The following is a 113797-nucleotide window of genomic DNA, read 5'->3' on the forward strand; positions in this document are numbered from 1 at the left end:
GCGTCCAGCTAGTTCCAAACCGAGTTGGCCCGACGATAGTGCTCGAAAGTGAAAGCAGCAGCGGCTGATACCGCCGCAAACAAAAATGGCCATCGTGAAGGATTCACGACGGCCATTTTTTCATCACTAACATCCTTGTCACTCAAGCCCCCAGTCTCGCGCTATCGCTGCAGCCCCTCCCCCACGGCTGATCATTACCACCTCCCCACTCTTCCAGGATTTGCCATGTCACTCTCCGATACTGACACCACCATCGACCCCGCCAGTTTCCGTGAAGCCCTCGGCCACTTCGCCTCCGGCATCACGATCATCACCACCCAGGTCGACGACGAGCCGATTGGCTTTACCTGCCAGTCGTTCTACAGCGTCTCGATGAATCCGCCACTGGTCTCCTTCAGCGTCAAGGCAAGCTCGTTCAGCTACCCGAAGATTCGCCAGGCAGAGCGTTTCGCCGTCAACATTCTCTCCAGCGAGCAGAGCCACGTCTCCAACCAGTTCGCCATGCGTGGCGCAGACAAATGGCAAGGCATCGACTGGCAGCTCTCCCCCCTCGGCAACCCGGTCATCAATGACAGCCTGCACTGGCTCGACTGCAAGATTCACGCTGAGCACCCTGCAGGTGATCACCTGGTCGTGATCGGGGAAGTGAAGGGACTGAATCTGGATGTTGCAGGGACGGCGCGGCCACTGCTGTATTTCAAGGGGAAGTATGGAGGCATGGCTAGGGAAGAAGAATAAGACTGGAGGTACTGGTCGGCTGAAACCCTTAGGAACAGACTGGGGGATTATGAGTTCGTTTTTAAGCCACATGGCCGCAGATTCTGAGTGCAACACCTGAGTTTCCCTATAAGGTATCGCGCTCAGAATCTGCGGCCAAGAACCGTCATCGAGCGAAAGGTACAATTCGATAGAATTAGTAACTTAACTAAGATTGCGGGTAGCATAAGAAGCTGGTGTGCGTACCGGAGGCGTGCCGTTTTGGGGTTACTTCCCCTCACTCGAAAGGCATGCCTCAGGGGAGCGGAAACTGCTCGACTCAAAGGCATACTGCCCCCTACGGCCAGAAGCGATCTTTCAGACCAATCTCATATAACGCCTAAATGCAGTCGCCGCTTTAGCGGTCGGCTGCATTTTCTTTTTCTACATCAGGAAGAAGCGCTAAGTTAGCAAGTCTAATGTAGCTTGGCATTCTCGGATCGTTGAATTTATAAATACCTTTTGCCAAGCGACGAAGAATTGTATGACTCCCATCTGAGACAATTCTTTGAAGGTAGTTATTTAGCCAACCCTGTTCAATCTCCACCCCCCATAATCTTTCATAAGCGAATCTTAAAGACAATGACTTAAACTCCACTTCCTTTATGGAAGATGCCGCTATTAATATTTTCCGAAATTCTTCAGCATTAGATGACCTAGTTGCTTCGTCATACGCAACTCTTAGAACCCCCTCTGCGTCACCGCACGCATCGTCAGTTGCTGCTTGTATGTGCTCCAGGGTTATTTCATGTCGCCCCTTACAAATAGCTTTCTCAGAAGCCTTCAAGCATAAAAGATGAGTAAAATGAGCATAACCTGCACTTACGTTGATGATCTTACTAACTGCAGCTGAGGTAAATTTTACGCCGACCCGCTCCGCACCTTCTTCAATAATTACTTTAATCTCAGAATCGCTCAATTTAGGCAGCGGGGTTTCTTTCAAACAACGTTGGACCGATTTATGACCATGGGTTAATTCACTGGCAGTTTCAGCAATCCCCACAATCAAGAATTTTAAAGGGGAACCTTCGTCAGATAGCTGTTTTACTAGCTCAGCAACCTTCCACTTTTCTTCTTTGCCAATAACATCAATTTCATCAAGCAGGAATAAGGCATTGATGTTCTTCACCTGATCTGACACCCAGCTCGGAGAATTAGCGCGATCTAACAACCCGTTTATGATAAAGGTATTTGTGCTCGTCGACTCTACTCCTGCTTCGAACACAGGAATCTTTAGTCCTGCTTTTCCTCCTTCCGCTTTTTGCTGCTGAGATGAACTTATCTGAAGGTCAATCCCAACCTCATTCAATAGCTTTTCAACAATCGTTATGAATGTATCGTCACTATCACATCTCTTTTTTATAAGACAGTCATTTCTTAAAGATTTAAGGCTTTCTGCAACGACATTAGATAATGAGCTTTTACCAACGCCTCGATCACCAAACAATATCGAGTGCTGGCCTGGAGTATTTATTTGTTGAATAATTGAATATATTTCCTTTGACCTGCCATGAAAAAGGTCATGATTCATTATTGGTTGATACGGAGTAAAAGTGTCCCTTACACCAGAATCTAGAATTTTAATTTCTTTCTCAATATCAAACGGATTCATAAGACCTCGGCTTATTAGATAGAAAAAGCATTAGGTGGCACGCACCATTAAAAATTTGAGACCGTCAAGGCAGAGCTTGGCTGCCTAGGTTTTGTAAGAAAAGTCATTTTTAATAATGTGGTCCATGCACATCCAGCATAGGTGCGGTATGGCCCTTGTAGCACTGCCTACGCTAGGTTCCACCAATGGCGTGATGACGGTACCTTTGAGGCGGTCTTGTCGCGCCTTCAACTTCAACTTCGACTTCGACTTCGACTTCGCGAAGATAGCCTGATGGATCTCGAGACTTGGGTGATGCCGATTCAACAGCCGTTCGTGCAACTCGCGCCTCCGCGGGTAGGGGCAAAAAGGGGATCTGAAGAACCCTTAGACCATGCGTTGGGCCGGAATCGTGGCGGTATCACGACAAAAATCCATTTGATCTGTGATCGCCTTGGCTGGCCCAACGCCTTCACGCCATCGGCGGGACAAAAGTCGTATACGCGATACTTCATGCCCACCTTGGAAAAGGTTGATCTAGCGAGGAGTCTGGGTCGGCCACAAAAACGTTGCTGCTACATCGTGATAGAACAGGGCTATGACAGTGATGATTTGCACCGTTACTGCGACCGCGTTCGAAACAAGCCGATCATCGCTAAAAGAAAGATGAAACGAAAACCTCGCCCAGACCTCCCACGTGGTTTCGATAAACCTATGTAACGTCAGCGAAATATCGTGGAGCGCTCTTTCAGTTAGCTGAAAGAGTTCCGTCATATTGCGACGTGATATGAGCAGCTGGTCCGTAGCTTTTATGCGGTGATATGCGTAGCCTGCATACGCCGCTATCTACGAGCCAACTTCTCGTACAGAACCTAGTAGTATTCTCGTATGTACTCGTACGAGCGCTCGAACAATTCAATGTCTTGGTGCAGCTTGTACTTGAACAGCGTCCTCCTCAAAGCCAGCTTGACCTCTCTCTCCCCTGCATGGGTGGTCTGCCACCCCTCGAAACGCACAGCACGCACGATCTCATCGATATCATCAACGATCCGTTTGACCATAACAGGAGTTTCACCGCACTTAGCTTCCTCGAATAGCCCAGTTAGGGCAGCCTTCCCTCTATCCAAGTCTTCCTCTACGGGTGTCTCTCGCTCAAGCCTGACAACGTCCTTGGCCAGCTCCAGGAGCTGCTTGAGGAACTCTATGCTGACCAGCACACCGTGCTCATGCCGCTTCTTGAGGTCTTCGAGGCGCTCAGCTAGGGCCTTGTACTTGGGGTTGTGGGAGTGCTTGCGAAGTCGGCCGGTAAGCTTGACCGAGACTTCCTTGGCCTTCTTCTCGGGGTCTGGGCTACCCAGCACAGCCTCCAGCAGCTCAGCATCCAGTACGAGCGTGTCCAAATCGTCACGCACCGTATCGACGTGGACGTTCTCATGGATCATCTCGATGGTCTTGGCACCCAGGCTATGCCACAGCAGCTTGCCAGTACCGGTCGAGGGCTTCAGCGACTCGTAAACCTGAGCCAGCCAGCGGTAGTCCGTCTCGTAGGGCTTGAGCACCGGGTCTGGTGACAACGCCTCCCAGATTCGATTGAGGATGCTGAAGTCGGAGGCGAATGCATCTCGCAGGTCATCGCTGGGCAGGCAGTCCTGAGCCGCGATAAGTCCTTCGTAACCTGTGAGTGTGCGATCCACTCCCGCGAAGTACTCGAGACACTCCTGAATGGCTGTGGGTAGCATCTCTGCGAGTTCCGCGATATTGCTCACCGCTTTATTCACACTCTCCTCATCGAACTTCAGGGCCTGGGCGACATCATCGAAGGCCCCGAGGTAATCCACGATCAAGCCATGTGTCTTCTGCTCGCCATAGGGGCGGTTGGTTCGGCAGATCGCCTGCAGCAGCGTGTGATCCCTCAGCGGCTTGTCGAGGTACATAGTCTGCAAGATCGGGGCGTCGAAACCTGTCAGCAGCTTCGAAGTGACGATGATGATCTTGAGGGGATCCTTTGGATCACGGAACCGGTCTAGGAGTTTCTCCTCGGCATCACGGTCACGTCGATAGTCGGCGTACATCTCCTCGCCGCTGTTGACCGACATAACGATGTCCAACGCTTCCGAGGGTAGGTGCTTGTCCAGCTCTTGCTTGTAGAGCAGGCAGCTCTCACGATCCAAAGTGACAACCTGAGCCCCAAAACCGTTTGGCGCTACCTTCTCCTTGTAGTGTTTGGCGATGTCGGCGCAGATCGCGCTGACACGCTCAGGCGCCTTGACCAGGATCTCCATCTTAGCGGCAGCTCGCCCGATCTTGTCCCTGTCCTCGTCAGCAAGCCCCTCGGTGATATCCCTATAGGCCTCCTCGATCGCGTCCTGGTCGATGTGGAGGTCTACTAGGCGAGGTTCAAAGTGCAGCTCCTTGGTGGCTCCGTCACGGATCGAGTCGTTCAGCCCATAGCGGCTCATGTAGCCATTTTGGTCCGTCTCCGCACCAAAGGCATAGAAGGTGTTCCGGTCAGCGCGGTTGATGGGCGTACCGGTCAAGCCAAACAGAAAGGCATTGGGCAGGGCATCGCGCATCTTGCGACCCAGGTCGCCCTCTTGGGTGCGGTGGGCCTCATCCACCATGACGATGACGTTGTCACGGTCGTTAAGCACTCCTTCGGCTTCGCCAAACCGGTGGATCGTGGTGATTACCACCTTGCGGACATCATTGGCCAGCAGTTCAGCGAGGTGTTTCCTCGTCTCGGCACGAACAAGGTTGGCCATATCCGCTGCATAGAAGGTACCCGCTATCTGGCTGTCCAGATCGAGTCGGTCCACCACCACCATCACGGTGGGGTTCTTAAGAGCCGGGTGGAGCCGTAGCTTACGAGACGCGAACAGCATCAGCAGTGACTTACCCGAGCCCTGAAAGTGCCAGATCAGTCCCTTGCGCGGCTGCCCCGCCACGACCCGCTCGACGATCTTATTTACCCCATCGACTTGCTGGTACCGGGCAATGATCTTGATCCGCTGCTTGCCCTTCTGGGTGGCGAAGGCAGTGAAGTTCGCCAGCAGGTCCAACACCATCGCAGGCCTTAGCATCGAGGTGACGGACTTCTCTACCTCACCCAGAGACTGCGGGCCATCTTCGCTCGTCCGCCATGGACCCCATAGATCCACTGGCATCCGCACGGAACCATAGCGGTACTCCTTGCCCTCGGTGGCCACGGAGAACAAGTTGGGCACGAACAGCTCAGGTACGTTCTGCTCGTAGTCGTCGTGGACCTGGATCGCCCCATCAAACCAGCTCTGGCTTGAACGCACCGGGGTCTTGGCTTCGATCAGTACGAGTGGCAAGCCATTGACCAGCATAACCAGGTCAGCCCGCTTCTCGGCCTTGCCAGCCCGGAAGGTGTACTGCTGGGTGACGACGTAGGTGTTCTGCTCCAAGTCATCGAAGTCGATCAGTCGAACGGTGACATGCTCTCCGTTCGGACCGAAGGGCATCGAGCGCTCACCCAGAAGCCAGGCAGAGAACTCCTCGTTGGCCTTCACCAACCCGTCGGACCGAGCTCCCATGATGATCGCCCGCACCCGGTAGAGGACATCGTCGACGCGAGAGGGGCTGGAGGAGATATCAGGATTTAATCGAACCAAGGCCTCTCGCAGGTAAGGCTCGACGAGGGGTTCCTGAGGCTGGCGCGGAAGATCACCCGGGCCAACGAAATGCCAGCCAAGCCCAGCGATTGCCTCTCCCTGCCTTGCGACGCCGGGGGAGAGTGTGGTCGGCCCAGCACCTCCCGTAAGGCGGTCTCGGATAAAGGCTTCGACGGTATTGGCTTCATTGAAGGCCATAATCAACTTTCCTTGTATCTGGTCGTTTCGTCCACAAGTTGAAACTGAAGAGCCTGCGCTGAATCAATACGCTTCTCCGCAACCCTTAGCATTTCTGAAAACTTATTTACCGCTTTCAGGATGGAATCTTGGTCCTTCCTATCGACTAGAGGGACTTCGACCTTTTTCAGGTTGGAGCCATTGATCTTGAGCATGCTCGAGCTAGTGCCAGCAGCATAGCTTTGGACCTGTCGCCTGCAGCTTGGGAGCCTGAGACATAGCTCAAGGTACTCCGTACTCACCTCGTCAGGATCAACCGAAATACGCGTCATGGTGTCGGGATATGAGACATCATCTCGTCCTTCAGGAAATACCATCGGCAACCCGACCAAATCCCGGGTGTTTGAGCGAGAGACAACGAGGTCACCCAGTTGAATTCGGGCAGCTTCTGTTTCTGGGCCAGGATCAACTGGCTTAAGCTGACCCGGACGATAGCCTGATTTAGTTATTGCACTAAGAGCCAGCACCCAATACCCCGTTTCTGAGGAGGCAGCCACAGGTGAGAATCCATTTCTAGGCGGCGCTGTCATCAACGAGCCCAATTTTCTTAAGCGAGCATCCTTACGACCAAGCATTTCTTCAAAAGCAGCGACCTGCACTACACGAGTCGCATCCTTCAACTTGAGCAAACTTTCAGCATTGTTCTGAGCCGCTACCAAGCCCTTCACCACCCGAAGCTGCTCATGCAGTGGTGGAAGGAAAAATTCATACTTACTCAGCGCCCCCCAGTTGAAGAACTTATTTACAGACCCCGACCAATTCTCCGCCGCATATCTGGCGAAGTCTTCTCCGCTTAGCAGGTACCCAAGAAATTCCTGTGAAAGGACCTTTTCATACTTGGTCCGTAACACAAATAGCTTCTCACCTGTAACACCATCAAAGTCTGGAACAGCTAACTTCTTAATATTTCGAGAATGAAACAGGACATCGCCATTCCGAAATTTACGCTTAAATGTCGGAGGGAAAAAACCATCATCTGTCATTCCCCAGCGACGAATTTTCAGATCCCCTTCATCAACATGCTCGCCCGCGATGTATCGGGTAGCCGAATCGACACCTCGATTGAAGTAGTCATTCACATTTTCCACTACATCTCCGAACACAACACGTGCCCATGTCGACTGATTCGGTATCTCCTGCTGGAGATTCAAAGCGGCTTGTTCAGGCATCAGCACTCTCCTCTATCGACAAGCCATTCAGCATATCGACCAGCTCCTCCATCCCGGCCCATAACTCACGCCCCTCTTCTTCGAAAGCCTTCCATGCGATTTTCAGCGTCATAGCCTCTCCATCTGCTACTTCAGGCTTCAACTTCCTCACATAGCGAACGATGGAGAGATTCCCATCGGCTCTTAGAACATCTTCAGTACTCACCGTCGCCGCAAAGCCAGGTTGATCCTCAAAGGCTTGGTAGGCCGTCAGAATGCGTTCTTGATGTTCAGATCTCAGGAAGCTCTGTGCACGCTCTCGGGATATATCGTTGAGCGCGTCGATGAACAGGATGCGACCCTGCCGCTCTGCTGGCTTGCGGCTACGGCAGATGACGACACAAGCTTCCATGGGCGAGTTGTAGAACAGCCCAGGGCCCAGGCCCAGCACGCACTCAACCAGGTCGGCCTCGATAAGCTTGCGCCGCATTTCCGCTTCTTCCTGGCGGAACAGTACCCCGTGCGGGAAAAGAATGGCACAGCGCCCGGTTTCTGGGTCCATGCTCTTCAGGATGTGCTGGAAAAAAGCGTAGTCAGCTCTGCCCTGTGAAGGAGTTCCTAGGAAGTTGCGCCCCCAGGGGTCGTCCTTCCAGGCCTCGCGATTCCACTTCTTGATCGAGTAAGGCGGATTGGCCAGCACCACATCGAAGGTGCGAGGTCGGTCCCCCTCGATAAAGGCTGGGCTCTGAAGGGTATTACCACTGGAGACCTGAAAGTCTTCCACGCCATGGATCACTAGGTTCATCCGCGCGATGGCCGCCGTGATAGTAATCAGTTCTTGCCCATACAGCCCAGTGGTGCGAATGTCGCCGCCCCGTCGTTTAACCTCAGCAATGCACGAGATCAGCATCCCCCCGGTACCACAAGTGGGGTCGTAGATGCTCTCGTTCGACTTCGGCTCCAGCATCTGAGCCATGAGGTGCACCAAGGTCCGGTTGGTGTAGAACTCCTGGGCCGTGTGGCCGCTATCGTCGGCAAATTTCTTGATCAGGTACTCGTAGGCATTGCCCAACTCATCCTCCGGCACGGCCTTCAGTGTCAACTCATGCTGGGAGAAATGCTCGATCAGGTTCTTGAGCGTGGCATCGGGCATCTGCCCCTTGTCGGTCCAGGGCGCATTACCGAATACCCCTTGCAGGCGCTCAGGGTTAGCTGTCTCGATGGCTTGGAAGGCAGAAAGCAAGGCTCGCCCCACATCGTGGGTCGCTTGGCGCACGACCTTCCAGTGGGCACCTTCGGGGATGACGTAGCGGTCGTTGGCGACAGCAGTCGCGTAGCCAGGGGCTCCCGTCTCATCGAAGATGCTCCGGTAGTCCTCATCCCACACATCCGAGAGACGCTTGAAGAACATCAGGGGGAAGATGTACTGCTTGTAGTCGCTGGCATCCACTAAGCCACGTAGCAGCGTGGCCGCTCCCCATAGATAGCTTTCCAATTCACGCTGAGAGAGATGTTCGCTCATTTCAACCACCCTCCGTCGTGCAGCACCTTCCGTAGATGGTCTTCCGCTGCCCTTGCCTGCTCCAAGGCACTCTTGAAGTCTTTGATGGCTTCCGAGAGTGGAGGAATGTCCTCACCGATTGGTGGCAAAACGTAGCGCGAGATGTTCAAGATCCAACCTTCCTTCTTGATCTCCTCCAGCGTGGCGACCTTGGCGCGATCCTCGACATCCTCGAACGCCTGGTACCATTCGACAATCTGGTCACTATGCTCGTGATCCAGGAAGTTCTGTGCACGCCCCTTACGGAACATGCTCGAAGCATCGATGATCAGCACCTTGTTCTGGCGCTCAACTGGCTTATTGCGGCGCAGGATGACAACGCAGCCAGCCAACTGGGTGCCATAGAAGAGGTTGGTAGCCAAGCCTATCACCGCCTCGATGAGATCGTTCTCCAGTAGGGCCTGGCGGATATTGCCCTCAGCCGACTTCCGGAACAGTGCCCCTTGAGGCAGCACCACTGCCATGCGGCCGTTTCCTGTCGAAGCCGTGGAAGACAGCATGTGCTGCACAAAGGCATAGTCGCCGTAGCTCTTAGGAGGCAGCCCATATTGAGCACGGGACCACGGATCCGACTCCCAGAGGTCTCGCCCCCAGTCCTTGAGAGAGAACGGAGGGTTGGCAATCACACAGTCGAAGGAAGCCAGACCACCGGTACTGGAATCGGTGAATGCTGGGTTCCTTAGAGTATCTTCACGGGCAACCTGGAAGTCCTCGATGCCATGCAGAACCAGGTTCATGCGAGCGATGGCTGAGGTAGTCAAGTTCTTCTCTTGCCCGTAGATCTTGCCGTAGAAGGTTCTGGGGTCCCCTCCCTTGCGCCTGACATGCTCGATGGCCCCCAGCAGCATGCCCCCGGTACCGCAGGCTGGGTCATAGATACTCTCCCCCTCCTGAGGGTCGAGCATCTCCACCATCATCCGCACAACGCTGCGCGGGGTGTAGAACTCTCCGGCCTTGTTGCGGCGTGTGACGTCGGCAAACTTCCCAACCAGGTACTCGTAGGCATCGCCCAGCACGTCGGTGCTGACCGAGTTGCCCAGCGGGATCTTCGAGAATGCTTCAATCAGGTCCTTCAGCAGCTCGTCCGAGAACTTCTCCTTGTTGGGCCAGTCCGCCGTGCCGAACACCCGGAACAGCGTGCCCGGGTTCGCACGCTCGATCTCCTGCATGGCTCGATGCAGTGCGGCACCCACGTTCGCCGGGGTCTCCCGCACATCCTTCCAGTGGCATCCTTCAGGCACCGTGAAACGGTGCACCTCGGGGAAGTGAGAAGGATCGGCTTCGCCGAAGGCCTCGGCCGCTTCAGCCGTCTCCTCATCCCACACATCGCTGATCCGCTTGAAGAACAGCAGAGGCAGGATGTATCCCTTCCAGTCAGTGCGGTCGACCGCAGACCCACGCAGGTGGTTGGCCGCCTCCCACAAGGCGGACTTCAAATACGGACTACCATTCGTCATGACAAGCCCCGATGGAAGCCAAGGACTGGTTACCCAGCACAAAGTATTGCTGAATTTCTCTCATATTATCCATATGTAGATTGAGTGCTGTTGCGGATGCCGTCTCCCCCTCGGGAGAGACGAATGTCACAGCGATAATGAAAAGCGGGTTCGGGTAATGCAATGACCCAACGATACATTTAGAAAAAATCACTGCAGAAATTGCCTAGCGAACGATCATACATAAACCGTGGCAGCATGCAGCGGAGAGCCTAAAGCGTGGCAGCATGCGACGATGAAGTGAGCTCCTACAGAGCTTCACAGATTTATAGTACGGTCATCTAGTGGACAGATTGAGCAATAAAACATCACCATGCGATTGACCATCAAAAACTCTGCATTGCCTTACAACGTCCAGCTGAGCGCATCCGCCAGATTTTTGCTCGGCTTGATCACACCGTGCTCGAGCGATACATGATGTCGCTACTGTCGCCCTACTTGATGTGCTGACTCAGAAACCTGGAGAGCTTCAGGGCATACGGTGAAATTAAGACAGGAGCGCGACGAGTGTGATTCGCATAGAAGGGATCGTTGATAGCATCGCCCTGCTTCATGTTGTGTAGGTAGGCACAAGGGACTAGCCGGATCGACTCGGAGCGGACGGTCTCGTTGTAGTCCTCGATCAGCGCACCATAGGACCAAGCTTGATAGGAGGGATGGTTGGTCCCCGAACACCGCCCCCTAACTGAGTGCGAACGATAGCATCTTTGGTTGTCACCTCAGCGGTCTGCCACTGCTTCAACTCAATGATACAGCAGAGTCCTCACGCTGGTCATTCTTGCCGGTCAGAATGAAGTCCACTCGGCGATTGGTCATCGGAATGTTGTATTCGATGGCCACACCTGCCGAAGCGGGTATCCCTTCGTCGAGGAGAACGCTCATCATGAAGCGCAAGGAGTTCTCCCAGGAGGCCACCTCATTACGCGGCGAATTGCGGCTTAGTTTGCGTGATACCTCATTCTCAATGGCGTCAGCGATGATATTGGCCCGAACGTCATCAATGAACTGCTGCTTGGTAGCGTTGTAAACCAGCATGCCCGTTGGGGGCTCCTTTCGTGGTGTGCATCGTTTCTCATGCCATCACACGGCTACCGCACGGCGCTTACCTCTGGGGCGAGCTCCGTCTCATGGTCTTCCACCATGGCGTCCTGCCTTGGCGAGAAATGCATATTAAAATATAGGAAATTTCAAGAAACCTAATAATAGCCGAGTCGAGGCAAGCGCGAGAAGAAATCGTTAGTTCAACGCGACACTCTGCGTCGCATTAACAAGACACTAAACTCGATCCCCAACGCGCCTCGCCGACCCCTCCGCTCTATCGCACCTAACTTCGCGCCGGAAATTTCCGCGCCATTCGCCAACGCTTACGCCTACTGTCTGACTGAACTGATACCGAGCTTCATCAAATTCATACGCCTACGTAAGACATTGCCAACAAATCCCAAAATCCACTTTCCCCTACTCCACGGGAAATTTCCGCCCAGGCACGGAAAATTCCGTATTTTCAGGTCCTCAACATCGCTAACCCACTGATTTATATAGAAACTGGTGATAATCGAGGCTCCGAATCGCCCTATCTCGTCTCACAGCCAAAACTCATATTGCACTGCAGCAAAAACAGGCGTATCAATGTACTCAGGTTCCTTACTTGGAGAACACAATGGCTAAACAACCTGCCTGGTCAGAGTTGGTCCCGACGACGCCGGCTGCGATGTTCGATGTCTGGAAGCTGGGCACGACGTCGGTGGAGATGTGGTCGACGGCCATGTCGACCATCATGTCGCGCACTCAGCTGTGGGGAACCCAGTCACCGCTGGATCCGAAGATGATCACCGAGAACCAGAAGATGGTGTCGGAGAAGATCGCGGCCAGCTGGGAGATGTGGTTCGTGATGCAGAAGGCGTGGATGAACGCGATGACGGGCGGCAAGGTGGTGCCGTGGTGGACGACGGGCACCCTCTTCATCAAGCCGTTGCACAAGCGTACGACGGCCAACTCGCGTCGACTGTCGTGAGAGGCGTTTCATGACTTGCAGCTGCGGCCGATAGGCTGTGAGCTGAGATGCGCTCAGATATGGTCAGATGCGCTTAGATGCCACAACGCAAGACGGGAGCCCAGGTGGCTCCCGTCTTGCGTTATTCACTGGCGATGATTTCAGTTCATTGCCCTGCTCTTTGCTTTGCGTGCCCTTTCCGTTGCGTGCCCTTTCTGGACTCTTTCTTCTCTGGGCCCTTTCTTTACCTATCCCTTCTCTGGCACGCCGCGAACGGACTATTGGCCTGGCTCGAGGGTTTCGTCTTCGGCAGTCAGGCAGGCTTGCCAGATGCGTTCGGCTATGCGCTGGTCATGCTCGGCGTGGCGGAAGAGGCAGATGTCCAGCGGCGCGGTGTGACTATCATCGCTGATGATGACGAGACGCCCGGCGGCCAGCTCGTCGCGTACGGCACGTTCCGGCACCCAGGCGATGCCGCTACCGGCGAGTGCACCGCGCTTGAGCACGTCAGACATCGAGCATTCGTAGCGGAAGTTGAGTCGCGCGGCGAGGTTCTGGCGCCCGATGATCAGTGCGGTCAATCGGCCGAGATAGCTGTCACTGGAGTAGCAGAGATAGGGTTGCGGCGTGTCGCTGTCGAGGGAGTAAAGGGCCTGGCCTGCGTCATCGACGGCACTGACGGGCACCAGTCGCTCGGAGCCGAGCACAATGGAGGGATAGCGCACGATGTCGGTGAGCGTCGGGAGTAGCGGGCTGTTGTAGGCCAGCATCAGATCACAGTTGCCGCTGATCAAGGCATCGACACAGCCGGCGACGTGGTCGGGCACGATGCGAGCCTTGAGATTGCCCAGTCTGTCTTGCAGCTGTTCATGCCAGTCGACGAAGAAGCTGACCGCCAGCGTGTGCGAGGCGGAAATCGAGACGACTTCCTCTATCTTGGGCACGAAACCGAGCGCTTCATCGCGGCCGACGCGCAATACCGAGAGCGCATCCTGGGCGGTGCGCTGGAAGGATTCGCCCGCAGGGGTCAGGCCGACGGGGAACAGGCTGCGGTCGATCAGGGTGGCGCCGACCCAGTATTCCAGATTGCGAATACGACGGCTGAAGGCAGGTTGCGTCACGTTGCGCAGGGTGGCGGCGCGCGAGAAGTTACGCGTCACCGCCAGGGTGAGGAAGTCTTCCAACCAGTTCATTTCCACGGCGAGCACCTGAAGAGAGGCATGAATGAGGCAAAGGCACACAGCGAGCCTGCGTGAGCGCAGTATATCGCGTCGCTGCGTGTCTTTTCTTCAAGCTCTCTTCACTGGCTTACCGGATGGATGCAGCGCTGATCAGGCCTCGGCTTGCGCCAGTGCCACACAGCGCTGCGCGAGAATTTCCGCGGGGTCGAGCAGCGCCACCCGCTCACGCAGTGCCGCATCGAGCTCGATCAGCGGAAGCTCGGTACAGCCCAGAATGATCACTTCAGCGCCCCGCGCCAGCAGGTGGGAAATGGCAGCCTGCAGATGCTCGCTGCACTCCCCTGTCGTATGGCCCGCCTTCACGCCGTGATGCCCGTAGATCGCCTCCATCACCTGCGTCTGGAAGCGAGCGTCGGGCACCAGCGTTTCACGCCCCGAGGCCTCGATGATGTCGTGATAGACCCGACTGGTCACGGTGCCGCTGGTCGCGAGCAACCCGACCCGCGTCACCGGCGCCGGCATCGCCGCGATATGGTCAACCACCGCCGTCAGCATGTTGATGATCGGGATGCCGATATAGGGCTGGATACGCGCCACGAAGGCATGCGCGGTATTGCAGGGAATCGCGATGGCATTGGCGCCATCGGCCTCCAGCCGCTGACAGGTCGCGAGCATCGGAATGCTCGGATCTTCGCCCTTGCCGATCAGATTGGCAGTGCGATCGGGAATCTGCGGATTTTGCTCCACCACCATCTTGAGGTGGTCCTGATCGCGCTCGGCACGCGTCAGGCTGACCACCTTGCGCATGAAGTCCACCGTGGCCGCCGGCCCTACCCCACCGAGTACGCCGAGCTTGAAGTTGCGATTCTCGCGCTCGCGGTCCACGCCCAGGGCGTACTCGGCGTAGATGAGATTGGAGTCGAGCAAGGGCACCGGTACCAGCGGCTGCAGCGATTCCATCAGCACCGGAATCTCGCTCAGGCCCGGCACGATGATCTCCGCGCCCTGACTGACCAGGTCATCACAGGCCTCGAGCAACAGTTGCAGACACTCGCCACCATGATGGCCGCTCTTGATGCCGCTCGGCCCATAGATGGCCTGCATCAGGGCATCACGCTGCAGCGTGACATCGGGATAGATGACCTCGAGGCCGCCAGCTGTCGCGAGGCTGCCGTCTTGCGTGGCATCCGGCTCGCCGAAGCGCTGCTCGAAGATACCGGAGGCGCGCACGTAGCTTGAGGTCAGCACGCCGATCTTGCGCACCTCGGGATAGTCGCGGCGAATGCGCACCAGCAGCGCATCGAAGATATCGACGACGTTGAAGCTGATTTCCGGGGTGATCTCGGCCAGGAAGGTGTGGGAGAGAAAGCATGGCACCATCGCGTTCTCGACCTTGCCCTGCATGTCCTTGAGCACGTTGTAGACGTAGAACTTGCGCCGCAGCGGGTCGTAGGCCTCCGCCGCGATTCCCGGCCCATCATCGAAGTGGCGTTGCTCGAAGGCGATATCCACCCCGCCCGGCGGCTTGCAGTACTGCGCCGCGCGCACCGTCTTGAGCAGGACATCCGCGCTGCCGATCGCCCCCAGGCCACCCACGACGCCGTAGCGAACGACAGAGGGGCCGGCTTTATGTGAAGGTGCGTTGGGGCGTTCCATGACGATGTTCTCCTGATGTCGTTGACACGCTTATCACGCGGATGCCGACAAGCCGATGATGATGACGCGGTGGGTGTTCAGACAAGAGCGCTCAACTGAGCTCTGAGCGCATGACGTGGGGCGTATTGAAGACTTCCTCGTCCAGCTCGCCTTCGCTCTTGGCGACCAGGCAGCTGACGGCGCAGTCACCCGCCACGTTCAGGCCGGTACGTGCCATGTCGAGCACACGATCGATGCCGGCGATGATGGCAACGCCTTCCAGCGGCAGGCCGACGGAGGTCAGCACCAGCGAGAGCATGATCAAGCCGGCACCCGGCACACCGGCGGTACCGATGGAGCCCAGCGTCGCGGTCATGATGATGGTGACGTATTCGGTCATGCCCAGATCGACGCCATAGGCCTGGGCGATGAATAGTGCGCAGACGCCCTGATACAGCGCGGTGCCATCCATGTTGATGGTCGCGCCCAGCGGCAGCACGAAGCTCGAGACACCTCGCTTGACGCCCAGATTCTGCTCGGCGGCTATCATGGTCACCGGCAAGGTGCCGGAACTGGAGGTGCTGGTGAAGGCGAGCATGATCGGCTCGACACTGCCCTGGAAATAGCGCAGCGGGTTCAAGCGCGCCAGAAAGCGCAGCATGCCGCCATAGACAACGATGGCATGCACGAAGCAGCCGAGATAGACGATACCGATCACCTTGGCCAGCGGCGCGAGCATTGCCAGGCCATAGGTGCCGGCCACCCAGGTCATCAGGGCGAAGACACCGTAGGGCGTGAAGGCGATGATGATGCTGGTCATGCGATAGATGATTTCCGCCGCGGACTCGAAGAACACGCGCACCGGACGGGCTTTCTCACCCACCAGCGTGATGGAGAGGCCAAACAGGATCGCGAAGACGATGATCTGCAGCACATTGCCTTCGGCGAAGGCCTCGACGGCATTGGTCGGCACCAGCCCGAGCAGCGTATCGACGGCGGTCGGCGCTTCACGCACCTCGACATTGGCCGCGCTGCCCAGGTCGATCCCGACGCCCGGCTGGAAGACGGTGGCCAGCCCCAGGCCGATGGTGATGGCAACCGCCGTCATGCCCAGATAGAGCACCAGCGTCTTGACGCTCAGGCGGCCGATCTTGGAGAGGTTGTTGAGCGAGGCCACACCAGTGACCAGCGAGATGAAGACCAACGGCACGATCAGCATCTTGATGCCGCGGATGAACAGGTCACCCAGCGGTTTGATATCGGCGGCGATATCGGCGCGCCCGGTCTGGTTGAGCACGATACCCAGCCCCAGGCCCAGAACCAGCGCGATGAAGATCTGCTTCCACAGCGCCAGACGTGTCCAGGGAGACAGAAAGCGCGCAATGGGCCCGGGAGAGCGAGGCATCGGGGCGGAGGAAGAGCCTGAATCAGCCATGAGTGTTTCCTTCTTGTCATTATTGTTGGCTGCGCGTGGAAGCAGCGCAGAGTGCAGACTGATGGTGATACAGGCCCCTATCTCGCGACCAATTCTTTATTTTGATTTTCCATGCAAGATTTGCATGACGACGAATTCACCCCCTGCTGCGCGGCACGCCAGAGGCCATTTTCTGTCCAGACGCTGCGCACGCTTTTGACACGTTCGCTGCTGTAGAACGCACGAAGCCCGCTCAATGAGCGGGCTTCGTGTTCTTACCACTATATTCAAGGTGCTGCATCCACAAAGATCAGCGGCACCTTTTCAAGCTGTCGATCATGCCTCCGGCAGGCCGAGAGCCTCCTTGACGGCCGGCCAGGCAGGTTCGCCATCACGGGTGGTCACGCCTTCCAGCCAGGCCTTGACCTTGGCCGGGTTGGCCTTCATCCACTCACCGGCGACCTCTTCCTGCGGCTTTTCTTCCTTGCCATAGCCGTAGATCAGCGCGCTCTGATCATCCGAGCTGAAGGCCAGCTGATCGAGCAGACGGGTCGCATTGGGGTGCGCTTCCGACCACGCCTTGTTGGCCAAGGTCTTCACATCACTGGCGCCGCCGCCCGGGCCCCACATGTCATCCGGGTCGTCGAGGAAGACCATGTCGTATTCGATGTTCATCCAATGCGGTGTCCAGCCGACGAACAGAATCCACTCCTTGCTCTTGGAGGAATTGGCCACGGTGGCCAGCATGCCCGGCGTCGATGACTCCTTGAGGTCCCAGTCGCCGAGACCATAGATATCACCGTCGACCCCCTTGTTGACGATCTCGCTGGAACCGGAGCCAATCTCGATGGAATAGATGGTCTTCTCGAACTTGTCGGCGAATTCCGGCTTGTCGAGGTCTTCGTTGGAGGTCACTCCGGCCTCAGCAACGTAGCCCGGCACCGCGAACCCGAGGCGCGCGCCTTCGACATTGTTGCCCATGTCGACCAGGGTGCCCTTCTCCATCGCGGCGTCGTACATGTTGCTCTGCGCCGGCAGCCAGGCGGCGAGGAAGGCATCCACCTCGCCCAGCGACATGCCTTCATAGGTGATCTGCGCGCCCAGCTGACGCGTGCTGGGGGAGTAACCCAGCGCTTCAAAGACTTCCGAGGCAATCTCGGTCTTCATGGTCACGCCCGGCCACGGCGGCGCGGAGAACACCACACTGGCATCTTCCGCGGCAGACGCCGGCGCCGACAGCGTTGCCAGCAACAGGCCACTGCCCGCCAGCGCCATGCGCAGTGGCAGGGGTTTCAGCAGGTGGGAGCTGGTGAAGTGAGACGACTTGGTGGAGGGAGACGACTTGAAGAAGGGGGACGACATAGTGGACTTTCCTCGTTGTTGTTATGAATACGCCATTGTCATGAAAATGCGCGAATCAGACGCTGAGCGAAGATGACATCTTGATAAATGCCTCTTCTGCAAAACGCGCTTCCCGCAAAGAATTCACAATACGAGCAGACGAATCACTACCTTAAGCGCGATCGTTGGAACGATACAAGGCTCGGCAGCCAACGACGCGCATGAAAAAGCCCCCGCCATTCGTGAAAAATGACGGGGGCTTTTCATGACGCATGCGCAGCTCAGAAGCTAGCGATCAGAAGCTGGCGATCTCTTCCGGACGCAGGAAGCGACATTCGCCCGGCTCCAGCTCCGGGTCCAGCTCGACAGCCCCGATGGCTTCGCGATGCAGGGCTTCGACGTGATTGCCGATGGCCGCGAACATGCGCTTCACCTGGTGGTAACGGCCTTCGGTGATCCACAGCAGACCCACGGTGGCGGTTTCCATCTCGAGACGCGCCGGACGGGTCGGCTTCTCTTCGCCATCCAGCATCAGGCCGTGATCGAAGTCCTCCACGGCGCGCGCCAGCTCATCGCCTTCCAGCGGACGCGCCAGAGTGACGCGATAGCGCTTGGCACAGGCCTTCTTGGGCGAAGTGACACGGTGGTTCCACTGGCCGTCGTCTGTCATCAGCACCAGACCGGTGGTGTCGACATCAAGACGCCCGACGATGCTCAGGCGCTCGACATTGGGCAGATCGATCAGGTCATGCGCGCGCTCATAGAGGCCCGGCTTGCTGGTGCATTCCACATTGGCCGGCTTGTACAGCATCAGATAGCGCAGCCCCATCAGCTCCAGGTGCTCGCCATTCCATTCGACGCGCATGCCATCCTTGACGGCGCTCGCGGTGTTCTTGACTACCTCACCATCCACGGTGACATCGCCGCGGTGCACGACCTTCTTGGCATCGCTACGGCTGAGATCCGTGGTTTCGGTAAGGAATTTGTCCAGGCGCATCAGGCCTCCAGAGTGAAATGATCGGCGTCCATCCACGCCGGAAACTTGGTTCGAAACTCGTCGAGCGCGCCGCGTTCAAGCGTCACGGTCTCGATGAAGGGCTGGTCTGGCGCAGGGTCGAGGATGGGCTCGCCCTTGAAGTCGCAGACCATGGAGTCGCCGGTATAGTGCAGCCCGTTGGCGTCGTCACCCACACGGTTGACGCCCACCACATAGGCCAGATTCTCGATGGCGCGCGCCTGCAGCAGCGTACGCCACGGATGACGCCGTACGCCCGGCCAGTTGGCCACGCACAGCAGCAGGTCATATTCAAAGGCGCTGTCGGCGGCGGTCTCGGCGGCACTCACGCCACCGATGACAGGACGCTGACGCAGCCAGGTCGGGAAGCGCAGGTCATAGCAGACCGAGAGCTGAATCCGAAAGCCGTTGAGCTCGACCAGCACCCGCTCATAGCCCATGCCATAACGCTCATGCTCACCGGCCATGCGGAACAGATGGCGCTTGTCATAGTGCGTCACCTCGCCGTCGGGCGTGGCCCACAGCATGCGGTTGTAACACTCGCCGTCATCCAGCACCGCAATGCTGCCGGTCATCACGCAACCGCGGGTGATGGCCTGTGCCTTGAGCCAGTCGAGGCTCTCGCTGGACTCCTTCGGCTGCGCCATCTCACGCGAGTTCATGGTGAAGCCGGTGGCGAACATCTCGGGCAGCACGATCAGATCGGTTGCGGCATTGCGGCCATCGGCGCCCATGACCAGGCCTGCGGCATCCAGCTGCTCGCCGAGCAGGCGGCAGTTCTCCGCCGGGTCTTCCCAGCGCAGGTCCGCCTGCACCAGGCTGACACGCAGTGTCGCCCCTCGCGAGGCATCACCAGCATTCGCTTGCGAGGAAGTCGCCTGTGGCTGTGTCGTCATGGTCGTCGTGCCTCCCTGCTGACTGAATGGACGCTTGAGTGGCAACTGGCGGATTCGCGGCGGCGTGAGCCTTGCCCACCCTGCCGCTGGTCGTGCCACGCCTTGAAAGCGCTCATTCTACCGTCTGTGGCGATCAGATGTGAGAGGCAAAGCATGATCTGTCATCGCCGTACCGCTCAGCACGCGCACGAATCCCTGGCGGCGGGTGTGAGCATCAGAAGCCAGTGATATATTGGCGATGAACGCAAAGTCGCCACGCCAGGTTGCGGCGACGCCAGTTCACCGCGAGCTTGCTCGCCCACTCCCCATCCCGACTCACAGGAGAGCTTCATGCCTCAGCTTCGCTTCCACGGTGTCACGCCTGCCCGTCTTGCCCCTGTCTCGCGCGCACTGATCGATCAGCTGAGCGAAGCGACCGCCACCGCGCGCGACGAATTCACGCTGGAATGCATCACCACCCAGTATGTGTTCGATGGTCAGCTCGTCGATGCCTTCCCCTTCGTCGAGGTGCTGTGGTTCGAACGTGGCCAGAAGGTGCGCAATCTGTGCGCCCAGTCCATCGCGCAGGCCATGAACGAGGCTGGCTACCCGGAGGCCGAAAGCTTCTTCATCGCCCTTGAACCCTCTGGCTACTACATCGCAGGCAAGCCACTGGCGCAGGATGGTTCGAGCGACTCCGCATGAGGCGGGAGCAGGCAGGCCCCTCAGTCGAGAGTCTGGCGCAGGCGCGCCGCGAGAGCGCCAAGGGCGTCGGCTTCGGGCTGGGCGCCTATGTGATGTGGGGCTGTTTTCCGCTCTACTTCGCGCTGTTCGAGGGCATACCCGCCTGGGAAGTGCTGCTGCACCGCATCTTGTGGAGCTGCGTGTTCATGGTGCTGCTGATCAGCGTCATCCGGCGCTGGTCGCCGGTGCGCGCCGCCTTTGCCGAACCCCGCAAGCTGGTGCCGGTGCTGGCCTGCTCGATCCTGATCGCGCTCAACTGGGGCATCTACATCCACGCGGTGGAGGTGCATGAGGTACTGCAGGCAAGCTTGGGTTACTTCATGACGCCGCTGGTCAATGTCGGGCTGGGCATGCTGTTCCTGAAGGAGCGCCTGACGCGCGTGCAGCTGTTCGCGCTGGGGCTGGCCGTTCTCGGCCTGAGCCTGCAGCTGATCGGGCTAACGAAACTGCCGTGGATCACGCTCTCGCTGGCTGTCACCTTCGGCACCTACGGGCTGCTCAGAAAGCGCATCGCGCTGGATGGCCTGTCGGGCCTGCTGGTCGAGACGATGATGCTCGCGCCACTCGCGCTGCTGCTGATCGGCGGTCAGTGGTTCTCCGGCGAATCGCACTTCACGGCCAGCGATGTCGGCCCGCTGGGACTTCCCGCCAGCGTGCTGATGATGTCCAGCGGCGTACTCACCGCGCTGCCGCTGCTCGCCTTTGCCGGTGCGGCGCGTCGCCTGCGCCTCGCCACGGTCGGCTTTCTGATGTACATCAACCCGACCATGCAGTTTCTGATCGCGCTGCTGATCTTCAAGGAAACCCTGCATCCGACGATGCTGATCACCTTCGTGCTGATCTGGAGTGGTCTGGCGCTCTATACCGCCTCGACGTTCTTCCAGCATCGCGCCCGACAGCGCGGCTGACATCACCCTTGAACTGACTTAACGAACCAAAGCGAGGATGCCCAGCCATGCCAGACCCTGCTGCAGACTCCGTGAGCAGCCGCCTGTTGCGCTTTCTGCCGCGCCTGCTGGCCTTCGCCCTGCGCGTCATCGGACAGTTCATCGCCAATCGTGGCGTGCTGCTGGCCGGTGGCGTCGGCTACAACATCCTGCTGTCCAGTGTGCCGCTGTTCGCCTTGCTCTGCGTGCTGCTGACGCACCTGGTGGATGAAACGCGCCTGATGAGCATCATCGCCATTCAGGTCCAGCATCTGGGGCCGGGCCAGGAAGACATCCTGCTGGACGCGGTGCGCAAGCTGCTGGCCAATCGCGAGGTGATCAGCTGGATCGGCATGGGCGGCTTGCTGTTCTTCGCCGGACTGGCCTTTCGCATGCTGGAAGACGCCATCGCGCTGATCTTCCATCAGCATCCGGTGATTCGTAAGCGCAGCGCGTGGATTTCCGCCCTGCTGCCCTACGCCTTCGTGATGGTGCTGGGCGCGGGCCTGCTGGCGCTGACCCTGCTGGTGGCGCTGGCTTCGGCGATGAATGACGCCCTGACGCTGCTGACCGGTATCGAGCTGACCCTGGGCGATGCCGGCAGCGAGGTGATCTATCTGATCAGCATCGTCGGCATGTTCGGGCTGTTCAGCGCCATCTACAAGATACTGCCCCAGACCCGCGTCTCGACCCGCCGCGCGCTGGTCGGTGGTCTGGTCGCGGCCACCCTGTGGGAGCTGACACGCCTCGCCTTGAGCTGGTACTTCACCCACCTGTCCTTCGTAGGTGCCGTCTACGGCTCGCTGGCGACGCTGATCGTGCTGCTGCTGGGGCTGGAGATCGGCGCCGTGATCCTGCTGCTCGGCGCCCAGGTGATCGCCGAGCTGGAGCAGTGCTCACGCGAGAACATTCGCTGGTACCGCACGCCGGATCGCAAGCCACTGACGCGCCTGCAATCCCGCCGCAATGCCATGCAGCATGCCGGCGAGGTCAGCGAGGAGGAGGAAATGGAAATGAGCCCAGGCAGGGGTTCAGGCAAGGGTTCAGACAAGGTTGCAGAAAACGGCTCAGCAAACGGTTCAGAAAGCGGCTCAGACAAGCGCTAGTACACGCCCTCTGAAAGCTCACCGCGCGCACAATGAAAAAACCGCCCCAAGGGGCGGTTTTTTCATGCTCGCATCGCAGAGATGATGCCTGCGGCCACACGAGTCGTTTCTGTCGTGGTCGACGCCTGACGGCTATTCATCTGCGACGGCTCGCCTGCCAGCGACGCCTCAGTTGACCAGCGAGGCTTCCAGCGAGATCTCGGCGGTGAACAGCTTGGAGATCGGGCAGCCACCCTTGGCCTTCTCGGCGGTGGACTGGAAGTCTGCCTCGCTGATGCCCGGCACATCGGCCTTGGTCACCAGGGCGACCTTGGTCACGCTGAAGCCGCTGTCGTCCTTGTCCAGATGGACGGTGGCGGTGGTGTCGATGGCCTTGGGCTCATGACCCGCCTCGCCCAGCATCATCGAGAGTGCCATCGAGAAGCAACTGGCGTGGGCAGCCCCGATCAGCTCTTCGGGATTGGTGCCGGCGCCATCTTCAAAGCGTGTATTGAAGCCGTAAGGCTGATCCTTGAGCGCACCACTTTCACTGCTGACAGTGCCTTTACCCTGCTTGACGCTACCTTCCCAATGCGCGGAACCGGTTTTCTTGATCGTCATGCCTGTCTCCTTGACCTGGGTGAACACTCAGGGCCGTTGCCCTGTCCCTCCCACATTGTCACGGCGCGTCGCGACTTCAAGGGGCGTCTGCCCTTTTGCCATCACAAGTGTCTGATCGATCGCGTGTCGGCTGCCTATCAATTGCGTGAGCAAGACACGCCACCCACCCCGGCGAGGGCGCCCGTCGCCACGGCCAATTATTGAACAAGAGTTGAATTCCCGCCGTGCGCCCCGATAACTGTTCTATCGATTACCTGGCGCGCAACGCCGAGTTGCAGTCACTCACATCATCTTCTCATGTCTGGCATCGTGCGCTCGCAAGCTGGCGCAGCATTCGCCGACACCTCATACGTCGCCGGTGAATCCCTCACCCGCGCGGCTGCCGACACCGGCGGCCAGACCCGCAAGGAGTCCCCTCATCATGTTCTACAAGACCTCGACAGACATCACTGACGTCAACGCCTCTCTCCATGGCCTGCGCCCTGCCGCGAGCACCCGCCTGCGCCGTGGCATTGGCGCCGCCGCAGTGATGCTGGGCCTGCTGGGCCTCTCCCCGGCTCAGGCCTTCGACGAGATGAATACCGAGACAGGGACCAGCGGCGCGGCCTCTTCCCAGCATTCCTCGCAGGGCCAGCCAACGCCCAGCCACTCCAAGCGCACCGCGGACGACGCAGCTGACAACGGCGCGCACTATCAACAGAACGAACAGCCCGAGGCACGCCAGCAAGCCAAGGACAACGCCACCCGCCAGGTACAGAAAAGCCTCGATGGCGGCGAGATCGGCAGCCAGGGCGGCCGACACGCCAACACTGGCCAGGCCAAGCCGACCGAGAACTGGTTCGGCTGCCCGCCCTCCGGCAGCAGCAAGCAGAACGCCCAGTGCGACGGCAAGTGATCGCCAGCACGGAGCACTCGCCATAGGTACGATTGGCGCTGATGACGCAGGCCCCGCAACCCACGGTTGCGGGGCCTGCGTCGTTGCGCGCATATGCTTATGTGCATGGAAAGCAGCACTGCGTTGCCACTTCATGCAGCAACCCTGAATTATTTGAGAAAAAATCTCGCAAATTCAGTCAATTACATGCACAGGTTGTCAAAACGACAACACTCTCCTTCCAGCGTTCCGGCTTGTGACACCCAGGTGCGGCAGGCACGATATAGGGCATACAGATGATCCGTCGATCATTCATTCGGGCCACCGCACTGCGTCGATCTTCACCTCTTTGTGCACGCAGACGCTCAGGGCCTACGACCGGATACGACAGCGGAATGCTTTCCGCGGGAGACGTACTAGATGACAGATACCACCGCACTGTTCACCCCCCATGCCTTCGCCGGGCTTGAGCTCAGCAATCGCCTGGTGCTCGCCCCCATGACGCGTACCAGCGCGCAGGATGACGGCCAGGTGCACTTTGACATGGTCGATTACTATCGCGATTTCGCGCGGGGCAACTTCTCGCTGCTGATCACCGAAGGCATCTACACCGATGAAGCCTTCAGCCAGGGCTACGCCAACCAGCCGGGGCTGGCCAACCAGGCACAGCTGGACAGCTGGCGTCCGGTGGTCGACGCCGTGCATCAACAAGGTGGCCGTATCATCGCCCAGCTGATGCATGCCGGCGCCCAGACCCAGCACAACCGCTTCAAGGATGAGGTCGTCGCCCCCTCCGAGAGCCGCGCCAGTGGCGAGATGCTCAGCTTCTACGGTGGCTCCGGCCCCTTCCCGCTGGCCCGCGAGATCAGCGAAGCGGAGATCCATGACGCGATCGCCAGCTTTGCCACCAGCGCCCGTCGCGCCAAGGAAGCCGGCTTCGATGGTATCGAGCTGCATGGTGCCAACGGCTACCTGATCCACCAGTTCATCAGTGAGCGCTTCAATCAGCGTGACGATGCCTGGGGCGGCGACGCCATCGCGCGTCTGGCCTTCCCGCTGGCGGTCATCCGCAGCGTGCGTGAGGCGGTTGGCGCCGACTTCGCCATCGGCATGCGCCTGTCCCAGGGCACCGTGACCGAGCCGGAGCTCACCTGGCAGGGCGGCCCTGACAAGGCCCGCGAGCGCCTCGCCAAGCTGATGGAGGCCGGGCTGGATTTCCTGCACCTGACCGGCAGCGATGTCGATGCTCCCGCCTTCCCCGAGGCAGACGACGAGCGTGAGCGCAGCCTCAGCCTGACCGCACTGGCGGCACAGGTGCGCAGCGAGAAGGCTGCCGAGGTGAGCCTGATCACCAATGGCAATGTCGCCAGCGTCGCGAAGGCGCAGGCCGCCCTGCAGCACGCGGACCTGGTCGCCATCGGTCGCTCGGCGCTGGCCAATCATGACTGGCCCAAGCGCGTACAACGCGGCACCTGCCTCACCGAGTTCGACTTCTCGATGCTGTCGCCGCTGGCCACGCTGGCCAACGAGGAAGACTGGCGCATCGCCAATGACAAGCCTGCCAACTGCGAGGGTCGCTGCTGATAGCGGCTGACAGGCAAGATACAAGGAGCCCGCCAGTTCACTGGCAGGGCTCCTTGCATTGGGGCTGGCCTCTTCTCGACCTGACCTCAGATATACAGCCGCTGATCCCACTCAGGCCTTCAAAAGAGTTCCACTACTGAAGGCCAAGGCCGTCATGGCGGACATGCCGGCCTTTGTCATGCGTCCAGAATGTCTACCTGCAGCGACGCCTGCTTCGTCAGGACATCCCACCCGTGGCGATTGCTCATCATCGGTTTCTCTCAGCAGTGACGGATACTGTTGCGCCCACTCAGCCAACTCCTCAAGCCCTGTGGCAAGACTGACACTGGGGCGAAAGCCGGTCAGCCTCTCGAGTGTCGAGGTATCTGCCCAGGTACGCTCGACGTCCCCTGGCTGCATCGGCAGCAGACGCTTGCGAGCCGGGACACCCAGCGCTGCCTCGAGGCCATTGATGAAGTTCCCCAATGCGATGGGCTCGCCACGCCCGAGGTTCAGGACACGCGAGGGAGCGGCATTCATTTCCTGCGTCGGCGGCAGGAGCATAAGCCGGTAGATGCCCTCCACGATATCACTGACATGGGTGAAATCACGTGCCATCTGTCCATGGTTGTAGACATCGATCACCTCGTCGGCCAGCAGCTTGCGTGCGAAACGAAGTGGCGCCATGTCCGGGCGCCCGCGGGCGCCATAAACGGTAAAGAAGCGTAGCCCTGTTACCGGTAAACCATAGAGATGCGCGTAGCTGTAAGCCATCAATTCATTTGAGCGCTTCGTGGCAGCGTACAGCGAGAGCGGGCGTACACCCGCCTGGGATTCCTGCAGAGGCTGACGGGTATCATCCCCATAAACGGAGCTGCTGGAAGCATAGAGCAAATGGCTCGGGGCCTTGTCACGACAAGCCTCAAGAAGATTGACGAAGCCGACCAGGTTGCTGTCGACATAATCAAAAGGCTGAGTGATGGAGTGGCGCACCCCAGCCTGGGCCGCCAGATTGACGACGACATCAAACTCCTCTTCCTGCATCAATGTGCGAAGCGCCTCACGTTCGACAAGATCCAGCTTGACGAAGCGAAAGCTGCCCAGCCGGCGTGCATTCCCGGGGGCAGCAACGCACTGCCCGGCAAGTGCTTCGAGACGTGTCAGGCGGTGCTGCTTCAGCGCCAACGGATAGTAGGGGTTGAGATTGTCGAGACCGACGACCTGCAGGCCTTCCGTCAAGAGTCGCTCACACAGAGCAGCACCAATGAAACCTGCAGCCCCAGTTACCAGTATCTTCATGCTCATCGTTTCTCCTGAGCGGTCATGACCAACGCCGTTGGTGCTGATGAGGGGCCGCCCAATGCCGCTGCGGGTACCGTCAATAATCGGTGGCGTCCCTGATGAAAGACCGGCGTGGCATTGGCTCCATCGTCTACTGCCGCCTGACACCAATCACGCATGCCGGCCAGAGGGCCTCGCGTGTCGGGTAGACGCAGACATTTGTCAGCCTCGATTATCAGCCAGCCATCGGGATGCGCTGTCTGCCAGGAATCCAGCTGACTCGAATCGCGCTTCAACTGCTTCAGCGGTTGGGTCAGTCGCCCCAGAAATTGCCAGGTTGCCTGATAGTCCCAGCCAACGACGGCCACCTGCTGGCCTTCCTGTTGATAGTGCTGAACCCATTGAGCCAGGGCAGTCTGATCCAGACGTGGCCATAACGGACGCAATGTCAGGGCCAGCAAGCAGGTCACCAGCAACACGCTGCCCAGCGCCAGTCGCCGCTGAGCATTCAGCGCGCTATTGCCCAATGACTCAGCGGCAGGTGTTTGAGCCGTGATGGAGCGTCTCGCCTCATCCACGGAAGGCCATAGCCATACCATCAAGGCCAGCAAGCTAGCTCCCGCCATGAGACACGCAAGGCTTGCGTTGCCCGAAGCCACCAGCGCTGCGTTGGTCGGCAGAAATGAGGCATCAGTCAGCCAGCCTGCGGGCATGACGATGACCTCCAACGCCAGGCTTGTCAGTCCCAGGCCACCGCTGATCATTGCCAGCAGTTTCAGCGATGTGTGAGCCGGAGGCTGGCGCAGAGCAGCCCAGGCCAGCAGCAGACTCACCGGTACCAGTAGCGGCATCAGATAATGCACTTGCTTGCCGGAGATAAGTGAAAAGACCAGCAGTGCGCCCAGTGCCCAGAAGCGTCCCAGCTTCAGCAAGGGTTGCTCTGACGTTGGCCGCCGAGCAACCGAGGCCAGAAACCCCTCGATCAGCAATCGCGGGCGCAGGCTGAGCGGGAAGATCAACACCGCCAGCCACGGTAGATACCACCATGGCGGTCGAGCATGATCCTGCGCGGAGACGACGCGGTTTGCCGTCTGGCCCCAAAGCAGATCCTCGACATAGTCGGGAGGGCCAGTGATGACGGCGGGAAGCAACCAGATGCACAACACCGCGATGCCCAGCAGCAGGCTCAACACCCAACCGCGCCACTCACAGACCCACACCTCGCGGGCTTGTGCTTGCGTCCACCAGGGGCGCGAGCCGACCACCAACAGAAACCACAAGAGTGCGACCGGCCCTTTGGCCAGCAAGGCCAATCCCAGCCACACACCACTCTCGAGCACGACGCTCAGGCTGAACGGCTGCCCTCCCTGTGGTGTACACCAGGGCCGCAACGCGCCCAGTAGACACGTCGTCAACAGCACATCGAACATCAAGGCCTGGCTATAAAGCACCCACATCAGACAACCGGCGAGCATCCAACGCACCATGCGTACCCAAAGTTCATGTCTCTGCCGTTCGGCATCGGCCAGGCCAGTGGCCGGCCACAGGGTGCGGGCGACACGCCCTATCTGCCAGATACCCAGCAGACTGACCAGTGGCATCACCAATCTTGGCCAGACATCATTGACTCCGAAGACCACCCATCCGGCGTGAATCAACCAGAACAACAGTACCGGCTTGTCAGCGTAGGCCGCCCCGTTCATGGTCGAGACGTACCCACTGCCGGCATGCCACATCTCCCATGCCACCGAGACATAGCGAGTTTCATCGATGGGCAGATAGGGTCGTGCCAGCGCTGCTGACATCAGCAACACTCCCCATAGCGTCCAACATATTCGCTCGCTGGCATTCAGGTTGATCAACGAATGGGAGCCCCTTCCCACCAGGGATATCGCACTTGAAAGTTGCTTCTGACACTTCATGGCTGAACCTCCGGCATCAGAGTATGGCGCTGGGGAAGTCCGATCAGCTGTGCCGCTTCATTCGAGACCGAGGTCGGCGCCAGATACATCGGCGCAGCATCGGGATTGCCCTGACATTTCACGGCCGCGCTGCCAGGTAGCAGTACCCATTGCTCATCAGGCTCATTCAATGTGATGGCCTGTGCGCCATCCAGACAGGCATGCCGCTTGAGCTTGCGGGGTGTCAACAAGACCCAGCGGTTCTGCGGGGCCTCCTTCAGCCATGCATAGAGGCGCGAGAATTGGTCTTCCTCCGGCGTCTTGTAACCGAAGTGCCACAATGGCTGGCGCGCCTGCAGGATGTATTGCTCACGAAAGTCGGGAATGGCCAATGCCTGGTAATCGCTCTTCTCGGCAACCTGCGCCATCAGTACGGCAGGATTGCGAACCGGGTCCATCAATCGTGCCCCCCAGGTGCCCCACAGACTCCAGAACACCACGAGCCAAATCCCCAAGGCCAACAAGCCGTTCCGTGGTTTCAGCCAGGTACAGAGCGTGATACCGCTGACACCCAGCAGCCCCCACCACCCCCACGGCACCACCCCCTCCTTTTCGGCAAGCGTCGCCAATGCCGGGTACCCGAAGACACCGAGCAGTGCCGCGATCAGGAAGATGCCTGCCAGTCCGGCGCAAAGTGCAAACCCCAGCCAGGAGACATGAGGCTTACGTGACAACCCCGGCAACATGGGTGCCAGGCCGATCACCAACAGCGGCAGCGCCGGCAGGATATAGACTCCCCGCTTGCCTGGAGACAACGAGAAGAAGACCACCATCAATGCCGCACCCACCAGGGGCAGCCAGACTCGTAGATCGCGGCGCGAGAAGCGGCGAGCGAGTGCCTTCGGCCACGAGGGTAGCGTCAGCAGCAGCGGCATCCATGCCCAGGGAATCACACTGGTCAGGAAGTAATGCCAAGGCTTCAGATGATGCCAGCTGTCGGTGTATCGCTCAGCGGTCTGCTTGAGCAGGATGTTGTCGCGATAGGCGGCAAGCTCCGAATCGCCGGACACGAAGGACATCACCAGCATCGGCCCTACCCAGAGCAGCGGAGCCGCCAGCATCCAGCAGAGTCCGATCAACAGCTCGCGTGATGTCAGCTGCCCTGCGCAACGACCACTGCTGCGCCAAGTCGATGCGTGACGCGCAGCCATCAGCCAGAAAGGCAACATCAGCAACGGCAGGAACCCGACCCCCTTGGTGAGGATGCCAAGCCCCATCGCAAAGCAGCCGAGATAGAAATAGCGCACGCCATCATTGAGCAATGCATGCCGCAACAATCCCCAGCTACCCAGCAGGATGAAAGCCGTGACCAGCATGTCGATCTGAGCCGTACGAGCCTGCAAGATGAACTGCACTGACGCGAGCAACCACAGCCCGGCAATGAAGGCTGTGTGCCGGCCATGCAGGCGGCGAATCAGGTCCACGCTCAGCCCCAGAGTCGCGGCCCCGGCCACCAGCGATGGCAGGGCAAAGCCGATGCGGATATCCCCCACCAAGCCAGTGGACAAGGCACTGAGCCACATGAAGATCGGCGGCTTGTCGGGATAAAGCTCTCCCGCGCGGTGTGGCAACCACCAGTCCCCCGTGATCCACATCTCGAGACCATTGAGCGCGAAGCGTGGCTCATCGGCAGGCCACGGCATACGCATGCCAAGCCCGATGGCAGAGACAGATAGATACAACGCCCCCAGGACCCACCAGGGATGGCGGGAAAGTCTTCGGTACACACCGCCAGCTGGCGTCATTGCCTTCATGCGCCTGTCCCTTGGTGCTGAACGGGATTGGCATGGAGGTGTGCCACTTCAGTCTTGAGTCGGGCGTTTTCTATCTCCAGCGACGCGAGCCTGGCCTTCAGGGAGTCGTCAGTGCCCGATTCGCGTTCTTCCGTCTTGCCACAAGCGTGTTCGACGACAGTGGACTCCTGCGGTGCCTGGGACGACGCTTCGCTGCCAAGCGACGTGAGTGACCGGCGATCCCGCTTGATCAAGCTCAGATTACGCAGATAGATGAAAAGCCCTGCCCCCTGACCGGCAATGAATACCGGGTCCTCGCGATGGATGGCATACGCAAGCAGCGTCATGCCACCGGCAAGCGAGAACCACCAGAAGGCACGAGGAACGATGGAACGACGTGCCTTCTCACTGGCCAGCCACTGAATGATGAAACGCGCCGAGAACAGCGCCTGGCCTCCAAAACCGACAGCGACCCACCACGGACTGACATCCATCAGCAGGCACCCCGCGCCACGTCGGCCTGGTCCGGGTTGCTGTCACCTGCTGCTGCATCGTGACCATCAGCTTGATATCTAGAGGGGGAGTCAAACAGGCTTGTTGGCGCGAATGCAGAAGGCGTCGACACGGGCGTCCCCACCAACGGCAGCGAACCATGGTCGATGGCCTCACTGGCAGCATGGCCAAAGATATTCTCGAGCGGTGACGGTAGACGCGAGCGACGCACAAGCCACATCACTCCGACGATATCGGCAATACCGACCCAGAGCCGATCGAAGAAACCGTATTTGGATACTCCTGCCACTCGTTCGCGGTGAAGGACTGCCAATGACTGCACCTTGCCACCCTGAGCGCGAACCAACGCCGGAAGAAAACGATGCATGTGATCGAAATACGGCAGCCGAAGGAAGACGTCACGACGCATGACCTTGATTCCGCAGCCGGTATCTGGCGTGTCATCTTGCAGCAGCGCTTGTCGGATGGCATTGGCCAAGCGTGATGACACACGCTTGACGGCATCATCGCGGCGTTGCGTGCGATGACCAGCCACCAGGTCGAGCTTTTCGAGCGTTGCCAGTGACAACATGTCCGGCAAGTCCGCTGGATCATTCTGGCCATCGCCATCCAGGGTCGCCAACCATCGACCGCGCGCCAGCCGGGCAGCCTGCCACAGCGAAGTACTCTGTCCGAAACTGGTGCCGTGGTGATAGGGACGCAATCGTGAATCTTCCTGCGCAGCTTGCTTGAGCCAACTCCAACTGCCATCACTGGAACCATCATCCACCACGATGATCTCGTAGCGCTGCCCCGCAAGCGCCTCATGCACCTCGGCAATAAGGCCCGGCAAGTTGTCACGCTCATCACGAGCCGGTATCAACACCGAAACTCCTCCGCACAAGGGCTCCTCGCCCTGCGCCCAGGGGTGGTCTGGACCAGGCGATGTCATGGTGATCGCGGACTTCATGGAATAACTCCTGAGCAATGACTGGGCGTCGAGCAAGCCGGATAGATGTCAGATCCTGCAGCGATCGGAACCGGCAAGCTGTGCGTTTCTGGCAGAAAGTTTGCCCGCAAACTATTAAGACAGGCTTAAGTGAAGCGCGGATGACAACCGCCAATGCAAGAAGCCCCCGTCGCGCTGGGCGACGGGGGCTTCAATGCAAAGACATCATTGAGTCGAAGACTCTCTTGATACGGCTATGACAGACGCTTCACTTCCCTTGCCAGTGATCCCGCCCCCACTGCCGACGCTGGTCGGGCGTGAGATACGACCAGGCGACGAAGCGGCTGACCTTCTGCCCCTGGGACATCTCGATCACCCTGCCCTCGCTGGCGCCACTGTGCTTGAGGGCTTTCCTGATGCCGGTCAGGCTCGCCGAATGCGCGACCAGCGAGGTGAACCACAGGCACTGCGTGGCGACGTTGCGGCTCTCCTGGATCATGCGGGTGACGAAGGCTTCTTCCCCGCCCGGACACCAGAGCTCGGCCGCCTGACCCGCGAAATTCAGCGCAGGCGCAGTGCGTGAGCCACCCTTGCGTGAGGCATTGCCGCGCTGCTGGCGCGACTTGTCGAGCCCGCGCCATTTGCGCTGCGATTCCCGCGCCATATCGGCTTCGCTGGCATGGAACGGCGGATTGCACAGCACCAGATCAAAACACTCATCCGCGCCCCAGATCCCTGCGAAGTGGCGCGTGCGATCAGCCTGCAGACGCACCTCGATCTGGCCCTTGAGGCGCACATTGGCGCTTAGAATCGCGCGAGCCGAGTCGATCGCCTGCGCGCTGATATCACTGCCGACCATCTGCCAGCCAAAGCTGCGATTGCCCAGCAGGGGGTAGATGAGGTTGGCGCCGGTGCCGATATCCAGCGCGCGCACGTGCTCACCCGCCGGCAGCTGTCCGCCATTCGCCTCACTGATCAGGTCCGCCAGGTAATGCAGATAATCGGCACGCCCGGGGATGGGCGGGCACAGATAGCCGGCGGGGATGTCCCAATGGGCGATACCGTAATGGCGACTCAACAGGGCCCGATTGAGCGCCTTGACCGCCACGGGATCGGCGAAGTCGATGGACTCGCTGCCAGCGGGTGTCTTGATCACGAAGGCCGCCAGTGCTGGGCTCGCCTTGACCAGCGCGGCCATGTCATAGCGCCCACGGTGCGGGTTGCGGGGATGCAGCTGCCCCTTGCGAGCCGGAATCACCTTGATGGAAGGCGCCTTGATGGCAGGCGCTTTGACGGAAGGTGCCTTGGCCGCGCTGGACTTCGCGCGGGCGGCCGGATCACGACGGTCAGCCGGGGTGGCCTGCTGACGACTGTCAGACGAGTCGTGTCGGGAGGATGCGCCGGACTTGGCGAGGGAAGCACCGCGTGGGCGGCGCGAAGACGAGGACATGACGACATACCGGACAATGACAGGGGACGCCATCTTAACAGAGGGCGCCGATCAACACAGACCGCTGACGCTCAGGACGCTACCTATCAAGCCCCTAGCTATCAAGCCTCTAGCTATCAGGGTGGGCCGCTACTGCTCAGGACAGGTCGCTACCGATCAGCGCCGCGCGCGAGTTGGCACGCTGATCGACCCGACGTGTCTGGGCGCGACGTGCCGTGGCGCGCTCGATGCTCAGCGGACAATTGCTGCAATAGCCCAGACACTCGATGCGATAACGCACGCAGCACACCTTGCGCGGCGTATGCCGTTCGCCGTGGCGGTCCATCACGTCGCTGACCGGCTGATAGAGCGGATTGCGCCGCCCGTCGGCCAGAATTCTGGTCGCCATCAGCTGACGTGCCGGCGCCGCCTGCGCGACCCAGCCCTGCTCTTCCAGCATGCCGACGATATAGACGAAGTAATGCGCCGCGTTGCTCCAGAAGACCTTGGGCCCCAGCGCAGTGTGCGGCACGAGGCGCTCGATGACGGCCTCAAGATGCGCCAGGTAGCCCTGAAAGCGCGCTTGGAGGCGCGTCGCCTCATCGGCCGACTCGATCTCCGCCGGGAGGCTTGTGCCCTGCCCCGCCGCATCATCGAGTATCAGCTGCGTGACCACGCCATGCTCGCCAAGGCGCAGCGAAAGATGTCGCAGCTCCAGCGGCAGTTGATGATCCAGCAGCAGGTTGGCCGCCAGCGGCAGCGATACCATCGAGGACAACAGGTACTTGGACCACTGGGATAGCAGCGCCTGTTCATCGGGGGCGCTGTGGTGGGAGGCGGCGTCTGCCGGGCTGGCCTCGTACTGCATGCCATGCGCGGCGATGCACGCCGCCAGCCACCCGGGGCTGAGCACATCGCGCGCCGGCACGACACGCTGGAGCGACGCCTCATCATCTGCCTGCACCTGAGTGTAGGTAGTGATCAGGTCCCGATAGGCAACCATCGGACCGGCAAAGAGCGGGGAAAGCGCGTCGATCATCGGGAAGCTCGCAGACGTGAAGAAACAGACAGTGCCTCACATACTAACGAAAACTATTAGCATTTGCATATCAAAAAAGCATGATGAACCAGCAGGGCTTCCAATGGGCTTCCAGCTCGCTGCGTCGGGCTCGCCGGCACTCACAGCCTGCCATCTCGACACAGCCGACGACGCACCCAGGCATCGTAGACTCGCGTCAGCGCCGGCTCGATCAGCGGCCGCGTGATCAGCCACCCCAGCCAGGCAAGACCGGGGATGCGCGCAAGCAGCAGGCGATACGCTGGCATGCCCTCACAGATCTGCCCTTGCGCTGTCTCGACATGCAACGACAGCAATGCCTGCTTAAGGCCGATGCCGCGAGCGGCGAGATGCTCGGCGTTATCCGTCGCATCCCACCACTCCACGTTGGCGTCTTGGCGCGACAGCCGCTCGTAGCGGGCGCGTTCACGACGACACACCGGGCAGCGCGCGTCGTAGTAGATCCTGATGAGTGGCAAACCGTCACGCTGAGGTCGCTGGCTGGCGGTACCCGACATGCTGGCCTCCCTCTTGTGATGAATGTGCGCGGTACGCGTTCCTCAATGAGCGTTCAGAGCGACATCAGATCAGGACGCCGCGCCGATGCGGTCGGAATATTCCTTGTCTTCATAGCGATGCAGCGGCGCGTCCTCGGCACAGTCCGGGCTGGTCTGGAAGGTCTTGCGCACATCGAGTACACCCAGGCTCTGGATGGTGCGGCGCCCCAGCAGCACCGGGTAATTCATGCCATCACGATCGCGCAGACTGAACTGCTCCTCGTAGCGCTCGCCGCCCATGCACAGCGTCATCAGCACCACCGGGCGCGTATCGCGTCCGCCTGCGCCGGACACCGTCAGGTCGCGATACAGGGGGCGCTCGAAGGTGTTCTCAACCTTGTCACCCTTGGCTTCGTCCTCGACTTCCACATCGAAACGCACCCACTCCTCGTCATCACGCTCGAAGGTCTCGATATTCTCGGCATGCATCGAGGAGGTCAGCGCGCCGCTATCCAGCTTGGCCTTCACCATCACGCCCCACGGCTCGATGGTCGCCTTTTCCACCCAGCCGAAGACCTTGTCGTCTGCCGCCTGGGCCACGGCTGGCGCGGCGAGCGAGGCAATCAAGCCGACACCGGCGAATTGACGGGCGGCGCGCGCAAGGGATGTAGCAGCGTGTCTCGACATGGTGACTCCTGGGAAAAGTGGCGACATTGCAAGGGCAATGCCCGACATCCTTCACCATGGAGGCTTGCGCCAAGGTTAACAAGGCGTGAGAACACACCCTCGTCTGTCACCCTATCAGGCGAAAGCAACGGGCGGTTGCGAGCAGGCGATGACCAGCCACCCTTGATATGATGCACTGCCCCCACCAGCTATCAAGGAGGGCCGCGTCATCAGCGTACTGCTATCAGCGTATTGCTATCGGCGCACGGCCATCTGCGACATCCACTCGACGGGGGTCACCATGCAAGATCTATTACGTGAGTCACTTTCCCACTGGAGCCTGCTGCTGTGCTGGCTGTTGCTGATGGTACCGGCGCTGATCTGGGTCGTGCGTGACCTGACCACGAAGAATGCTCACCTGGCCCCGATGATGAAGTGGGTGTGGGGTCTGACCACGCTCTACTCCGGCGTCGTGGGCCTGCTGGTCTATCGCTTTGCCGGTCGTCGCCAGATCGCCGCCAACGGTGATGCCCGCAAGGGGCTGAGAAGCGTCGCGCACTGCTATTCAGGCTGCGGACTGGGGGAATTCGTCGGCGTCAGCCTGGCGGTGGGCCTGTTGGCCATGGGCAATATCTCCACCGCGATCATCACCTTCATCTTCGCTTACCTGTTCGGCTTCCTGCTGACGGTCGGCCCGATGCTGCAGGGCGGCAGTGATGACAAGCCGCAGGTAATTCGTGATGCCTTCAAGAGCGAGACGGCCTCCATCGTGGTGATGGAAGTGGTGGCGATCTCCGTGGACCTCTGGCTTGCGGGCGGCGCCGGCATGCACCAGCCGCTGTTCTGGAACTCGCTGATCATTTCCCTGAGTCTGGGGCTGCTCGCCGCCTGGCCCGTCAACGTCTGGCTGGTGAAGCACGGCGTCAAGGGTGGCATGGCGGACCCACGCGAGACGGACCCGCAAGCGCAGCATCACGCACATTGCTGAAGCGCGCGTACTGTCGATACGTGCAGAGTGTCGAGACATGAAAAAGCCCCGTCGGCATGCCGACGGGGCTTTTCTCTGACTGACCTCTCACACTGACATTCGCATCCCAGTCAGCGTGAAGCCGTCAGTCGCATCACGTTCAAGACGCTGACCTAGACGAACTCGCCGTTGTGATAGACCTGCTGCACGTCTTCACAATCGTCCAGCAGCTCGAGCATCTTGTTGAGCAGCTCGGCGTCATCGCCGCCGACTTCGGTATGGATCTGCGGAATGAAGCTGATCTCATCGACTTCGAAGTCGAGGTCTTCACCGTAGATGTCGGTCAGCGCACCCTTGGCCTTGAAGTACTCGGTCGTCGGCGCGAGAACCGTGATGATGCCTTCGTCGAGCTCGATGTCACTGACATCGACGTCGGCCTCCATCAGCGCTTCCAGGACCTTTTCCTCGTCCTCTTCCGCGCCCTTGAAGGCCAGGATGGCGCGGTGGTCGAACATGTGCGACACCGAACCCTGCGCGCCCAGCTTGCCCTTGCCCTTGTTGAAGCAGGTGCGGACTTCGCCGAAGGTGCGGTTGTTGTTGTCGGTCAGACAATCAACGATGACCATGACGTTGCCCGGACCAAAGCCTTCATAGCGCGCCAGAGCGAAGTCTTCGCCGCCGGTGCCCTTGGCCTTGTCGATCGCCTTGTCGATGACGTGAGTCGGCACCTGGTCCTTCTTGGCCTTCTCGATGAGACGACGCAGGCTCAGGTTGCCGCTGGGGTCGAGGCCACCGCTCTTGGCCGAGACGTAAATCTCGCGCCCGTAACGTGAATACACGCGTGCCTTGTTGAGAGAGGTACGCGCCATTGATTCTTTACGGTTCTGGAATGCTCTTCCCATGCAAGTCGACTCTTGTCCGCCTGAATTCAAATGCCCTTGCGACCATGTCGCGGGACCTGAAGCAGCATCGGCCTCCTGGCCAACACCGCAACGCTGTGACGAATAGTAACGCAGACAACGCCGTACGTCGCCATCCGTGCCGGGTCTTGCGCGTTGAGCGCAGCGCACCACGACGGGCAAGGCGACTCATGCATGCGGCTGACCGTCACAGACAGTTGGTCGGCTTGGGCAGCCCGGCGATGCGCGCGCCCACCTTGGGCGGACTGTCCGGGAACAGCCGCATCAGATGCAGCGAGCGGCCCTTGTCGGGGCCAAAGCGCTGGGTCATCGCCTTGCTCAGCGGGCGCATGGCCGGCGAGAGCGAGAAGCGCTGATAGAAGTCGCGCAACACCTCGATCACCTCCCAGTGCTCCGGCGTCAGTTCACGCCCCTCCTCGGCGGCCAGCATTTCCGCCAGCGCCGGGCTCCAGTCATCCAGATCGACCAGATAGCCTTCCGCATCCAGTCCGATATCACGCCCATCAAGCGTCAGTGTGCGCACCGTTTCACTACTGGCCATACAGATCCTGATTCACTGTCTTGCATGAAAATTGAAAGGGAGAAGCGTCTGGCGCCTCAGAACCAGCTGACGGTCTTGTCGGCGGCCTCGGTCAAGGCGACGAAACCGTCGACGTCGACCACGATGACGTTCTCCGCGCAGCGTCCCAGCAGGCCGCGGGACTCGAGGTCTTCGCGCAACGCGAACAGCCGCCCCTCAAGCCCGGCAAGGTGCTGCTCGGCGTTGTCGAGGGCACCATTGACGCCATCCTCGATCAACAGCAGCTGGTCTTCCGGGCCCATGGCATTGAGCACATCGTCATGGATGCGGCTGGAGAACGGCGAACAATTGAGTAGATGTAGATTCATGCAATTATCCAGGCAGGGGAAGCTGGGACTGCCACTGGCCATCAATCAAGAGATATCAATGACATGGCATCAGGAAACTGATGCGAGCATATCAGTCGCCAGCGTTGGCGGCAGTGACGTGTCAGAAGCTCAGCACGCGCGAGAACGCGGTGGTCAGCGCGACCACCTCGTCGTGCTCGAGCAGCGTGACCGGCAACAGCGTGACATCCTGCGCTGTCAGGCCCCGTGCGCGCAGCGCCGCCGCATCGACGTAGCAGCGCTCGACGTCATACATCTCAAGCGCCGCCAGCAGGTTGTCACTGCCCTTCTGCCCCAGCGGCCCGACCTGCTGCCCTTCCAGCAGCGCCATCACGCCATCGCCGGTGAACAGCAGCCCGACCTCGCGCCCGAAGGCCGCCGCGACCATCGCCGCCTCCAGTCCCTCGCGCAGCCAGCTGCTGCCATGCGGGCCATGGCGCAGCATGACCAGCAGATCACCGGCGGCTATCCCGGCGTCATCGCCTGCCAGGGGTGCCGTCATCACATCGCTCATGGTCTGCTCCTCACTCGATAAGTGACATCATCATCAGTGACGACAAGAAATGACGTCATGCAAAGGTGATCAGGTGGTCATTGTCCAGCGTCGCCTCGACCAGCTGGCCCAGCCCCGTCAGCTCGAACGGCGCCTCGAGGGTATGCCCCTGCTTGCCATGCCGCGCCGCTTCGCGCTCATCGAGCATGCCGCGTCTCAGGCCCGCCGCGACACACACCTGCAGGCGGGTGGCGTGATTCTCGGCAAGCGACAGCCAGCGATCGCGCAGATGCGGCTCGTCCTGGGGCGGTGCCATCATGTTGGCGGCGTTGTAGACGCCATCGTGATAGAAGAACACCGTGGTCAGCTGATGGCCGCGCGCCAGCAGGGCGTCGGCAAAGCGCAGCGCCGAATGGCTGGCCTGCTGGCTGTAGGGGCCGCCGTAGACGGCCAGAGCATAACGCATGCGAACCTCGTGTGACTGCTCATGAATGGGCGCCATTCTAGCGCGAGTCACGCCACCTGACACCCGAACGCAAACGACCCCGCCGAGGCGGGGTCGTTTGCAGGTCTCATGCTCCTTCGCTTGACGATCAATCGTCGGAAGCGAAGCCCAGCAGGGCCAGCAGGCTGACGAACATGTTGTAGATGGAGACGTACAGGCTCACCGTCGCCAGCAGGTAGTTGGTCTGCCCGCCGTGGATGATCTGGCTGGTCTCGAACAGGATCGCCGCGGAGGCGAACAGCACGAAGCCGGCGGAGACAGCCAGTGCCAGGCCGCTGATGTTGAAGATCATCGCTGCCAGCATCGCCAGAATCAGCACGATGGCGCCGGCGAACAGGAAGTTGCCCAGGAACGAGAAGTCCTTGCGCGTCACAAGTGCCACCGCGGACAGGCCGGCGAAGGTGATGCCGGTCATGCCGAGCGCGGTCATCACCAGCTGGCCACCGTTGGGCAGGCTCAGGTAGGCATTCAGTACCGGGCCGAGCGTGAAGCCCATGAAGCCGGTGAAGGCGAAGGTCGCGAAGATGCCGGCGGTGGAGTTCGCGGTCTTGTGGACCAGGAACATCAGGCCGTAGGCACCGATCAGCAGCACGAAGATGTTCATGCGGCCGACGCCCATGCTCATCGCCACGCCAGCGGTCAGCGCGGAGAACAGCAGCGTCATTGCCAGCATCATGTAAGTGTTGCGCAGTACCTTGTGAGTACTGAGCGAGCGGCTCGCGGTATCCTGCGAGACCTGCCAGGAGCTGTTAGCCATGGTGTCTATCCTCAGGTTGCTACGATGGATTCATCGATTTGACCCCAGCATGCCCTCAGGGGTTTGCCTAATCAAGAGACAGAACGATGAAAAGCCCTATTGAGGCAACCATCCGGCGCGTGCAAGGCAACGACATCGTCAGTCTCCGCAGCCATTGTGGCATGTGCGACCTTTCAAGCATCTGAACGACAAGGAAATTTACGCTAAGCCCTTGACCCTGACTGAAAAATCCGTAGTATTTCATCCCGTGAGTCGGAGGGATGGCAGAGCGGTTGAATGCACCGGTCTTGAAAACCGGCGTAGGTTAATAGCCTACCCAGGGTTCGAATCCCTGTCCCTCCACCACCTTGATTCCGAAAGCCCCGTCTACCTCAGGTAGGCGGGGCTTTTTCGTGGCCTGACACATGACCTGATTCATGGTCTGGTGCCAGCAGGCGGCTCCGGCGGCCTCACCCCGGCGCCATCCTGCTGCAAGTGATTGTCCGCGATGGCTTTTCCGAAGATTTTTCTTCGCCTACCTCTTGCTATTCTCATCAGGTTCGGTAATATTTCGCTCCGTGAGTCGGAGGGATGGCAGAGCGGTTGAATGCACCGGTCTTGAAAACCGGCGTAGGTTAATAGCCTACCCAGGGTTCGAATCCCTGTCCCTCCACCACCTTGAATTCCGAAAGCCCCGTCTACTTCAGGTAGGCGGGGCTTTTTCATTGTTGCCGCGCAGCGCCCATCGCCGCCACTTCGCTACCCTGTCTGAGCAGCGATGGCCAATGATGCGCCGGGCCGTCAGCGGACTTTCGGCTACAGTGAGCATCACTGCGCCAGACATTCCTTGCCGCAGAATGTGCGCTTGCCCCTCCCCCTTTAGACAAGTCGAGACACCATGCCATTTTCTGCCCTTGGTTTGAGCGATTCCATCGTCAAGGCCGTCACCGAGCAAGGCTACCAGACCCCGACTCCCATCCAGGAGAAGGCGATCCCCGTCGTGCTGGCCGGTGACAACCTGATCGCCGCCGCCCAGACGGGTACCGGCAAGACGGCAAGCTTCGTGCTGCCCATCCTGCAGACCCTGCAGCAGGCGCCCAAGGTACGCGCCAAGCGCGTACATGCCGTCATCCTGACGCCGACGCGGGAGCTGGCGATTCAGGTCGAAGACAACATCCAGCACTACTCCAGGTATCTGGAAGTCAGCTCCATGGCGATGTATGGCGGCGTGGAGATCGAACCCCAGCAACAGCGTCTGATCGAGGGCGTGGACATCCTGGTGGCGACGCCCGGCCGCCTGCTGGACATGCTGACCCGCCGCGCGATCCACCTCGACGAGACACGCACCCTCGTCATCGACGAAGCGGACCGCATGCTCGACATGGGCTTCATCGCCGACATCAACAAGATCGTCGAGAAGCTGCCCAGGGATCGCCAGAACCTGCTGTTCTCAGCCACGCTCTCGGCCCAGGTGCGCGTGCTCGCCAAGACCGCAGTGACGGACGCCGTCGAGATCATGGTCGCACCGGAGAACGTCACCGCGCCGGATATCAGCCAGTATCTGATCACGGTCGACAAGGAGTTCAAGTCCGCCCTTCTGAGCCACCTGATTCACGAGAAGCAGTGGCAGCAGGCGCTGATCTTCATCGAGACCAAGCGCGGCGCCGCCAAGCTGGTGAGTCAGCTGGAGAAGCGTGACATCGCCGCCGAGTCCTTCCACAGCGGTCGCAGCCAGGCAATGCGCGAGCAGCTGCTGGCCGACTTCAAGGCCGGCACCATCAAGTATCTCGTGGCCACCGGCGTTGCCGCGCGGGGCATCGACATCGATGACCTGCAGCGCGTGGTCAACTATGACCTGCCGGACGCCGCCGAGGATTATGTCCACCGCATCGGACGTACCGGTCGCGCCGGAGCCAGCGGTGAAGCCATCTCGCTGGTCTCGCGTGATGACTTCCGCAACCTGTGCGCCATCGAGCAGCACCTGGGCTACTTCGTGACGCGCGAAGCCGTGGAAGGCTTTGCGCCCAAGCTCGCGGTACCGGCCTCGAACAGCGACTACGCCCCCAAGCCCGCAAACAAGAGCCGTCGTCGCCAGCCCAACCGCCGCTGACACCTCTCAGGGCAAGCCTGATGCCCCCCCCCCTCGCGCAGACCTGATAACGCCCTGACACACGCACGCCCCCGGAGACAGGAATGTCATTCTCCGGGGGCGTGCTGGGTTGTATACCAAGCTTTGTTCGCAAATCTCTATGCACGAAGCTCTGTGCACAAAACTCTGCGCGCAGTGAATTGCGCTCAGTTGATGGCGGCGATGCCCGGCCCACCCACGGGGCCCAGCTGGGTGTCACTGACGAAGCCATTGCCGCCGTCCTGCTTGGCGCGGAACAGATTGACGTCGGCCTTGGCGATCAGGCCTTCCAGATCCTTGTCGCCGGACTGACGCTGGGCGACACCGATCGACAGATTGACATCCAGACTGTTGAGGCCGTCATTGATGACGAACGGCAATGCCGAGGCGCCCTTGCACAGGCGCTCCGCCACCTGATCGACGCGCTCGCCATGCAGCCCCGGGCACAGCAGCACGAACTCCTCGCCGCCATAGCGCCCGACCAGGTCCTCCCCGCGCAGGATGCTGCGCATGCGCCGCACCAGCTCCTTGAGTACCTGATCGCCGGCCTGGCGACCCCAGGTCTCGTTGATCAGCGCCAGATGGTCGACATCCACCATCATCACGCTCAGCGCCCCGTTGTTGATCAACATGCCACGCCCGCTGTCGACCAGCTCGGCGCGACTCAGGGCGCCGGTCAGCGCATCGAAGCGCCCCCCCGTCTCGAAACGCTGCTGCAGGCGCTCCACCGACCAGCCCATCTGCACCAGCACCAGCGTGAAGAAGATGGTCAAGACGCCCAGATTGATGATGCGAAATGCCAGCATCCAGCCGGCGGGCAGCGGATTGGTCGGCCCTTCCAGCATCAGGATGATGTAGGCCAGCAGCGGCATGCTCAGGCATGCGGCGCACAGAAGAACGCGCCGCATGAACGACATGCGGATCGAGTAGATGCACAGCAAGGCGCCGAAGTAGAAGTAGTCGAACCCGGCCTCCGAGCCGAAATAGCGCAACGAGAAGCTGATCTGCGCGCAGGTGCCCAGCGCCATCAGCGTGGCCGCCAGGGCTTCTCGGCGAGCACGGTGCAGCTGCAGACAGACCAGATCGACGATCAGCATCGCCAGATTCAGCGCCAGAATGCCCATCTCGCCCAGCCACAACAGCAGGATGGCGTAGAGCAGATGGCAGCTGACCGCCAGCACGTAGACCACGTTGAAGGTGGCATGAAAGGTCTTCTCATCCGCCGTGAGTCCGGGCGGAAATTGCTCGAATCGTCGCAGAAAGCCCGCGAGATGAGGATGTGGGCTGGCCATGTAGTCACCTCCTTGTCGCTGGCCACAATCGGTGGCCAGGCGCTGTCACGGACAAATTGGCCTGACATCAACAGAATACGATATTGATGAGTCCAAACACGACGCCCCCATTACACGCAGTGCAATGGGGGCGTCGTAGTGTGTGAAGCGCAGGCGCAGGCCCTGACACAGATTCAGGCTCAGACACGGGCTCAGCTCAGTGCAGTCGCAGGCCGACCTTGGTGATGCGATTGCCTTCCACCTCGTTCACCACCCAGTGGATGCCATGCCAGTCGACATCGTCGCCGACCACCGGCACCCCGCCGACTCGCCGGGTGATGAATTCGGCGATGGTCAGGTGGTGCTCGCCCTGGGAGAGCGTCAAGCCGTAGACATCGGCGATATCCTGCATGTTGGCATCGCCTTCCAGCGTGAAGGTCCCGAAGAAGGCGCGTTGCTCGTGCTGCAGACTCTCGCCATTGAACATGCGATTGAGGCTCGGCACATCACACGAGCGCCCCACCACGCACAGCACATCCTGCTGATGCAGGCAGGTGCTGCCCTTGGGGTGGATCAACACCTTGTTGCGGAACAGCGCCCCGACCTTGGCCCCCGACGGGAAGCGCAGCATGCGCAGCGCCACGCCTTCCAGCGCCGTGTTGTCGACGCGATAGACCAGCATCTCGTAGTCATTGACCGGCATGATGCCGAGCAGGTTGCGGCGACTGGGCTGTGCGCCCGGTGGCACCACCACCCTCAGCTTGCGCGCCATCGGCGCCAGCGACGAGCCCTGCACCAGCAGCGAGATGATGACCACGAAGAAGGCGACATTGAAGTAGAGACCGGCATTCTCGACCCCGGTGATCACCGGGAAGATCGCCAGCACGATCGGCACCGCCCCTCGCAGCCCGACCCAGCTTATGAACCACAGCTCGCGCCAGCGGAAGCGGAAGAACGGCTTGAGACACAGGATGACCGCCAGCGGGCGCACCACCAGAATCAGCGCCACGCTGAGGATGGCGGCCGGCAGCGCGAACTGCAGCATGGTCGAGGGCGAAACCAGCAGGCCCAGCATCAGGAACAGCACGATCTGCGAGAGATGCGCCAGACCATCATGCACCGGCAGGATGTGCTCCAGATGCCGGCCGGGGTGATTGCCGATCATCAGGCCGCACAGATAGATGGCGAGGAAACCGCTGCCGCCCATCTCGTTGGTGGTGGCGAACAGGCTCAGGCCCAGCGCCAGTGCCAGCAGCGAATAGAGGCCGGGCGCGAGGTCCAGATAGCGCATCAGACGGGCGATCAGCCAGCCGCCGGCGATGCCCATGGCGGCGCCGACACCGAACTGCAGCAGGAAGCTCATGATGCCCGACGCGACACCGGAGAGCTGACCGGTCAGGATCTCGGCCAGCGTGATGGTCAGGAAGATCGCCATCGGGTCGTTGGTGCCGGACTCGATTTCCAGCGTCGCACCGACACGCTCATTGAGGTGAACGCCCTGACCGCCCAGCAGCGAGAAGACCGCCGCGGCATCGGTGGAGCCGACGATGGCCCCGACCAGCAGGCCTTCGATCAGGGTGAGATCAAACAGCCACATGGCCAGAAGGCCCACCAGGCCGCTGGTCATGAAGACCCCGACGGTGGCCAGCACCAGTGCCGGTTTCAGGCCGGCACGAAACGTGGACAGCCGCGTGCGCAGGCCGCCATCGAGCAGGATGAGCGCCAGCGCCAGGTTACCGATCATGTAAGCGGATGAGGCGTCGTCGAACTGGATGCCCAGTACGCCATCTTCACCCGCCAGCATGCCAAGGCCGAGGAACAGCAGTAGCAGCGGCATGCCAAGACGCGCCGAGACGCGGCTGGCCAACACGCTCAAGGCGATCAGCGTGCCTGCCAGCAAGAAATAATAATTCAGGTTCTCTACCACGAGTGCTCCCCCGCCAAGCCCTACATCAGATCTCGAGTGACGTCCATGACGACTCACCCACAGTATTCCATGTCAGCGATGGGGCTGCAGAGAAATTTCACACCTTTCATGTACTTGCAGCGTGCAGCACGCGGATTTCACGCCAGGCTGCGCGGCGAGACCCAGGCAGGGGCTGCCGCAAGCTCAGCATAGGACCGCGGACCGAAGGCCTCCATCGCCCACAACAGCGCACGACACAGCTCACGCTGGCCATCGAGATCGATCATGCGCCCATGGCGCGAATAGCCCTTCATGAAGGCCTGACGCTGCTCCGGCGTTTCCAGCAGCAACTCCACCAGCGCCCAGTCGAACTCGATCGGCGCCCACACCAGCGCCTCCCAATCGCTCCATACCCAGCCGGTGGCGGCGCATAGATATTGATCGGCGCGCATGTCCGGCAGACACCACACCGCGCGAGTCGGCGCCGGGAAGGTGCGCTTGAGCAGCGTGCCAAGCTCCGCACGACGTGGGTGATGGGCGAGAAAGCGCGTGACGCGGGTATTCCAGTGCAACAGCGGCATCGGCTGCGCCAGCGGCTGACCGAAGCCCGACACCGTATCCTGATGCAGGCGACCGAGCTGGTCGCCCAGCAGCTCACAGAAGGTGATGCTGAGATCACTCGGCTGCCCGCTGGACCACGGCAGGTGCCAGATGGGCGCGCCATCGAGACGCCCGAGAAAGGTCAGGGGCAGTGGCGGAATCGGCAGGCGCGCGGGCAAGGCGCCCGCCAGTCGCGTCAGCCCCTCCGGCGTCGCCCAGCGATCGGCGCCGAAGACCCCGCGCATGGCGCGCCAGAAGGGGTCATGGTCTGGCCCGGTGCGCGCCAGCTTGATGAGGCCGGGCGTGCCGCCACGCTGGCGCCATAGCCAGTTGGCGCTATCCGGCCAGGCGAGCGCCAGCGGCTCGAGCGGTTGACCCAGATAGGTCGAGAGCCGGCGGGTCAGTGACTCCTCGGGCCAGCCCCTGGGCACGGGACGCGGCTCGCCCACGGCCTCAGCCGTGCTCGGCCGCTGCGGGGGAACGGGATAACTGGAACAGGTCGAGAGATCCGGTGTGTCGGGCATGATGATCTCCTTGGGCTACACGTCTTGTTACAGTAATCCTCAGCATACCCAAGGCGTGGCACATCGGCATAGTCCGTTTCGCACGCCACCTCTGCCCTGCCCACCTGACCCGCCCCCCGACCCGCGTCGGACAAGACACCGGCAAGACAGTGACGTTACACTGTCGGCCTGGATGGGGGTGCCCGAGGATGGGCTGAGAGCCGCAGCGATACGTCGCGCGACAACCCCTGGAACCTGATCCGGTTGATACCGGCGGAGGGAATCCCCGACGCGTGCCCTGCACGGCGCGTCACCTGCTTCCTCCTGCCGGCACGCCGCCTGACCACGGAATTGCCTGTGTCGCTGGGACTCACCCTCAACAACGCACGAATCGATTACACCGGCCACACGCTGTTCCGCGATATCTCCGCGCGTCTGGAAGCCGGTAGCTGGACGGCACTGCTGGGGCGCTCCGGCTGCGGCAAAAGTTCGCTGCTGCGCCTGCTGGCCGGCCTGGAGATGTCAGACCTCCACCAGCTCGACCTCGCCACCGATGACGGTCAGCCGCTGACCGACCGCGTCGCCTGGATGGCGCAGCAGGACCTGCTGCTGCCGTGGCGGCGCGTCATCGACAACCTGTGGCTGGGCGATGACCTGCGCCGGCGGCCGCGCAATCGCAAGCTTGCCCATGAGCTTCTGGCCGCGGTCGGGCTTGAGGGCCGTGAGCAGGCCTGGCCGGACGCCCTCTCCGGCGGTCAGCGCCAGCGCGTCGCCCTCGCCCGCACGCTCTACCAGCAGGCGCCGGTCGTGATGATGGACGAGCCGTTCTCGGCGGTGGATGCCATCACCCGTCTGGAGCTGCATGATCTGGCCAGCCGCCTGCTCAAGGGCCGCACCGTCCTGATGGTGACCCATGACCCGCTGGAGGCATTGCGCCTCGCCGATCAACTGCTGGTGCTGCGCCCCTCGAGCCTCCCGGGCCACGGCGCCGAGCTGGAACGCCTGCCGGGGCTTGGCGCCGCACGCCCGGTGCCGCTGGATGACCCGGCCCTGCCACCGGCGCAGGCGCAACTGATCGCCCGCCTGCGCGATAGCGAGGAGGCCGCATGAAACGTCTGCACGCCATGCGTCACCTCGTCATCAGCGCGCTGCTCCTGCTGGGGCTTTGGCAGCTGATCATTGCCGTTACCGCCGTACCGCCCTACATTCTGCCCACGCCGCAGGCCGTGCTCGAGGTGCTGATCCAGAAGGCGCCGCTGCTGGCCCATCACGCTGGCGTCACCATCAGCGAGATACTGGCCGGGCTGGTGCTGGGCATTCTGCTCGGCCTTGCCACCGCGCTGGCGCTGGCCTTCATTCCCCGCCTGCGCCGCACGCTGCTGCCGCTGCTGCTGATCAGCCAGGTGATACCGCTGTTCGCGATCGCGCCGCTGCTGGTGCTGTGGCTCGGCTATGACATGCTGTCCAAGGTGGTGATGGCGACACTGATCATCTATTTCCCGGTCGCCTCCACCGGCTACGACGGCCTGCGCCAGACCCGACAGGGCTGGCTGGATCTTGCCCATACCCTGGGTGCCAGCCCGTGGCGCCGACTGATCCATATCCAGCTGCCCGCCGCGCTGCCGGCACTGGCCTCCGGCATACGCATGGCCGCGACCGCCGCCCCCATCGGCGCCGTCATCGGGGAATGGGCCGGTGCCAGTCAGGGGCTGGGCTATCTGATGCTCAACGCCAACGCGCGCATGGAAATCGACCTGATGTTCGCCGCCCTGCTGGTGCTGGTCGCCTTCTCCCTGCTGCTCTATTTCTCTCTGGACGCGCTGCTGCGCGCCCTGATGCCCTGGCACCGCGACCGGCTGACACGTCTGAGCTGACACGCCGGGGCTTCGAGTAACTACCGCAAGACCGCAAGATCGCGTAACCGAAAGACGCAACCACGCTCGACACAAATTGCATGAGCCTGACGACTGCCGCCCACGAACGGCAGCACCACTACCCTGTGATCACAAGGAACTCCGCCATGTCTCTTTCGTCATCGGCGCCACGGCGCAAAGCACAGCCGACACGTTCACCACGTGCCTCGCTGCTGTCCACCGCCTTCGCCACCCTGCTGACCACGCTGTGCCTGAGCAGCCTGCCAGCCACCGCCATGTCGGCCCACGCCGCCGAGGCAGAACCCGCCACCAGCACCCAGTCAGCGCCGGAAATCGTCGCTCAGCAGGCCGAGGTCGGAGTGAACGGTGACTCGGCCGCCTCGGCGCCGGTGGCAAGCCAGGAAGCCGTCGAAGCGACCGCCGGCGCCGCCGAGCAGGCCAAGAACGGTGCTGAACCGGCCGCGGATGCCCCGACAGCTGCCAGCGACGAACAGAGCGCTGATGCTGACTCGAAGGACGTCGCCGAGGACAACTCCAAGGGCGCTGCCACCGCTGAGCAGCCATTGACGCAGTTCAAGGTCATGCTCGACTGGTACACCAACCCCGGTCACGCCCCGCTGGTGCTGGCGCAGGAGCTGGGTCTGTTCAAGAAGCACGGCCTTGATGTCGAGCTGATCGCCCCCGCCGACCCGAGCGTGCCGCCCAAGCTGGCCGCCGCCGAGCGCGTCGACATCGCCATCAGCTATCAGCCGCAACTGCACCTGCAGATCGATCAGGGCCTGCCGCTGGTACGTATCGGCACCCTGGTCGCCACGCCGCTGAATGTGGTGGTGGTGCGCGCCGACAGCGACATCCAGTCGATCGCCGACCTCAAGGGCAAGCGGGTCGGCTACTCGGTGGGCGGCGTCGAGGAAGTGCTGCTCTCCACCATGCTGCAGCACAGCGGCCTGACGCTGGATGACATCACGCTGACCAACGTCAACTTCTCGCTGACGCCGTCACTGCTGACGCGCAAGGTCGATGCCGTCACCGGCGCCTTCCGCAACTTCGAGCTGGCCCAGATGGCCCAGGAAGGCGTCAAGGGCCGCGCCTTCTACATCGAGGAAGAAGGCGTGCCGACCTATGACGAGCTGATCTTCGTCGCCAACAGCGACAGCTACGAGCGCAAGCAGGCCCAGTATGCCGGCTTCCTCGCCGCCGTCGGCGAAGCCACCGCCTGGATCATCAACCACCCGGACCAGGGCTGGGAGATGTTCCGCGACTCCGACCCGGCACTGGATACCGAGCTCAACAAGGAAGCCTGGTACGCCACCCTGCCGCGCTTCGCGCTGCGTCCTGCCGCGCTGGATGCCGGCCGCTACCGTGACTTCGAGGACTTCCTGTTCGAGCGCGGCATGATCAAGAAGCGCCAGTCACTGAGCCACCTGGCCGTCGACGTCAACGCGCCCTGATACGTTGAGCGCCCAGAGCTCTTGAAACGCTGAGCGCTTGCGCGTCTTCCATGCAAAACGCCCTGTCGGAGATTCCGACAGGGCGTTTTGGGTTCAGGACCGGCTCACTCTCGCCGTCTTGTGCCTATTTGACAAGCGCTAGCGGCGTGCCAGGCGACGCGACAGCCACAGGATCTGCAGCGGCTGAATCACCAGCGCGATCATCAGCACCGCGACCAGCAGCGGCATGCCTTCCAGCGCGCCGCTCGGCGTGCTGACCAGCAGTCCGGCGCCCACATAGCTGCCGGCGGCAGAACTCAGATGCTGCACGGCACTCTGGGTGCTGGTGAAGGCTGCCCGCTCGTGGTCGGCGGGAATGAAGCTGTTGAGCGTATTCTGGGTCACACGCCGCGCCGACGAGAACAGCATGTAGGCGCCAAAACCGATCCAGATCAGCGACGGTCCCGGCGAATGCAGCAGGAAGGCCCAGCCGACCAGCGCCGTCATCAGGCAGGTGATGGTGCCCGGCCAGACACAGCCATAGCGATCACACAACCGTCCCGTCAGCTGCATGCCGACCAGCGACAGCCCGCCACCGATCATGTAGAGCCCACCGAGATCCTCGCGCGGCAGGCCCAGATTGAACAGCAGATAGCTTGCCAGGTTGGGAATCACCAGGAAGTTGCTGAACATCGCCGTGGCGATCAGCGCCAGCCCCAGGCGATGATCGGGCTGGGCCAGGATGTTCAGGATCGTGGTGCCCTTGCGGCTGCGCTGACGTGTCTCGGGGTTATCGAGATGGCCGCGGATCGGCGGCAGTATCCAGGCCAGCAGCCCGCACACCAGCAGCGCCAACAGCGCCACGGCGCGAAATGGCGCCTGCCAGCCGAAGCCCTGCGACAGCCACAGCGCAAACGGCAGCCCCAGCACCGAGGCCACCGAGAAGGCGCCCATCACCAGGCCCATGGCACGCCCCCGGCGTACCCCCGGCACCACGTCGATCACGATGGCCAGCGCCGTCGCCGCCGCCGGACCACCGAACAGTCCGCCCAGCATGCGCGCCGCCAGCAGGGTCTCGAAGTCGGTGGCGAAGCTGGCGATCAGGTGACAGAGCGCCGCGCCGAACAGGAAGCCCAGCACTGCCCAGCGGCGATCGAAGCGATCGGCGTGTCGCGTCCACAGCAGGGTACCCACCGCGGCAGCCAGCGGATAACTGCCGACGATATAGCCGAGGTGATCCAGCGGAATGCCCAGCGAGGTGGCAAAGTCGGGGCCCAGCGCCATCACCATGGTGAAGCCCATGATGACGGCGAACTGCAGCAGGGTGACCAGCGCCACCACCAGGCGCTCGTGGGTGGTCACGGGCGGGATGACCCGCTCGCTCGCGGCAGGCTGACGATTTTCGGAGTGACGGCTCGGCGTACTCAAGCGCGTGCGACGCGATCAAGAAACGTCACCACCGCCTGCTGGAACTCGCTGGCACGCTCGGCGTGCAGCCAATGGCCGGCCTCCAGCGAGTCGTCTTCCAGCGCAGGGAAGTGCTCGCGCATCGTCGCCAGGCCCTCGGCCTGCACGTAGTTGGAACGCGAGCCCCACAGCAGCAATGCCGGCAGCTCGACCGGCCCCTGGCCGTGCGGCGCCTCGACGATCTGCGGGTAGCCCGCCGCGATATGGTCCAGCCCGACGCGCCAGCCCATGGCGCCATCGTCGAGACGCACCAGATTGGTGGCGAGGAACTGGCGGATGGCCGGGGTATCGACATGCTGCGCCATCACCGTGTCGGCCTCCTTGCGTGAGGCCGGGCGCGCGTCACGCACCGCCTCGAAGGCGGCAAAGATATCGTCATGCCCGTGGCCATAGGCAACCGGCGCGATATCGGCGACCAGCAGGCTGCGCAGACGCTCGGGCGCCTCGAGCGCGACCTGCATGGCGACCTTGCCGCCCATCGAGTGGCCCAGCAGGTCACAGCGCTCGATGGCGAGGCGGTCGAGCAGCGCGATGACATCCGCGGCCTGCTCGGGGTAGCTCATGCCGGCCACGTGCGGGCTGCGGCCGTGGTTGCGCAGATCCACCGCGATCACGCGGCGCGTCCGCGACCATGACTTGATATGCGAACGCCAGTTGTCGGCACTGCCGAACAGGCCGTGAAGAATGACCAGCGGCATCGCGTCCTGCTGGCTCGTTGTCTGTTCCTCGGCGCCATCACGAGCATCGCTCTCGTGGTAATAAAGCTCGACCGTTGTGCTCATCATCATCTCCATGGACGCTAGACAGACCGTTACGCTCCCCGTGGCTCAGGCGCAGTAGCTCAGGCGCGGTAGCTCAGGCTCAGTGGCGTGGCTCAGTGGCGTGGCTCGGCGGCAGCCGGCTCGCGGGGAGCGCCTATGTTAGCAAACTATCAAGCGCGCGGCGGCTCCGTCCTCGACGCCTCAGCGCGGGCTGGCTTCCAGATAGACCTTGACCGCCTGCCACAGCGGGCTGCGGTAACGCTCCGGGTGCCACAGCATCGAGAAGCGCCGCTTCAGGTTGAGCTGGGGCGTGGCCAGCACCACCAGCTCGCCACGCGCGATCTCGGCCGCCACCGACAGGTGCGACAGACACCCCAGCCCCAGCCCGGCGAACACGGCCTGCTTGATGGCCTCGTGCTGGCCCAGCTCCATGCGCACCTTGAGGCGCTCGATCCGCCCGTGCAGTGCACGCTCGAAGACCGCCCGCGTGCCCGAGCCCCCCTCGCGCAGAATCCAGTCGGCCGCGGCAAGGTCCTCATCGCTGAGCGCCACGCCACGCACGGCCAGCGGATGGCTCGGCGGCGCCACCACCACCAGCTCATCCTCGCGCCAGGTCTGGCTCATCAGGCGCGGCGCATGGCAGTCACCCTCGATCAGGCCGAGCTCGGCGTCATAGTTGAGCACCGCCTCCACCACCTGATGGGTATTGCGCAGGCGCAGATTGAGCTCGGTGCCCGGATGTTCGCGCATGAAGGCCCCCGCCAGCCCCGGCAACAACCAGGTGCCGATGGTGGCGCTGGCGGCGATTTCCAGCTCGCCACGCAGGTTGCCATCCACCACGCCGGGCTCACGCGCCTCCAGCTCCAGCGCGTGGGTCTGCTCCAGCAATTGCTCGGCGCGCGCCAACAGGCGGCGGCCATTGGCGTTCAGGGCCAGGCGGCGGCCGAGGCGCTCGAACAGCTGCACCTCGAGATGACGCTCAAGCTCGGACAGCCCCTGACTCGCCGCCGATTGCGACAGGCCGATCTCGCGCGCCGCGGCACTGACGGAGCCATGGCGGGTCACCGCCACGAACACTTGCAACTGGCGCAGCGTGATGTGGATCTGCATATCGGTTTTTCCGGTATGTAATAAAAGAATAATCGACTAACTGCCGAATAATATTCCCGAATAGACTAATCATCAAACCAGAGACACTAAGCAAGCGACGCAGGCTCAAGCGCCCTTGCCGATGACACCGTGCACCACACGCCAGCGCACGACCCATAACAAGACAGGCCACGTTCCGCACGGGATAGGCCACCTTCCTCAAGGAGAATGCTCATGGACGCACAGACCCTGACTCCCCCCGCCACTGCCGAGCGCTTGCGCCGCATGTTGCCGGGCCTTGCCCTGTGTGGCGGCCTGACCCTGGTGGGACTGGCACTGCATTCCATTCCGGCGCTGGCCTCCACCGGCATCAGCCCGCTGGTCTTCGCCCTGCTGTGCGGTATCGTGGTCGGCAACCTGCCGATCACCAGTCGGCACGCCGCAGCGCTCTCCCCGGGGCTGCATATCGCGACCAAGAAGCTGCTGCGTCTCGGCATCATCCTGTTCGGCCTCTCCATCACCCTGCAGCAGATTCTCGGCCTGGGCTGGAGCGTCGTCTTCCTCGATGTGCTGGTGATCACCGCGGTGCTGAGCAGCGGCTACTTCATCGGCACGCGCTGGCTGGGACTGGACCGCGACACCGCACTGCTGACCAGTGCCGGTTCCGCCATCTGTGGCGCTGCGGCGGTACTGGCGACCGAATCGATGATCAAGGCACGCCCGGCGGCCACCGCCATGGCCGTCGCCACGGTGGTACTGTTCGGCTCGCTGGCGATGCTGGTCTACCCGCTGCTCTACCCGCTGAGCGGCATGCATGAAGGCCTGTTCGGCATCTATATCGGCTCCACCATCCACGAGGTCGCTCAGGTCGTGGCCGCCGGTGAAGCGGTCGGCCCGGATGCCCTGGCCAATGCGCTGATCGTCAAGTTGATGCGCGTGATGATGCTGGTACCCTTCCTGCTGCTGTTGCCGAAACTGTGGGCCATGCGTGCCCGCACCGAAGGTGATGACCGCGAAACCGGCGGCAGCATGACGATTCCGTGGTTCGCGCTGGGCTTCATCGCCATGGCCGGCATCAACAGCACCGGCGCGATCCCGGCGGCAGTGCACTCAAGCCTCTCTACTCTCGGCAGCGTGGCACTGACCATGGCCATGGCGGGCCTGGGCGTCGAGACTCGCATCGATCGTCTGCGCTCACTGGGCATGAAGCCTTTCCTGCTCGCGCTGATCCTGTTCACGCTGTTGATCGTCGGTGGCTTTGGCGCCAATCTGCTGCTGATGGGCTAGTCCACAGCACGGCAGTGATTGATTGCCACAATGACTTTGGTAGTACGGCTCAATTGGCAAACCCGGGCAGGCTCAAGCACAATGGCGGTCATCCATTACTCACCGGCAGTGCCGGCGCCATTTTCTCGGCCCACCCAGTACGGGCTGAACGAGAGTCACGAACCTTAGGAGAGTCTCATGCTTGCAGTCATTTTCGGTCGTCCGGGTTGCCCTTTCTGTGTCCGCGCCAAGGACCTCGCGGAAGAGCTCACCGCCAAGCGCGATGATTTCGACTTCCGCTACATCGACATCCATGCAGAAGGCATCAGCAAGGCCGACATGGAAAAGACCATCGGCAAGCCGGTCGAGACCGTGCCGCAGATCTTCATCGATCAGACCCACATCGGTGGCTTCACCGAGTTCAACCAGTACGTGCAGGACGAAGCTCTGATGCCGCAGGCCTGATCGCCGCCATCAGCTGCATCACTGCTGAAGCCCTCGCCATTGGCGGGGGCTTTTTTGTGCCTGCGTCACCGCCTCCCACCCTTGGTCACGACACTCACTCGCACCACAACGCTGTGCGCAAGGTCGCGTCTTGCGCACCTTGCCGCTTGCGACAAAAGGAGGGGGCAGCGACAATCGCTGCCTTCTCCGCCCGTGTATGCACAAGGACACGCACATGAACATGTTGATGGAAGGCGCCGTGCTGCTGGGGTGCGCGGTGGTTGCCGTGCCACTTTTCCAGCGTCTGGGCCTCGGCTCCATCCTGGGCTATCTGGCCATCGGGGTACTGCTGGGTCCGTCGTTGATCGGCTTCATCTCGGAGCCTGGCGAAGTGCTGCACTTCGCCGAATTCGGGGTCGTCATGCTGCTGTTCATGATCGGACTGGAACTGGAACCCAAGCGTCTGTGGAACATGCGCCTCAAGCTTGCGGGCCTGGGCAGCGCCCAGATGCTGCTGTGCGGCGCCCTGCTCACCCCTGTCGGCCTGTGGCTGGGGCTGGAATTGCCCACCGCCGTGTTGCTGGGCCTGATTCTGGCGCTGTCCTCTACCGCCTTTGCGCTGCAGGTATTGAGCGAGAATCAGCAGCTGGCGACGCCGCACGGCCAGTCGACCTTCGCCATCCTGCTGTTCCAGGACCTGGCGGTGATCCCGCTGCTGGCCCTGATGCCGCTGTTCGCTGACAACTTCGATGCCTCCACCGGCACCAACTGGATCGGCATCGCCAAGGGCATCGGCATGATCGCGGCGGTCATCATCGTCGGGCGCCTTGTCGTGCCGCGCCTGCTCAAGATGGTCGCGCGCAGCGAGATCCACGAGATCTTCACCGCCGCGGCCTTGTTCGTGGTGATCAGCACGGCGCTGCTGATGGAATGGGTGGGGCTGTCCATGGCCCTGGGCGCCTTCCTGGCCGGGGTGCTGCTGGCCGATACCGTCTACCGTCACGAGCTGGAAGCCAACATCGAGCCCTTCAAGGGGCTGCTGCTGGGGCTGTTCTTCATGGCCGTGGGCATGTCGGTCGACGTGTCGCTGGTGATGGAGCGTCCGCTGACCGTCCTGGCGCTGACGCTGGCGCTGATGTTCGGCAAGGTCATCGTCATCACGCTGGTCGGACGCGTCGCACGCCTCAAGATGGCCGAGGCCCTGCCGCTGGCGGCGGTCCTGTCACAGGGTGGTGAGTTCGACTTCGTGCTGTTGACCGCCGGCATGGCCGCCGGCATCTTCGATCAGACCCTGACCAGCCTGGTAATCAGTGCGGTCACTCTGTCGATGGCTGCCACGCCCTTCCTCTATCGCTATGCCCGCCACCTCGGCGCCACCAGCGAAGCCAAGCGCCCCTATGACGAGGACTTCGGTGAGGAAACGCCGCAGGTGGTGATCGCCGGCTTCGGCCGCTTCGGCCAGATCAGCGCGCGCATGCTCAAGAGCCAGGGCATCAACTTCACCGCCCTTGACCCCAATATCACCCAGGTCGAATTCGTGCGTCAGTTCGGGTCGCGCATCTTCTACGCCGATGCCAGCCGCGCCGAATTGCTGCGGGCGGCGGGTGCCGAGCAGGCCAGGATCATGCTGGTGGCGGTCGATGATGCCGAGACCTCGACAGGCATCGTGCGCATGGTGCGCCATCAATTCCCGCACCTGAAGCTGTTCGTGCGTGCCCGTAACCGCCACCACGCCTGGGAGCTGATGGAACTGGGCGTGGAGCACGTGATTCGTGACACCTATGCCAGCAGCCTGGAGATGGGCGGAGAATTGCTGGTGGCGATGGGCTATCCCAGTGCTCGCGCAGCGGAAGTGGCGCGTGCGTTCCGGGAAATGGATGACAACATGCTCAAGCAGAACTACGAGCACCGCCACGACCAGAAAGCGCTCGTCAACAGCGAGCAGGCCGCCATGGTCGAGCTCAAGCGTCTGTTCCAGAACAATCAGGACTGACGTTGCACGACTCGCCAGAGCGCTCAGTCGCGCCTGAAAAGACACAAGGGCCGCCCCGGCAGGGGCGGCCCTTGTCGTTGGGGCACTCGGCAACACCTTGCGTGCAGACCCGCTTCCTCGAAAGGCGAGCGGCCCGAGGCCTGCTCAGCCCTGCGACAGGCGGTGGGACGTCAGGCGTGCCCGCCACTGCGGGCCGAACAGATAGGCACACAGCCCTATCACGATCAGCAAGGCCCCGGCGAGCACACGACTGGAGATCAGCTCGTCATTGAGCACCGCGCCCAGGCTCATGGCGAAGATGGGGGTGATCAAGGTCGCCAGCGCCACCGTACTGGCCGACAGGCGTGACAGCACGAAGTAGTAGCACAGGTAGCCGATCAGCGAGCCGAAGATGCCAAGATAGAGGATGGCCGCCATCGGACGCCCCTCCGGCAGGGCCTGCGGCACGCCATCGACGATAAGCGCACACACCAGGTAGAGCGGCAGCGAGACCAGCAGCGCGCCCTCCGTCTGCACCAGCGGATGCAGCCCAGCCCGCTCGCGCTGCACCAGTACCCCCGAGGCAGCGAAGCAATTGACGGCCAGCAGCATGGTCAGGACTCCCTTCCAGCTGCCCGGCGGCAACGCCAGGGAATCCGAGACCGCGACGGCCAGTCCACTCAATGCCAACGCAAACCCCATCCACTGCAACTTGTCAAGTGGGGCACTTTTCAACCACCAGCGTGCATAAAGCCCTGATAGCAAAGGTGCCAGTCCAAACAGTAACGACATGATACCGCTTGGTAACCAGGCCGCAGAGAGGTAGGCGAAGTACATGCCACCCCAGATACCCAGAGCGGCTGCCGAGTAGCTGCGCAGTGCCCCACGCGAAAGGTCCATTTTCAGCCCCATCATGCGTAACAATGGGTAACCGAGGCATGCGGCAATTAACATTCTGCCCATCGCCGACCAGGCAGGCAGCCAGCCCGAGGCGCTCCACGAGATGGCCAGCGGTGTCGTCGACCACACCATGAGAACCACGCAATACGCCACCAGCACTGGCATTTTTACTCTCCGATCAAGAAACGCGAAAAAACGGATAATGGCGTTGAATACCCCTTTGCACGACTACCTATAATCGCTCCAGCACTGAGGTCATAGGGGCCGTCCAAGGAGGCATCATGCAACGCAAGGAATTCCAACAGCAGCTATGGCTGGACTTCGTCCATCGCCATCCCGACATCGGGGCGCTGGATATCTGGCCAGACAGCATCAACCCTGAATATCTGATGTTCCTGACGCTGAATCAGGGGCCTTTCAGAAGCGAGAAACTGTTACCCAGCCTGTATCACCAGGGCTATCGCCGCGTGAAACAGTACGCCATGGCCGACCGCGGCCTGCTGGTCGATCTGCTGCTTCCCCCGGATGGTGGCGCTGCCGTCATGCTGGCGGAACTGCAGGCCAACAGCCTGCCGCCGATGCACCGCGACCTGCTCAAGCGCCTGATCAGTCAGAGTCATCGTGATGACTGCAAGGGACAGAACCTGCTCGCGCCCTGCCGTCCGTGGGACATGCCGGACTGGCCGACCTTCGAGCGCCTGCTCGAGGCCAACCCGCTGGCTGCCTGGCTCTCCGTGATGGGGCCGCGCCTGCACCATGTCGGCTTCAATGCCGAAGAGCTTGGCGAAACGCTGGAAGCGGTCTGCGAGGGCATGCTGGCCTACGGCATGGCACCGCAGACCGGGCGCCATCATGCGGTACTGCCCATCAATCCCAAGCTGCAGTATCACTACTACCCGGCCCACGCCCAGCGCATGGTGTTCGCGGATGGTGACGAGCATATGGTGGTGCTGGGCGGCATCGCCCTGCTGGCGACGGCACCGGTGACGACTCAGCAAGAAGGAAAGCAGCGTCCCGCAGAACAACTGCTGCCGGAACATACGCTGTGCCAGCTCAGCGCGTAACGGCTTCTTGGCAGCACTGCGCAATGAGATGAGTCGCATTCAGCCCCCTGCGCATGCGTAGGGGGCTCTTGTGTTCAGAGGGTGACATGACCTGTCATGCCATACCCTTCACACCCTCTCTTGCCATCACTCTTCATGGCATCACCCCATGATGTCATCACTGCACGACTCGCCGCTTTCCCCCGCCATGCCTGCGCCTTGTGTCTGAGCCTCTAAACCTAACGTCGCAGACAGGTTATCAACAGAAGCTGTGGAAAAAGCTGTGAAGAATCTCTGTACATCTAGGTATCGCCATCGAGATCAGGCGAGCGCAGACAGATTGATCAAAAAATGATCAGCCGGCCTAAAACAGCGCCAATTCCCCTTCCGACCACGCATCTGACAGTGCATCAGACGGCCACTGTGGCAGCGACTGCGGCAGCGGCTGTGGCCGTAGTGAACACCTCCCAGCACCCCTCAAATCAGCCTAGAGACGACAGCGCCAATGTCACTGGCGTATTCGTGATCTGCCCGCCCAGCCAGTATGCCCCCAGATAGCCCACGCTGTAGGCCAGCAACAACGCCGGGAAGAAGCGCAGATAACTCATGAAGCTCACCTCGCGCACCTTGGAAAGCGCGATCACCCCGGCGGCGGAGCCAATCACCAGCAGCGAGCCACCCACGCCTGCGGCATAGGTCAGCGCCAGCCATTCGGCATCGTTCATGCTGACATCCGCCTTGAGCACTGCGGCGGTCAGCGGCACGTTGTCCACCAGCGCCGAAAGCAGCCCGACCAGATAATTGGCCTGCATCGCCGGCATCAGGGCATAGAGCTGTGCCAGGCCTTCCAGCAGACGAGCTTCCTTGAGCGCCCCGACCATCAGCAGGATGCCGAGGAAGAATAGCAATGTATCGAATTCGATAATACGAATGTAATCAAGTATGCGGCGCTCTTCGCTGTCGCTGCGCCGTTCGGCGACATGCCCGAGCAGGAACATCAACGACATCCCGAACAGGAAAGTCAGCAGCGGCGGCACGCCAAACAGCACATTGAGCCCGAGGGTCGACAGGATGGTGGCCAGAAACAGCCAGGCGACCAGACGATCAAGACGCCGGGTCGCGCGCGGCTCGCGCACCAGATTCACCTCGCCACCCAGCCCGGGCAGCAGTAGCGTCGCCAGCAGCATCACGCTGAGGAAGGACGGCAGCGCCAGCAGCATCAGCTCGCTGATGCGCACCTTGCCCGCCAGGAAGATCATCAGCGTGGTCACATCCCCGGTGATCAGCGCCACCCCGCCGGAGTTGACGGCGAATACCGCCAGCACCGCAAAGCGCAGCGTCTTCTTCGGCGCCAGGCCCAGCGACAGCACCAGGGTCAGCGATACCAGCGTCGCGGTGATGTTGTCGGCCAGCGATGAAAAGGCGAAGGCAAAGAGTCCCGTCAGATACAGCAGGCCGCGCTCCCCGATGCGCTTCGGCAGCAGGCGGTAGATCAGATTGGCGATCAGCCCCTTGGCATTGAGAAAGGCCACGAAGGTCATCGCCGCCATCAGAAACAGCCACAAGGTGGCGATCTCGAGCAGGTTCTCGTTCAAGGCCTCGGGGACATCATCCACCGCCAGGGCCGCGGGGCCGAAGATGAACAGCAGCAACCAGCTGAAGGTGCCCAGCAACAAGGTCGTCTTGGCCTTGTTGAGATGGATCACATCCTCGATGGCAATCAACACGAAGGCGGCCAGCGCCAGCCCGATCAACAGTCCCTGCAACCACATGCCACTCTCACTCCCTGAGATATCGCCGCGCAGCGGCGGCGATGATTGACGGTGCCCGGCGTGACATCAGCGTGAACCCTGCCACGGCCTTTCCCTTGCACCGACCCGTCACACGACCGGCGATGCATCTCATCACAGCTGCGTGCGCCCCGCCATTCGACCTGAGGGGCGTTCGCTTCGTGCAACGCAGGGTTGCCATCCCCCACGCAAGCGGGGTGGGCATCCACTCTTGGGTGAATTACGATGGCGCCACCTGATGAAGGAGTCATGCATGTCGAGTATCAGAGGTGTCATCAGCCTTGTCTTTCTGATCATCAATACCCTGTGCTGGGCGCTGCCGCTTTACCTGCTGGCCGCACTCAAGCTGATCACGCCATCGCGCCGCCTGCAGTTGCACATGCTGGAGGGGCTCAACCGCCTCGCCATGGGCTGGATCGGCACCAACAACCTGTGGATTCGCCATGTGCTGCGTCCGCGCTGGGACATCCACGTGCCGCCATCGCTGCGCGATGGGTCTGCCCGACGTCGCTGGTGGCTGGTGATCGCCAATCACCGCAGCTGGACTGACATCTTCGTTCTCCAGTACGCCCTGCACCGTCGCACGCCGATGCCCAAGTTCTTCCTCAAGCAGGAGCTCATCTGGGTGCCGGTGATCGGCCTTGCCTGGTGGGCACTGGAGTTCCCGTTCATGCGCCGTTACAGCCAGCAGAAACTGGCCAGCAATCCGCGGCTCGCCGAGCGTGATCGCGAAGCGACGCGACGCATGTGCGAGCGCTCGCGACAGGCGCCGATGGCGATCTTCAACTTCGTGGAAGGCACTCGCTTCACGCCCGCCAAGCACAACCAGCAGCAGAGCCCTTTCCAGCATCTGCTCAAGCCGCGTGCCGGCGGCAGTGCCCAGGTGATCAACACGCTTGGCGATCGACTTTCCGGTATTCTGGATGCCACCCTCGATTACCGGCATGCCGATGCCAGTTTCTGGCAGTTCCTGTGCGGTCACGGGGGCGACATCACGCTCGTCATCACTCAGCGGCCGTTGGAGCCCTGGATGCTGGACGGCAACTATCATGCGGACGCCGCCTATCGCGAGCGCTTCCAGCAATGGCTCAATCAGGTCTGGAAGGACAAGGATGCCCGACTGTCACGTGCAGGGAATGACATTGATGAACACTGAATACGGCCTGAATGCCGCGGGCTTCATGGCACGAGCGCAGGCCGGACCTGACGTGAACCGTCCACTTCTGCAGCGTGTTGGCGTCGCGCTGCGCTGGCTGGCGCTGATCTGCCTCGGTCTGTGGCTGAGCGGCTGCGCGACCGGCAGCTACTCCGGCTCTCCGGCCGGCCAGTGGGTCACCATCCAGAAGGGCGATACCCTGGGGCAGATCGCGCGCGATGCCGATATTCCCCTGCTGCGCCTCACGCGCTTCAATCCGGGCGTCAAGATTCGTGACCTCAAGGTCGGTCAGCGCATCCTGGTGCCCACCGCGCGTGAGCGAGCGCCCTCCGGCGGCCCGTATCGCTATCAGCTGCGCCCCGGCGACACCTACTCCAAGGTCGGGCGCTATTTCGGTGCCAGCCCGCAGCGCATTCAGGCCGCCAACCCCGGCAAGGACCCCAATGATCTCGATGTCGGCATGCTGATCTCGGTGCCGCTCAACGGTGGCCCGAGCCGCAGCGCCCCGGCCGCGCGCGCCAGCGGTGGCAGCCTGGTCGCCCGCCCGGACCCTGGCCCGCTGCAGAAGCCGGGCCAGTCATGGCGCTGGCCTGCCGCCGGCAGCGTGACGCGTGAATTCGGCACCAACGGCAATGGTCAGCTGGCGCCCATGCAGATTCGCACCGCCGCCAGCGGCATCGCCAGTGCACCGGCGCGGGGCGAAGTGCGCTTCGCCGACTCCATGCGCCAACTGGGCAACGTGGTCATCCTGCACCACTCCGGCAACCTGCAGAGCGTGCTGGCCCAGTGCGGCGAGATTCTGGTCAAGGTGGGCCAGCAGGTCACTCCGGGCACGCCGCTTTGTCGCGTCGCACGCGGCAACAACGGTCAGCATGAATTGCTGTTCGACGTGCGCCACGGCGGCAAGCCGATCGACCCGCGCGAGATTCTCGAGAAGCGCTGAACCAGCGTTGCTTCCCGGCGCCAGCCCGATATGGCGCCACCACCAATCCCCGCCAGATGACGACAGCGCCGGTGCCACGCCGGTGACTGTCGTCCTTGCTTGACGATTCATGAGACAACCCTCATACCTCTGAGTTGTGAGGGGTTGAGGGTGTGTCATCGCTTCGTCACCTGCTTGTTATGCCGCCGTCACTCCCTCTCTCGATAATGACCACAATAGTCATCTAGGGAGACGTCATGGAGCGCATTGCCTTCGTCAGTGAAACCTGGCATCCGGAGATCAATGGCGTGGCTCATACCTTGAGTCATCTGTGCGATCAACTCATCGCACGCGGCTGTGAGCTCCAACTCATTCGTCCCGCCACCCGAGATGGCAGCCTGGAGCCGCGTGTCCAGCAGGAGCTTCAGGTACGTGGCTTCCGCCTGCCCGGATATGACACCGTGCAGGTCGGCGTGCCGGCACCGCAGCGCCTGATGCGCATGTGGCGCGAGCATCGCCCCTCCGTCGTCTATATCGCCACCGAAGGCCCGCTGGGCATCAGCGCACTGATGGTCGCCCGCCGTCTGGGCCTGCCGGTGGTCGCGGGCTTTCATACCAATTTCGATCAATACAGCACCCACTACCGGCTCAAGGCGCTACGCCCGCTGGTACGGCGCGGCCTGCGCCGCTTCCACAACGCCGCCAACATGACGCTGGTACCGACCCGCACCCAGGCAGACAGCCTGATGCAGCAAGGCTTCGAGCATGTGCAGGTGGTGGGACGCGGCCTGGATTGCGAGCGCTTCTCGCCCAGTCATCGCAGCGAAGCATTGCGCAAGTCATGGGGCGTCAGCTCACAGCAACCCGTCGCGCTGCACGTCGGGCGCCTGGCCGCCGAGAAGAACATCGAGCTGCTGATCCGCACCTATGAGGCCATGCTGGCCGTGCAACCGGACCTCGCCCTGGTGCTGGTCGGAGACGGCCCGCTACGCGAGCGCCTGGAACAGCGCCTGCCCGAGGCGATCTTCGCCGGCTTCCAGACCGGTGAGGCGCTGGCCGCCCATTACGCCAGTGCCGACCTGTTCGTCTTCCCGTCACTGTCGGAGACCTTCGGCAATGTGGTGCTGGAAGCCATGGCCAGCGGGCTGGCCGTGATCGCCTTCGATTACGCGGCGGCCGCCGAGGTGATCCGCGATGATCATCAGGGCCTGCTGGCGCCCTGCAGCCAGCCGGAGCGCTTCATCGAACAGGCGGTGGAGGCCTGCCAGCGGCCGGCCCGCATCGCCAGACTGGGACGTGCCGCCCGCGTGCGCGTCGAACCATTGGGCTGGAGCCGCATCGCCGAGGGCTTTCTGACCTGCCTGCGTCACGCCGAGGAGAAGCCCGATGCACGATCGCAGCCTTCCCGTCTTTGAGCGACTGGACCTTCTGGAGTGGCGCCTGTGCCGCCAGGTCGCGCGCCTGGCGCTGTTCCGGCCGATACTCACCCTGTTTCGTATCGTCTCGCGGCTGGGCGACTGGCCGGTATGGGCGCTGCTGACGCTGAGCCTGCCGCTGCACCATGCCATGGGCGGCTGGCTGTTTCTGGAATTCGGTTTGGCGGCCGGCGCCGGGGCACTGCTCTACCGCGCGCTCAAGACGCGGCTGTGTCGGGAGCGCCCGTTCATCACCTTCAACACCATCAATTGCACCATGCCGCCGCTGGACCGCTACAGCTTCCCCAGCGGTCACACCCTGCATGCTGCCCTCTTCGCCAGCCTGACCGCTCAACAGCTGCCGGAGCTTGCCATCTTCGTCACGCCGCTGGCGCTGCTGATCGCGCTTTCCCGGGTGATCCTCGGCCTGCATTACGTCAGTGATGTGCTGGCCGGCGCGCTGCTGGGGCTGGGCCTTGCCGAGGTGGCCATCCTGACCTTCGAGGCGCTGCTGACGACCTGACGCTCGCGAGGCATGCGCCAGCCCGGGGTCGGCGCGAATCGAGAGCCACTTGCCCAACCTAACACGGCTCTGGCACTCTCGCCGCATGAAGACTCCTTCTGCTGGCGACGACCTCTTCGCCGCCCTCTCGACCTCTGATTCGACGTCCGCGACTGATGGAGCTGCGCGCCAGACGGCGGCGGATGGCTCGGCCCTGGCAGCTCGCCCGCGCGAGCTGCCCGATGACTGGCTCACCCTCGCGCACGGCTGGTACCGCCATCCTCTGCATCCGCTTTATCTCAAGCCGCGCGCCCTGACGCCACTGCAGGCCGATCAGGCCCTCGTCACGCTGGAGGGCGATCTCGACTGGCAGCGCCCCAGCCTGAGCGTGCATGGCAAGACGCACCCGATCCCACGCCGTCAGGTGTGGATGGGCGATGTCGGCGCCCGCTATCGCTACTCCGGCAGTCTGTTCGAACCCAACCCCTGGCACATGACCGCCTGGCAGCTGGGCGAGCTGTCGCGTCATGCCATCAATCACGAGCTCAGCCCGCAACGCGATGACCTGGGACGCAGCGAGCCCGTGATCCCGGAGCACTTCAACAGCCTGCTGGCCAATCGCTACGCCGATGGTGCCGACCGCATGGGCTGGCACAGCGACAACGAGCCGGAACTGGGCACACGCCCGATCGTGCTCGCCATCTCGCTGGGACGAGAACGCCCCCTGCGTTTCAAGGGCCATCCGCGCAGCCCCTATGCCGACACGCCGGCGTTCAATCTGTGGCTGCCGCACGGCTCGCTGCTGGTGATGGGTCGTGGCTGTCAGGACCGCCTCCATCATGCGCTGCCGCCGCGCAAGCTGGAGGGACTGCGCATCAGCCTGACCTATCGCCAGCTGCTGACGCCCTCGCGCTGAGGTCATCTTTCTTGTTGCTCTCTTCTCGTGGCCCTCTTACTTGCTCTCTCCCTGCTCTATCGCCCTCTCTCTTGTTTCTTCTCTCTGCTTCACTTTGCCACCCCACATTCATTCCGCCGACGGATAACGCGCGCGCAGGGTCTCCAGCATCGCCTGTACCGCCACCGACAGCTCATGGCGGCCGCGACGGATCACCCCGACCCGCTGCTGAATCTCGGGGCCTGTCAGCGGCAGACACTGACAACCCAGCGCACTCATCTGCGCCGCGCTCATCGCCGGCACCGCGCTGACGCCCAGACCTTCCGCCACCATGCGACCGCAGGTGACCAGCTGGTGAGTCTCGAAGGCGACATGCAGCGCCATACCCGCATCCTCGAGGCGCTTCTCGAGCATGCGACGCACCCCCGAGGGCCGCTGCAGCGTGATGAAGTCTTCCTTGAGCAGTCGTGACCACTCGATGGAGGTCGGCGCCTCTGCCAGCAAGGCATGGCCGGGGGGAATGATCGCCACATAGCGGTCCTCGAACAGCAGCTCGAACACCAGGTCCTGACGCACGCCGGGGTCGAAGCAGATCCCCAACTCGACGCGGCCATCGGTGACCCGCTCAACCACCTCTTCGGCGATGACGTCGTTCACTTCGATGGTGATCTCCGGATATTGGCGGCGAAAATCGGCCAGTACCCCGGGCAGCAGATTACCGGCAAAGGTCGGCATCGCGGCCAGGGCCACGCGGCCGCGCCCGAGACTGAAGCGCTGGCGCATCTCATCCTCGGCATGCTCCCAGTCCGACAGAAGACGCCTGGCCAGCGGGAAGAAGGCGCGCCCCTCCGGCGTCAGACTGACCTGTCGGGTCGAGCGCTGAAACAGGCGCCCGCCCAGCGACTCCTCCAGATTCTTGACCGCCAACGACAGGGCCGGCTGCGAGAGATGTACCAGCGTGCCCGCCTCGGCGAAGGACAAAGTGCGCGCCACGGCCACAAAGGCCTTCAGCTGTTTGAGAGTCATGTCGTGTCCTGTCTCGGGGGTGTTTCAAGAGATGTCACAAGAGGTGATGTGGCGCAGTTCGTCGTCTGGCGCTCGCAGGGCAGGCGCTCACAGGGCATCTAGGCCATTGGTCATAGATGAAAGCCACGAAGCTCTCACATGACTGACCGCACAGTTCAGGCCATTCCGACCCGCTACCGCGCCAGCCCCCGCCAGCATGGGGTTTGGCGGGCTTTTTCCTCGCGAGCAGGCTCGATAAACAGCAGATCAATTCTTATCAAAAACTGATCAATGAATAGAAAAAACAAACTTATTAAATATATACAGACTCAGGATTGTCGGCAATGATGAAGACATCCCGACAACAACAGCTTGGATACTCAAGGAGATTCGCATGGCAGGATTCAACAAGGTGGTGACCAGCTACGCGGAGGCCATGGCAGGCCTCGAAGATGGCATGACGGTAATCGCCGGTGGCTTCGGCCTGTGTGGTATCCCGGAGAACCTGATTGCAGAGATCAAGCGCCTCGGCGCCAAGGACCTCACCGTGGTATCCAACAACTGCGGCGTCGATGGCTTCGGGCTCGGTATCCTGCTGGAAGACCGTCAGATCAAGACCATGATCGCCTCCTACGTTGGCGAGAATGCACTGTTCGAGAAGCAGCTGCTCGACGGCGATTTGGAAGTGATCCTCACCCCCCAGGGCACGCTGGCCGAGAAGATGCGTGCTGCTGGCGCCGGTATCCCCGCATTCTTCACCGCCACCGGTTACGGCACACCGATCGGCGAAGGCAAGGAAGTGCGCGAGTTCGATGGCCGCCCCTACATTCTGGAAGAGTCCATCAAGGGCGACTTCGCCATCGTCAAGGCCTGGAAGGCGGACCGCTACGGCAACGTCGTCTACCGCCATACCGCGCGCAACTTCAACCCGCTGGCCGCCACCGCCGGCAAGATCACCGTGGTCGAAGTCGAAGAGCTGGTCGAGCCGGGGGAACTGGACCCCGCCGACATCCACACGCCCGGCATCTATGTGGATCGCGTCATCAAGGGCAACTTCGAGAAGCGCATCGAGAAACGCACCGTCCGCTCGCGTTGAGCCCAGGGCTCCGCCGGCATGAATCGCCGCCATCAGGGCGACAGGCCCCACGGCGAACTTTCTCGACCGCCTTCACGACACGGCACAGTGCCTCATGGCTGATGGCACCCAAGACAAGGAAACAATCATGGCTTTGACACGCGAACAGATGGCCCAGCGAGTGGCTCAGGAAATCCAGGACGGCTCCTACGTCAATCTGGGAATCGGCATCCCGACACTGGTGGCCAACTATATCCCCGACGGTATCGAGGTGATGCTGCAGTCCGAAAATGGCCTGCTCGGCATGGGCCGCTACCCCTATGAAGACGAAGTCGACGCCGACATGATCAATGCTGGCAAGGAAACCGTGACCGCCATCGATGGCGCCGCCATCTTCGATTCGGCCGAATCCTTCGCCATGATCCGTGGCGGCCACGTCGACCTCACGGTGCTCGGCGCCTTCGAGGTGGATGTGAACGGCAACATCGCCAGCTGGATGATCCCCAACAAGCTGGTCAAGGGCATGGGCGGCGCCATGGACCTGGTCGCCGGTGCCGAGAACATCATCTGCACCATGACCCACGCCTCCAAGCACGGCGAATCCAAGCTGCTCAGCCAGTGCGAACTGCCGCTGACCGGTGCCGGCTGCATCCGTCGCGTGCTGACGGACCTCGCCTTCCTCGAGATCAAGGATGGTGCCTTCCACCTGCTGGAGCGCGCGCCAGGCGTGAGCGTCGAGGAAATCGAGCGTCTGACCGCAGGCAAGCTGGTCGTCCCGGAACACGTGCCGGAAATGCAGCTGGACGCCTGAGGCACCTTCTGCCCTCGGGCACTGGCCACCCTCGCGCCGCTTTTGACCTTCGAGCCACTTTTGACTCACGAAACAATTGCGCTCGAGGGTGGCAAAACACGGCCCCGGCATCCCACGGATTTTTGCCGACTCTTTTGAGGAAAATCTCTCATGATGTGATGGGCGCATCACATCCTCTCTCCGAGAGCCTTGATGGCTTCGACGCCATCCGCCGGCAGCGCTGCCATCGCTGCCGGCTTTTTTGTGTCCATCGCCCGCCATACGGGGCTTTGCGCCATTCAAACCTTTATACAAGCAAAGCCGCACTATGATCTTTTTCCTACAGGCGTCATCGCTCACACCAAGATAACGGGATAAAAAACAAGCAGGCTCCCTGCCCTCGGTGTGGCGAAATTCTCAGCACTATTGGTATGGCTTTGCGGGCGAATTCTGCGCACGATTATTAGGCAAAAGGATAAGTTTTTGATATTTCATTTGACCTTGCCGCCCGAGCAGCGCAGTATTGCTCTCGTTGGTTAGCAAGTCGAATATCGTCAGTCGTGATCGAAGCACTTCGGTACCTGGTGTATATCCTCCTTGTTTTACCCACGTTTATCGGGTAACTCCCGGCAATATCATCAGTAAGGAATTACGATCATGGCAACTGGCACAGTCAAGTGGTTCAACGACACCAAAGGTTTCGGCTTCATTTCTCCGGACGACAACGGTGACGACCTGTTCGCACACTTCTCCGAAATCCAGGCTGAAGGCTTCAAGTCTCTGCAAGACGGTCAGAAGGTCTCCTTCGACGTCACCCAGGGCAAGAAAGGCCTCCAGGCCGCTAACATCAAGCTGATCGACTAAGCTTTGATTTTAGCTGGAAGAGGCTAACCCCTCCTCCGACAGAAAAGCCCGCTTCGGCGGGCTTTTCTGCGTCTGGCGTTCGGCCACGCTGCGGGGCATCGCATTCACTCGCATGCCCGAGTGCCAGACATGAAAAAAGGGACTGCCTGGGCAGTCCCTTTTTCGTTTCTCTTCCTTTTTCGCATCTCTTCAAGGCGCTGCTACCAGCGGCTGGTCGTCACGCTTCGCAGCGAGCCTGACTGTGGCTCACCTGGCCACGGTGCGCTTACCCCCGATAGTAGCGCTGCTCGACGAACGGCATCTTCGTCACCGTCATCGGCAGGCGCTTGCCACGCACATCGGCAAACACTTCGGTCTCGAGTGCGCTGTGAGAGATGCCCACGTAGCCCATCGCCACCGGCTTGCCATAGGTCGGCCCGAAGCTGCCGGAGGTCACCACACCGATACGGTTGTCCTGGGCATCATAGAGCTCAGCCCCTTCGCGGATAGGTGCACGTCCCTGGGCGACCAGCCCCACCCGCTTGCGGGTGTGATCCTTGTTGGCGATCTGGGTCAGGATGACATCGGCCCCCGGGAAGCCACCTTCACGCTCGCCGCCCTGACGACGCACCTTGCCCAACGCCCAGATCAGACTGCCTTCCACCGGCGAGGTGGTGGTATCGAGATCGTGACCGTACAGGCACAGTCCCGCCTCGAGACGCAGCGAGTCCCGCGCGCCAAGACCGATGAACTCCACCTCCTCCATCGCCAGCAACAGACGCGCGAAGCGCTCTGCATCGGCATCGGGCACGGAGATCTCGAAGCCATCCTCGCCGGTGTAGCCACTGCGGCTGACCCAACACTCGATGCCCTCGATGGTGACGTGGGCATGATGCATGAAGGTCAGCTCGCAGGCCTCGGGCGACAGACGCTGCATCACCGCGTGAGCCATCGGCCCCTGCAGTGCGAGCAGCGCCCGATCATCCAGCACCTCAAGCTCGATATCCATCGGCAGGCCGACCCGCAGGTGCGCGATATCCTGATCCTTGCAGGCAGCGTTCACCACCACGTAGAGGTGATCACCGCCATTGACGATCATCAAGTCATCCAGGATACCGCCAGTGTCGGAGGTCAGCAGGCCATAGCGCTGCATGCCCACCGGCAGGTCGATGATATCCGTCGGCACCAAGGCCTCCAGCGCCGCCTGCACATTCTCGCCCCGCAGGATCAACTGCCCCATGTGCGAGACATCGAACAGCCCTGCCTTGGCGCGAGTGTGTTCATGCTCCTTCTTGACGCCAAGCGGGTACTGCACGGGCATGGAATAGCCGGCGAACTCGACCATCCTGGCCCCCTGCTCGACATGCAGGTCATGAAGGGCGGTCTGCTTGAGACCCGTCACTGCGGCGGAATCGGACATCGTCATTCTCCAGGTTGGCTTGCGATGACTCTCAGAGATGGCACCCGAACGGTACACGCTCTCTGGAGGCTTGTTGTCATGGGCACTGCTCTCAAGAGCACTGCCGACTTGAACAGGGCGCCTTGCGCCTGCACCGCCCAGGTCAGGTGACCCGGGCGATGCAGAAGGCAGTCAGTGGCACGGTAGGGCCAGGCGAGTCATCAGCGTCGTTCAGCGATCTTCGCCAGCCAGCACTTCCTTGCCATCAAAATAATCACGCGTCAGCTTGAAGACCACCGGCGACAGCAGCGCCAGACCGATCAGGTTCGGGATCGCCATCAGCGCATTGAAGGTATCCGCCATCAGCCAGATCAGGTCGAGCTTGGCGATCGCGCCCAGCGGAATCGCGATCACGAACACGATGCGATACACCATGATGGCACGCGTACCGAACAGGTACTGGAAGCACTTCTCACCATAGAAGGACCAGCCAAGGATGGTGGTGAAGGCGAAAACCGCCAGCGCGATGGCCACCAGGTGGTTGCCCACGCCCGGCAGCGCCTGATCGAAGGACATAGAGGTCAGGGCCGCGCCGGTTTCCCCGGAAGACCACAGGCCGGAAGTGATGATCGCCAGCGCCGTGATGGTGCAGATGATGATGGTATCGATGAAGGTTCCCAGCATCGCGACCAGACCCTGACGGACCGGGTTCTTGGTCTGCGCCGCCGCGTGGGCGATGGGCGCACTGCCCAGGCCCGCTTCATTGGAGAAGATACCGCGCGCCACACCGAAGCGGATGGCGGCCATCACCGCTGCCCCGGCAAAGCCGCCGGTAGCCGCGACCGGATTGAAGGCATAGGTGAAGATGAGACCGAAGGCATGGCCGATCTGGTCGGCGTTGATCACCAGGATGATGATGCCGGCCAGGAAGTAGGCGATGGCCATGAACGGCACCAGCTTGCCCGCCACGCTGGAGATACGCTTGATGCCACCGAGAATCACGGCGCCGGCCAGTACCATCATCACCACACCGGAGACCCAGTGCGGGATGGCGAAGGACGTTTCCAGCGCATCCGCGACCGAGTTGGACTGCACGGTGTTGCCGATACCGAAGGCCGCGAAGCAACCGAAGAAGGCGAAGGCACCGCCCAGCCAGCCCCACTTGGCGCCCAGACCGTTGCGAATGTAGTACATCGGGCCACCGACATGGTTGCCGGTGTCATCGACTTCACGATAACGCACGGCACACACGGCCTCGGCGTACTTGGTCGCCATGCCGACCAGCGCGGTGATCCACATCCAGAAGATCGCCCCCGGGCCACCCAGCGCGATGGCGGTTGCCACGCCCGCGATGTTACCGGTACCGATGGTCGCGGACAGCGACGTCATCAGGGCATTGAAAGGAGAAATCTCGCCGTCGCCATCCTTGCCCGGCGCACGACCATTCCACAACAGCTTGAAGCCGGTACCCAACTTGCGAAGCGGCATGCCCTTGAGGCCTGCCTGAAGATAGAAGCCGACCCCGAGCAGCAGGATCAGCATCAATGGGCCCCAGACGACGCCATTGATGGCACTAAAGACGGAACTGATCATTTCCACGCAGATTTCCTCCGCTGAATTGTTGTTATCACACGATGCGCAGTGACTCGTGGCGGTGCCATCCCCAGGCGGGTGATCGACCCGCGACGAGCCTCCCACGGCATTTTCACCGTTGGGACAGCTCACATTAGCGGAAGCTATCTCACTTCACTAGCCCAACAGGGCTTTACGCTGGCAGGTGAGGCAATCATTACGTAAAAAGTACGATGAGACTGCGCCAACTCGCATGTTTCATCGCCTCATCGTGTCTTCTGGCAGCAGATCCTGCGCCGGGTGATCTCGAGACTGGCGAAAAACGTCTCACAACAAACCGAGCCGAATGTCGAGCTAGATGCCGAGCCGCATGCCCGGCGCGGTCACGCTCAGGCAAGGACTCTCTCAGCGCCACCAGCGCTCTCATGCGCTCTCATAAAGTTCGCTCTGCTCGAACGCATCAGGCATTGACAGCCGGGTCTTCACGACACAACATGGAAACAAGTTTCCGATAAGAAACTGTCGGCACCATAACGCGAGTTTGAGCGCCTCGCAACAGTGACTCGGACATCCTCGCCCACTGGCGCGACCGATCTCCCGCGCTGCTGCAATGCACTCAACCTCTCACGAGGTGTCACGGCGCGCTGGAAAGGCGCTGGGCGGCCTGGCCAGCGATGCACAGCCATGGGCCAGGCAGGCCCGTGATGGCGGGCTTCATGAGTGAACCACGCAAGACACTGGACGCCCGAAGAGTGACAGACCACGATAGAGGTACGGCCGTCAGCAATACACGCCCAAAGTCGTAGCATCACGCGGCAGTCTGCCACTGCCACACGCCGGGACCTTGGGGCATAATGACGTACCGATTCCCTGAATCAGAAAATCTTTTCACATAGGAAAACACTCATGAGCAATATTCCCGCCACGCTGAAGTACACCGAGAGTCACGAGTGGGTTCAGGACAACGGTGATGGCACCGTGACCATCGGGATCACCGACCACGCCCAGGAAGCGCTGGGCGATGTCGTCTTCGTCGAACTGCCGGAAGTCGGCCGTGAGCTGGCGCTGGAAGAAGAGTTCGGGGTCATCGAGTCCGTCAAGGCGGCCTCTGATCTGTACGCGCCGCTGGCCGGTGAAGTCATCGCCGTCAACGAGAGCCTCGAAGACGCGCCGGAATCCGTCAACGAAAGCCCCTATGACGATGCCTGGATTCTGAAGATGAAGGTCGCTGACAGCGCCGAACTCGACAAGCTGCTCGACGCTGATGCCTATTCTCAGCTGGTCGAAAGCGAAGCCTGATCGCCGTCAACCTCCTGTCCATGCCGCAGACGCTCAGGGCAGGAGGTTTCAGCGCCTTTCCGCGCTCGCATATAGCCGCACTCGCGCACAGCCACCCTCGTGACTGCGCCACCCCGTTTCGATGGCACGACACCCCTGACGCGAATGCCCTTGCAGGTCGCGCGGGGAGTGAAGCAACTGCAGCATGCTCGGCAGTGATGTCGATGCCCCCATGATTCCCGACGCCCTGCCCGCCGCTTCCTCGCTGGCACGGTGATGTTCCTCCCGCGGACTGCCCTCTGCAGTCCCCGTTGCAGCACAGGATTTCTTGCATGGCTCACGAGACGCTTACCCTGGCCCAGCTGGCCGGACACGACGATTTCATCTCCCGCCACAATGGGCCGACCGATGCCAATGTGACGCGCATGTTGGCGACGCTGGGCGAAGAGAGCATCGCCACGCTCATCGACCGCACGGTGCCCACCGCCATTCGTCTGGGCCGTGAGCTGGATCTCGAAGGGCCACGCACGGAATCCGAAGCACTTGACTACCTGAAGCGCCTCGCGCGTCAGAACAAGGTGTTCAAGACCTATATCGGCCAGGGTTACCACAACACCCACCTGCCGGCGGTCATCCAGCGCAACGTGCTGGAAAATCCGGGCTGGTACACCGCCTATACGCCGTATCAGCCGGAAATCGCCCAGGGCCGTCTCGAAGGGCTGCTCAACTTCCAGCAGGCGGTGATGGACCTGACCGGCATGGAGCTGGCCAACGCCAGCCTGCTGGACGAAGCCACCGCCGCTGCCGAGGCCATGGCGCTGTGTCAGCGCGGCAACAAGAAGAGCAAGAGCAAGCGCTTCTTCATCGCCGATGACGTGCTGCCGCAGACCCTGGACGTCATGCGCACCCGCGCCGACTACTTCGGCTTCGAGCTGATCATCGATGCCGCCGAGAACGTCGGCGAGCACGACATCTTCGGCGCCCTCTTCCAGTATCCGGGCAACACCGGTCAGGTGCGCGACCTCGCGCCACTGCTGGACGCCGCGCGCGCCAATGGCGCGATGAGCGTGGTAGCCGCCGACCTGCTGAGCCTGGTGCTGCTCAAGTCGCCGGGCAGCCTCGGCGCCGACATCGTCGTCGGTACCTCCCAGCGCTTCGGCGTGCCGATGGGCTTCGGCGGCCCGCACGCGGCCTTCTTCGCCACCACCGACAAGCTCAAGCGCTCCATTCCGGGCCGCATCATCGGCGTCTCCAAGGACTCGCGCGGCAACCCGGCACTGCGCATGGCGATGCAGACCCGCGAGCAGCACATCCGCCGCGAGAAGGCGACCTCCAACATCTGTACCGCCCAGGCGCTGCTGGCCAACATCGCCGGCTTCTACGCCGTCTATCACGGTGCCGAGGGCCTCAAGCGCATCGCCACCCGCGTGCATCGCCTGACCAGCATTCTCGCCGAGGGCGTCAGCCGTTGCGGCATGGCACTGGCCCACGACAGCTGGTTCGACGCCATCACCGTGACCAGCGTGGATGAGGGCAAGATCCACGGTCGCGAGCTGACCCACGAGATCAACCTGCGCCACCACGGCGACGGCCGCATCACCATCAACCTCGACGAGACCACCACCGCCGCTGACGTCGGCGTGCTGTTCGACGTGCTGCTCGGCGAGGAGCACGGCCTGTCCGTCGCCGCACTGGACCAGGACCTGCTGACCAAGGGCGCAAGCGCGATTCCGGCGGCCTGCCAGCGTGACAGCGACTTCCTGACCCACCCGACCTTCAGCCGCTACCACTCGGAAACCGAGATGCTGCGCTATCTGAAGCGCCTGGAGAACAAGGACCTGTCGCTGACCCACGCGATGATTCCGCTGGGCAGCTGCACCATGAAGCTGAACGCCACCACCGAGATGATCCCGGTCACTTGGCCCGAATTCGCCAACGTCCATCCCTTTGCGCCGTCGGATCAGGTAGTCGGCTACAAGCAGATGATCGATGAGCTGTCGGCCTTCCTGGTCGAGATCACCGGCTACGACGCCATCTCCATGCAGCCGAACTCCGGCGCGCAGGGGGAATACGCAGGGCTGGTCGCGATCCGTCGCTACCAGGCCTCCATCGGCGAAGGCGCGCGCGACATCTGCCTGATCCCCAGCTCCGCCCACGGCACCAACCCGGCCTCGGCCGCGATGGCCGCCATGAAGGTGGTGGTGGTCGAGTGTGACGCCAACGGCAACATCGACATCGCCGACCTGCGCGCCAAGGCCGAGCAGCACAGCGACAAGCTGTCCGCGATCATGATCACCTACCCGTCCACCCACGGCGTGTTCGAGGAAACCGTGCGCGAGGCCTGTCAGGTCGTTCACGATCACGGCGGCCAGGTCTACATCGACGGCGCCAACATGAATGCCCAGGTCGGCATCTGCCGCCCGGGTGACTTCGGCGGCGATGTCTCGCACCTCAACCTGCACAAGACCTTCTGCATTCCCCACGGTGGCGGCGGCCCGGGCATGGGCCCGATCGGCATCAAGGCCCACCTGGCGCCGTTCGTCTCCAACCACGTGGTCACCCCGCTGGAAGGCGTGAAGCCGGAATGCACCGCCGTCTCGGCCGCCGCCTTCGGTTCCGCGGCGATCCTGCCGATCTCCTGGGCCTACATCAAGATGATGGGCGCGCAGGGGCTGCGTGAAGCCACCGAGCTTGCGATCCTCAACGCCAACTACATCGCCACGCGTCTCGATGGGCACTATCCGGTGCTCTATCGCGGCAAGAACGGCACCGTGGCGCATGAGTGCATCATCGATATCCGCCCGCTGAAGGCCGCTTCCGGCATCAGCGAGGAAGACATCGCCAAGCGTCTGATCGACTACGGCTTCCACGCGCCGACCATGTCGTTCCCGGTGGCGGGCACCCTGATGGTCGAGCCCACCGAGTCTGAGTCGCTCTACGAGATCGACCGTTTCTGTGAGGCGATGATCGCGATTCGCGCCGAGATCACCCGTGTCGAGCAAGGTGAGTGGACCCTGGAAGACAACCCGCTGGTGCACGCGCCGCACACCCAGGCCGACCTGATGGACGCCGAGTGGACGCGCAGCTACTCCCGCGAGATCGGCGCCTTCCCCAGCGAGCACGTCAAGGCCGCCAAGCAGTGGCCGGCGGTCAACCGGGTCGACAACGTACACGGCGATCGTCAGTTGATCTGCTCCTGCCCGAGCATCGATCTCTACCGGGATTGAGAGCCGCGATTGAGAGCCAGCCATGAGGCAGTGATGAAACGCTGTCGCTGATCGCTGTGGCAAAAAAACGCCCCTGCCGGGAAACCGGCAGGGGCGTTTTTTTGCTGCTGTCTTTCAGGGAACTGCTCGATGGCGCAGTGTCGCGCCGACCAAACTTACTCCTTCCAGCTCTTGAGCAGCTCGTCGTAGGCGATGGTCTCGCCCTTGGGCTTCTCGTTGTCCAGCTTGGCCTTCGGCGCACCCGGCTGGGCGAACCAGTACTCCGCATCACGCTCCTCGTTGAGCTTCGGCCCACAGTTGTCCATCACCTTGGCGCGCTCGAGACGCTCGAGAATGCGGTCCTGCGCCTTGGCCAGGCCATCGAGGGCTTCCTGCGGCGTGGCTTCGCCACTGGCGGCCTGGGAGATGTACTGCCACCACAGCTGGGCGAGCTTGGGGTAATCCGGCACGTTGGTGCCGGTCGGCGACCACTGCACCCGCGCCGGGCTGCGATAGAACTCGACCAGACCACCCAGCTTCGGCGCGGCATCGGTCATCGCCTGGGACTGGATATCCGACTCGCGGATCGGCGTCAGCCCTTCCAGGGTCTTCTTGAGCGAGACGGTCTTGGCGGTGACGAACTGCGCGTACAGCCAGGCCGCGTGACGATTCTTCTCCGGGGTGGAATCGAAGAAGGTCCAGGCGCCCACGTCCTGATAGCCAAGCTTCATGCCCTCTTCCCAGTACGGGCCATGCGGCGACGGCGCCATGCGCCACTTCGGCGTGCCATCGTCGTTGACCACCGGCAGGCCATCCCGCGTCATGTCGGCGGTGAAGGCGGTGTACCAGAAGATCTGCTGGGCGATGTTGCCCTGGGACGGCACCGGGCCGGACTCGGAGAAGGTCATGCCCTGGGCTTCCGGCGGTGCGTACTTGCCCAGCCAGTCGACATACTTGGTGGTGGCATAGACGGCCGCCGGGCCGTTGGCCGCGCCGCCACGTGTCACCGAGGAGCCCACCGGCTGACATTCCTCGACACGAATGCCCCACTCATCCACCGGCAGGCCGTTGGGCAGGCCCTTGTCACCGGCACCTGCCATGGAGAACCAGGCATCGGTGAAGCGCCAGCCGAGTGACGGGTCCTTCTTGCCGTAATCCATGTGGCCGTAGACGCGCTCACCGTCGATTTCCTTGACGTCATTGGTGAAGAAGTCAGCGATGTCCTCATAGGCTGACCAGTTGACCGGCACCCCCAGCTCGTAGCCGTACTTGTCCTTGAACTGCTTCTTCAAATCTTCGCGTTCGAACCAGTCGGCGCGGAACCAGTAGAGGTTGGCGAACTGCTGGTCCGGCAGCTGATAGAGCTTGTCATCCGGGCCGGTGGTGAAATCCAGCCCGATGAAGTCGTCCAGATCCAGCGTCGGCGAGGTAAAGGCCTTGCCGTCGCCTTCCATCATGTCGCTGATCGGCACGACCTTGCCATAGCGGAAATGCGTGCCGATCAAGTCGGAGTCGTTGACGTAGCCATCGTAGATATTGCGCCCGGACTGCATCTGGGTCTGCAGTTTCTCGATGACGTCGCCTTCCTGGATCAAGTCGTGGGTCAGCTTGATGCCGGTGATCTCGCTGAAGGCCTTGGCCAGCACCTTGGACTCGTATTCATGGGTGGTCAGGGTTTCCGAGGCCACCTTGATTTCCATGCCGCGCAGCGGTTCAGCGGCCTTGATGAACCATTCGAGCTCGGACATCTGCTCGTCCTTGCTCAGCGTGGAGGGTGAGAACTCCTGATCGATCCACTTCCTTGCCGCATCCTGATACTGATCGGCCATGGCCTGACTGGAAAGGCCGGCGAGCCCCGCCGCCGTGGCGAAGGCGATGGCGTAACGCAGGCGTGCGGGTCGAATGATGTGCTGACTCATGGGATGTCCCTTCATTGGCGTTATTGTTGTGTCGCGTCTTCCAACAACCACTTCCGTCAATCACGTGTCGCGCGGCGCGATTCGCCGCCTTGCTTGTTGTCGGTACTGCTCGTCCTCCTGCCGTTCCGATCGGCTGTCGTTGGCTGTTGCTCTGTTGTCCTTGCTGCTCTGTTGTCCTTGCTGCTCTGTTGTCCTTGCTGCCCTGCTTGCTCTGCTGGGCTGATGCCCTGACGCCCTGATGCTCAGCGGCTTGCTGTCACTCTCGCGTCTCCTGCAGCAGCTCTCGCTGGGCGCGATAGAGCGAGGCAGGCTTCACGGCCTCGCCCGGTGACTCGACGCGTGCCTGCAAGGCATCCATCGGCGGCAAAGGGTCATACTCGGTCACGCCCTTGGCATTCATCACCCGGGCATAGTCATGGCGATTGGCGATGCCCAGCGCATGCCCGGTCGCCCCGACGACCGTCGGCATGATCACCTTGCCGAAGTGAGAATCGGCGCGCATGAAGGGCCAGGCAGCATGCGGCTTGCCGGTATTGACCGGGTTCCACAGCACCAGCCCGCGCAGATGATTGGGCTGATGGCCGACACTGGCGCCCCAGCGGTCGCGCACATGACCGCCACGCTTGCGATCGAACACGTTGTCGCGCGATTGCTGACCATGCAGCTCGATACCACTGTCACCGGCGTGCTCCAGTTCAAGGTAGACGTTATGGGTCGCGTAGCGGGCCACCCCGGGCGCATGCCAGGCATGACTTTGGTCGACTACCTGGCGGGCCAGTACCTGATTGCTGTCACTGATCGTCATCGCGATATGCCCGGGCTTGCCGGTCATCGTCACGTCTTCGAGTGTCAGCTGTGAACTGTGGCGCACCTTCACCCCCTGATTGAAACTGTCGAGCCGTACGTCACGTACCCAGCCATCCGTGATGCCATCCAGGTCCAGAAGGCCGAAGCCGCTGTCGTCCTCGGCGCTGCGGTGATGCTTGAAGTGCCCCCGCCAGTTGCCCTTGAGCGTGATGCCCTGCACCCCGACTTCCCGCGCCGGGTGCAGGCGTGCGATGCGCCACTGCTCGCCGGGAAAGCGCTCATGCACCACCGGCAACGAGAGCGTGAGACGCTTGCCGTCACGTGCCACCACGCGATAGCGCGCCCGCTTGATCACTCCGTCACGCTCGATCAACCAGCGTGACTCGCCAGTGCTGGCGTCTTTTTCCATCTGATAGGGCGCCAGGGCACGCGCCACTGCCTCAGGCCGCTTGTCGATGCTCTCCAGCAGCACCTCGTCGCCTGGCGCGAGCGCTGCGCCATCTGTCTCATCCGCCTCATCCGCCTCATCGGCCAGCGTGATCGTGTCCTGCGTATCCGCCGGCTGCCGGTGGCTCGTCGCCGTGACGGCTTGCCATTCTTCCTGCTTGCCACCCTCGGCCAGATTGCCCAGATGCAGCAGCCAGGGAGTGCTCCAGTACCAGCTGGCGTGCAACGGCAGCATCGGCCGGGTCTGCTTGAGGTGCGTGACATCACTGCCCGCGCCCATCAAGGTCCAATGACTGCCTGCCAGACTCAAGCCCTGCATCTTGAGCAATGCCTCGCGCAGCGCCTGCTGGCATTCTGCGTCCGCCACCGCGGCTTTCAGTGCCACCAGGCGGGAGTGAAACCAGTCGCGCTCGGCCGCCCCATACACCACGTAATCCCCCGCAGGGAAATAGAGCACGCCGCGGCGCGCCGGGCGGTCAGCGTCATCACTGCCCTGGCGCTGCCAGTCACGCATGGCGGCATGCGCCTCGAGAATGGCGCGGCGATCACTCAGGGTGTCACTGCCATCCGCGCCGTAGGCCGTGACATCGAACCGGCGCAGCACGCCCTTTTCGCTCTCACCTGCCGTGCCCTTTGCTGCCGAGCCCTTATCTGACGCTTCACCCTCGTCACGGGACTCGAGCTCAAGCGCCGGAAGTGCCTCGCCCTGGTGGTAGCCGGCGCGAGAAACGTCAGGCAGTGGCAGTGGCTTGCGCACCTCGGGTGAGCGGGTCTGATTGGCCTGCCACACGCGCTGATACTGCTGCCACAATGTTGATTGCCCTGCATCTTCCGCCTCGCCATTCCCGACCTGCTGATCAGGCGTCGTGGCGTCTGGGGTGTCGAGCGGTGTACCGGCCCACCAACCGAGGGCGACAACGCAGGCAATGCTCAGCCCTGTCACGCCCGCCCAGAGACGACGGCGGTTCTTGCGGCCCGGCGAGGGAGAATCGCCATGCGAAGCGCCATGTGAAGCCCCCTTTGAAGCACTACCTGTAGACGAGCGATGCGATGAACGAGATGACGACATGCAACGAGATTCCAGAGCGGCGAATGTCACTGGCAGATGCCAGCCAGAACCGCTTGGGACTCCCCTCAGGCTGTCCGGTTCCGTGTTGCCACCGGGCGACGCTGCCTGTCGTCAGCGCTCTGTCCTCTCCACATCTCCCCGCATGTCATCCCCATTTCATCCCCACTTCATCCCCACTTCATCAACACCAGCATCCAGACGACACACACGATGCTGATCATCCACAGCACCTGATCGGTAAAGCCCAACCACAGCAGATGCACCCAGCCGCTGGAGAGCAGGCCGATGAAAAGTCTGTCGCCCCGCGTGGTCGCGATGGGCAGAAATCCCTGACGACTCAGCGTCGGGGTCACGAACTGCCAGGCGGTCATGCCCAGCAGCAAGGTGCCGATACCGGCAAAGAAGAGTGACGTGGGCAGTGTCCAGGCCATCCATTCCATCATCATGTCCTCTTGTGGGCCGCCAGCAGAGACTTGCTGACGGCAATGACAGCGGCGCTCGTGCTGGTGCCGATCACACCCGGCCCAGGGCAAAGCCCTTGGCGACATGGTTGCGCACGAAGTAGATCACCAGAATGCCGGGAATCAGCGTCAGGGCACCGGCGGCGGCCAGCACGCCCCAGTCGATGCCCGAGGCCGAGACCGTTCGCGTCATCACCGCCGCTATCGGTTTCGCCTCCGTCGAGGTCAGGGTTCGCGCCAGCAACAGCTCCACCCACGAGAACATGAAGCAGAAGAAGGCGGTCACCCCGATGCCCGGGCGAATCATCGGGATGAACAGCGTCAGGAAGAAGCGCGGGAAGCTGTAGCCGTCGATATAGGCCGTCTCATCGATCTCCTTGGGCACGCCGGACATGAAGCCTTCCAGAATCCAGACCGCCAGCGGCACGTTGAACAGACAGTGCGCGAGTGCCACCGCCAGCGGGGTATCAAAAAGCCCCACCGAGGAATAGAGCTGGAAGAACGGCAGCAGGAAGACCGCCGGCGGCGCCATGCGATTGGTCAGCAGCCAGAAGAACAGATGCTTGTCGCCCAGGAAGCGATAGCGCGAGAAGGCATAGGCCGCCGGCAGCGCCACCGCCAGCGAGATGAGCATGTTGAGCACCACGTAGCTCATCGAGTTGAGGTAGCCCATGTACCAGCTGGGATCGGTGAAGATCACCCGATAGTTGTCGAAGGTGAAGTTCTCGGGCCACAGGGTCAGGCCGCCGAGAATCTCCTGATTCGACTTGAAGGACATGATCAGCAGCCAGTAGATCGGCACCAGCAGGAACAGCAGATAGATCGTCATTACCAGACGTTTGCGTGTGGTCATCACTCGTCTCCTCAGGCGTCGTCACTGTCCTGATGGGTCATGGCGGTATAGAACAGCCACGAGACCAGCAGGATGATGAGGAAGTAGATCAGCGAGAAGGCAGCGGCACGTCCGAGATCGAACTGGCCGATCGCCATCTGGGTCAAGGTCTGGGACAGGAAGGTGGTGGTGGTACCCGGCCCGCCACCGGTGAGCACGAAGGGCTCGGTGTAGATCATGAAGCTGTCCATGAAGCGCAGCATGATGCCGATCAACAGCACGCTCTTGAGCTTGGGCAGCTGGATGTAGCGGAACACGGCCCAGGGCGAGGCACGGTCGATGCGCGCGGCCTGGTAATAGACATCGGGAATGGCACGCAGCCCCGAATAGCACAGCAGCGCCACCAGCGACGTCCAGTGCCAGACATCCATCACCAGCACCGTCACCCAGGCGTCAGCCGGATTGGAGGCGTAGTTGTAGTCGATGCCCAGCTGGCCCAGTGCCCAGCCGTAGAGACCGATGTCCTCACGACCGATGATCTGCCAGATGGTGCCGACCACGTTCCAGGGAATCAGCAGCGGCAAGGCCAGCAGAATCATGCACAGCGAGACCATGAAGCCCTTGCGCGGCATCGAGAGCGCCACGGCGATCCCCAGCGGAATCTCGATGGCCAGCACCGCGAAGGAATAGACGAACTGACGGATCAGCGAATCGTGCAAGCGCTCGTCACGCAGGATCTCGCGATACCACTCGGTGCCGACGAAGAAGCGCGTGGAGGGATCGAAGATGTCCTGCACCGAGTAGTTGACCACCGTCATCATCGGGATGATGGCCGAGAATGCCACCACGATGACCACCGGCAGTACCAGCCACCAGGCGCGATTGTTGTGTGTGCGTTGCATCAGGCGTGTCCTCCCGGCCCCTGGTCATCTTCCCCTCTGGCAAAGCCGTCCGCCTCGCCACTGTCGTGCGCGCCGGCCTGTGACAGATCCAGCAGATGCTCATCGAGATAGAAGCGCTGCCAGCGGGCGGGCAGACGCAGGCGCACGCGGCCTGTCGGCAGCGGCGCATCTTCCTCGATGCGCGCCTTGAACAGGCAGCCGCCACCGATGTCGAGATCCACCACCTTGTAGGTGCCAAGATCCTGCACCAGCGTGACCTGACCACTCAGCCAATGCTCGCGGGTGTCGGGAACCGCCGCCGCTGGTGAACTGTCGCTGGCCTCGAGCTCGACGAATTCGGGGCGAATGCCCAGCTTCAACTCGCCCTTGCGCTCCGCCAGTGTCGCCAGCAGCGCCCGTGGGAGATGCAGCAAGGGTGCATCCTCCCCCGTGCCGAGCCGCACGCCCTGCGATTCCAGCGTGATGCTGGCCAGGTTCATGCCCGGCGAGCCGATGAAGTAGCCCACGAAGGTGTGAGCGGGGGCCTCGAACAGCTCGCGCGGGGTGCCGAACTGCACGATGCGGCCCTCGTACATCACCGCGATCTTGTCGGCGAAGGTCGAGGCCTCCAGCTGATCATGGGTGACGTAGACCATGGTGATGTTGAACTGCTCGTGGATCTGCTTGAGCTTGCGGCGCAGCTTCCACTTGAGGTGGGGGTCGATGACCGTCAGCGGTTCATCGAACAGGATGGCGGCCACGTCATCGCGCACCAGGCCACGGCCCATCGAGACCTTCTGCTTCTCGTCGGCCGTCAGGTTGCTGGCACGCCGCGTCAGCAGGTCTTCCAGCTCCAGCACCTGGGCGATCTCACGCACCCGGGACTGCACCTTGTGCTCCGGCTGGCGCTGATTGCGCAGCGGGAAGGCCAGATTGTCGAAGACCGTCATGGTGTCGTAGACCACCGGGAACTGGAACACCTGAGCAATGTTGCGCTCTTCCGGCGGCAGCCGATTGACCACGCGATCATCGAAGCGCACCTCACCCTCGGAGGGGGCCAGCAACCCGGAGATGATGTTGAGCAGCGTGCTCTTGCCACACCCCGACGGGCCGAGCAGTGCATAGGCGCCGCCCTGCTGCCAGACATGATTCATGCGCCGGATGGCGTAATCACTGTCCGCGGTGGGCGCCGCCAGGTAGCTGTGCGCCAGATCATTGAGGTGTATTTCCGCCATCAGGCCAGCCCTCCGCCAGTCGTGGTGGGTCGCTCGGGCGAGCGGATCAGTGCCCCATCGCCATGCTGTTCCGCCCCGTCACCACCATCGGCGGCATAGACGAACAGCTTGTGGGCGGGGGCATAGACGCGGATGGAATCATCCACGGCGAAGTCGTGGATGCCGGCCAGATGCAGGACCAGCGAGTGATCGTCATTGCTGACATGCAGGAAGGTCTCGGAGCCGGAGATCTCGGCGATATCCACCGTGACGGCGAACTCCAGATCATCATCGGCCAGAGGTGCCAGCCCCAGATGGCTGGGGCGGATGCCGAAGCGGTAGGCCCCGCTCTCGATCCCCGCCAGTGGCGTGGGCAGCACGAAACGGCTGCCCTGCTCGCCGGCACTGGCCGCGCCGGAGAACGCCAGCTCACGTCCGCGCACCTCGGCCTCGAACAGATTGATCTGCGGCTCGGAGTAGAGCTTCGCCGCCTCGACACTCAGTGGATGATGGTAGACGGCCTCGGTAGGCCCGGACTGCAGCACCCGCCCTTCATGCATCAGGGTGGTGGTGCCGCCGAGTGCCAACGCCTCGCCGGGCTCGGTGGTGGCGTAGACGGCAATGGTGTTGCGGGTCGCGAACAGGCTGCGCATCTCGTGGCGCAATTCTTCGCGCAGCTTGTAGTCGAGATTGACCAGCGGTTCATCGAACAGCACCAGGTCGGCGTCCTTGACCAGCGCCCGCGCCATGGCCGTGCGCTGCTGCTGGCCACCGGACAGCTCCGCTGGCTGACGCGCAAGGAACTGCTCGATATGCAGCATCTCGGCGATCTCGTGCACGCGGCGGCGAATTTCCTCAGGCGCCATGCGCGCCAGCTTCAAAGGCGAGGCGATGTTGTCGTAGACGCTCAGGCTCGGGTAGTTGATGAACTGCTGATAGACCATCGAGATGTTGCGCTCGCGCACCGGACGGCCGGTCACGTCCTCGCCGTTCATCACGATGCGCCCGTCACTGGGCACATCGAGACCCGCCATCAGGCGCATCAGCGACGTCTTGCCGGACAGGGTGCGTCCCAGCAGCACATTGAAGGAGCCGGGCTCGAAGGTCAGGTCCACCCTGTCGATATGGGTCTCGCGGCCAACCCGGCGGGTGACCGCCTCAAGGCTCAAGGACATGGCGCTGTCTCGTCTGGTGAAAGTCATCGGGGCAAGGACACGGCCAACCACTGCCGAGTGTTCACACCCACCTGGTGACTATCCTCAAGCGAACCCTGTGCCAGCCGCGCGCCGACACCTGCCCACAGACACCCTCCTCCAGCCCTCGAAGGGCACCGGATTCCGCTCTTATGTCGATCATTCAGCCACTTGCCAGATGCGACCAAGGCAGGGGCAGACCATGGTCTAGCCCGTCATCCGCGCCGTCTGCCGCTACTCTGATGAACAGTGTCTGAACACTGGAGTCCTCGGAACTGAACACTCACCACGCACAAGTGAACATTGCCGTGAACACTCCCCCAGGCCGATATCAGCATCGATAACAGCACCAATAACAACAGAGGCCTGAAAGGCCCGCCGCACAAGGGACGTCGCATGCCACTACCCCACGCCGCCAAGCACTCAGCGCGCCACGCTGCTCATCCTTCGGCCAAGCATCCAGCCCGCCACGCGGAGGATCAGGCACTCTATCGAGACTCCGCCTGCGCAACGCCTGCGGCGGCGCTTCCCCCTGCTCCCTCCTCTTCTGTTCCCTCTTCTTTCCCCTCGGCGCTGCCGCCCTCAACCCTCAGGTGTCCGCCGGAGGAGCTCGTCTGGCGGCAGCGTCAGGCCGCCAGCCTGATGGCGACGGTGGCGTCAGCGGTGGCCGGCCATACCCTCAACCTGCTCGATCACTGGCAGGCGTGTCTGGTACTGACCGACCGCGATGGCGTGGTGCTGGCAAGCTACGGCCATCAACAGCTGCTGGGCAATGATGCCGCCCTGTTGCACCCCGGCGCGCGCTGGCGTGAGGAGTCGCTGGGTCACAACGCCATCGCCGAGACCCTGAATGCGCCGCGCGCCAATCGCCTGGCACGCATCGCCCTCGAGGCGCATGACGCCGAATGCCTCAAGGGCCTGGCCAGCGCCAGTGCCGCACTGCTGGCCCCCGCCAGCTGGAGTGCCAGTCGCGGGCTGACGCCCGGCGCCTGCGAGGGGTGCCTGGGGCTGATCTGCGATCCCTACCGTGTGCGCCAGTACAGCCTCGGCATGCTCGGCGTACTGGCGGATGACATCGAGCAACGCCGTCTGGGCGAGGCGCATGGGCACGACCATCACCTGTTGCGCCTGCATCTCAACCGCTCGCAGCTGGACTCGCCCAGCGCGGCCCTGCTGGCCATCACGCCGCAAGGTCAGGTCGCGGCTGCCAGTCGCCGGGGACTGCAGCTGCTGGCGGCTCATCTTGAACTCACGCCCGTCTCCGATAGCGCAGACAATGCATCGAACAGCGCGGCCAATGCATCGAACAGCGCAGCCCATGTGGCGGACAGCGACAGCTGCGCCACCCGCGATGACATCCACCTGCTGCTGGGCCAGCCGCTGGCACGCTGGCAGCTGGACTGGGCGCCGCTGGTCCAACTCGCCGAGGCGCAGTGCCTGACGCTCACGCAGCACCCGCGCTTCACCGGCTACACCCTGTGTGCAGCCCCGCCCAGGCCACGGGTCGTGGCCCGTGCGCCGGCCGAGCCCCCAGAAAGCCAGACACCGGCCGAAGCCGCCACTCGAGAGACTGTGTGCCACCCGAGCCTTGCGCGCCTGCATCATGGCGATGCCGGCTGGGCCAGGGTCTGCGAGCTGCTGGCGCGGCTGGTGAACGCCCGCCTGCCACTGCTGCTGCAGGGCGAGACCGGCGTCGGCAAGGAGGAAGTGGTCAAGGCGCTGCATCAGGCCAGTCATCGCGCCCATCAGCCGCTGGTCGCCATCAACTGCGCCGCCTTGCCGGATGAGCTGGTCGAGGCCGAGCTGTTCGGCTATCGGCGCGGCGCCTTTACCGGTGCCGACCCCGCCGGGCGCGAAGGCCGCCTGCTCGAGGCCAATGGCGGACGCCTGTTTCTGGATGAGATCGGCGACATGCCACTGCATGTGCAGGCGCGTCTGCTGCGCGTGCTGCAGGAGCGTGAAGTCACCCCGCTGGGCGGCGGCAAGCCGCAGCGGGTCGATTTCGAACTGGTCGCCGCCACCCATCAGCCCCTCAGCGAGCTGGTCAAGGCCGGGCGCTTCCGGGCGGATCTCTACTATCGCCTGTGTGGCGCCACCATCGCCCTGCCGCCGCTGAGGGAGCGTCACGACATCGCCGGCCTGAGTCGTGCCCTGCTGACCAGGCTGTGCCGAGAGCAGCAACGTGAGCTGCCGCGCATCACGCCCGCCTTCCTCGATCGCCTCACCCAGCATGACTGGCCCGGCAACGTGCGCGAGCTGGACAACGTGCTGCGTCTGGCGCTGGCACTGTGCGACGGGCCGGCCCTGGAGCCGTGCCATGTAATGCTGGCGGGCGACTGTCTCGCCTCACAGGGCGACTGTCCCGCATCAGAGGGCCAGATCACCCGCCAGCCCTCGCAAGCGAGCGGCCAGCCCTCGCTGCATGATCTCTCCAGCGCCGAGGAGCTGCAGAGTGCGCTGGACGCGCTGGGCGGCAACGTCTCGCGTCTCGCGCGGGAGCTGGGCATCAGTCGCACCACGCTCTACAAGCGGCTCGGCGCGGCCTGACGCAGCAGGCTTTTCCTCAAGTCCTGTCTCCAAGTCCTGTCTCCAAGCCCTGTCTTCAAGCCCTGTCTTCAAGCCCTGGCCCTGAAACGCTCGTGCCCCCGCAGACAGACTCTGCGGGGGCACGGGCGTTTCTTGCGACTCCTGTTTCTCACCGCTATCAAGCGCTCGGCACTCAAGAGCAGAGGGCAGAGGGCAGAGGGCAGAGGGCAGACGGCAGAGGACAAAGATCAGCTCGGCGTCAGGCCGCGCAGACGTTCATTGCGGCGGCGAATCAGCTCCAGTGTCGTCAGCAGCAGGATCGAGACCAGTACCAGCAGCGTGGCCACCGCCAGAATCGTCGGACTGATCTCCTCGCGGATACCGGACCACATCTGGATCGGGATGGTGGTCTGCGCCGGCCCGGCGATGAACAGCACCACCACGACTTCATCGAACGAGGTGATGAAGGCAAACAGCGCACCGGACACCACCCCCGGCGTCACCAGCGGCAGGATGATGCGGAAGAAGGTGCGACTCGGACTGGCCCCCAGCGAGTGTGCCGCACGTGTCAGCGAGTGATCGAAGCCGGACAGGGTCGCCGTCACCGTGATCACCACGAAGGGAATGCCCAGCGCCGTGTGCGCCAGAATCACGCCCAGATAGGTCTGGGTCAGCCCCAGTTTCGAGAAGAAGAAGAACATCGCCGCGGCGCTGATGATCAGCGGCACGATCATCGGCGAGATCAGGATCGCCATGATGGTGTTGCGAAACGGCATGAAGCGGCTGGAAAGCCCCAGTGCGGCAAGCGTGCCCAGTACCGTGGCCAGCACCGTCGCGCACACCGCCACGATGATGCTGTTCTTGATCGAGCGCATCCACTCATCCGAGGTGAAGAACTCCTGATACCAGCGCAACGAATAGCCATCAGGGTCCAGCGACAGCATCTTCTCCGAGAAGGTGAAGTAGGGTTCAGCATTGAACGAGAGCGGAATGATCACCAGGATCGGCCCGATCAGGAACAGGAAGATCAGCGCGCACAGCACGCAGAACACCCAATGCCAGATCCGCTCACCACGAGTTGCATAGGAAGGTATGGCCATCTGTCACCCCAGTTTGACCTTGTCCACACCGATCAGACGGTTGTAGACGAGATAGAAGAGGATCACCACGACCAGCAGTATCGAGCCAATGGCCGCTGCCAGCCCCCAGTTGAGCGAGGTCTGCATGTGATAGGCGATGAAGTTGGTGATGAAGCGGCCCGACTGCCCGCCCACCAGTGCCGGCGTGATGTAGTAGCCGATGGAGAGGATGAAGACCAGAATCGAGCCCGCCCCGATGCCCGGCAAGGTCTGCGGGAAGTAGACGCGCCGGAAGGCGGTGATCGGCCCGGCGCCCAGCGAGCGCGCCGCATGCATGTAGCTGGGCGGGATGGTCTTCATCACCGAGTACAGCGGCAGGATCATGAACGGCAGCAGGATGTGGGTCATCGCGATGATGGTACCGGTCTTGTTGTAGATCATCTGGATACGCGCCTCCTCGGCGAGTATCCCGACACCCACCAGCATGTCATTGAGCACCCCCTGCTGCTGCAGGATCGCGATCCAGGTGGTGGTTCGCACCAGCAGCGAGGTCCAGAACGGCAGCAGCACCAGAATCATCAGCAGATTGCCGCGACTGGCTGGCAGGGTCGCCAGCAGCCAGGCCACCGGATAGGCCAGCAACAGACACAGCCCGGTGATCGCCGCGCTCATCCAGAAGGTGCGGATGAACAGCGAGACGTGGATCTGCAGATACTCTGGTTTCTCGACGATCTCGCCTGTCGGTGAGAACTGGCGATCCACCGCCGCCAGATAGTAGGAAGCGGTGAGAGGCGACGATTCGCGTTTGATCAGACGCCAGATATCCGGGTCCTCCCAATCCTCATCGGCCTTGATCAGCGCGGCCTTGTAAGGGGCCTCCATGCGTCCGGCACGGCGGGCGCTCTTCATGAACAGCGACCGCATGCCGGACTTTTCGTAGTTGAGACGCGAGGCGACGCGCCCGAGATTGCGCGCCTTGAGTCCCGCGGCCAGATCCTGCGCCAGGGCGGCGTAGGCGGCCTCTTCCGGCAACCCTTCGCCGTCCCAGTCGACCAGCACCTCGCTGGTGCGTGGCAGATAGGTGGAGACTTCCGGGTTGTCGACACTGCGTGACAGCATGTCGAAGATGGGCATGACGAATGCCAGCCCGATGAAGACCAGCAACGGCGCCACCAGCAGCAACGCCTTGATGCGGCTGCGACGGATGGCGCGATTGAGGCTCTGTTTCAGCGGCACGCCATCGGCGGTGGTCAGCGCCGCGCCGGGGGCACCATTGGGGTCATGTGCTGCGCTTCCGGACGTGGCCGGGGCGGAGGAATCGCTCATCCTGCACTCCTTGATCGGCTATCCGAGGATGCCTGGGCCGCCAGCCGGCTTCCGCGTGACAGTGACGGAAGCCAACCTGGCGGAATCGAGCATGGCCGAGGGGCCATCAGGCATGATCAAAAAGGCCCCGGCGCGCGGGTGTGCGCCACCGGGGCCAGCGGGTCAGTGCAGGGGTCAGCGTGCCAGCCAGGCGTTGAAGCGCTGGCTCAGCTCATCGAGGTTGTCGGCCCAGAATTCGTCATCCTTGGGGATGGCGGTCTCGAAGTTGGGGCCATAGGTGGGCATGTGCGGCTTCATGTCGATGCCGGTGTCCGCATGGGTCGAGACCAGTGCCGCGGAGGAGGTACGCGCCGGCCCGTAGGAGATGTACTTGGCCTGATCCGCCAGACGCTGGGTATCGGTGGCGAACATCAGGTAATCCTTGACCTTGTCGAGCTTGCCGGTAGGCACCACCCAGCCATCCAGCTCGAAGACCTGGGCATCCCAGACGATTGAGAATGGCTGCTTCTCGTTGACCTCGGCATCGAAGATGCGTCCGTTGTAGGCCGAGGCGAAGGCCACTTCCTTGTCCGCCAGCAGCTGCGGCGGCTGTGCGCCCTCTTCCCACCAGATCACGCTGTCCTTGATGGTATCGAGTTTGGCGAAGGCGCGTTCGATGCCTTCCTGGGAATCCAGCATCTCGTAGACATCTTCCGGAGCCACGCCATCGGCCACCAGCGCCCACTCCATGTTGTTGATCGGCTTCTTCTGCAGCGCACGCTTGCCGGGGAATTCCTCGAGATTGAACACATCATCGATGGAATCCGGCTGCTTGTCCTCGGGGAACATCTCGGTATTGAAGGCCACGATGTTGGAGTAGACGATCTGCGGCACGAAGCACTCGCTGAGCGAATTCTCGATGAAGTCCTCGCTGGCCGGCGTGCCATCCGGCGCTGCCGCGAACAGGGTGTCCGGGTCCAGCGGCTCGATCAGGCCTTCCGAACAGGCAATCAAGGCATCACTGGGCAGCATGTCGACCAGGTCCCAGGTGACGTTGCCGGCCTGGACCTGTGCGCGCAGACCGGACAGCGCATTGGATGACTTGTCGATATTGACGACGGTGTCGCCGCTCTTCTCTTCCCAGGGCTCGTGATAAGCCTTGTTCTGGCTGTCGGTATAGGCGCCGCCCCACGAGACGATATTGAGCGTCTCGGCCTGGGCCGCACCGGCGCTCATGCCGGCCGCTGCCACGGCAACCGCCAGCAGACTGCGCAGCGGCATGCCCGGGCGCGAGGTAGTGAATGACGCGGTGAACTGATTGATGACTGACATGGATGAATCTCCCTGATTTCTTGTTGTTGTGCTGCACTCTTGTCGCAAAATCTGCTCTTGCTTTGCTAAGGAAGCGTGCTTAACCTCCCGTGCTGCTTTTCCTTTCTCGCCGGTCCTGTCTAGCCTGTCTAGCCTGTCTTTTTCTCGCCTGTTCTTCTGGTCTGCTCTGACCTTTGCTGGCCTCAGGCATCCAGCGCCCGGCAGTCGCAGGCGTCCCATCCGACCTGCAGGGTCTGCCCGGGCCGCAAGGGCGGGTAGCCCTCGGCGTTGGGTGTCTTGATGATGAATTCGTCACTGCCACACACCGCCACGCGCGTGCGTAGATGATCTCCAAGATAGATCACCTCGAGCACCTCGGCGGAGAAGACATTGTCGGGAGGGCTTTGCGTGCCCGCGGCGCCTGGCTCTTCCGCCGACAGCAGGCGCACCCGCTCCGGACGCAGTGACAGCTGGGTGCGCTCGCCGACCTCATTGACGGCCACCTTGAGCGCCCGTACCTGCTCGCCACTGTCGAGGGTCACCGTGCAATGCTCACCCTGAGCGTCGAGCTGCGATACCTGGCCGTTGAGGCGATTGTTCTCGCCGATGAAATAGGCGACGAAGGCATTCTCCGGCGCTTCATACAACGCCTCGGGGGTTGCCAGCTGCTGGACGATGCCGTCATTGAAGACCGCGATGCGGTCCGACATGGTCAGCGCTTCCGTCTGATCGTGGGTCACGTAGAGCATGGTGACGCCGAGGCGCTGGTGGATGCGCTTGATCTCGAACTGCATCTCTTCGCGCAGATTCTTGTCCAGCGCCCCCAGCGGCTCATCCATCAGCACCAGCTCCGGCTCGAAGACCAACGCACGTGCCAGGGCGACCCGCTGCTGCTGCCCACCGGAGAGCTGCCCCGGGCGGCGATCGCCGAATTCGCCGAGTCGCACCATGTCCAGCGCGTTGGCCACCTTGGTCGAGATTTCCTCCTTGCTCATGCCGCGCACTTCCAATGGGAAGGCCAAGTTCTCGGCCACGCTCATGTGCGGAAACAGCGCATAGTTCTGGAAGACCATGCCGATACCGCGCTTGTGCGGTGGCAAGTCATTGATGGGGGTACCGTCGAGGAGGATGTCGCCGTGGGTCGGCGTTTCGAAGCCTGCCATCATCATCAGGCAGGTGGTCTTGCCGGAACCGGACGGCCCCAGCAGGGTGACGAACTCGCCGCGCTGGACTTCAAGATTGAATCCCTTGACCACCAGCGTTTCGCCGTCATAGCTCTTTTGCACATCATTGAAGATCGCGAAGCAGGAGCTGGTCTCCTGCGGCGCGTCGGGCTCAGCAGTCGTGACCATGCGTGGTATCCATACGTGTTGTTGTTATCGTGGAGCATGTGATCGAACAGGCTTCACCGGCCCTGATCGCTGCCCTCAGTCCCATTTGACCCTACGGGGGCAAGCGAGAGGCGACAAGCGCCGCGCTCGCTGAAAAGCGTTGAAATCAGGCTATGCGAAAGTCTACATGTTGAACTACAGTCGCCTGCCATTCGCCAAGGGCCCTCGGCAAGCACCGCCGCTGAATCACCGACGCCACATGGCGCTTCCCCGGTGAGCGCCCACTGAAAAGCCCCCACTGCACACAAGGCAGCGGGGGCTTTGGGTCTTTCAACTCTGGGTTGCCCGAGGTGGACAGCCATATCAGAGCCTCTGGGGCTCAGCGGCGGTCAGAACTTGGTAATGACCCACACCGCGTGGATGATCCCCGGCAGGAAACCGAAGCAGGTCAGGATGATGTTGATCCAGAAATGCTTGTTGGCGACACCCACCTGCATGAGAACGCCCAGCGGCGGCAGGATGATGGCCAGAATGATGCGAATGATATCCATGAGTTGCTCCTTGCGATTGTGACAACCGTGACTCCACGGAGGTCATGAATGTTCGGTACTCGTGTTGATCAGTGTCCTTCTTGATCACTGCCCTTCTCGATCAGCGTCGGCCTTGTCGACATCATCGTCGTGCGCTGAGGCAGATCCGCCAGCGCGGGCCTGACGATCGATCTTCTGGGACAGCTTCTCGGAGTCCGCGGCCAGCTGCTCGTGGTAGCGCTCCCAGTCTTCCCAGTCATGCGGCGTCCCGGTGCGTGGCCGATGGCTGCCGGACTCACGTGCACGTGCCCAGGCATGTTCTTCCAGACTCTGAGGCTTGTCCTCCTCCTTGTCCTTGTCGCCGTCCAGGCCGTGCTTCGCCATGTACTCTCGTGCGTTCATCTATTGCCTCGCTTGCCAGACTCGACGCCTGACGATGCTGTGACGTACCCACTACTTATGGCTGACAGGGGAAAATATCAAGTCTGTATAACTATTTCCGGCAAAAAAGCCGCTTGCCGGCCAGCACGTTCCTGCCGAGAACAAGGCCATGAGCCAGCCCACGACTGGCTGTCAGCATCATCAAGAAAAGCTATCGCCTCGCTTGATGCAATCAAATTCACCCGCAAGAGGCTTGCCCCTAGACTGGCTCCAGTTTCGCAAGGCACTGATTTCTCATGCACTCGACAGCGTTATCGAGCCTCAGTCGCCTGCCACCCCTTTTAGATATGTCTCATCGAGACCGGAGCCAATTTCATGCAACTCGAATCACACGAAGGCCAGCAGGTCCCGAACGTCAGCTTCAAGATCCGTCGCGACGGCCGTCTGGTCGAGCGCACCAGCGAGGAGATCTTCTCGGGCCGCAACGTGGTGGTCTTCGCCCTGCCGGGCGCCTTCACCCCGACTTGTTCCTCCACTCACCTGCCGCGCTACAACGAGCTGGCTGATCGCTTCTATGCTGTCGGCGTCGACGAGATCGTCTGCCTGTCCGTCAATGACGCCTTCGTCATGGAATCCTGGGGCGAGCATCAGGAAGCCGAGAACCTGAGCCTGATCGCCGATGGCAACGGCGACTTCGCCGCCGGCATGGGCATGCTGGTCGACAAGAGCGACATCGGTTTCGGCAAGCGCAGCTGGCGCTATTCCATGCTGGTACGCAACGGCGTGGTCGAGAAGCAGTTCATCGAGCCGCAGAAGCCGGGCGACCCCTTTGAAGTCTCCGACGCCGATACCATGCTCGACTATCTGGACCCGGACGCCGGCCGTCCCAGCTTCGCTACCCTGTTCAGCAAGCCGGGCTGCCCGTACTGCGCACGTGCGAAGCAGATGCTCGACGAAGCACGCATCAGCTACGAAGTCATCGAAGTCGGCACCCGCGGCGTGACCTCACGCACCCTGCGCGCCATGACCGGTCAGGCCACCGTGCCGCAGGTCTGGATCGACGGCGAGCATGTCGGCGGCAGCGATGAAGTCGCCCGCTACTTCGGCAGCCTGACCAGCGCTTGAACGCATCACGCTGACAGGCCCCGATAACTTTCTCTTTTCATCACGCGCGGGCCACGCTCGCGCTTGAGACCCCATTGTCAGGTGCGCCGCTGGCGCGCCTTGAGGAGTACGACGTGAACGAACGCCAGGTTGAAGTCGCCATCATCGGTGCCGGCAGTGCCGGCCTGGGTGCCTATCGCGCCGCCAAGGCACACACCGATTCCGTGGTCATGATCGAAGGTGGCCCCTACGGCACCACCTGTGCCCGTGTCGGCTGCATGCCTTCCAAGCTGCTGATCAGTGCGGCCGAAGCCGCGCATCACGCCCGTGACACCGCACCGTTCGGCATCAATGTCGAAGGCGAGGTCAAGGTAGATGGCCGCGCCGTGATGGACCGCGTCAAGCGTGAGCGCGACCGCTTCGTCGGTTTCGTGGTCGAGTCCGTGGAAGGCATTCCCTCCCACGACAAGCTGCGCGGCAATGCGCGTTTCGAGACCGCCAACAGCCTGATCATCGGCGACAACGAGACCCGCGTCACCTTCGAGCGTGTCGTGATCGCCACCGGCTCACGCCCCAGCTACCCGGGCTTCTTCGAGAATGCCGGTGACCGCCTGATCATCAACGACAGCGTCTTCGACTGGGACGACCTGCCGGAATCCGTCGCCGTCTTCGGCCCGGGCGTCATCGGGCTGGAGCTGGGCCAGGCGCTCACGCGTCTCGGCGTGCGCATCCGCATGTTCGGTGTCGGCGGCGCCATCGGCCCGCTGCGTGACGAGAAGCTGCGTGCCAATGCCGATCGCGTCTTCAACGAGGAGTTCTACCTCGACCCGGACGCCAAGGTCGAAAAGATCGAACGCGTCGAGGACGAGAACGGCGCCGGTGTCGAGTTCACCTTCATCGAGCGTGGCAGCGAAGCGCGTCTCACCGAGCGTTTCGACTACCTGCTTGCGGCCACCGGCCGTCGCCCGAACGTCGATCGCCTCAATATCGAGGCGTTGGGTCTGAAGCTGGACGAGCGCGGCGTGCCGATCTTCAATCGTCACACCCTGCAGACTCGTCTGAGCGACGACACGCCGAGCCATGTCTTCATCGCCGGCGACGCCAACAACGACCTGCCGCTGCTGCACGAAGCCTCCGATGAGGGCCGTATCGCCGGTGACAACGCCGGTCGCTTCCCCGACGTGCGTGCCGGTCAGCGCAAGAGCACCATCGCCGTCGTGTTCAGTGATCCGCAGATGGCCACCATCGGCCTCTCGACCGCCGAGATCGAACAGCGCTACGGTGCCTGCGACTGCTACGCGGTGGGCGAAGTCGACTTCACCGGCCAGGGGCGCTCCCGCGTGATGCGCATGAACAAGGGCATGCTGCGTGTCTATGGCGAGCAAGGCACCGGCCTGCTGCTGGGCGCCGAGATCTTCGGCCCGCGTGCCGAGCACCTCGCCCACCTGCTGGCCTGGTCCCATCAGCAACGCATGACCATCGAGCAGATGCTGGAAATGCCCTTCTATCACCCGGTGATCGAGGAAGGCCTGCGCACCGCGCTGCGTGACCTCAACGCCAACCTGCAGCTGGGCCCGGCCATCGTCGAGCGCTGCATGGAATGCGGTCCGGGTGACTGATACCCCCTCAAGGCAACGGGACGCGCAGCTCACGCAGTGATGCCCTATGCTCTGAACAGATGTTGAATGTCGCCGGCAGTCACGAAAGTGGCTGCCGGCATTCATCGCACGGCTCCCTCACCGGAGAGTCGAAGAGCAGTGACGCAGGAGATCTGCCCATGAAAGCCACCCAGCTCAAGGTACCCTCGACCCTTCGCGACATCATGTCCCGCGACTGTTATCGCGTGAAGGCACGCACCAGCATTCTCGAACTCGCCCAGGGCCTGACCCACCACCGTCTGCCCGGCGTGCCGGTCGTGGATGACTTGGACCGCCTGATCGGCTTCATCTCCGAACAGGACATCCTCGGCAAGCTGCTCGACAGTGCCTATCACTGCGGCCAGCATGCCCAGGTCGGCGACCTGATGCGTCACGAAGTCCTCAGCGTCGGCCCGAATGACAGCATCACGGATCTGGCGCAGCACATGAATGGCCAGCGCCCCAAGGTCTATCCGGTGGTCGAACAGGGCCGCCTGATCGGCATGGTCACCCGCCGCGATGTCCTGAGTGCGCTGCTGGTGATGCAGAACGGCTGTTGAGGCAGTTCACCAAGCAAGTAACTGCTTAGAGCCAGACCTAACGTACAGAGCCCCCAGCGGTCATCACCGCTGGGGGCTCTGTACGTGATGGATGAGAAAACCGAGTGCATCGAGAGCGTCTTCAGCATGCTTGCACCAGCAGGCCAACGCCTCGAAGATTACCCAATGGCTAATCAATCTCTGCCGCCAGCCTGACATCCAACAATTTGCGCGCCGCAACCCGAGGCGGTGACAGTCGCTGGGAAGCGCTGTACCGCGCCCTGCCACCAAGACCTCTGGTAACAGTGAAAGTCGCTGAAAGCTTGGGAATATTCGAACGCCCCAGGCGAAAACCTGCCAAAGCCCGCGTATTTCAGGCATAAAAAAATCCGCCAGGAAAACCGTGGCGGACCAAAGAACAGTTAAAGCCAGACATAACATCGCGATAACATCATGTCCTTGCTTACTATGACTGCACCTTTTGCATTTCTATCCCGACGGTTGCCAAAAAATTCGGCCTTTTTTGTCACTGACCTTTACGGAATGTGAAAGCTGGGCTACGTGCGTTGCCAGTGGAAGACGCGCTAACCTGTGATCTGACCTGATCGCTGGATCGAGCCCCACAAGGACACCGCATGTCTGCCACGCCCCATGACCTCCACGCCCTGACGCTGCGTCACCCGGAAATCGCCAGCCTGATGGCCGGCCGCGAAATCGGCTGGCTCAACCCTGAACGCGTCGCGACCGCCAAGGCGCTCGCCTCACCGGCGCTGCAGGCGAGTGGCGTGGGAGTCCAGGACATCGAGGATGCCGACGCAGGCCTGATGCGTTTCGCTCCCTGGATTGCCGAAGCCTTCCCCGAGACCGCCGCCGCGTCAGGGCGCATCGAATCGCCGCTGGTGGCAGCGCCCGGCTTGCAGCAGGCGCTGAGCGGCATAGCCTCGAACGCTTCTCCCCTCAGCGCAGCCGAATCCCCGCTGCCCGGCCGCCTGATGATCAAGTGCGACAACGCCCTGCCCATCTCGGGTTCGATCAAGGCGCGCGGTGGCATCCACGAGGTGCTCAAGCATGCCGAGCGTCTCGCCATTGACGCAGGGCTGCTGCATCAGGAAGACGACTACCGCGCCTTCCAGCGTGATGAGATACGTGATCTGCTGGCCGGCCAACAGGTCGTGGTGGGTTCCACCGGCAACCTGGGGCTCAGCATCGGTATCATGAGCGCGCGGCTCGGCTTTCGCGTCACCGTGCACATGTCGGCAGATGCCAAGCAATGGAAGAAGGACCTGCTGCGCGCGCGGGGCGCGGAGGTCGTGGAGCACAGCGGGGATTACGGCAAGGCCGTCGCCGCTGGGCGCGAGGAAGCGCAGCAGCCCAACGCCCACTTCATCGATGATGAAAGCTCGCGGGACCTGTTCGTGGGCTACGCCACGGCGGCCAGCCGCCTCGCGGAGCAGCTCTCGGCGCAGGGCATCCCGGTGGATGCCCGCCACCCGCTCTGCGTCTACCTGCCCTGTGGCGTCGGCGGCGGGCCGGGGGGCGTGGCCTACGGCCTCAAGCAGGTCTTCGGTGACGCCGTGCACTGCTTCTTCGCCGAGCCGGTCAACTCCCCCTGCATGCTGCTGGGCATGTTGACCGGCGAACATGACGGCATCGCGGTGGAGGATATCGGGTTGGACAATCGCACCTGCGCCGATGGCCTGGCGGTGGGTCGCGCCTCGGCCTTCGTCGGGCGCGTGATGGCCCCCTTGCTCAGCGGCATCCATACCGTGCGCGATGAGCATCTGCTCGAACTGCTCGCGCTGGCATATGACAGCGAAGGCCTCATGCTTGAGCCGTCCGCGCTGGCCGGCGTGCCCGGTATCCGCCACGTGCTGCGCAATGACGCGCCCGAGTGGCACGCCTGGCGAGCGGCCAACGGGCTGGATGACAGCGAGGTGCAGACCAATACCACCCATGTCGTCTGGGCCACCGGCGGCAGCATGGTACCCGAGGCGATCTGGCAGGCCGACTATCAGCGCGGCAAGGCGTTGCTGTCACAGGCCAGCGCAAACCGGCGAAAGTGAGCGATCAGGCGATGAAGGCCTGCCACAACCACACGCCGGTCAGCGCCAGCCCGATCACTCCCAGCGGGCGCGAGTAGCGCTGCCAGAGCGCCAGCGCCTGATCCTCGACCAGTGCCACCAGGGCTGCCAGCCCGAAATAGCGCACCCCGCGCCCGATCAGCGCCGCCAGCAGGAACAACGCGACCGGATAGCCGCTGGCACCGGCGACCAGCATGGCGCTCTGGAAGGGAATCGGCACGATGCCGATCAGCATGATGGCAAGGAAGCCCTGCTCGCTGAAGCGCTGCTGGAAGGATTCGAAGGCCAGCTGCCCGCCGAAGAAGCCGATCAACCCATCGCCCCATGTCGCCAGCGCGTAGGCTCCCAGATAGAAGCCCAGCAACGCCGCGGTCAGGTTGCCGGCGAGTGCCACCGTGGCCACGCGCCAGCGGCGCTCGGGGTGGCGCAGCATCCACGGGATCAGAACGACCTCGATGGGAATCGGGATCAGCAGGGTTTCCAGCATCGAGGCGATGAACAGCCACAGCATGGCGTGGCGGGAGTGGTTGAGGCGGTCAAGCCAATCACTCGCGGAAGAGAGTTTCCACATGAAGGCAGCACGTTGTCCTGGGCGATGAGCTGCCCACTTTGCCTTGAGTCCGCCCCGCTTGCCAGCCTGCTTGTCCGCCAGCGCGCACGCCTGAGCCAGAACCCTGACGCGCTACTCGAAGCCTTCCAGCCGCATGGCCGAGCGCACCAGCCGCTCGTCCTCCGCCTCCAGCTCGCGCAGGTTGTCGCGAATGCTGTGCAGGTGCTCCAGCGCCGCCTTCTCCGCCGCCTCCGGCTGCTGGTCCATCACCGCACGGTAGATGGCCGTGTGCTGGGCATTGATCTGGCCGCGGGGAATCGGGCGATGGTAGAGATTGCGCAGCGAGGCGAATACCGAGCTGAGCAGCAGGTCATTGATGCCCTTGAGCGTATGCACCAGCACCGGATTGTGGGACGCCTCACAGATGGCGTGGTGGAAGGCGTGGTCGTGACGCGCCAGCTGCTGGGCATCCGGCAGCGCCTCATCGCCCGGCGCTGAGGACTCAAAGTCAGGCGGATACTCGCGCACGCAGGCCGCCATCGCCTCGTAATGACGCCGGATCAGCACTCTATCCGCCGGCGTGCCGCGCTGGGCAGCCAGTCGCGCCGACTGCCCTTCCAGCAGCGCCCGTACTTCCAGCAGGTCATACAGGGTGCGCGGCTGATCTCGAAACAGGTGCATCAGCGGGCTGATATCGCCGCTCGGCAACAGCGCCGCGACGCTCGAGCCCTTGCCGTGGCGCGTCTCGATGATGCCCTTGCCACGCAACAGCCTGAGCCCTTCACGCAGCGAGGCCCGCGAGATGCCTAGCCGCTCACATAGCCGGCGCTCCGAGGGGATCATCTGCCCGGGCTTGAGCACGCCGTCCAGAATCAATTGCTCCAGGCGTGCCGCCGCCTGATCCGCGGCGCGGGGGTCAGCTCCTGACTCGGCGATGGTTCGCAGCATCCTGCCCCTCCCCTTTTGCTCGACCTTTGTGTGCTCGCCTTGATCAACCCGCTCGTGGCACTTGATCGACCCGTTGGCGGCGCGTCATTGACTCACTGCCGGCGCCTGGCGCTTCCCGACTGGTCAGACCTGTCGATCAGCGGGCGCAAAGCCACCTGATGGCAGCGGGTGTGAGGCCAGTAAAGCGTGGTTTTCCTTGCACAAACACTAGACGAATGTCTGGTCAGACCACTGATGTGAAGCATGGACAAGGCCGGGGAGGCAGGCCAGATTGTGTGCAGATCAGGTGCGGCGGAATCGACAGGCGACTCGCTCGAACCCCGCACCAGCCGACAGTAACGACAGACAGACAGCACCAGCAGACAGCAACGACAGACAGCAGCCGCGCAGACCCCAACCTCCCGGGAGGCAGTGCATGAATATCCTCTATGACCCGACGCTGGATGGACCGCTGGCCCAGCACGACAAGGGCCAGGTGCTGGCGCATCTCACCACCCTGCTGCCGGACCTGACGCTGCTGCACCGCAAGGAGGACCTGCATCCCTTCGAATGTGATGGACTGTCCGCCTATCGCGTCATGCCGATGCTGGTCGCCCTGCCGGAGCGGGTCGAGCAGGTCGCCGCCCTGCTGCGTGAATGTCTTGCGCTGGGCGTGCCGGTGGTGACACGTGGCGCCGGCACCGGGCTGTCCGGCGGTGCCTTGCCGCTGGCGCAAGGCGTGCTGCTGGTGATGTCGCGCATGGCACGGATTCTCGAGATCGACCCTGACGCCCGCACCGCGCGCCTGCAGCCCGGGGTGCGCAATCTCGCCATTTCCGAGGCCGCCGCGCCCTTCGGGCTCTACTACGCACCAGACCCCTCCTCGCAGATCGCCTGCTCCATCGGCGGCAACGTGGCCGAGAATGCCGGTGGCGTGCACTGCCTCAAGTACGGCCTCACCGTGCACAACCTGCTCAAGCTCGAGATGCTGACCATCGAAGGCGAGGCGATGACGATCGGCGCCGACAGCCTCGACTCGCCCGGCCTGGACATGCTGGCGCTGATGACCGGCTCCGAAGGCATGCTGGGGGTGGTCACGGAAGTCACGGTGCGTCTGCTGCCCAGGCCCGAGACCGCCAAGGTACTGATGGCGAGCTTCGCCGATATCGACAAGGCCGGCCGCGCGGTGGGCGACATCATCGCCTGCGGCATCATCCCCGGCGGGCTCGAGATGATGGACAACCTGGCGATCCGCGCCGCCGAGGACTTCATCCACGCGGGCTACCCGGTCGAGGCCGCCGCCATTCTGCTCTGCGAGCTGGACGGCGCCGAGGCCGATGTCATCGATGACTGCGCGCGAGTCCGTGAGGTGCTGGAGCGCGCCGGCGCCACCGAGATCCGCCAGGCACAGGATGAGGCCGAACGCGCGCGCTTCTGGGCCGGACGCAAGAATGCCTTCCCCGCCGTGGGTCGCATGTCGCCCGACTACTACTGCATGGATGGCACCATTCCGCGCCGTGAGCTGCCCGCCGTGCTGAACGGCATCGCGGAGCTCTCGCGCCAATCGGGGCTCGCGGTGGCCAATGTCTTCCATGCCGGTGACGGCAACATGCACCCGCTGATCCTGTTCGATGCCAATCAGCCCGGCGAGCTGGAACTGGCCGAGGAGGTCGGCGGCAAGATTCTCGAACTGTGCGTGGCCGCCGGCGGCAGCATCACCGGCGAACATGGCGTGGGCCGCGAGAAGATCAATCAGATGTGCGCCCAGTTCAACCACGAGGAGATCAGCGTCTTCCATGCCGTGAAGGCCGCCTTCGACCCCGCTGGGCTGCTCAACCCCGGCAAGAACATCCCGACGCTGGCGCGCTGCGCCGAATTCGGTGCCATGCACGTGCATGACAACCAGTTGCCGCATCCCGATCTGCCGCGTTTCTAGACAGCCGCCGCGTGGCTGGACGGTTTCTCTGTCATGGACAGCTCTCAAATCCGCTGCCGCCTGACCTTTCGCTGCCTGACGTTCGCCACTTCATCGCCACTTCATCGCCAATTCATCGCCACTTTAGTAGAGACATGCCATGCCAGAGCCAGATGATTCGCTCCAGGATCAGGTGCCAAGCCATGCCGAGTGCGCTACGCCTGCCGCCAGCCAGCCCCCGCAGCAGCACGATGCCAGCGAGACACTCCGTGAACAGGTCCGCGCCGCCCATGAGGCGAGACGCCCGCTGCGCATCGCCGGCAGTGGCAGCAAGGCCTTCCTCGGCCGCGAAGTGGCCGCCGAGGAAGTGCTCGACATGCGCGCGCATCATGGCATTACCCACTACGACCCCGTGGAGCTGATGGTCTCGGTGCGCGCCGGCACCTCGCTGGCGACGCTTGAGGCCGTACTCGCCGAGCAAGGTCAGCACCTGAGTTGCGAGCCGCCCCACTTCGGCCCCGCGGCGACCGTCGGCGGCACGCTCGCCTCGGGACTCAGCGGCCCACGCCGCCCCTGGAGCGGCAGCCTGCGCGACCTGGTGCTGGGCACGCGCATCATCAGCGCCGACGGCAAGGCGCTGCGTTTCGGCGGGGAAGTGATGAAGAACGTGGCGGGCTACGACCTGTCGCGCCTGATGTGCGGCGCCCAGGGCACGTTGGGCGTGATCAGTGAAGTCTCGCTCAAGGTGATGCCGCGCCCGGTGGCAAGCGAATCGCTGTGTCTGGAGCTCAGCCTCGCCGAGGCGCTGACTCGCCTGAATGCCTGGGGCCGCACGCCGCTGCCGATCACGGCGACCAGCTGGCATGACGGCCGCCTCACCCTGCGCCTGGAAGGGGGCGAGCGTTCGGTCCAGGCCGGTTGCGAGCAGCTGGGCGGCGAGGCCCTGACGACGGATCAGGCGACGGCGCACTGGACTGAGCTGCGTGAGCACCGCCTGCCCTTCTTCAGCGCGCGCGGACCGCATCAGGCGCTGTGGCGACTGTCGCTGCCGTTGGCGCTGGATCACCTCGAGTGGCAAGCCGCCGTCAGCGAACTGCTGGGCCCTCTGGATGACGCCGACCTGCTGTGTGACTGGGCGGGTGCTCAGCGCTGGCTCGCAAGCGATGCCCCGGCCCAGCGCATCCGCTCGCTGGCCAGTCGGCTGGGCGGCCACGCCATCTGCTATACCCCGGGCACCGTCGCCGCCGAGGACAGCCCGCTGATGCCGCTGGCCGCCCCCAATGACCGCTATCACCTTCAGCTCAAGCAGCAGCTGGACCCCCACGGCATCCTCAATCCCGGTCGCCTGTATGCCGAGATGTGACTCACGCCACGACAGGAGACGCACCTGAATGCAGACCCACTTCAGTGACGCCGCGCTTGCCAGGCCGCATATCCAGCGGGCCGACAAGGTCCTGCGCAGCTGCGTGCATTGCGGCTTCTGCAATGCCACCTGCCCCACCTATCAGCTGCTGGGCGATGAGCGCGACGGACCACGCGGGCGCATCTATCTGATCAAGCAGCTGCTGGAGAGCGACCCCGAGAGCCAGGACGCCAGCACCCGCCAGCAGGCCAGCGAGATCACCCGCGAGACCCAGCGGCATCTGGACCGCTGCCTGAGCTGTCGCAGCTGCGAGACCACCTGCCCGTCGGGCGTGCAGTATCACACCCTGCTCGATATCGGGCGCCAGGAACTGGAGCGCCGCGTCGGCCGCCCGTGGCGAGAGCGCCTGCTGCGCAGCGGCCTGCGCCATGCGCTGGTCGAACCCGCGCGCTTCAAGGCCCTGCTGGCACTTGGCGTGCGCTTTCGTCCCCTCGCGCCTGGCGCGCTGGCTGACAAGATCCCGCTGGCCCGCGAGCGCGACCATCAAGCCGAGCACCCGACCGCCCCCGTCGCCGCGACGTCTTCTGATCAGGCGCTTTCTCGCCAAGGGCATTCTCAGCAAGGGCTGTCGCGCCAGGTGCTGATGCTGGAAGGCTGCGTACAACCGGGCCTGGCGCCCAATATCAATGCCGCCACCGCCCGCGTGCTGGCGCGCTTCGCCATCGGCGTCACGCCCATTCAGGAGGCCGGCTGCTGCGGTGCCATCGACTATCACCTCAACGCCCAGCAGGCCGGTCGCGCGCGCATGCGTGCCAACATCGATGCCTGGTGGCCGGCCATCGAGGCCGGTGCGGAAGCGATCGTGCAGACCGCCAGTGGCTGCGGGGCCTTCGTCAAGGAATATGGCGAGATGCTGGTCGATGACCCGGACTATGCTGAGCGCGCCGCACGCGTAAGCGCCCTGGCCCGCGATATCGTCGAGGTGCTCGGCGAGGAGATCGCCCGCGATGATCGAAAGAGTCTCGCGGCCGCGCCCGACCAACAGCCGCTGGCCTTCCATTGCCCCTGCACCCTGCAACATGCCCAGGGACTGGGCGGCGAGGTGGAGAAGATCCTGTCGCAACTGGGCTTTACACTGGCGCCTGTCATGGAGGGCCATCTGTGCTGCGGTTCCGCCGGCACCTACTCGATCACGCAGCCGGAGTTGTCACGCCAGCTGCGAGACCGCAAGCTTGAGGCGCTGGGGGCCAACGGGCCTGCGCGCATCGCCACCGCCAACATCGGCTGTCAGACGCATCTCTCGAGCGCCGGACGCACGCCGGTGAGTCACTGGATCGAACTGGTGGATGATGCCCTGCCCGAGACGCTCCCGCAGGAATGAAGCGTCGCTATCTGTTTCACTATCTGTTTCACCATCTCTTTCACTGTCCCTTTCCCTCACCACTGCCAAGGAAGCCCGATGATCACTCGCCACGTACTGACCCTAGCTGACGTCAATCAGATGCTGGACGCCGCCCAGAAGGAAGCCGAGGCCAATGGCTGGGCCGTCTCCATCGCCGTTGCCGACGATGGCGGCCATCCGCTGGGCCTGCGTCGCCTCGACGATACCCCGGCGATGACCGGCTACTTCGCCCAGGAGAAGGCCAAGAGCGCCGCCCTGGGTCGCCGCGAGACCCAGCTGTTCGAGGACTCCATCAACGGCGGACGCACCGCCTTCCTGTCAGCGCCTCAGCTTGAAGGCATGCTGGGCGGCGGCGTGCCGGTGATGGTCGAAGGCCAGATCGCCGGCAGCATCGGCGTGTCCGGCGTCAAGCCGGAGCAGGATGCCCAGATCGCCAAGGCCGGGGTCGCCGCGCTGGGCCTCTGAGGCGCCGCCAGCCTGGATAAAGAGGCCTCACCGGCTTGGATAAAAAGCCCTCGCCAGCCTGGATAAAAGAGGCGAATGAAAAGACCGCCGCGCCCATCAGGGCACGGCGGTCTTTTTGCACACGCCACTCTTGCGTCTGTGCCTTTCCGTCACTCACCGCGAGGCGGCATGGCGGCTTCCACCGCCGCCATGAAGGCACGCAGCTTGCCCGACTGCGGCAGGCGCTGGGGATAGAGCATGTAGATGCTGTTGGGCTCGCCCTCCTCGTGCGCCAGCAGACGCACCAGACGGCCCTCGGCCAGCTCACGGTCGACCAGATAATGGGCGACCCGGATGATGCCGGCATGACCCAGCGCCTGCTGCTTGAGCAGGCGGTGATCATTGATGGCCAATCCCCCCGCGAGACTGACTTCACCACTGGCCAGCGGCCAGCCGGACTGCCCCGACCAGACGTGGCAGCGATGATCACCAAGTGCCGCGGCCGTGTGCGGCGTGCCATGCGCGGCAAGGTACTCGGGCGACGCGCAGCAGCAGTGGACGTAATCGAGCAGGCGACGCGCGATCATGTTGTCCGGTGGCGTGCGCGTGGCGCGAAATGCCACATCAAATGGCTCGCGGGTCAGGTCATGACTCTCGTAACTGACGTCCAGACGCAGCTCGACCGCCGGATGGCGTGCCTGAAAGGCATTGCAGACCTCGACCAGATAGCGCTCGGCAAACAGTACCGGCGCCGTGATGCGCAACACCCCGCTGTAGCCCTGGCGCTCCGACTCGCTCGTCTGCTCCAGGTCGTGTTCAAGCTCGCGCTCCAAGGCCAGCAACTCGCCATGTACCGACTGCATGCGCTGGCGAATGCGCTCGCCCTCCTCGGTAAGGCGAACCGCCCGCGTGGTGCGGATCAGCAAGGGCGCCCCGATGTCCTGCTCCAGCCGCCGCACCTGCTCGGAAAGATGAGCACGCGACACGCCCAGCGCCTTGGCCGCCCGGGTGAAGCTGAGGGTTTCCGCCACCTGAGCGAACAACATCAGTCGCTCCACCTGCTTGTGATGCCGCATCCTGCCTGCTCCTCATGCCAGCCATTCGGGATTTCAGCGATCGAGACTGCCACAGCATTGTACGTTATGACGAACAATCTATTCGTTCGCATGTGCTTATCAGACCTGCAGACGCGACCTAGACTGAAGGCGTCATTCGATGTCACCTCATCCCTGTGAGACATCGACGCCTCCACTCGCGAAAGGACTCCGCCATGCGCTATACCCCGGCTGAAGATCGCTACGAACGCATGCACTACCAGCGCTGCGGCAAGAGCGGCCTCAAACTGCCCCGCCTGTCACTGGGGCTCTGGCACAACTTCGGCAACAACGCCCACGAAGACAATGCGCGCGCCATCTGCCAGACCGCCTTCGATCTGGGCATCACCCACTTCGACCTGGCCAACAACTACGGGCCGCCGCCGGGCAGCGCCGAGGAAATGTTCGGTCGCATGCTCAAGCGCGACTTCGCCGGCTACCGCGATGAGATGGTGATCTCCACCAAGGCGGGCTATCACATGTGGCCTGGCCCCTACGGCGAATGGGGCAGCCGCAAGTACCTGCTCTCGAGCCTGGATCAGAGCCTCAAGCGCATGGACCTCGATTACGTCGACATCTTCTATTCGCACCGCTTCGATCCGGACACGCCGCTGGAAGAGACGATGGGGGCGCTGGACAGTGCCGTGCGCTCCGGCAAGGCGCTCTATGCGGGCATCTCCTCCTACAATGCCCAACGCACCCGCGAAGCCGCCGCCATCCTGCGCGAGCTGGGCACGCCGTGCGTCATCCATCAGCCCAGCTATTCGATGATCAATCGCTGGATCGAGGAAGACGGCCTGCTCGACACCCTCGATGACGAGGGCATCGGCTCCATCGTGTTCTCGCCGCTGGCCCAAGGCGTGCTGACCAACAAGTATCTGGGCGGCGTGCCACAGGATAGCCGTCTGGCACGCGGCGGAGCGATCAAGGAAGACCACCTCACCGAGGACAATCTGGAGCGGGTGCGCGCCCTCAACGCCATCGCCGAGCGCCGTGGCCAGTCGCTGGCCCAGATGGCCCTCGCCTGGGCGCTGCGTGGCAACCGCGTCACCACCGCACTGATCGGTGCCAGCCGTCCGGAGCAGGTCAGCGATTGCGTCAAGGCGCTGGATCACCTCGACTTCACCCAGGCCGAGCTCGACGAGATCGACCGCTACGCCATCGATGGCGGCGTCAATCTATGGGCGCGCTCGTCCAATGCCTGAGCTCGTGCCTGAGCCGCGACTGATGCAGTGAAGCGCATGAAACACATCGCCCCCGCCGAGTGAGACTCGACGGGGGCGATGTGTTTGGCGTGACATGCTGATGTATTGAGCTCTGACAACGTGCTCAGCCGCCGGCGGCAATGCTGTGCTCGCTGGCCAGCAGCGCGCGGTAATCGGCGTAGCCCTTGCGGTAGGCGGCCACTCCTTCGGCCTGGGGCTGGGCGAGTGTCGCATGATCCAGCGCGACCAGCCGCTCGCAGAGTTGCTCAAGCGTCTCGCTGTGGCGGCCCTTTCCTTCATCGCCTGACTGTCCCAGACACCAGCCCGCCTGAATCGCGGCGCCCAGGGCGGCGGCCTCGGTCACCTGCGGGCAGACCACCTCGAGGCCGAGAATGTCCGCCAGCATCTGACGCCACAGCGGACTTTTGGCGCCACCGCCCACCAGGCGGATCTGGCGCGCCTCACTGCCCAGCGGCCCCATGCACTCGAGTGCGTAGCGCAGGCCGTAACTTGCGCCTTCCATGGTCGCGCGGCACAGGTTGGCCGGGGTGGCATTGCGACTGTCCAGCCCATGGAAACTGGCCTGGGCACGCGGCAGCATCGGCACGCGCTCGCCATTGAAGAACGGCAGCACCTGCACGCCCTCGGCTCCGCGCGGGGCACTTGCCACCTGGGCGGAGAAGGTGGCGATGTCGAAGCCGAACATCTCACGTACCCGCGTGGTGGCCGAGGTCACATTCATGGTGCACACCAGCGGCAGCCAGCCACCATCGCTGGCGCTGAAACTGGCCACCTGAGGGTCGCAGCCGGCTGGATAGTCCGCCGACCACGCGCATACCGTGCCGGAGGTGCCCATGCTGAGCGTCACCCGTCCCGGCGCGATGTTGCCGGTACCGATGGCGCTCATCATGTTGTCACCGCCGCCGCTGGAGACGATGACGTCGTCACGCAGCCCGAAGCGCGCGGCGACCTCAGGGCGAATGCGCCCGGCCGGCTGATGGGATTCGATCAATCGGGGCAGCACGCGCCGGGCATCAAGCTCCGGGGCGATCTGCGCGAAGACATCCAGATGCCAGCAGCGCCGCCGGGTATCGAAATAGCCGGTGCCCGAGGCATCGCCGTATTCGGCGACACGCTCGCCGGTCAGCCAGAAGTTGAGATAGTCATGCGGCAGCAGGATGCTGGCGATGCGCTGGTAGCGCTCGGGATGCCGCTCACGCAGCCAGGCGAGCTTGGAGGCGGTGTAGCCGGTCTGCAGCACCAGGCCGAGCGTCTCCAGACAGCCCGCCTCTCCACCCAGCGCATCGATCAGCGCAGCATTGTGCTCGCTGGTCTCGGTGTCACACCACAGCTTGGCCGGATGGAGCGGCACACCGGCCGCATCCAGCACCACCATGCCATGCTGCTGACCGGACACCCCGATTGCCGTGATGCGCTGCGGGTCCAGCCGCGAGGCGGCCAGTGCATCAGCGAAGGCGCCCTCAAGCGCCGCCACCCAGTCCTGCGGATCCTGCTCGCGGCGTCCGTTGGCACCTTCCTGCAGCGCATGACTGCGCTGGCCCTGGGCCACGATGCTGCCGCAGGCCGGATCGACGATCACCACCTTGGTACTCTGAGTCCCACAATCAACACCTACCCACATGGGGCTCTCCCTGCCATCCGTCATTCAGCTGTCTTCCCCATCGGGGCCGATGGGGGCATTCGCGAGGCGCCAACGCCAGTCGGCGTTGAGCGAGTCCTGCTTGATCAGGTGCGCGTTGAGCATGTCCTTGTGATGGGTGCGCTCGTGGGCACCGCGGGCATCCTGGCCCATCTCGCGCCAGCGGTGCAGCAGGCGCGGCACCAGCACCTCATCCTCGATATCCAGAAAGATGCTGATGTCGAACAAGCCGAGCAGCGCGTCCCAGGGCGCGTGGCGCAGCAGCAGATAGTTGCCCTCGACCAGCACGATGCGATGGTGGGTCTCGACCACTCGGCCACCGGCACGTGCCAGGTCCAGCGGGCGATCGAAGACCGGCACGGCGACCGGGCCATCATCGGCGCGCACCCTGACGAGATCATGATAGAGCCCGCGCGCATCGAAGGTCTCCGGTGCGCCCTTGACGTAGAGCAGGCCCTGCGGCGCCAGCACGGCGTTGTCGTAGTGATAGCCATCCATCGGCACCACCACGGCGATGCCGGGTTCCAGCGCATTGAGGGTCTCGCATAGGGATTCCGACAACGTCGACTTGCCCGCCGCCGGCGGGCCGGCGAGGGCCACGATGGTACGTGTGCGCTGACTGGAGGCGTGTTCCGCCAGCACACGGCTGGCCATGTCGTCCAACGAGGGCGACATGTGGGCCAGGCGAGAATCGGGTAAAGATGTCACGTGACTACCTCATTCATGGATGCGCACCCTTGCAGCGGGACGGAAGGTGTCTCTCATCCTTAGCTCATCCAGTTGCCACCGTCGACATTGAGTGTCTGGGCGACGACGAAATCGCTGTCTTCACAGGCCAGAAATACCGCAGCGCCGGCGTGGTCATCCGGCAGCCCCATGCGTCCATAGGGTACCGCCTCACCGACCAGGCGCTTCTTCTCGCCCAGCGGGCGCTGTTCATGATGGGCGAACAGCGCATCGACCTGATCCCACATCGGCGTGTCGACCACGCCCGGCGCGATGCCATTGACATTGATGCCATGGCGGATGAGATCAAGCCCGCAGGACTGGGTCAGGCTGATCACGGCGGCCTTGGAGGCACAATAGGCGCTGACCAGCGCCTCGCCGCGTCGTCCGGCCTGCGAGGCCATGTTGATGATCTTGCCGCCCTGCCCGCGCTCGACCATCGTTCTGGCCACCGCCTGCAGAGTGAAGAACAGGCCCTCGACATTGACCGCCAGCTGGTGGCGCAGCATGCCCTCGCTGACCTCCAGCACCGGCGCCATGGCGAAGACGGCGGCATTGTTGACCAGGATATCGATCGGCCCCAATTGTGCCTGCACGCATTCCAGCATGCTCTGACGTGAGACGCTCGACGTCACGTCCAGCGTCACCGCCAGGACGCGCGCCTGCGGCCCGGCCTGCTCGCGCAGCTGCTGGGCGGCGCGCTCCGCCGCCTCGCCATTGATGTCCGCCAGCGCCACATAGGCGCCTTCGGCGACATAGCGGGTGGCGATGGCCAGGCCGATACCGCCCGCAGCGCCGGTGACCACCGCCACCTTGCCGGCGAGCCGGGCGCTGCGCGGCGAGGTCAGCGGCTCACTATTATTGGCCGACTCGGATAGCGTCTGCATGTTGTCACCCCCTAACGGTGCTCATGTGGCGCTCAGGTCGCTGGCCTGACCGATACGCAGCTGACTGATCAGACCACTGACCTCCTCCATGCTTGCACGGCTCTGCCAGGCACCCGCCTCCAGCTGACGCTGGGCGTGGCCCGGCGGAATATGCCCAGCGCCGGTGAAGCCGATCACGCGCAGACCGGCCGCGACCGCCGCGCTGACGCCGGCGAGGCTATCCTCGATCACCACGCACTCCAGGGCATCACGTCCCAGCTGACGCAGTGCCAGCTGATAGACGTCCGGCGCGGGCTTGGGGCGCGCGACCTGCTCGGCCGTGAAGAGCGGCACCGAGCCCAGCCAGCGATCCAGACCGGTAGCGGCCAGCGAGGCGCGCACTCGCCGCTCGGCACTGTTGGAGACGATCGCCACGGCCACGCCATTCGCCAACAGCCCGCCAAGCAGTTCCGCCATGCCGCTGATGGGCGCAAGTTCCTTCGCCAGACGTGACTCGATGGCGTGGTCGATGCGCTCCATCGCCTGCGGCGGCAGGGTGTGAGCGCTCATGGCCTCCAGATGGCCCAGGATGGCCTCAGTGGTCATGCCCAGCGCCGCGCGCAGCTCGGCCTCGGTGTCGAGATCCGGCAGCCACTCACCCAGCTGACGCGACAGCTCCTCCTCGGCCAGCACTTCGCTGTCCACCAGCACGCCATCACAATCGAAGATCACCTGCTGCAAGGGTGTACTCATCTCGTCCTCCTCTCTGGCCTCAAGACCCCCGGCTTCCCGATTCGCGGCTGCGCGGTTCATGCGCGGGCTTCCTGTGCGGCGCTGGCACTGGACAGGGAATTGTCCTGACGCGTCAGGCTGGTCAGCGGGTGACGGTTGAGATTCTGCAGCGCCAGCCCTTCACGGGTGAAGAGGTGCGCCCGCTCGGTATCGAAGCCGTAGCGGATGCTGTCACCCACGCGGCTGTTGACGTCGCCATCCGCCATCAGGATCCAGCCGCTGTCGGACTGCTCGTCGGACTTGAGGCCGCCGATCGGCGTGTCGCCGGAACCATCCGGAGTCGCCAGGTACAGGGAGGTCACCCCGCCCAGACGCTCGATGACCTGAACCTGGCCGCTGAACGGGCCTTGCGCGTCGAGCATCAGATGCTCGGGGCGCACGCCCAGCGTCAGGCTGTCGCCGACGATGACCGAGGCGCCATCTTCGGTCTGGCTCACCACCGGAATCAGGCGCTCGCTGCCGTCGGGCAGGCGCACCGTGACACCCTCGCCGGCCACGCCAGTGACGGTGATGTCGAGGAAATTCATCTTCGGCGAGCCGATGAAGCCGGCCACGAAACGGTTGCGCGGGTGATGGTAGAGCTCCATCGGCGAGCCGACCTGCTCAACCACGCCGCCCTGCAGCACGACGATCTTGTCGGCCATGGTCATGGCTTCGACCTGGTCGTGGGTCACATAGATCATGGTCGCCTTGAGCTCGGCATGCAGGCGCGCCAGCTCGATGCGCATCTGCACCCGCAGCGCGGCGTCCAGGTTGGAGAGCGGCTCATCGAACAGGAAGATGCTCGGGTTGCGCACGATGGCGCGACCGATGGCAACACGCTGACGCTGACCACCGGAGAGAGCCTTGGGCTTGCGGTCCAGCAGCGGCCCGAGCTGCAGCACCTCGGCGGCGGCGTTGACCTTCTCGGCGCGCTCTTCCTTGGAGACGCCGGCGAGCTTGAGGCTGAAGCCCATGTTCTCGCCCACCGTCATGTGCGGATAGAGCGCGTAGCTCTGGAACACCATCGCCAGGCCGCGCTCGGCCGGGCCGATATCGTTCATGCGCTTGCCATCGATCAGGATGTCACCGGAGGTCGCGTTCTCGAGACCGGCGATCATGCGCATCAGCGTGGACTTGCCGCAACCGGACGGGCCGACGAAGACCACGAATTCCTGGTCCTTCACTTCCAGATCGACTCCCTTGATGACCTGGGTGGTGGAGGCGCTGGCGCCGCTGCCGGAGGTGAATTCCTTGACGATGTTCTTGAGCGTGAGTGTGGACATGGGAAGTTTCCTTATCCGCACCTGCCCGAGGGCAGGTGATGGCAAATTTGGGTGGCATGGCAAGGGTGCAACATGCGTGTGGCTCTCGGCCGCCTGCGCTGATCCGCTAACAGTTAATGTTCATCAGGCAATGTTCATCAGCCAATGTGACGCAGG

The 113797-nt window shown here is 62.5% G+C and carries 97 protein-coding genes, 2 tRNA genes and 1 riboswitch; of the genes, 39 read left to right on the forward strand and 60 right to left on the reverse strand.

The window, feature by feature from the left end; genetic code table 11:
- Window positions 1–225: 225 nt before the first annotated feature.
- Entirely contained in the window at window positions 226–738 is a 513-nt protein-coding gene (locus tag ACJJV2_RS10930; protein WP_131431716.1) for a flavin reductase family protein, read from the forward strand.
- Between the two features lie 376 nt (window positions 739–1114).
- On the opposite strand, the gene ACJJV2_RS10935 is transcribed toward ACJJV2_RS10930, so the two are convergent.
- A complete protein-coding gene (locus ACJJV2_RS10935) occupies window positions 1115–2368 on the reverse strand; it encodes an ATP-binding protein (protein ID WP_131431715.1) in 1254 nt (417 codons plus the stop codon).
- A 273-nt stretch (window positions 2369–2641) separates the two neighbouring features.
- On the opposite strand from ACJJV2_RS10935, the gene ACJJV2_RS10940 reads away from it, so the two are divergent.
- The gene (locus ACJJV2_RS10940) at window positions 2642–3067 is read left to right on the forward strand and encodes a hypothetical protein (RefSeq protein ID WP_131431714.1); all 426 of its coding nucleotides are present in this window, start codon (window positions 2642–2644) and stop codon (window positions 3065–3067) included.
- A 152-nt stretch (window positions 3068–3219) separates the two neighbouring features.
- Here the strand turns inward: ACJJV2_RS10940 and ACJJV2_RS10945 are convergent, their stop codons facing one another.
- The 5 genes from ACJJV2_RS10945 to ACJJV2_RS10965 all read right to left on the reverse strand — a co-directional run bounded on the left by ACJJV2_RS10945 (window position 3220) and on the right by ACJJV2_RS10965 (window position 11459).
- Window positions 3220–6180, reverse strand: coding sequence for a type I restriction endonuclease subunit R (locus ACJJV2_RS10945; protein WP_131431713.1), 2961 nt, complete (start codon window positions 6178–6180; stop codon window positions 3220–3222).
- A 2-nt stretch (window positions 6181–6182) separates the two neighbouring features.
- Entirely contained in the window at window positions 6183–7388 is a 1206-nt protein-coding gene (locus ACJJV2_RS10950; RefSeq protein ID WP_405280780.1) for a hypothetical protein, read from the reverse strand.
- A complete protein-coding gene (locus tag ACJJV2_RS10955) occupies window positions 7381–8889 on the reverse strand; it encodes a class I SAM-dependent DNA methyltransferase (RefSeq protein WP_131431711.1) in 1509 nt (502 codons plus the stop codon). The genes ACJJV2_RS10950 and ACJJV2_RS10955 overlap by 8 nt, the downstream gene beginning before the upstream one ends.
- Window positions 8886–10385, reverse strand: a complete 1500-nt coding sequence (locus tag ACJJV2_RS10960) for an N-6 DNA methylase (protein ID WP_405280783.1) — start codon at window positions 10383–10385, stop codon at window positions 8886–8888. Before ACJJV2_RS10960 ends, ACJJV2_RS10955 begins: the two co-directional genes overlap by 4 nt.
- A 777-nt stretch (window positions 10386–11162) precedes the next feature.
- Complete coding sequence (locus ACJJV2_RS10965; protein ID WP_286173699.1) at window positions 11163–11459, reverse strand: hypothetical protein; 297 nt, start codon at window positions 11457–11459, stop codon at window positions 11163–11165.
- 625 nt (window positions 11460–12084) lie between these two features.
- Between ACJJV2_RS10965 and ACJJV2_RS10970 the strand changes: the two genes are divergently transcribed.
- Window positions 12085–12438 (forward strand): hypothetical protein, encoded by a 354-nt coding sequence (locus ACJJV2_RS10970; protein WP_279837486.1) that lies wholly within the window; start codon window positions 12085–12087, stop codon window positions 12436–12438.
- 257 nt (window positions 12439–12695) lie between these two features.
- On the opposite strand, the gene ACJJV2_RS10975 is transcribed toward ACJJV2_RS10970, so the two are convergent.
- From ACJJV2_RS10975 to ACJJV2_RS11000, 6 genes are all read right to left on the reverse strand, one after another.
- Window positions 12696–13610, reverse strand: a complete 915-nt coding sequence (locus ACJJV2_RS10975) for a LysR substrate-binding domain-containing protein (protein ID WP_405280787.1) — start codon at window positions 13608–13610, stop codon at window positions 12696–12698.
- Window positions 13611–13748: 138 nt separating this feature from the next.
- A complete protein-coding gene (locus tag ACJJV2_RS10980) occupies window positions 13749–15254 on the reverse strand; it encodes an amino acid racemase (RefSeq protein WP_405280790.1) in 1506 nt (501 codons plus the stop codon).
- A 91-nt stretch (window positions 15255–15345) separates the two neighbouring features.
- On the reverse strand, window positions 15346–16668 hold the full coding sequence (locus tag ACJJV2_RS10985) for a dicarboxylate/amino acid:cation symporter (protein WP_405280793.1): 1323 nt from the start codon (window positions 16666–16668) through the stop codon (window positions 15346–15348).
- A gap of 315 nt (window positions 16669–16983) precedes the next feature.
- Complete coding sequence (locus tag ACJJV2_RS10990; protein ID WP_405280796.1) at window positions 16984–18009, reverse strand: ABC transporter substrate-binding protein; 1026 nt, start codon at window positions 18007–18009, stop codon at window positions 16984–16986.
- Between the two features lie 274 nt (window positions 18010–18283).
- A complete protein-coding gene (locus tag ACJJV2_RS10995; RefSeq protein WP_054555772.1) occupies window positions 18284–18985 on the reverse strand; it encodes a pseudouridine synthase in 702 nt (233 codons plus the stop codon).
- Window positions 18985–19899 carry a nitrilase family protein gene (locus tag ACJJV2_RS11000; protein ID WP_405280800.1) on the reverse strand — a complete coding sequence of 305 codons (915 nt, stop codon included), beginning with the start codon at window positions 19897–19899 and terminating at the stop codon, window positions 18985–18987. Before ACJJV2_RS11000 ends, ACJJV2_RS10995 begins: the two co-directional genes overlap by 1 nt.
- Window positions 19900–20229: 330 nt before the next feature.
- Here ACJJV2_RS11000 and ACJJV2_RS11005 point away from each other — a divergent pair, with 330 nt between their 5' ends.
- From ACJJV2_RS11005 to ACJJV2_RS11015, 3 genes are read left to right on the forward strand one after another with little or no spacing between them, the layout of a single operon-like run.
- Entirely contained in the window at window positions 20230–20583 is a 354-nt protein-coding gene (locus ACJJV2_RS11005; RefSeq protein ID WP_405280803.1) for a DUF1904 family protein, read from the forward strand.
- A complete protein-coding gene (gene rarD / locus ACJJV2_RS11010; RefSeq protein WP_054555770.1) occupies window positions 20580–21530 on the forward strand; it encodes an EamA family transporter RarD in 951 nt (316 codons plus the stop codon). The genes ACJJV2_RS11005 and rarD overlap by 4 nt, the downstream gene beginning before the upstream one ends.
- Window positions 21531–21577: 47 nt before the next feature.
- Window positions 21578–22654: a YihY/virulence factor BrkB family protein gene (locus ACJJV2_RS11015; protein WP_405280808.1), complete on the forward strand. Its 1077-nt coding sequence runs from the start codon at window positions 21578–21580 to the stop codon at window positions 22652–22654.
- A gap of 168 nt (window positions 22655–22822) precedes the next feature.
- Here ACJJV2_RS11015 and ACJJV2_RS11020 read toward each other — a convergent pair whose 3' ends face one another.
- The gene (locus ACJJV2_RS11020) at window positions 22823–23254 is read right to left on the reverse strand and encodes an OsmC family protein (protein WP_043335071.1); all 432 of its coding nucleotides are present in this window, start codon (window positions 23252–23254) and stop codon (window positions 22823–22825) included.
- A gap of 421 nt (window positions 23255–23675) precedes the next feature.
- Here ACJJV2_RS11020 and ACJJV2_RS11025 point away from each other — a divergent pair, with 421 nt between their 5' ends.
- A complete protein-coding gene (locus tag ACJJV2_RS11025) occupies window positions 23676–24149 on the forward strand; it encodes a hypothetical protein (protein ID WP_405280811.1) in 474 nt (157 codons plus the stop codon).
- 399 nt (window positions 24150–24548) lie between these two features.
- Complete coding sequence (locus tag ACJJV2_RS11030; RefSeq protein WP_405280814.1) at window positions 24549–25712, forward strand: NADH:flavin oxidoreductase; 1164 nt, start codon at window positions 24549–24551, stop codon at window positions 25710–25712.
- Between the two features lie 111 nt (window positions 25713–25823).
- Here ACJJV2_RS11030 and ACJJV2_RS11035 read toward each other — a convergent pair whose 3' ends face one another.
- The 9 genes from ACJJV2_RS11035 to ACJJV2_RS11075 all read right to left on the reverse strand — a co-directional run bounded on the left by ACJJV2_RS11035 (window position 25824) and on the right by ACJJV2_RS11075 (window position 35777).
- Window positions 25824–26990 carry an NAD-dependent epimerase/dehydratase family protein gene (locus ACJJV2_RS11035; protein WP_405280817.1) on the reverse strand — a complete coding sequence of 389 codons (1167 nt, stop codon included), beginning with the start codon at window positions 26988–26990 and terminating at the stop codon, window positions 25824–25826.
- 2 nt (window positions 26991–26992) lie between these two features.
- Window positions 26993–28777, reverse strand: coding sequence for an ArnT family glycosyltransferase (locus ACJJV2_RS11040; protein ID WP_405280820.1), 1785 nt, complete (start codon window positions 28775–28777; stop codon window positions 26993–26995).
- A 113-nt stretch (window positions 28778–28890) separates the two neighbouring features.
- On the reverse strand, window positions 28891–30582 hold the full coding sequence (locus ACJJV2_RS11045; protein ID WP_405280823.1) for an ArnT family glycosyltransferase: 1692 nt from the start codon (window positions 30580–30582) through the stop codon (window positions 28891–28893).
- A 101-nt stretch (window positions 30583–30683) separates the two neighbouring features.
- Window positions 30684–31160: a lipid-A-disaccharide synthase N-terminal domain-containing protein gene (locus ACJJV2_RS11050; RefSeq protein WP_404326417.1), complete on the reverse strand. Its 477-nt coding sequence runs from the start codon at window positions 31158–31160 to the stop codon at window positions 30684–30686.
- Complete coding sequence (locus ACJJV2_RS11055; RefSeq protein WP_405280827.1) at window positions 31160–32128, reverse strand: glycosyltransferase family 2 protein; 969 nt, start codon at window positions 32126–32128, stop codon at window positions 31160–31162. Before ACJJV2_RS11055 ends, ACJJV2_RS11050 begins: the two co-directional genes overlap by 1 nt.
- A gap of 247 nt (window positions 32129–32375) precedes the next feature.
- Window positions 32376–33557 carry a 23S rRNA (adenine(1618)-N(6))-methyltransferase RlmF gene (rlmF, locus tag ACJJV2_RS11060; protein ID WP_405280830.1) on the reverse strand — a complete coding sequence of 394 codons (1182 nt, stop codon included), beginning with the start codon at window positions 33555–33557 and terminating at the stop codon, window positions 32376–32378.
- A 136-nt stretch (window positions 33558–33693) separates the two neighbouring features.
- Window positions 33694–34575, reverse strand: coding sequence for a siderophore-iron reductase FhuF (fhuF, locus tag ACJJV2_RS11065; protein WP_405280833.1), 882 nt, complete (start codon window positions 34573–34575; stop codon window positions 33694–33696).
- A 140-nt stretch (window positions 34576–34715) separates the two neighbouring features.
- On the reverse strand, window positions 34716–35111 hold the full coding sequence (locus ACJJV2_RS11070) for a thiol-disulfide oxidoreductase DCC family protein (RefSeq protein WP_405280836.1): 396 nt from the start codon (window positions 35109–35111) through the stop codon (window positions 34716–34718).
- A gap of 69 nt (window positions 35112–35180) precedes the next feature.
- Window positions 35181–35777, reverse strand: a complete 597-nt coding sequence (locus tag ACJJV2_RS11075) for a RimK/LysX family protein (RefSeq protein WP_052384744.1) — start codon at window positions 35775–35777, stop codon at window positions 35181–35183.
- Between the two features lie 280 nt (window positions 35778–36057).
- Between ACJJV2_RS11075 and ACJJV2_RS11080 the strand changes: the two genes are divergently transcribed.
- Window positions 36058–36744, forward strand: coding sequence for a DUF4396 domain-containing protein (locus tag ACJJV2_RS11080; protein WP_153635435.1), 687 nt, complete (start codon window positions 36058–36060; stop codon window positions 36742–36744).
- A 152-nt stretch (window positions 36745–36896) separates the two neighbouring features.
- Here the strand turns inward: ACJJV2_RS11080 and ACJJV2_RS11085 are convergent, their stop codons facing one another.
- From ACJJV2_RS11085 to ACJJV2_RS11110, 6 genes are all read right to left on the reverse strand, one after another.
- A complete protein-coding gene (locus ACJJV2_RS11085; RefSeq protein ID WP_107335157.1) occupies window positions 36897–37625 on the reverse strand; it encodes a YebC/PmpR family DNA-binding transcriptional regulator in 729 nt (242 codons plus the stop codon).
- A 205-nt stretch (window positions 37626–37830) separates the two neighbouring features.
- A complete protein-coding gene (locus ACJJV2_RS11090) occupies window positions 37831–38184 on the reverse strand; it encodes a TusE/DsrC/DsvC family sulfur relay protein (RefSeq protein WP_166019546.1) in 354 nt (117 codons plus the stop codon).
- 56 nt (window positions 38185–38240) lie between these two features.
- Complete coding sequence (gene tusB / locus ACJJV2_RS11095; RefSeq protein WP_405280841.1) at window positions 38241–38531, reverse strand: sulfurtransferase complex subunit TusB; 291 nt, start codon at window positions 38529–38531, stop codon at window positions 38241–38243.
- A gap of 121 nt (window positions 38532–38652) precedes the next feature.
- Window positions 38653–39063 (reverse strand): sulfurtransferase complex subunit TusC, encoded by a 411-nt coding sequence (gene tusC / locus ACJJV2_RS11100; RefSeq protein WP_240548730.1) that lies wholly within the window; start codon window positions 39061–39063, stop codon window positions 38653–38655.
- A gap of 55 nt (window positions 39064–39118) precedes the next feature.
- Complete coding sequence (tusD, locus tag ACJJV2_RS11105; protein WP_043335054.1) at window positions 39119–39508, reverse strand: sulfurtransferase complex subunit TusD; 390 nt, start codon at window positions 39506–39508, stop codon at window positions 39119–39121.
- A 127-nt stretch (window positions 39509–39635) separates the two neighbouring features.
- Window positions 39636–40304, reverse strand: a complete 669-nt coding sequence (locus tag ACJJV2_RS11110) for a Bax inhibitor-1/YccA family protein (protein ID WP_054557334.1) — start codon at window positions 40302–40304, stop codon at window positions 39636–39638.
- A gap of 254 nt (window positions 40305–40558) precedes the next feature.
- Here ACJJV2_RS11110 and ACJJV2_RS11115 point away from each other — a divergent pair.
- The 3 genes from ACJJV2_RS11115 to ACJJV2_RS11125 all read left to right on the forward strand — a co-directional run bounded on the left by ACJJV2_RS11115 (window position 40559) and on the right by ACJJV2_RS11125 (window position 42393).
- A tRNA-Ser gene (locus ACJJV2_RS11115) sits at window positions 40559–40649 on the forward strand.
- Window positions 40650–40868: 219 nt separating this feature from the next.
- Window positions 40869–40959, forward strand: a tRNA-Ser gene (locus ACJJV2_RS11120).
- Between the two features lie 222 nt (window positions 40960–41181).
- The gene (locus tag ACJJV2_RS11125; RefSeq protein ID WP_405280845.1) at window positions 41182–42393 is read left to right on the forward strand and encodes a DEAD/DEAH box helicase; all 1212 of its coding nucleotides are present in this window, start codon (window positions 41182–41184) and stop codon (window positions 42391–42393) included.
- Window positions 42394–42578: 185 nt separating this feature from the next.
- Here the strand turns inward: ACJJV2_RS11125 and ACJJV2_RS11130 are convergent, their stop codons facing one another.
- From ACJJV2_RS11130 to ACJJV2_RS11140, 3 genes are all read right to left on the reverse strand, one after another.
- Entirely contained in the window at window positions 42579–43703 is a 1125-nt protein-coding gene (locus ACJJV2_RS11130) for a GGDEF domain-containing protein (protein ID WP_054557336.1), read from the reverse strand.
- 196 nt (window positions 43704–43899) lie between these two features.
- Entirely contained in the window at window positions 43900–45609 is a 1710-nt protein-coding gene (locus ACJJV2_RS11135; RefSeq protein WP_131431696.1) for a potassium/proton antiporter, read from the reverse strand.
- Between the two features lie 137 nt (window positions 45610–45746).
- Window positions 45747–46712 carry a hypothetical protein gene (locus tag ACJJV2_RS11140; RefSeq protein ID WP_405280848.1) on the reverse strand — a complete coding sequence of 322 codons (966 nt, stop codon included), beginning with the start codon at window positions 46710–46712 and terminating at the stop codon, window positions 45747–45749.
- 164 nt (window positions 46713–46876) lie between these two features.
- A riboswitch (TPP riboswitch) is annotated at window positions 46877–46990 on the forward strand.
- 58 nt (window positions 46991–47048) lie between these two features.
- Between ACJJV2_RS11140 and ACJJV2_RS11145 the strand changes: the two genes are divergently transcribed.
- From ACJJV2_RS11145 to ACJJV2_RS11155, 3 genes are all read left to right on the forward strand, one after another.
- Window positions 47049–47801 carry an ABC transporter ATP-binding protein gene (locus ACJJV2_RS11145; RefSeq protein WP_405280851.1) on the forward strand — a complete coding sequence of 251 codons (753 nt, stop codon included), beginning with the start codon at window positions 47049–47051 and terminating at the stop codon, window positions 47799–47801.
- Complete coding sequence (locus ACJJV2_RS11150; RefSeq protein WP_405280854.1) at window positions 47798–48565, forward strand: ABC transporter permease; 768 nt, start codon at window positions 47798–47800, stop codon at window positions 48563–48565. The genes ACJJV2_RS11145 and ACJJV2_RS11150 overlap by 4 nt, the downstream gene beginning before the upstream one ends.
- A 146-nt stretch (window positions 48566–48711) precedes the next feature.
- Window positions 48712–50016 carry an ABC transporter substrate-binding protein gene (locus ACJJV2_RS11155; RefSeq protein ID WP_405280857.1) on the forward strand — a complete coding sequence of 435 codons (1305 nt, stop codon included), beginning with the start codon at window positions 48712–48714 and terminating at the stop codon, window positions 50014–50016.
- Between the two features lie 138 nt (window positions 50017–50154).
- Here the strand turns inward: ACJJV2_RS11155 and ACJJV2_RS11160 are convergent, their stop codons facing one another.
- The 3 genes from ACJJV2_RS11160 to ACJJV2_RS11170 all read right to left on the reverse strand — a co-directional run bounded on the left by ACJJV2_RS11160 (window position 50155) and on the right by ACJJV2_RS11170 (window position 53333).
- On the reverse strand, window positions 50155–51423 hold the full coding sequence (locus ACJJV2_RS11160; RefSeq protein ID WP_215824181.1) for an MFS transporter: 1269 nt from the start codon (window positions 51421–51423) through the stop codon (window positions 50155–50157).
- The gene (locus tag ACJJV2_RS11165) at window positions 51420–52244 is read right to left on the reverse strand and encodes an alpha/beta fold hydrolase (RefSeq protein WP_405280861.1); all 825 of its coding nucleotides are present in this window, start codon (window positions 52242–52244) and stop codon (window positions 51420–51422) included. Before ACJJV2_RS11165 ends, ACJJV2_RS11160 begins: the two co-directional genes overlap by 4 nt.
- Before the next feature lie 180 nt (window positions 52245–52424).
- Window positions 52425–53333 carry a LysR substrate-binding domain-containing protein gene (locus ACJJV2_RS11170; protein WP_284727111.1) on the reverse strand — a complete coding sequence of 303 codons (909 nt, stop codon included), beginning with the start codon at window positions 53331–53333 and terminating at the stop codon, window positions 52425–52427.
- 213 nt (window positions 53334–53546) lie between these two features.
- Between ACJJV2_RS11170 and ACJJV2_RS11175 the strand changes: the two genes are divergently transcribed.
- The 3 genes from ACJJV2_RS11175 to ACJJV2_RS11185 all read left to right on the forward strand — a co-directional run bounded on the left by ACJJV2_RS11175 (window position 53547) and on the right by ACJJV2_RS11185 (window position 57015).
- Window positions 53547–54599: a YeiH family protein gene (locus ACJJV2_RS11175; protein ID WP_233593462.1), complete on the forward strand. Its 1053-nt coding sequence runs from the start codon at window positions 53547–53549 to the stop codon at window positions 54597–54599.
- A gap of 177 nt (window positions 54600–54776) precedes the next feature.
- Window positions 54777–55043 (forward strand): GrxA family glutaredoxin, encoded by a 267-nt coding sequence (locus ACJJV2_RS11180; RefSeq protein ID WP_405280865.1) that lies wholly within the window; start codon window positions 54777–54779, stop codon window positions 55041–55043.
- A gap of 214 nt (window positions 55044–55257) precedes the next feature.
- Window positions 55258–57015: a monovalent cation:proton antiporter-2 (CPA2) family protein gene (locus tag ACJJV2_RS11185; RefSeq protein ID WP_405280868.1), complete on the forward strand. Its 1758-nt coding sequence runs from the start codon at window positions 55258–55260 to the stop codon at window positions 57013–57015.
- A gap of 144 nt (window positions 57016–57159) precedes the next feature.
- On the opposite strand, the gene ACJJV2_RS11190 is transcribed toward ACJJV2_RS11185, so the two are convergent.
- Window positions 57160–58059 carry a DMT family transporter gene (locus ACJJV2_RS11190; RefSeq protein ID WP_215824178.1) on the reverse strand — a complete coding sequence of 300 codons (900 nt, stop codon included), beginning with the start codon at window positions 58057–58059 and terminating at the stop codon, window positions 57160–57162.
- Window positions 58060–58175: 116 nt separating this feature from the next.
- Here ACJJV2_RS11190 and ACJJV2_RS11195 point away from each other — a divergent pair, with 116 nt between their 5' ends.
- Window positions 58176–58958 (forward strand): DUF1338 family protein, encoded by a 783-nt coding sequence (locus ACJJV2_RS11195; RefSeq protein ID WP_043335032.1) that lies wholly within the window; start codon window positions 58176–58178, stop codon window positions 58956–58958.
- A 461-nt stretch (window positions 58959–59419) separates the two neighbouring features.
- Here the strand turns inward: ACJJV2_RS11195 and nhaD are convergent, their stop codons facing one another.
- Window positions 59420–60709, reverse strand: coding sequence for a sodium:proton antiporter NhaD (gene nhaD / locus ACJJV2_RS11200; protein ID WP_405280872.1), 1290 nt, complete (start codon window positions 60707–60709; stop codon window positions 59420–59422).
- Window positions 60710–60980: 271 nt separating this feature from the next.
- On the opposite strand from nhaD, the gene ACJJV2_RS11205 reads away from it, so the two are divergent.
- The 5 genes from ACJJV2_RS11205 to ACJJV2_RS11225 all read left to right on the forward strand — a co-directional run bounded on the left by ACJJV2_RS11205 (window position 60981) and on the right by ACJJV2_RS11225 (window position 65638).
- Window positions 60981–61883 carry an acyltransferase gene (locus tag ACJJV2_RS11205; RefSeq protein WP_043335030.1) on the forward strand — a complete coding sequence of 301 codons (903 nt, stop codon included), beginning with the start codon at window positions 60981–60983 and terminating at the stop codon, window positions 61881–61883.
- Complete coding sequence (locus ACJJV2_RS11210; RefSeq protein WP_405280877.1) at window positions 61873–62826, forward strand: LysM peptidoglycan-binding domain-containing protein; 954 nt, start codon at window positions 61873–61875, stop codon at window positions 62824–62826. The genes ACJJV2_RS11205 and ACJJV2_RS11210 overlap by 11 nt, the downstream gene beginning before the upstream one ends.
- Window positions 62827–63062: 236 nt before the next feature.
- Window positions 63063–64220, forward strand: coding sequence for a glycosyltransferase family 1 protein (locus ACJJV2_RS11215; protein ID WP_043335027.1), 1158 nt, complete (start codon window positions 63063–63065; stop codon window positions 64218–64220).
- A complete protein-coding gene (locus ACJJV2_RS11220; protein WP_405280879.1) occupies window positions 64192–64743 on the forward strand; it encodes a phosphatase PAP2 family protein in 552 nt (183 codons plus the stop codon). The genes ACJJV2_RS11215 and ACJJV2_RS11220 overlap by 29 nt, the downstream gene beginning before the upstream one ends.
- An 85-nt stretch (window positions 64744–64828) precedes the next feature.
- Complete coding sequence (locus ACJJV2_RS11225) at window positions 64829–65638, forward strand: alpha-ketoglutarate-dependent dioxygenase AlkB family protein (protein ID WP_405280882.1); 810 nt, start codon at window positions 64829–64831, stop codon at window positions 65636–65638.
- 108 nt (window positions 65639–65746) lie between these two features.
- Here the strand turns inward: ACJJV2_RS11225 and ACJJV2_RS11230 are convergent, their stop codons facing one another.
- Window positions 65747–66643, reverse strand: a complete 897-nt coding sequence (locus ACJJV2_RS11230) for a LysR family transcriptional regulator (protein WP_107335169.1) — start codon at window positions 66641–66643, stop codon at window positions 65747–65749.
- Window positions 66644–67016: 373 nt separating this feature from the next.
- Here ACJJV2_RS11230 and ACJJV2_RS11235 point away from each other — a divergent pair, with 373 nt between their 5' ends.
- From ACJJV2_RS11235 to ACJJV2_RS11245, 3 genes are all read left to right on the forward strand, one after another.
- Window positions 67017–67718: a CoA transferase subunit A gene (locus tag ACJJV2_RS11235; RefSeq protein ID WP_043334485.1), complete on the forward strand. Its 702-nt coding sequence runs from the start codon at window positions 67017–67019 to the stop codon at window positions 67716–67718.
- A gap of 127 nt (window positions 67719–67845) precedes the next feature.
- On the forward strand, window positions 67846–68508 hold the full coding sequence (locus tag ACJJV2_RS11240) for a 3-oxoacid CoA-transferase subunit B (protein WP_043334487.1): 663 nt from the start codon (window positions 67846–67848) through the stop codon (window positions 68506–68508).
- A gap of 636 nt (window positions 68509–69144) precedes the next feature.
- Entirely contained in the window at window positions 69145–69351 is a 207-nt protein-coding gene (locus ACJJV2_RS11245; protein WP_043334489.1) for a cold-shock protein, read from the forward strand.
- Between the two features lie 265 nt (window positions 69352–69616).
- Here the strand turns inward: ACJJV2_RS11245 and gcvT are convergent, their stop codons facing one another.
- Entirely contained in the window at window positions 69617–70750 is a 1134-nt protein-coding gene (gene gcvT / locus ACJJV2_RS11250) for a glycine cleavage system aminomethyltransferase GcvT (RefSeq protein ID WP_405280887.1), read from the reverse strand.
- 210 nt (window positions 70751–70960) lie between these two features.
- Window positions 70961–72322: an alanine/glycine:cation symporter family protein gene (locus ACJJV2_RS11255; RefSeq protein WP_405282210.1), complete on the reverse strand. Its 1362-nt coding sequence runs from the start codon at window positions 72320–72322 to the stop codon at window positions 70961–70963.
- An 885-nt stretch (window positions 72323–73207) separates the two neighbouring features.
- Between ACJJV2_RS11255 and gcvH the strand changes: the two genes are divergently transcribed.
- Both gcvH and gcvP read left to right on the forward strand, forming a co-directional pair.
- Complete coding sequence (gene gcvH / locus ACJJV2_RS11260; protein WP_043334495.1) at window positions 73208–73600, forward strand: glycine cleavage system protein GcvH; 393 nt, start codon at window positions 73208–73210, stop codon at window positions 73598–73600.
- 311 nt (window positions 73601–73911) lie between these two features.
- Window positions 73912–76806 carry an aminomethyl-transferring glycine dehydrogenase gene (gcvP, locus tag ACJJV2_RS11265; RefSeq protein WP_405280890.1) on the forward strand — a complete coding sequence of 965 codons (2895 nt, stop codon included), beginning with the start codon at window positions 73912–73914 and terminating at the stop codon, window positions 76804–76806.
- Window positions 76807–76961: 155 nt separating this feature from the next.
- Here the strand turns inward: gcvP and ACJJV2_RS11270 are convergent, their stop codons facing one another.
- From ACJJV2_RS11270 to ACJJV2_RS11300, 7 genes are all read right to left on the reverse strand, one after another.
- The gene (locus ACJJV2_RS11270; protein ID WP_225348116.1) at window positions 76962–78614 is read right to left on the reverse strand and encodes an ABC transporter substrate-binding protein; all 1653 of its coding nucleotides are present in this window, start codon (window positions 78612–78614) and stop codon (window positions 76962–76964) included.
- Between the two features lie 346 nt (window positions 78615–78960).
- Window positions 78961–81027: a DUF4955 domain-containing protein gene (locus ACJJV2_RS11275; RefSeq protein ID WP_405280892.1), complete on the reverse strand. Its 2067-nt coding sequence runs from the start codon at window positions 81025–81027 to the stop codon at window positions 78961–78963.
- A gap of 167 nt (window positions 81028–81194) precedes the next feature.
- Complete coding sequence (locus ACJJV2_RS11280; RefSeq protein ID WP_405282212.1) at window positions 81195–81467, reverse strand: DUF2160 domain-containing protein; 273 nt, start codon at window positions 81465–81467, stop codon at window positions 81195–81197.
- A gap of 73 nt (window positions 81468–81540) precedes the next feature.
- The gene (locus ACJJV2_RS11285; protein ID WP_043334505.1) at window positions 81541–82341 is read right to left on the reverse strand and encodes a carbohydrate ABC transporter permease; all 801 of its coding nucleotides are present in this window, start codon (window positions 82339–82341) and stop codon (window positions 81541–81543) included.
- 11 nt (window positions 82342–82352) lie between these two features.
- Window positions 82353–83222, reverse strand: a complete 870-nt coding sequence (locus tag ACJJV2_RS11290; protein ID WP_043334509.1) for a carbohydrate ABC transporter permease — start codon at window positions 83220–83222, stop codon at window positions 82353–82355.
- Window positions 83222–84436: an ABC transporter ATP-binding protein gene (locus ACJJV2_RS11295; protein WP_405280897.1), complete on the reverse strand. Its 1215-nt coding sequence runs from the start codon at window positions 84434–84436 to the stop codon at window positions 83222–83224. Before ACJJV2_RS11295 ends, ACJJV2_RS11290 begins: the two co-directional genes overlap by 1 nt.
- Entirely contained in the window at window positions 84436–85590 is a 1155-nt protein-coding gene (locus tag ACJJV2_RS11300) for an ABC transporter ATP-binding protein (protein ID WP_405280900.1), read from the reverse strand. The genes ACJJV2_RS11295 and ACJJV2_RS11300 overlap by 1 nt, the downstream gene beginning before the upstream one ends.
- A 414-nt stretch (window positions 85591–86004) precedes the next feature.
- On the opposite strand from ACJJV2_RS11300, the gene ACJJV2_RS11305 reads away from it, so the two are divergent.
- On the forward strand, window positions 86005–88155 hold the full coding sequence (locus ACJJV2_RS11305; protein WP_405280902.1) for a sigma-54-dependent Fis family transcriptional regulator: 2151 nt from the start codon (window positions 86005–86007) through the stop codon (window positions 88153–88155).
- Between the two features lie 227 nt (window positions 88156–88382).
- On the opposite strand, the gene ACJJV2_RS11310 is transcribed toward ACJJV2_RS11305, so the two are convergent.
- From ACJJV2_RS11310 to ACJJV2_RS11335, 6 genes are all read right to left on the reverse strand, one after another.
- Window positions 88383–89234 carry an ABC transporter permease gene (locus tag ACJJV2_RS11310; RefSeq protein WP_192837922.1) on the reverse strand — a complete coding sequence of 284 codons (852 nt, stop codon included), beginning with the start codon at window positions 89232–89234 and terminating at the stop codon, window positions 88383–88385.
- Window positions 89235–89237: 3 nt separating this feature from the next.
- Window positions 89238–90539 (reverse strand): ABC transporter permease, encoded by a 1302-nt coding sequence (locus ACJJV2_RS11315; protein ID WP_054556762.1) that lies wholly within the window; start codon window positions 90537–90539, stop codon window positions 89238–89240.
- A gap of 174 nt (window positions 90540–90713) precedes the next feature.
- Complete coding sequence (locus ACJJV2_RS11320; RefSeq protein ID WP_405280905.1) at window positions 90714–91850, reverse strand: extracellular solute-binding protein; 1137 nt, start codon at window positions 91848–91850, stop codon at window positions 90714–90716.
- 182 nt (window positions 91851–92032) lie between these two features.
- The gene (locus ACJJV2_RS11325) at window positions 92033–93181 is read right to left on the reverse strand and encodes an ABC transporter ATP-binding protein (RefSeq protein WP_082388792.1); all 1149 of its coding nucleotides are present in this window, start codon (window positions 93179–93181) and stop codon (window positions 92033–92035) included.
- A 368-nt stretch (window positions 93182–93549) separates the two neighbouring features.
- Window positions 93550–93711, reverse strand: a complete 162-nt coding sequence (locus tag ACJJV2_RS11330; RefSeq protein ID WP_043334518.1) for a YqaE/Pmp3 family membrane protein — start codon at window positions 93709–93711, stop codon at window positions 93550–93552.
- An 84-nt stretch (window positions 93712–93795) separates the two neighbouring features.
- Window positions 93796–94074: a hypothetical protein gene (locus ACJJV2_RS11335; RefSeq protein ID WP_216059876.1), complete on the reverse strand. Its 279-nt coding sequence runs from the start codon at window positions 94072–94074 to the stop codon at window positions 93796–93798.
- Window positions 94075–94446: 372 nt separating this feature from the next.
- Here ACJJV2_RS11335 and ACJJV2_RS11340 point away from each other — a divergent pair, with 372 nt between their 5' ends.
- From ACJJV2_RS11340 to ACJJV2_RS11355, 4 genes are all read left to right on the forward strand, one after another.
- Window positions 94447–95196, forward strand: a complete 750-nt coding sequence (locus ACJJV2_RS11340) for a glutathione peroxidase (RefSeq protein WP_107335176.1) — start codon at window positions 94447–94449, stop codon at window positions 95194–95196.
- Between the two features lie 113 nt (window positions 95197–95309).
- On the forward strand, window positions 95310–96794 hold the full coding sequence (locus tag ACJJV2_RS11345; RefSeq protein WP_405280910.1) for a dihydrolipoyl dehydrogenase: 1485 nt from the start codon (window positions 95310–95312) through the stop codon (window positions 96792–96794).
- 158 nt (window positions 96795–96952) lie between these two features.
- Complete coding sequence (locus ACJJV2_RS11350) at window positions 96953–97372, forward strand: CBS domain-containing protein (RefSeq protein ID WP_043334523.1); 420 nt, start codon at window positions 96953–96955, stop codon at window positions 97370–97372.
- Between the two features lie 614 nt (window positions 97373–97986).
- Window positions 97987–99414: a D-serine ammonia-lyase gene (locus tag ACJJV2_RS11355; RefSeq protein ID WP_405280913.1), complete on the forward strand. Its 1428-nt coding sequence runs from the start codon at window positions 97987–97989 to the stop codon at window positions 99412–99414.
- Window positions 99415–99418: 4 nt separating this feature from the next.
- Here the strand turns inward: ACJJV2_RS11355 and ACJJV2_RS11360 are convergent, their stop codons facing one another.
- Both ACJJV2_RS11360 and glcC read right to left on the reverse strand, forming a co-directional pair.
- Window positions 99419–100003, reverse strand: a complete 585-nt coding sequence (locus ACJJV2_RS11360; RefSeq protein WP_405280915.1) for a YqaA family protein — start codon at window positions 100001–100003, stop codon at window positions 99419–99421.
- 111 nt (window positions 100004–100114) lie between these two features.
- On the reverse strand, window positions 100115–100930 hold the full coding sequence (gene glcC, locus ACJJV2_RS11365; RefSeq protein WP_043334527.1) for a transcriptional regulator GlcC: 816 nt from the start codon (window positions 100928–100930) through the stop codon (window positions 100115–100117).
- A gap of 415 nt (window positions 100931–101345) precedes the next feature.
- Here glcC and glcD point away from each other — a divergent pair, with 415 nt between their 5' ends.
- From glcD to ACJJV2_RS11385, 4 genes are all read left to right on the forward strand, one after another.
- Window positions 101346–102845, forward strand: a complete 1500-nt coding sequence (gene glcD / locus ACJJV2_RS11370; RefSeq protein WP_405280922.1) for a glycolate oxidase subunit GlcD — start codon at window positions 101346–101348, stop codon at window positions 102843–102845.
- Between the two features lie 139 nt (window positions 102846–102984).
- Window positions 102985–104187: a glycolate oxidase subunit GlcE gene (gene glcE / locus ACJJV2_RS11375; RefSeq protein ID WP_405280925.1), complete on the forward strand. Its 1203-nt coding sequence runs from the start codon at window positions 102985–102987 to the stop codon at window positions 104185–104187.
- A gap of 28 nt (window positions 104188–104215) precedes the next feature.
- Window positions 104216–105568, forward strand: coding sequence for a glycolate oxidase subunit GlcF (gene glcF, locus ACJJV2_RS11380; RefSeq protein WP_405280928.1), 1353 nt, complete (start codon window positions 104216–104218; stop codon window positions 105566–105568).
- A 78-nt stretch (window positions 105569–105646) separates the two neighbouring features.
- Window positions 105647–106054 (forward strand): heme-binding protein, encoded by a 408-nt coding sequence (locus ACJJV2_RS11385; protein ID WP_043334532.1) that lies wholly within the window; start codon window positions 105647–105649, stop codon window positions 106052–106054.
- Window positions 106055–106203: 149 nt separating this feature from the next.
- Here ACJJV2_RS11385 and ACJJV2_RS11390 read toward each other — a convergent pair whose 3' ends face one another.
- Window positions 106204–107109 (reverse strand): LysR family transcriptional regulator, encoded by a 906-nt coding sequence (locus tag ACJJV2_RS11390; protein WP_405280931.1) that lies wholly within the window; start codon window positions 107107–107109, stop codon window positions 106204–106206.
- A gap of 194 nt (window positions 107110–107303) precedes the next feature.
- On the opposite strand from ACJJV2_RS11390, the gene mgrA reads away from it, so the two are divergent.
- Window positions 107304–108332, forward strand: coding sequence for an L-glyceraldehyde 3-phosphate reductase (gene mgrA, locus ACJJV2_RS11395; protein WP_405280933.1), 1029 nt, complete (start codon window positions 107304–107306; stop codon window positions 108330–108332).
- A 124-nt stretch (window positions 108333–108456) separates the two neighbouring features.
- On the opposite strand, the gene xylB is transcribed toward mgrA, so the two are convergent.
- From xylB to ACJJV2_RS11420, 5 genes are read right to left on the reverse strand one after another with little or no spacing between them, the layout of a single operon-like run.
- Window positions 108457–109974, reverse strand: a complete 1518-nt coding sequence (gene xylB / locus ACJJV2_RS11400; protein ID WP_405280936.1) for a xylulokinase — start codon at window positions 109972–109974, stop codon at window positions 108457–108459.
- A gap of 24 nt (window positions 109975–109998) precedes the next feature.
- A complete protein-coding gene (locus ACJJV2_RS11405; RefSeq protein ID WP_324692034.1) occupies window positions 109999–110700 on the reverse strand; it encodes a nucleoside/nucleotide kinase family protein in 702 nt (233 codons plus the stop codon).
- Window positions 110701–110759: 59 nt separating this feature from the next.
- Window positions 110760–111605: an L-iditol 2-dehydrogenase gene (locus tag ACJJV2_RS11410; RefSeq protein ID WP_153635406.1), complete on the reverse strand. Its 846-nt coding sequence runs from the start codon at window positions 111603–111605 to the stop codon at window positions 110760–110762.
- A gap of 21 nt (window positions 111606–111626) precedes the next feature.
- Window positions 111627–112337, reverse strand: coding sequence for an HAD family phosphatase (locus tag ACJJV2_RS11415; RefSeq protein WP_249330508.1), 711 nt, complete (start codon window positions 112335–112337; stop codon window positions 111627–111629).
- Window positions 112338–112393: 56 nt separating this feature from the next.
- Window positions 112394–113641, reverse strand: coding sequence for an ABC transporter ATP-binding protein (locus ACJJV2_RS11420; RefSeq protein WP_054556774.1), 1248 nt, complete (start codon window positions 113639–113641; stop codon window positions 112394–112396).
- Window positions 113642–113797: the final 156 nt, after the last annotated feature.

The sequence above is a fragment of the Cobetia sp. Ld8 genome, from assembly GCF_045066615.1.
Classification (GTDB): Bacteria; Pseudomonadota; Gammaproteobacteria; order Pseudomonadales; family Halomonadaceae; genus Cobetia; species Cobetia amphilecti.

What these genes read in the sequence shown, in the direction of transcription:
- ACJJV2_RS10930 (WP_131431716.1), top strand. Translation starts at nt 226, where the DNA reads ATGTCACTCTCCGATACTGACACCACCATCGACCCCGCCAGTTTCCGT.
- ACJJV2_RS10935 (WP_131431715.1), bottom strand. Translation starts at nt 2,368, where the DNA reads ATGAATCCGTTTGATATTGAGAAAGAAATTAAAATTCTAGATTCTGGT.
- ACJJV2_RS10940 (WP_131431714.1), top strand. Translation starts at nt 2,642, where the DNA reads ATGGATCTCGAGACTTGGGTGATGCCGATTCAACAGCCGTTCGTGCAA.
- ACJJV2_RS10945 (WP_131431713.1), bottom strand. Translation starts at nt 6,180, where the DNA reads ATGGCCTTCAATGAAGCCAATACCGTCGAAGCCTTTATCCGAGACCGC.
- ACJJV2_RS10950 (WP_405280780.1), bottom strand. Translation starts at nt 7,388, where the DNA reads ATGCCTGAACAAGCCGCTTTGAATCTCCAGCAGGAGATACCGAATCAG.
- ACJJV2_RS10955 (WP_131431711.1), bottom strand. Translation starts at nt 8,889, where the DNA reads ATGAGCGAACATCTCTCTCAGCGTGAATTGGAAAGCTATCTATGGGGA.
- ACJJV2_RS10960 (WP_405280783.1), bottom strand. Translation starts at nt 10,385, where the DNA reads ATGACGAATGGTAGTCCGTATTTGAAGTCCGCCTTGTGGGAGGCGGCC.
- ACJJV2_RS10965 (WP_286173699.1), bottom strand. Translation starts at nt 11,459, where the DNA reads ATGCTGGTTTACAACGCTACCAAGCAGCAGTTCATTGATGACGTTCGG.
- ACJJV2_RS10970 (WP_279837486.1), top strand. Translation starts at nt 12,085, where the DNA reads ATGGCTAAACAACCTGCCTGGTCAGAGTTGGTCCCGACGACGCCGGCT.
- ACJJV2_RS10975 (WP_405280787.1), bottom strand. Translation starts at nt 13,610, where the DNA reads ATGAACTGGTTGGAAGACTTCCTCACCCTGGCGGTGACGCGTAACTTC.
- ACJJV2_RS10980 (WP_405280790.1), bottom strand. Translation starts at nt 15,254, where the DNA reads ATGGAACGCCCCAACGCACCTTCACATAAAGCCGGCCCCTCTGTCGTT.
- ACJJV2_RS10985 (WP_405280793.1), bottom strand. Translation starts at nt 16,668, where the DNA reads ATGGCTGATTCAGGCTCTTCCTCCGCCCCGATGCCTCGCTCTCCCGGG.
- ACJJV2_RS10990 (WP_405280796.1), bottom strand. Translation starts at nt 18,009, where the DNA reads ATGTCGTCCCCCTTCTTCAAGTCGTCTCCCTCCACCAAGTCGTCTCAC.
- ACJJV2_RS10995 (WP_054555772.1), bottom strand. Translation starts at nt 18,985, where the DNA reads ATGCGCCTGGACAAATTCCTTACCGAAACCACGGATCTCAGCCGTAGC.
- ACJJV2_RS11000 (WP_405280800.1), bottom strand. Translation starts at nt 19,899, where the DNA reads ATGACGACACAGCCACAGGCGACTTCCTCGCAAGCGAATGCTGGTGAT.
- ACJJV2_RS11005 (WP_405280803.1), top strand. Translation starts at nt 20,230, where the DNA reads ATGCCTCAGCTTCGCTTCCACGGTGTCACGCCTGCCCGTCTTGCCCCT.
- rarD (WP_054555770.1), top strand. Translation starts at nt 20,580, where the DNA reads ATGAGGCGGGAGCAGGCAGGCCCCTCAGTCGAGAGTCTGGCGCAGGCG.
- ACJJV2_RS11015 (WP_405280808.1), top strand. Translation starts at nt 21,578, where the DNA reads ATGCCAGACCCTGCTGCAGACTCCGTGAGCAGCCGCCTGTTGCGCTTT.
- ACJJV2_RS11020 (WP_043335071.1), bottom strand. Translation starts at nt 23,254, where the DNA reads ATGACGATCAAGAAAACCGGTTCCGCGCATTGGGAAGGTAGCGTCAAG.
- ACJJV2_RS11025 (WP_405280811.1), top strand. Translation starts at nt 23,676, where the DNA reads ATGTTCTACAAGACCTCGACAGACATCACTGACGTCAACGCCTCTCTC.
- ACJJV2_RS11030 (WP_405280814.1), top strand. Translation starts at nt 24,549, where the DNA reads ATGACAGATACCACCGCACTGTTCACCCCCCATGCCTTCGCCGGGCTT.
- ACJJV2_RS11035 (WP_405280817.1), bottom strand. Translation starts at nt 26,990, where the DNA reads ATGAAGATACTGGTAACTGGGGCTGCAGGTTTCATTGGTGCTGCTCTG.
- ACJJV2_RS11040 (WP_405280820.1), bottom strand. Translation starts at nt 28,777, where the DNA reads ATGTCAGCAGCGCTGGCACGACCCTATCTGCCCATCGATGAAACTCGC.
- ACJJV2_RS11045 (WP_405280823.1), bottom strand. Translation starts at nt 30,582, where the DNA reads ATGCGTATGCCGTGGCCTGCCGATGAGCCACGCTTCGCGCTCAATGGT.
- ACJJV2_RS11050 (WP_404326417.1), bottom strand. Translation starts at nt 31,160, where the DNA reads ATGGATGTCAGTCCGTGGTGGGTCGCTGTCGGTTTTGGAGGCCAGGCG.
- ACJJV2_RS11055 (WP_405280827.1), bottom strand. Translation starts at nt 32,128, where the DNA reads ATGAAGTCCGCGATCACCATGACATCGCCTGGTCCAGACCACCCCTGG.
- rlmF (WP_405280830.1), bottom strand. Translation starts at nt 33,557, where the DNA reads ATGTCCTCGTCTTCGCGCCGCCCACGCGGTGCTTCCCTCGCCAAGTCC.
- fhuF (WP_405280833.1), bottom strand. Translation starts at nt 34,575, where the DNA reads ATGATCGACGCGCTTTCCCCGCTCTTTGCCGGTCCGATGGTTGCCTAT.
- ACJJV2_RS11070 (WP_405280836.1), bottom strand. Translation starts at nt 35,111, where the DNA reads ATGTCGGGTACCGCCAGCCAGCGACCTCAGCGTGACGGTTTGCCACTC.
- ACJJV2_RS11075 (WP_052384744.1), bottom strand. Translation starts at nt 35,777, where the DNA reads ATGTCGAGACACGCTGCTACATCCCTTGCGCGCGCCGCCCGTCAATTC.
- ACJJV2_RS11080 (WP_153635435.1), top strand. Translation starts at nt 36,058, where the DNA reads ATGCAAGATCTATTACGTGAGTCACTTTCCCACTGGAGCCTGCTGCTG.
- ACJJV2_RS11085 (WP_107335157.1), bottom strand. Translation starts at nt 37,625, where the DNA reads ATGGGAAGAGCATTCCAGAACCGTAAAGAATCAATGGCGCGTACCTCT.
- ACJJV2_RS11090 (WP_166019546.1), bottom strand. Translation starts at nt 38,184, where the DNA reads ATGGCCAGTAGTGAAACGGTGCGCACACTGACGCTTGATGGGCGTGAT.
- tusB (WP_405280841.1), bottom strand. Translation starts at nt 38,531, where the DNA reads ATGAATCTACATCTACTCAATTGTTCGCCGTTCTCCAGCCGCATCCAT.
- tusC (WP_240548730.1), bottom strand. Translation starts at nt 39,063, where the DNA reads ATGAGCGATGTGATGACGGCACCCCTGGCAGGCGATGACGCCGGGATA.
- tusD (WP_043335054.1), bottom strand. Translation starts at nt 39,508, where the DNA reads ATGCGTTATGCTCTGGCCGTCTACGGCGGCCCCTACAGCCAGCAGGCC.
- ACJJV2_RS11110 (WP_054557334.1), bottom strand. Translation starts at nt 40,304, where the DNA reads ATGGCTAACAGCTCCTGGCAGGTCTCGCAGGATACCGCGAGCCGCTCG.
- ACJJV2_RS11125 (WP_405280845.1), top strand. Translation starts at nt 41,182, where the DNA reads ATGCCATTTTCTGCCCTTGGTTTGAGCGATTCCATCGTCAAGGCCGTC.
- ACJJV2_RS11130 (WP_054557336.1), bottom strand. Translation starts at nt 43,703, where the DNA reads ATGGCCAGCCCACATCCTCATCTCGCGGGCTTTCTGCGACGATTCGAG.
- ACJJV2_RS11140 (WP_405280848.1), bottom strand. Translation starts at nt 46,712, where the DNA reads ATGCCCGACACACCGGATCTCTCGACCTGTTCCAGTTATCCCGTTCCC.
- ACJJV2_RS11150 (WP_405280854.1), top strand. Translation starts at nt 47,798, where the DNA reads ATGAAACGTCTGCACGCCATGCGTCACCTCGTCATCAGCGCGCTGCTC.
- ACJJV2_RS11155 (WP_405280857.1), top strand. Translation starts at nt 48,712, where the DNA reads ATGTCTCTTTCGTCATCGGCGCCACGGCGCAAAGCACAGCCGACACGT.
- ACJJV2_RS11165 (WP_405280861.1), bottom strand. Translation starts at nt 52,244, where the DNA reads ATGAGCACAACGGTCGAGCTTTATTACCACGAGAGCGATGCTCGTGAT.
- ACJJV2_RS11170 (WP_284727111.1), bottom strand. Translation starts at nt 53,333, where the DNA reads ATGCAGATCCACATCACGCTGCGCCAGTTGCAAGTGTTCGTGGCGGTG.
- ACJJV2_RS11175 (WP_233593462.1), top strand. Translation starts at nt 53,547, where the DNA reads ATGGACGCACAGACCCTGACTCCCCCCGCCACTGCCGAGCGCTTGCGC.
- ACJJV2_RS11180 (WP_405280865.1), top strand. Translation starts at nt 54,777, where the DNA reads ATGCTTGCAGTCATTTTCGGTCGTCCGGGTTGCCCTTTCTGTGTCCGC.
- ACJJV2_RS11185 (WP_405280868.1), top strand. Translation starts at nt 55,258, where the DNA reads ATGAACATGTTGATGGAAGGCGCCGTGCTGCTGGGGTGCGCGGTGGTT.
- ACJJV2_RS11190 (WP_215824178.1), bottom strand. Translation starts at nt 58,059, where the DNA reads ATGCCAGTGCTGGTGGCGTATTGCGTGGTTCTCATGGTGTGGTCGACG.
- ACJJV2_RS11195 (WP_043335032.1), top strand. Translation starts at nt 58,176, where the DNA reads ATGCAACGCAAGGAATTCCAACAGCAGCTATGGCTGGACTTCGTCCAT.
- nhaD (WP_405280872.1), bottom strand. Translation starts at nt 60,709, where the DNA reads ATGTGGTTGCAGGGACTGTTGATCGGGCTGGCGCTGGCCGCCTTCGTG.
- ACJJV2_RS11205 (WP_043335030.1), top strand. Translation starts at nt 60,981, where the DNA reads ATGTCGAGTATCAGAGGTGTCATCAGCCTTGTCTTTCTGATCATCAAT.
- ACJJV2_RS11210 (WP_405280877.1), top strand. Translation starts at nt 61,873, where the DNA reads ATGAACACTGAATACGGCCTGAATGCCGCGGGCTTCATGGCACGAGCG.
- ACJJV2_RS11215 (WP_043335027.1), top strand. Translation starts at nt 63,063, where the DNA reads ATGGAGCGCATTGCCTTCGTCAGTGAAACCTGGCATCCGGAGATCAAT.
- ACJJV2_RS11220 (WP_405280879.1), top strand. Translation starts at nt 64,192, where the DNA reads ATGCACGATCGCAGCCTTCCCGTCTTTGAGCGACTGGACCTTCTGGAG.
- ACJJV2_RS11225 (WP_405280882.1), top strand. Translation starts at nt 64,829, where the DNA reads ATGAAGACTCCTTCTGCTGGCGACGACCTCTTCGCCGCCCTCTCGACC.
- ACJJV2_RS11230 (WP_107335169.1), bottom strand. Translation starts at nt 66,643, where the DNA reads ATGACTCTCAAACAGCTGAAGGCCTTTGTGGCCGTGGCGCGCACTTTG.
- ACJJV2_RS11235 (WP_043334485.1), top strand. Translation starts at nt 67,017, where the DNA reads ATGGCAGGATTCAACAAGGTGGTGACCAGCTACGCGGAGGCCATGGCA.
- ACJJV2_RS11240 (WP_043334487.1), top strand. Translation starts at nt 67,846, where the DNA reads ATGGCTTTGACACGCGAACAGATGGCCCAGCGAGTGGCTCAGGAAATC.
- ACJJV2_RS11245 (WP_043334489.1), top strand. Translation starts at nt 69,145, where the DNA reads ATGGCAACTGGCACAGTCAAGTGGTTCAACGACACCAAAGGTTTCGGC.
- gcvT (WP_405280887.1), bottom strand. Translation starts at nt 70,750, where the DNA reads ATGTCCGATTCCGCCGCAGTGACGGGTCTCAAGCAGACCGCCCTTCAT.
- ACJJV2_RS11255 (WP_405282210.1), bottom strand. Translation starts at nt 72,322, where the DNA reads ATGATCAGTTCCGTCTTTAGTGCCATCAATGGCGTCGTCTGGGGCCCA.
- gcvH (WP_043334495.1), top strand. Translation starts at nt 73,208, where the DNA reads ATGAGCAATATTCCCGCCACGCTGAAGTACACCGAGAGTCACGAGTGG.
- gcvP (WP_405280890.1), top strand. Translation starts at nt 73,912, where the DNA reads ATGGCTCACGAGACGCTTACCCTGGCCCAGCTGGCCGGACACGACGAT.
- ACJJV2_RS11270 (WP_225348116.1), bottom strand. Translation starts at nt 78,614, where the DNA reads ATGGCCGATCAGTATCAGGATGCGGCAAGGAAGTGGATCGATCAGGAG.
- ACJJV2_RS11275 (WP_405280892.1), bottom strand. Translation starts at nt 81,027, where the DNA reads ATGTCGTCATCTCGTTCATCGCATCGCTCGTCTACAGGTAGTGCTTCA.
- ACJJV2_RS11280 (WP_405282212.1), bottom strand. Translation starts at nt 81,467, where the DNA reads ATGGAATGGATGGCCTGGACACTGCCCACGTCACTCTTCTTTGCCGGT.
- ACJJV2_RS11285 (WP_043334505.1), bottom strand. Translation starts at nt 82,341, where the DNA reads ATGACCACACGCAAACGTCTGGTAATGACGATCTATCTGCTGTTCCTG.
- ACJJV2_RS11290 (WP_043334509.1), bottom strand. Translation starts at nt 83,222, where the DNA reads ATGCAACGCACACACAACAATCGCGCCTGGTGGCTGGTACTGCCGGTG.
- ACJJV2_RS11295 (WP_405280897.1), bottom strand. Translation starts at nt 84,436, where the DNA reads ATGGCGGAAATACACCTCAATGATCTGGCGCACAGCTACCTGGCGGCG.
- ACJJV2_RS11300 (WP_405280900.1), bottom strand. Translation starts at nt 85,590, where the DNA reads ATGTCCTTGAGCCTTGAGGCGGTCACCCGCCGGGTTGGCCGCGAGACC.
- ACJJV2_RS11305 (WP_405280902.1), top strand. Translation starts at nt 86,005, where the DNA reads ATGCCACTACCCCACGCCGCCAAGCACTCAGCGCGCCACGCTGCTCAT.
- ACJJV2_RS11310 (WP_192837922.1), bottom strand. Translation starts at nt 89,234, where the DNA reads ATGGCCATACCTTCCTATGCAACTCGTGGTGAGCGGATCTGGCATTGG.
- ACJJV2_RS11315 (WP_054556762.1), bottom strand. Translation starts at nt 90,539, where the DNA reads ATGAGCGATTCCTCCGCCCCGGCCACGTCCGGAAGCGCAGCACATGAC.
- ACJJV2_RS11320 (WP_405280905.1), bottom strand. Translation starts at nt 91,850, where the DNA reads ATGTCAGTCATCAATCAGTTCACCGCGTCATTCACTACCTCGCGCCCG.
- ACJJV2_RS11325 (WP_082388792.1), bottom strand. Translation starts at nt 93,181, where the DNA reads ATGGTCACGACTGCTGAGCCCGACGCGCCGCAGGAGACCAGCTCCTGC.
- ACJJV2_RS11330 (WP_043334518.1), bottom strand. Translation starts at nt 93,711, where the DNA reads ATGGATATCATTCGCATCATTCTGGCCATCATCCTGCCGCCGCTGGGC.
- ACJJV2_RS11335 (WP_216059876.1), bottom strand. Translation starts at nt 94,074, where the DNA reads ATGGCGAAGCACGGCCTGGACGGCGACAAGGACAAGGAGGAGGACAAG.
- ACJJV2_RS11340 (WP_107335176.1), top strand. Translation starts at nt 94,447, where the DNA reads ATGCAACTCGAATCACACGAAGGCCAGCAGGTCCCGAACGTCAGCTTC.
- ACJJV2_RS11350 (WP_043334523.1), top strand. Translation starts at nt 96,953, where the DNA reads ATGAAAGCCACCCAGCTCAAGGTACCCTCGACCCTTCGCGACATCATG.
- ACJJV2_RS11355 (WP_405280913.1), top strand. Translation starts at nt 97,987, where the DNA reads ATGTCTGCCACGCCCCATGACCTCCACGCCCTGACGCTGCGTCACCCG.
- ACJJV2_RS11360 (WP_405280915.1), bottom strand. Translation starts at nt 100,003, where the DNA reads ATGTGGAAACTCTCTTCCGCGAGTGATTGGCTTGACCGCCTCAACCAC.
- glcC (WP_043334527.1), bottom strand. Translation starts at nt 100,930, where the DNA reads ATGCTGCGAACCATCGCCGAGTCAGGAGCTGACCCCCGCGCCGCGGAT.
- glcD (WP_405280922.1), top strand. Translation starts at nt 101,346, where the DNA reads ATGAATATCCTCTATGACCCGACGCTGGATGGACCGCTGGCCCAGCAC.
- glcE (WP_405280925.1), top strand. Translation starts at nt 102,985, where the DNA reads ATGCCAGAGCCAGATGATTCGCTCCAGGATCAGGTGCCAAGCCATGCC.
- glcF (WP_405280928.1), top strand. Translation starts at nt 104,216, where the DNA reads ATGCAGACCCACTTCAGTGACGCCGCGCTTGCCAGGCCGCATATCCAG.
- ACJJV2_RS11385 (WP_043334532.1), top strand. Translation starts at nt 105,647, where the DNA reads ATGATCACTCGCCACGTACTGACCCTAGCTGACGTCAATCAGATGCTG.
- ACJJV2_RS11390 (WP_405280931.1), bottom strand. Translation starts at nt 107,109, where the DNA reads ATGCGGCATCACAAGCAGGTGGAGCGACTGATGTTGTTCGCTCAGGTG.
- mgrA (WP_405280933.1), top strand. Translation starts at nt 107,304, where the DNA reads ATGCGCTATACCCCGGCTGAAGATCGCTACGAACGCATGCACTACCAG.
- xylB (WP_405280936.1), bottom strand. Translation starts at nt 109,974, where the DNA reads ATGTGGGTAGGTGTTGATTGTGGGACTCAGAGTACCAAGGTGGTGATC.
- ACJJV2_RS11410 (WP_153635406.1), bottom strand. Translation starts at nt 111,605, where the DNA reads ATGCAGACGCTATCCGAGTCGGCCAATAATAGTGAGCCGCTGACCTCG.
- ACJJV2_RS11415 (WP_249330508.1), bottom strand. Translation starts at nt 112,337, where the DNA reads ATGAGTACACCCTTGCAGCAGGTGATCTTCGATTGTGATGGCGTGCTG.
- ACJJV2_RS11420 (WP_054556774.1), bottom strand. Translation starts at nt 113,641, where the DNA reads ATGTCCACACTCACGCTCAAGAACATCGTCAAGGAATTCACCTCCGGC.